At 72.2% G+C, this 115,343-nt stretch carries 83 protein-coding genes and 4 pseudogenes (2 of these 87 cut by a window edge); 44 read left to right on the top strand and 43 right to left on the bottom strand.

What is annotated here, in order from left to right; all coding sequences use genetic code 11:
* The 4 genes and pseudogenes from OHA99_RS07520 to OHA99_RS07505 all read right to left on the bottom strand — a co-directional run.
* On the bottom strand, positions 1-2,717 hold the 5' portion of the coding sequence (locus OHA99_RS07520) for a DEAD/DEAH box helicase (protein WP_405694834.1). The gene continues 259 nt to the left of window position 1, outside the view; 2,717 of the gene's 2,976 nt are visible here — the first part of the coding sequence; the start codon lies at positions 2,715-2,717; the stop codon falls past the left edge of the window.
* Between the two features lie 44 nt (positions 2,718-2,761).
* On the bottom strand, positions 2,762-9,094 hold the full coding sequence (locus OHA99_RS07515) for a protein kinase domain-containing protein (protein ID WP_405694832.1): 6,333 nt from the start codon (positions 9,092-9,094) through the stop codon (positions 2,762-2,764).
* Between the two features lie 532 nt (positions 9,095-9,626).
* The gene (locus tag OHA99_RS07510) at positions 9,627-11,156 is read right to left on the bottom strand and encodes a UDP-N-acetylglucosamine 1-carboxyvinyltransferase (protein WP_007445262.1); all 1,530 of its coding nucleotides are present in this window, start codon (positions 11,154-11,156) and stop codon (positions 9,627-9,629) included.
* A 122-nt stretch (positions 11,157-11,278) separates the two neighbouring features.
* A pseudogene (locus OHA99_RS07505) lies at positions 11,279-11,365 on the bottom strand (DUF4236 domain-containing protein); the annotation flags it as partial.
* A gap of 262 nt (positions 11,366-11,627) precedes the next feature.
* On the opposite strand from OHA99_RS07505, the gene acnA reads away from it, so the two are divergent.
* Complete coding sequence (gene acnA, locus OHA99_RS07500; protein WP_153177434.1) at positions 11,628-14,342, top strand: aconitate hydratase AcnA; 2,715 nt, start codon at positions 11,628-11,630, stop codon at positions 14,340-14,342.
* A 91-nt stretch (positions 14,343-14,433) separates the two neighbouring features.
* Here acnA and OHA99_RS07495 read toward each other — a convergent pair whose 3' ends face one another.
* The 5 genes and pseudogenes from OHA99_RS07495 to OHA99_RS07475 form a co-directional block, all read right to left on the bottom strand.
* Entirely contained in the window at positions 14,434-15,369 is a 936-nt protein-coding gene (locus tag OHA99_RS07495) for an FG-GAP repeat domain-containing protein (protein ID WP_405694830.1), read from the bottom strand.
* A gap of 167 nt (positions 15,370-15,536) precedes the next feature.
* Positions 15,537-16,297, bottom strand: a pseudogene (locus tag OHA99_RS07490) (acetylxylan esterase); the annotation flags it as partial.
* Positions 16,298-16,804, bottom strand: a pseudogene (locus tag OHA99_RS07485) (alpha-glucuronidase); the annotation flags it as partial.
* A 204-nt stretch (positions 16,805-17,008) separates the two neighbouring features.
* Positions 17,009-17,539, bottom strand: a complete 531-nt coding sequence (locus OHA99_RS07480) for a hypothetical protein (RefSeq protein ID WP_153177432.1) — start codon at positions 17,537-17,539, stop codon at positions 17,009-17,011.
* A gap of 178 nt (positions 17,540-17,717) precedes the next feature.
* Positions 17,718-21,515, bottom strand: coding sequence for a GH92 family glycosyl hydrolase (locus OHA99_RS07475; RefSeq protein WP_405694827.1), 3,798 nt, complete (start codon positions 21,513-21,515; stop codon positions 17,718-17,720).
* Positions 21,516-21,961: 446 nt separating this feature from the next.
* Between OHA99_RS07475 and ngcE the strand changes: the two genes are divergently transcribed.
* The 7 genes from ngcE (at position 21,962) to OHA99_RS07440 (ending at position 30,253) form a co-directional block, all read left to right on the top strand.
* A complete protein-coding gene (gene ngcE / locus OHA99_RS07470) occupies positions 21,962-23,410 on the top strand; it encodes an N-acetylglucosamine/diacetylchitobiose ABC transporter substrate-binding protein (protein ID WP_153177430.1) in 1,449 nt (482 codons plus the stop codon).
* 85 nt (positions 23,411-23,495) lie between these two features.
* Positions 23,496-24,422, top strand: coding sequence for a carbohydrate ABC transporter permease (locus tag OHA99_RS07465; RefSeq protein ID WP_007445306.1), 927 nt, complete (start codon positions 23,496-23,498; stop codon positions 24,420-24,422).
* Between the two features lie 3 nt (positions 24,423-24,425).
* Positions 24,426-25,349 (top strand): carbohydrate ABC transporter permease, encoded by a 924-nt coding sequence (locus OHA99_RS07460; protein ID WP_153177429.1) that lies wholly within the window; start codon positions 24,426-24,428, stop codon positions 25,347-25,349.
* A 215-nt stretch (positions 25,350-25,564) separates the two neighbouring features.
* Positions 25,565-26,776: an ROK family transcriptional regulator gene (locus OHA99_RS07455; RefSeq protein WP_164382607.1), complete on the top strand. Its 1,212-nt coding sequence runs from the start codon at positions 25,565-25,567 to the stop codon at positions 26,774-26,776.
* Positions 26,777-26,909: 133 nt separating this feature from the next.
* Positions 26,910-28,013, top strand: coding sequence for a sugar ABC transporter substrate-binding protein (locus OHA99_RS07450; protein ID WP_194280269.1), 1,104 nt, complete (start codon positions 26,910-26,912; stop codon positions 28,011-28,013).
* Positions 28,014-28,172: 159 nt separating this feature from the next.
* Positions 28,173-28,964 carry an ATP-binding cassette domain-containing protein gene (locus OHA99_RS07445; protein ID WP_164382605.1) on the top strand — a complete coding sequence of 264 codons (792 nt, stop codon included), beginning with the start codon at positions 28,173-28,175 and terminating at the stop codon, positions 28,962-28,964.
* Positions 28,961-30,253: a sugar ABC transporter permease gene (locus OHA99_RS07440; protein ID WP_153177425.1), complete on the top strand. Its 1,293-nt coding sequence runs from the start codon at positions 28,961-28,963 to the stop codon at positions 30,251-30,253. Before OHA99_RS07445 ends, OHA99_RS07440 begins: the two co-directional genes overlap by 4 nt.
* 107 nt (positions 30,254-30,360) lie before the next feature.
* Here the strand turns inward: OHA99_RS07440 and OHA99_RS07435 are convergent, their stop codons facing one another.
* Positions 30,361-31,884 carry a chitinase gene (locus OHA99_RS07435; RefSeq protein WP_153177424.1) on the bottom strand — a complete coding sequence of 508 codons (1,524 nt, stop codon included), beginning with the start codon at positions 31,882-31,884 and terminating at the stop codon, positions 30,361-30,363.
* Positions 31,885-32,279: 395 nt separating this feature from the next.
* On the opposite strand from OHA99_RS07435, the gene dxs reads away from it, so the two are divergent.
* Positions 32,280-34,208 carry a 1-deoxy-D-xylulose-5-phosphate synthase gene (gene dxs / locus OHA99_RS07430; protein ID WP_405694822.1) on the top strand — a complete coding sequence of 643 codons (1,929 nt, stop codon included), beginning with the start codon at positions 32,280-32,282 and terminating at the stop codon, positions 34,206-34,208.
* Positions 34,209-34,374: 166 nt separating this feature from the next.
* Positions 34,375-35,886, top strand: a complete 1,512-nt coding sequence (locus tag OHA99_RS07425) for an amino acid permease (RefSeq protein WP_153177422.1) — start codon at positions 34,375-34,377, stop codon at positions 35,884-35,886.
* A 60-nt stretch (positions 35,887-35,946) separates the two neighbouring features.
* On the opposite strand, the gene OHA99_RS07420 is transcribed toward OHA99_RS07425, so the two are convergent.
* On the bottom strand, positions 35,947-36,324 hold the full coding sequence (locus OHA99_RS07420; protein ID WP_381506153.1) for an NTP pyrophosphohydrolase: 378 nt from the start codon (positions 36,322-36,324) through the stop codon (positions 35,947-35,949).
* Between the two features lie 98 nt (positions 36,325-36,422).
* Here OHA99_RS07420 and OHA99_RS07415 point away from each other — a divergent pair, with 98 nt between their 5' ends.
* Positions 36,423-37,451, top strand: coding sequence for a hypothetical protein (locus OHA99_RS07415; protein ID WP_153177420.1), 1,029 nt, complete (start codon positions 36,423-36,425; stop codon positions 37,449-37,451).
* A 120-nt stretch (positions 37,452-37,571) separates the two neighbouring features.
* On the top strand, positions 37,572-38,693 hold the full coding sequence (locus OHA99_RS07410; RefSeq protein WP_153177419.1) for a hypothetical protein: 1,122 nt from the start codon (positions 37,572-37,574) through the stop codon (positions 38,691-38,693).
* Between the two features lie 103 nt (positions 38,694-38,796).
* Here the strand turns inward: OHA99_RS07410 and OHA99_RS07405 are convergent, their stop codons facing one another.
* Positions 38,797-39,885: an LCP family protein gene (locus OHA99_RS07405; RefSeq protein ID WP_153177418.1), complete on the bottom strand. Its 1,089-nt coding sequence runs from the start codon at positions 39,883-39,885 to the stop codon at positions 38,797-38,799.
* Positions 39,886-40,265: 380 nt separating this feature from the next.
* On the opposite strand from OHA99_RS07405, the gene OHA99_RS07400 reads away from it, so the two are divergent.
* Positions 40,266-44,141 carry a bifunctional glycosyltransferase family 2 protein/CDP-glycerol:glycerophosphate glycerophosphotransferase gene (locus tag OHA99_RS07400; RefSeq protein ID WP_366472596.1) on the top strand — a complete coding sequence of 1,292 codons (3,876 nt, stop codon included), beginning with the start codon at positions 40,266-40,268 and terminating at the stop codon, positions 44,139-44,141.
* A 74-nt stretch (positions 44,142-44,215) separates the two neighbouring features.
* Here OHA99_RS07400 and OHA99_RS07395 read toward each other — a convergent pair whose 3' ends face one another.
* Entirely contained in the window at positions 44,216-45,124 is a 909-nt protein-coding gene (locus tag OHA99_RS07395; RefSeq protein ID WP_153177416.1) for an endonuclease/exonuclease/phosphatase family protein, read from the bottom strand.
* A 71-nt stretch (positions 45,125-45,195) separates the two neighbouring features.
* On the opposite strand from OHA99_RS07395, the gene OHA99_RS07390 reads away from it, so the two are divergent.
* The 3 genes from OHA99_RS07390 to OHA99_RS07380 are packed head-to-tail and all read left to right on the top strand — an operon-like array spanning position 45,196 to position 49,717.
* Positions 45,196-46,659 (top strand): hypothetical protein, encoded by a 1,464-nt coding sequence (locus OHA99_RS07390; protein WP_153177415.1) that lies wholly within the window; start codon positions 45,196-45,198, stop codon positions 46,657-46,659.
* Between the two features lie 47 nt (positions 46,660-46,706).
* Positions 46,707-48,164 (top strand): hypothetical protein, encoded by a 1,458-nt coding sequence (locus OHA99_RS07385; protein WP_282880648.1) that lies wholly within the window; start codon positions 46,707-46,709, stop codon positions 48,162-48,164.
* Between the two features lie 47 nt (positions 48,165-48,211).
* Positions 48,212-49,717 (top strand): hypothetical protein, encoded by a 1,506-nt coding sequence (locus OHA99_RS07380; protein ID WP_153177413.1) that lies wholly within the window; start codon positions 48,212-48,214, stop codon positions 49,715-49,717.
* Between the two features lie 72 nt (positions 49,718-49,789).
* Here OHA99_RS07380 and OHA99_RS07375 read toward each other — a convergent pair whose 3' ends face one another.
* From OHA99_RS07375 to OHA99_RS07355, 5 genes are all read right to left on the bottom strand, one after another.
* Positions 49,790-51,919 (bottom strand): 3-hydroxyacyl-CoA dehydrogenase NAD-binding domain-containing protein, encoded by a 2,130-nt coding sequence (locus tag OHA99_RS07375; RefSeq protein WP_153177412.1) that lies wholly within the window; start codon positions 51,917-51,919, stop codon positions 49,790-49,792.
* Positions 51,916-53,133, bottom strand: coding sequence for an acetyl-CoA C-acyltransferase (locus OHA99_RS07370; protein WP_164382580.1), 1,218 nt, complete (start codon positions 53,131-53,133; stop codon positions 51,916-51,918). Before OHA99_RS07370 ends, OHA99_RS07375 begins: the two co-directional genes overlap by 4 nt.
* Before the next feature lie 191 nt (positions 53,134-53,324).
* Positions 53,325-54,611, bottom strand: a complete 1,287-nt coding sequence (locus tag OHA99_RS07365) for a ribonuclease D (protein WP_165684475.1) — start codon at positions 54,609-54,611, stop codon at positions 53,325-53,327.
* A 182-nt stretch (positions 54,612-54,793) separates the two neighbouring features.
* Positions 54,794-55,456, bottom strand: a complete 663-nt coding sequence (locus OHA99_RS07360) for a response regulator transcription factor (RefSeq protein WP_153177409.1) — start codon at positions 55,454-55,456, stop codon at positions 54,794-54,796.
* Between the two features lie 293 nt (positions 55,457-55,749).
* Positions 55,750-56,520, bottom strand: a complete 771-nt coding sequence (locus OHA99_RS07355) for a DUF3000 domain-containing protein (protein WP_405694818.1) — start codon at positions 56,518-56,520, stop codon at positions 55,750-55,752.
* Positions 56,521-56,668: 148 nt separating this feature from the next.
* Here OHA99_RS07355 and hemE point away from each other — a divergent pair, with 148 nt between their 5' ends.
* Entirely contained in the window at positions 56,669-57,736 is a 1,068-nt protein-coding gene (hemE, locus tag OHA99_RS07350) for a uroporphyrinogen decarboxylase (protein ID WP_153177407.1), read from the top strand.
* Positions 57,737-57,772: 36 nt separating this feature from the next.
* On the opposite strand, the gene OHA99_RS07345 is transcribed toward hemE, so the two are convergent.
* Positions 57,773-59,293 (bottom strand): glycoside hydrolase family 3 protein, encoded by a 1,521-nt coding sequence (locus OHA99_RS07345; protein ID WP_405694816.1) that lies wholly within the window; start codon positions 59,291-59,293, stop codon positions 57,773-57,775.
* A gap of 459 nt (positions 59,294-59,752) precedes the next feature.
* Between OHA99_RS07345 and OHA99_RS07340 the strand changes: the two genes are divergently transcribed.
* From OHA99_RS07340 to OHA99_RS07320, 5 genes are read left to right on the top strand one after another with little or no spacing between them, the layout of a single operon-like run.
* Positions 59,753-60,847 carry a YbiU family protein gene (locus tag OHA99_RS07340; protein WP_153177405.1) on the top strand — a complete coding sequence of 365 codons (1,095 nt, stop codon included), beginning with the start codon at positions 59,753-59,755 and terminating at the stop codon, positions 60,845-60,847.
* Positions 60,829-62,154 carry a DUF6271 family protein gene (locus OHA99_RS07335; protein ID WP_405694813.1) on the top strand — a complete coding sequence of 442 codons (1,326 nt, stop codon included), beginning with the start codon at positions 60,829-60,831 and terminating at the stop codon, positions 62,152-62,154. The genes OHA99_RS07340 and OHA99_RS07335 overlap by 19 nt, the downstream gene beginning before the upstream one ends.
* A complete protein-coding gene (locus OHA99_RS07330; RefSeq protein ID WP_405694811.1) occupies positions 62,151-63,359 on the top strand; it encodes a type III PLP-dependent enzyme in 1,209 nt (402 codons plus the stop codon). The genes OHA99_RS07335 and OHA99_RS07330 overlap by 4 nt, the downstream gene beginning before the upstream one ends.
* Positions 63,352-63,930, top strand: a complete 579-nt coding sequence (locus tag OHA99_RS07325; RefSeq protein ID WP_153177402.1) for a GNAT family N-acetyltransferase — start codon at positions 63,352-63,354, stop codon at positions 63,928-63,930. The genes OHA99_RS07330 and OHA99_RS07325 overlap by 8 nt, the downstream gene beginning before the upstream one ends.
* 6 nt (positions 63,931-63,936) lie before the next feature.
* Complete coding sequence (locus tag OHA99_RS07320) at positions 63,937-65,169, top strand: MFS transporter (protein WP_366473974.1); 1,233 nt, start codon at positions 63,937-63,939, stop codon at positions 65,167-65,169.
* 27 nt (positions 65,170-65,196) lie between these two features.
* Here OHA99_RS07320 and OHA99_RS07315 read toward each other — a convergent pair whose 3' ends face one another.
* Complete coding sequence (locus tag OHA99_RS07315) at positions 65,197-66,015, bottom strand: rhomboid family intramembrane serine protease (protein WP_153177400.1); 819 nt, start codon at positions 66,013-66,015, stop codon at positions 65,197-65,199.
* 135 nt (positions 66,016-66,150) lie between these two features.
* Between OHA99_RS07315 and OHA99_RS07310 the strand changes: the two genes are divergently transcribed.
* Positions 66,151-66,495 carry a hypothetical protein gene (locus tag OHA99_RS07310; RefSeq protein ID WP_153177399.1) on the top strand — a complete coding sequence of 115 codons (345 nt, stop codon included), beginning with the start codon at positions 66,151-66,153 and terminating at the stop codon, positions 66,493-66,495.
* A gap of 40 nt (positions 66,496-66,535) precedes the next feature.
* On the opposite strand, the gene OHA99_RS07305 is transcribed toward OHA99_RS07310, so the two are convergent.
* Complete coding sequence (locus OHA99_RS07305; RefSeq protein ID WP_366473973.1) at positions 66,536-67,933, bottom strand: FAD-dependent oxidoreductase; 1,398 nt, start codon at positions 67,931-67,933, stop codon at positions 66,536-66,538.
* Between the two features lie 27 nt (positions 67,934-67,960).
* Positions 67,961-68,923: a DUF4349 domain-containing protein gene (locus OHA99_RS07300; protein ID WP_366473972.1), complete on the bottom strand. Its 963-nt coding sequence runs from the start codon at positions 68,921-68,923 to the stop codon at positions 67,961-67,963.
* A 236-nt stretch (positions 68,924-69,159) separates the two neighbouring features.
* Between OHA99_RS07300 and hemG the strand changes: the two genes are divergently transcribed.
* Positions 69,160-70,644, top strand: a complete 1,485-nt coding sequence (gene hemG, locus OHA99_RS07295) for a protoporphyrinogen oxidase (RefSeq protein WP_405694807.1) — start codon at positions 69,160-69,162, stop codon at positions 70,642-70,644.
* 4 nt (positions 70,645-70,648) lie between these two features.
* Positions 70,649-71,380 (top strand): hydrogen peroxide-dependent heme synthase, encoded by a 732-nt coding sequence (hemQ, locus tag OHA99_RS07290; protein WP_007445291.1) that lies wholly within the window; start codon positions 70,649-70,651, stop codon positions 71,378-71,380.
* Here hemQ and OHA99_RS07285 read toward each other — a convergent pair whose 3' ends face one another.
* The 4 genes and pseudogenes from OHA99_RS07285 to OHA99_RS07270 all read right to left on the bottom strand — a co-directional run bounded on the left by OHA99_RS07285 (position 71,381) and on the right by OHA99_RS07270 (position 76,240).
* Positions 71,381-72,988, bottom strand: a complete 1,608-nt coding sequence (locus tag OHA99_RS07285) for an alpha/beta hydrolase (protein WP_405694805.1) — start codon at positions 72,986-72,988, stop codon at positions 71,381-71,383.
* 114 nt (positions 72,989-73,102) lie between these two features.
* A pseudogene (locus OHA99_RS07280) lies at positions 73,103-73,901 on the bottom strand (TIGR04222 domain-containing membrane protein).
* A gap of 114 nt (positions 73,902-74,015) precedes the next feature.
* A complete protein-coding gene (locus OHA99_RS07275; protein ID WP_405694803.1) occupies positions 74,016-75,377 on the bottom strand; it encodes a DUF692 domain-containing protein in 1,362 nt (453 codons plus the stop codon).
* A 98-nt stretch (positions 75,378-75,475) separates the two neighbouring features.
* On the bottom strand, positions 75,476-76,240 hold the full coding sequence (locus OHA99_RS07270; protein ID WP_366473968.1) for a peptidyl-tRNA hydrolase: 765 nt from the start codon (positions 76,238-76,240) through the stop codon (positions 75,476-75,478).
* A gap of 67 nt (positions 76,241-76,307) precedes the next feature.
* Between OHA99_RS07270 and OHA99_RS07265 the strand changes: the two genes are divergently transcribed.
* Positions 76,308-77,174, top strand: coding sequence for an ATP-binding cassette domain-containing protein (locus OHA99_RS07265; RefSeq protein ID WP_405694801.1), 867 nt, complete (start codon positions 76,308-76,310; stop codon positions 77,172-77,174).
* Positions 77,171-77,845, top strand: a complete 675-nt coding sequence (locus OHA99_RS07260; protein WP_153177390.1) for an ABC transporter — start codon at positions 77,171-77,173, stop codon at positions 77,843-77,845. Before OHA99_RS07265 ends, OHA99_RS07260 begins: the two co-directional genes overlap by 4 nt.
* Here OHA99_RS07260 and OHA99_RS07255 read toward each other — a convergent pair.
* The 6 genes from OHA99_RS07255 to zapE all read right to left on the bottom strand — a co-directional run bounded on the left by OHA99_RS07255 (position 77,837) and on the right by zapE (position 84,137).
* On the bottom strand, positions 77,837-78,064 hold the full coding sequence (locus OHA99_RS07255) for a hypothetical protein (protein ID WP_153177389.1): 228 nt from the start codon (positions 78,062-78,064) through the stop codon (positions 77,837-77,839). The two genes, OHA99_RS07260 and OHA99_RS07255, sit on opposite strands and share 9 nt — an antisense overlap.
* Positions 78,065-78,094: 30 nt before the next feature.
* Positions 78,095-78,970: a polysaccharide deacetylase family protein gene (locus OHA99_RS07250; protein ID WP_405694798.1), complete on the bottom strand. Its 876-nt coding sequence runs from the start codon at positions 78,968-78,970 to the stop codon at positions 78,095-78,097.
* 90 nt (positions 78,971-79,060) lie between these two features.
* Entirely contained in the window at positions 79,061-80,584 is a 1,524-nt protein-coding gene (locus tag OHA99_RS07245) for an FAD-dependent oxidoreductase (RefSeq protein WP_405694796.1), read from the bottom strand.
* A gap of 66 nt (positions 80,585-80,650) precedes the next feature.
* Entirely contained in the window at positions 80,651-82,018 is a 1,368-nt protein-coding gene (locus OHA99_RS07240; RefSeq protein WP_153177386.1) for a PhoX family protein, read from the bottom strand.
* A gap of 90 nt (positions 82,019-82,108) precedes the next feature.
* Positions 82,109-82,909 carry a slipin family protein gene (locus tag OHA99_RS07235; protein WP_405694794.1) on the bottom strand — a complete coding sequence of 267 codons (801 nt, stop codon included), beginning with the start codon at positions 82,907-82,909 and terminating at the stop codon, positions 82,109-82,111.
* A 91-nt stretch (positions 82,910-83,000) separates the two neighbouring features.
* The gene (gene zapE / locus OHA99_RS07230; RefSeq protein WP_381499135.1) at positions 83,001-84,137 is read right to left on the bottom strand and encodes a cell division protein ZapE; all 1,137 of its coding nucleotides are present in this window, start codon (positions 84,135-84,137) and stop codon (positions 83,001-83,003) included.
* A 1,008-nt stretch (positions 84,138-85,145) separates the two neighbouring features.
* Between zapE and OHA99_RS07225 the strand changes: the two genes are divergently transcribed.
* The 4 genes from OHA99_RS07225 (at position 85,146) to msrB (ending at position 88,541) form a co-directional block, all read left to right on the top strand.
* Positions 85,146-85,949, top strand: coding sequence for a pyrimidine reductase family protein (locus tag OHA99_RS07225; RefSeq protein WP_405694791.1), 804 nt, complete (start codon positions 85,146-85,148; stop codon positions 85,947-85,949).
* 217 nt (positions 85,950-86,166) lie between these two features.
* On the top strand, positions 86,167-86,640 hold the full coding sequence (locus tag OHA99_RS07220) for a hypothetical protein (protein WP_007445345.1): 474 nt from the start codon (positions 86,167-86,169) through the stop codon (positions 86,638-86,640).
* Positions 86,641-86,714: 74 nt separating this feature from the next.
* Positions 86,715-88,127 (top strand): UDP-N-acetylmuramate--L-alanine ligase, encoded by a 1,413-nt coding sequence (murC, locus tag OHA99_RS07215; protein WP_405694789.1) that lies wholly within the window; start codon positions 86,715-86,717, stop codon positions 88,125-88,127.
* 6 nt (positions 88,128-88,133) lie between these two features.
* A complete protein-coding gene (gene msrB / locus OHA99_RS07210) occupies positions 88,134-88,541 on the top strand; it encodes a peptide-methionine (R)-S-oxide reductase MsrB (RefSeq protein ID WP_366473962.1) in 408 nt (135 codons plus the stop codon).
* A gap of 15 nt (positions 88,542-88,556) precedes the next feature.
* On the opposite strand, the gene OHA99_RS07205 is transcribed toward msrB, so the two are convergent.
* Positions 88,557-89,996: a cell wall metabolism sensor histidine kinase WalK gene (locus OHA99_RS07205; protein WP_153177381.1), complete on the bottom strand. Its 1,440-nt coding sequence runs from the start codon at positions 89,994-89,996 to the stop codon at positions 88,557-88,559.
* Entirely contained in the window at positions 89,993-90,700 is a 708-nt protein-coding gene (locus tag OHA99_RS07200) for a response regulator transcription factor (protein WP_153177380.1), read from the bottom strand. The genes OHA99_RS07205 and OHA99_RS07200 overlap by 4 nt, the downstream gene beginning before the upstream one ends.
* A 269-nt stretch (positions 90,701-90,969) precedes the next feature.
* On the opposite strand from OHA99_RS07200, the gene OHA99_RS07195 reads away from it, so the two are divergent.
* From OHA99_RS07195 to OHA99_RS07180, 4 genes are all read left to right on the top strand, one after another.
* Positions 90,970-92,127, top strand: coding sequence for an ABC transporter ATP-binding protein (locus OHA99_RS07195; RefSeq protein WP_194279890.1), 1,158 nt, complete (start codon positions 90,970-90,972; stop codon positions 92,125-92,127).
* A complete protein-coding gene (locus tag OHA99_RS07190) occupies positions 92,124-92,825 on the top strand; it encodes an ABC transporter permease (protein WP_153177378.1) in 702 nt (233 codons plus the stop codon). The genes OHA99_RS07195 and OHA99_RS07190 overlap by 4 nt, the downstream gene beginning before the upstream one ends.
* Entirely contained in the window at positions 92,822-93,487 is a 666-nt protein-coding gene (locus tag OHA99_RS07185) for an ABC transporter permease (protein WP_153177377.1), read from the top strand. The genes OHA99_RS07190 and OHA99_RS07185 overlap by 4 nt, the downstream gene beginning before the upstream one ends.
* A 77-nt stretch (positions 93,488-93,564) precedes the next feature.
* Entirely contained in the window at positions 93,565-94,527 is a 963-nt protein-coding gene (locus OHA99_RS07180; RefSeq protein ID WP_153177376.1) for an ABC transporter substrate-binding protein, read from the top strand.
* A gap of 45 nt (positions 94,528-94,572) precedes the next feature.
* On the opposite strand, the gene OHA99_RS07175 is transcribed toward OHA99_RS07180, so the two are convergent.
* From OHA99_RS07175 to OHA99_RS07155, 5 genes are all read right to left on the bottom strand, one after another.
* Positions 94,573-95,187, bottom strand: coding sequence for an ATP/GTP-binding protein (locus tag OHA99_RS07175; RefSeq protein ID WP_164382523.1), 615 nt, complete (start codon positions 95,185-95,187; stop codon positions 94,573-94,575).
* Entirely contained in the window at positions 95,174-95,533 is a 360-nt protein-coding gene (locus OHA99_RS07170) for a DUF742 domain-containing protein (protein ID WP_153177375.1), read from the bottom strand. The genes OHA99_RS07175 and OHA99_RS07170 overlap by 14 nt, the downstream gene beginning before the upstream one ends.
* A gap of 1 nt (position 95,534) precedes the next feature.
* Positions 95,535-95,954, bottom strand: coding sequence for a roadblock/LC7 domain-containing protein (locus tag OHA99_RS07165; RefSeq protein WP_007445343.1), 420 nt, complete (start codon positions 95,952-95,954; stop codon positions 95,535-95,537).
* Complete coding sequence (locus OHA99_RS07160) at positions 95,951-98,566, bottom strand: nitrate- and nitrite sensing domain-containing protein (RefSeq protein ID WP_405694783.1); 2,616 nt, start codon at positions 98,564-98,566, stop codon at positions 95,951-95,953. Before OHA99_RS07160 ends, OHA99_RS07165 begins: the two co-directional genes overlap by 4 nt.
* Positions 98,567-98,643: 77 nt before the next feature.
* Positions 98,644-99,657: a substrate-binding domain-containing protein gene (locus OHA99_RS07155; protein ID WP_405694781.1), complete on the bottom strand. Its 1,014-nt coding sequence runs from the start codon at positions 99,655-99,657 to the stop codon at positions 98,644-98,646.
* Positions 99,658-99,977: 320 nt separating this feature from the next.
* Here OHA99_RS07155 and OHA99_RS07150 point away from each other — a divergent pair, with 320 nt between their 5' ends.
* The 4 genes from OHA99_RS07150 to OHA99_RS07135 all read left to right on the top strand — a co-directional run bounded on the left by OHA99_RS07150 (position 99,978) and on the right by OHA99_RS07135 (position 104,910).
* Positions 99,978-100,625, top strand: a complete 648-nt coding sequence (locus OHA99_RS07150; RefSeq protein WP_153177372.1) for a ScbR family autoregulator-binding transcription factor — start codon at positions 99,978-99,980, stop codon at positions 100,623-100,625.
* 63 nt (positions 100,626-100,688) lie between these two features.
* Positions 100,689-101,906 (top strand): damage-control phosphatase ARMT1 family protein, encoded by a 1,218-nt coding sequence (locus OHA99_RS07145; protein ID WP_405694778.1) that lies wholly within the window; start codon positions 100,689-100,691, stop codon positions 101,904-101,906.
* A gap of 106 nt (positions 101,907-102,012) precedes the next feature.
* The gene (gene cyc2, locus OHA99_RS07140) at positions 102,013-104,235 is read left to right on the top strand and encodes a germacradienol/geosmin synthase Cyc2 (protein WP_405694776.1); all 2,223 of its coding nucleotides are present in this window, start codon (positions 102,013-102,015) and stop codon (positions 104,233-104,235) included.
* 75 nt (positions 104,236-104,310) lie between these two features.
* Positions 104,311-104,910 carry a PDZ domain-containing protein gene (locus tag OHA99_RS07135; RefSeq protein WP_405694774.1) on the top strand — a complete coding sequence of 200 codons (600 nt, stop codon included), beginning with the start codon at positions 104,311-104,313 and terminating at the stop codon, positions 104,908-104,910.
* A gap of 8 nt (positions 104,911-104,918) precedes the next feature.
* On the opposite strand, the gene OHA99_RS07130 is transcribed toward OHA99_RS07135, so the two are convergent.
* Complete coding sequence (locus OHA99_RS07130) at positions 104,919-105,674, bottom strand: metallophosphoesterase (RefSeq protein WP_405694772.1); 756 nt, start codon at positions 105,672-105,674, stop codon at positions 104,919-104,921.
* Between the two features lie 183 nt (positions 105,675-105,857).
* On the opposite strand from OHA99_RS07130, the gene OHA99_RS07125 reads away from it, so the two are divergent.
* Together OHA99_RS07125 and OHA99_RS07120 are read left to right on the top strand one after the other, a co-directional pair.
* Positions 105,858-106,988 (top strand): aminopeptidase P family protein, encoded by a 1,131-nt coding sequence (locus tag OHA99_RS07125; protein WP_405694770.1) that lies wholly within the window; start codon positions 105,858-105,860, stop codon positions 106,986-106,988.
* A gap of 54 nt (positions 106,989-107,042) precedes the next feature.
* Positions 107,043-107,984 carry an aminoglycoside phosphotransferase family protein gene (locus OHA99_RS07120; protein ID WP_405694768.1) on the top strand — a complete coding sequence of 314 codons (942 nt, stop codon included), beginning with the start codon at positions 107,043-107,045 and terminating at the stop codon, positions 107,982-107,984.
* Between the two features lie 16 nt (positions 107,985-108,000).
* On the opposite strand, the gene treZ is transcribed toward OHA99_RS07120, so the two are convergent.
* The 3 genes from treZ to OHA99_RS07105 all read right to left on the bottom strand — a co-directional run bounded on the left by treZ (position 108,001) and on the right by OHA99_RS07105 (position 112,423).
* Positions 108,001-109,746, bottom strand: coding sequence for a malto-oligosyltrehalose trehalohydrolase (gene treZ / locus OHA99_RS07115; protein WP_366473955.1), 1,746 nt, complete (start codon positions 109,744-109,746; stop codon positions 108,001-108,003).
* A 158-nt stretch (positions 109,747-109,904) separates the two neighbouring features.
* Complete coding sequence (locus tag OHA99_RS07110) at positions 109,905-110,984, bottom strand: DUF1152 domain-containing protein (RefSeq protein ID WP_405694765.1); 1,080 nt, start codon at positions 110,982-110,984, stop codon at positions 109,905-109,907.
* Positions 110,981-112,423: a radical SAM protein gene (locus tag OHA99_RS07105; protein WP_366473953.1), complete on the bottom strand. Its 1,443-nt coding sequence runs from the start codon at positions 112,421-112,423 to the stop codon at positions 110,981-110,983. The genes OHA99_RS07110 and OHA99_RS07105 overlap by 4 nt, the downstream gene beginning before the upstream one ends.
* 214 nt (positions 112,424-112,637) lie before the next feature.
* Between OHA99_RS07105 and OHA99_RS07100 the strand changes: the two genes are divergently transcribed.
* The 3 genes in view from OHA99_RS07100 to OHA99_RS07090 are tightly spaced (at most 32 nt apart) and all read left to right on the top strand, a layout consistent with a single transcriptional unit that may run on beyond the window.
* On the top strand, positions 112,638-113,897 hold the full coding sequence (locus tag OHA99_RS07100) for an ATP-grasp domain-containing protein (RefSeq protein WP_405694762.1): 1,260 nt from the start codon (positions 112,638-112,640) through the stop codon (positions 113,895-113,897).
* Positions 113,898-113,929: 32 nt separating this feature from the next.
* Positions 113,930-115,162, top strand: a complete 1,233-nt coding sequence (locus OHA99_RS07095; RefSeq protein ID WP_405694760.1) for an acetyl-CoA carboxylase biotin carboxylase subunit family protein — start codon at positions 113,930-113,932, stop codon at positions 115,160-115,162.
* Positions 115,159-115,343, top strand: partial view of an MFS transporter gene (locus tag OHA99_RS07090; protein WP_381605965.1) — the start only. Its footprint extends 1,063 nt past the window's final position; the window shows 185 of its 1,248 coding nt (coding positions 1-185); the start codon lies at positions 115,159-115,161; its stop codon lies beyond the right edge, outside the window. The genes OHA99_RS07095 and OHA99_RS07090 overlap by 4 nt, the downstream gene beginning before the upstream one ends.

The raw sequence follows: 115,343 nt of genomic DNA, 5'->3' as shown, positions 1-115,343 counted from the left end.
CGGGCCCGCTGCTCGTGGGTGTTGGCGGTGGCGCGGGCCGCGAGGAGGGCGGTGGCCGCGTCGTCGTCCAGCCAGCGGGCACGCTGCGGCAGGCCCTCGTAGGCGAGGAGCCGCGCGTCCTCGGCGACGAGCTGCCGTTCGCCGGTGCGGGAGGGCAGGGTGAGGTGGAAGCGGTAGCGGACCAGCAGCAGTGTGGTGCGGGTGGTGACCGCGTCCGTGGTGACCACGCCGCAGCGGCGGGCCGGGCGGGGGCCCAGGGCCTTCACGTCCAGCGCCGAGTCCAGGACGTACGAGGCGACGGCGCCGACCGCCGGGTCGGTGCGGACGAGGGCGGCCTCCCCGCGGGCGACCGCCGGAGTGGCGCGGAACGGGATCTCGCGGTCCTCCTCGACGAGCCGGTTGCCCAGGGCGGCGCCGAGCGCGGCCTGCAGGCCGGCCGGGGTGCCCCCGACCTGCGCGGTGAAGTCGCCGGTGCCGTCGCGTGGGTCGCGGACGAGCGCGTCGAGGTCGCGCAGCGCCTCCAGGGCGAACTCGCGGACCTCGTCGGCGCCGCCGAGCGCGGCCCGTACGGCGGCGACCTCGCGGGCCACCTCCTCCGGATGGATGGCACGCTGGGCGTACTTGGAGCGGGAGGTCGTCTCCCGCTCGGCGGCCGAGGCCCACTCCCGCTCGACGCGGGCGAACGACTCCTGGCCGCCGTCCAGGTCGAACAAGCTCTCCTGACTGCCCTGCCGGCCGTGCAGCAGCAGCCACTCCACGACGGCGTCGGTGACACCGGAGGCGGTCTCGTCGGGGACGGAGACGGAGATGCCGAGGTCTTTCTTGATCTGCCGGTGCTTCTTGAACAGCACTTCCAGGACCTTGCCGTCGATACCGTTGTCCTCGCCGTACATGGTGATGACGCGGACCTGGTCGCGCTTCTGTCCGTAGCGGTCGACGCGGCCCTCGCGCTGGTCGTGGCGGGTCGGGTTCCAGGCCAGGTCGTAGTGGACGACGGCGTCGAAGTGGTGCTGGAGATTGACGCCCTCGGAGAGGCAGTCGGTGGCGATCAGCACGCGGCGGACCGCTGGGTCGTCACCCGCCTCCGCGGCCTCGGTGGCGAGCTGCTCGATGCGTTCCAGGCGCTGCTGCGGGGAGAGGGTGCCGGTCACCGCGGCGATCTTCGTCTTCTTGCCGAGCTTTCCGTCGAGCTGTTTGGCGAGGTAGTCGGCGGTGGGGATGTAGCGGCAGAAGACGATCGGGTGGTAGCCCTCGGCGATCAGGCCCTTCAGGTGCCGGGTCAGCGCCTTCAGCTTCGCGTCCTCGGCCGGGCCGACCAGCTTCTCGGCGCGCTGGGCGAGTTCGAGCAGCCGGGCGCCCGCGTCCTCCGTCTCGGCGGCGCCCGGAGCGACGTCCATGCCCTCCAGCCGGTCGTTGTCCGCGGAGTCGGCGGCCACCGGGGCGCCGAGCACGTCCGCCTCGTGTGCGGTGCGGGCGGCGGCGGACTCGGAGCGGGTCTTCAGGGTCTGCGCGGCGGCGGCCGGCGAGGACACCATCGAACGCAGCAGCGCGATCACCGACCACCAGGCGATCCGGGCCTCCCGCCTGCCCTGCTCACCGGCCGCCTCGACGCGGTCGCGGGCGTAGGCGATGGCGTCGTCGAGCAGCGCCCGGTAGGCGGGGGTGAGCTTGTAGGGCTCGTCCTTGGTCCAGCGGTCGGACGGGAAGGCCGTCCGCTCGGCCAGGGAGTCGTCGGCGAGGCCGTCCTCCCTGGTGAGGTAGGAGCGGACGTCGGCGCGCTTGCGGGCCACGAAGTGCTCGGCGAGCTTCGCCCGCCCCGCCGGGGAATCCAGGTCCAGCGTGGCCAGTTCGGGGCGCACCAGGCCGAGCAGGTTGCGGAACGCCGACTCCTTGCCGGAGTGCGGGGTCGCGGTCAGCAGGAGCAGATGCCGGTCGGCCTGGTCGGAGACCCGGCGCAGCAGCTCGTACCGGAGCTGGTTCGCGGCGGAGGACGTGCCGCCCTGGGCGTGGTCGTCGGCGGCCACACAGGTGTGCGCCTCGTCGACGATCACCAGGTCGGGGCAGTGCCGTACGAAGTCCTCGCGGTGGCGCGTCGACTTGATGAAGTCCGTCGAGATGATCGTGAACGGGTGCCGGTCGAACAGGGACTGGCCCAGCTCCAGGCCGCGCTCCAGACGCGACACCGTGGAGGCCAGCACCAGTTCGGCGTCGATGCCGAACTTCTCCCGCAGCTCGCCCTGCCACTGCTCGGCCAGCGCCGGCGAGCACAGCACGGCCAGCCGGGTGGCCTCGCCCTGTGCGAGCAGCTCCTTGGCGATCAGGCCCGCCTCGACCGTCTTGCCGATGCCGACGTCGTCCGAGATCAGCAGCCGTACGGTGCGCTGCCGCAACGCCATCAGCAGCGGCACCAGTTGGTAGGCGCGGGGCTCCACGGCGATCGACGCGAGCGAGCGGAAGGGGCCCGCGCCCGAACGGAATCCGACGCGCAGCGCCGTGCGCAACAGACCCGCGGCCCGCTGGTCACCCAGGTCCTCAGCGTTCGGCGGCGCGAACTCCGCCGGACGCACGTCCTCGAACGCGGGGAAGACCGCCGCGATGTCGTCCTCGCTCCCGCCCAGGGGGCGCAGCACCAGCATGTCGGGGGCGCTGTCGGGCAGCACCACCCATTCCCGGCCGCGGGCGGCGACCAGGGAGCCGGCCGTGTACGTGAGGCTCATGGGATGTCTCAGTTCCTAGAGATCGAAGGGGGGCGAGGCGGCGGTCAACGGAGCTGGAAGTACGAGGCGTTGTGGTCGACGATGGCGTCCCAGTCCGCGTCCGCCGGGAAGCGCAGGACGTCCCAGCCGGCTTCCTCCAGGCGGTAGCCGGCCTCGATGTCGCGGGTGGAGTCGGCCGCACGGCCGGGCACGTCGACGAACACGGCGAGGTCGGCGCCCTCCAGATGGAAGACCAGGTCCGGGCAGGCCCCCGCGGCGGCGACGAAGGCGCCGACGTCGTCCGGCAGCCGGTAGCCCTTCGCCCGCAGCCAGCCGAGCAGGTCACCCTGTGCGACAAGGGCCGACAGGTCGGCCTCCACCGGGGTGGGCGACGGGGTCGCCTCGACGGCGGGCACGGCGACCTGCGCGGCCCTCGTGCTCTCCGCCGCCGGGGCCAGCCTGCGGAACTGCTCGCTGCGGGACTCGCCGCGATCCTCCCGCCGGGTCCGGGCGCGGGCCAGCCGCGCCAGCGGCGGCTGAGCCGCGTGCCGGCTCAGCTGGCGGTGGTGCGTCTGGTTGGCGTACGTGAGCAGACAGGCGTAGCAGCCCCGGGCGCACCTCTCGTCGACCTCCGGGCCGCCCTTGTCCTCGTCGGTGTCCGGGTCGAAGTGGCAGATCTCCAGCGCGGCCCGTGCCGCCTTGGCGAGGGCGTCCTTGTCGTGCTGGATCCGGCGCAGCACGCCGGCGCCGCCCTCGGCGGCCTCCGTGAACAGCATGCGGCGCCTCGGGCCCTCGTCCGGTGGCAGCAGTTCAGCGGTCAGCTCGGAGTCCTCCAGCTCGAATGCCGCCTCGATGCCCCGCTCCAGCGCGTACAGGAAGGACAGCGCCACCGGCTCGGGCAGCGGTTCGTCGAGGGTGACCACCAGGATGTTGCGGCGGTCCTCGACGAAGGGCAGCACCCGCTTCTTGCGGCGCTTCTCGTTGCCGTCCTCGTCGACCACCGGCATGCCGGTGCCCTCGATGGCGTCCGCGGCGGCCCGGTCGTTGAGCCAGCGGCCGTCGCCCAGGTCCAGCCAATAGCCGTCCGGCTCGCCCTCCTTGGCACGGACGCGTCCGAGGTTGGTGATCCGGACGGTCGCCGAGTCGCCGTAGTCGAGCGTGAGGACCGGCGCCCCGTCGGCGTCGGTGACATGTGAGGTGAGGCGTCCCTTGCGGGCTCCGTGGTCCTGGAAGGCGTACGAGGTCTCCAGGCGGAAACCGGCCCGGCGGCGCTCCTCCTCGTCGGAGGAGATCCGCTCGCGCGGCGTCGTGTACACGGTGTGCAGGTGGAGCAGGCCGGTGCGCTTTCCGTACAGCTCCTCGCCGCACATCGTGCACTTGTCGACGCCGGGCTTGACGGCGTAGTGGTAGCCGCAGCCGTCGCAGCGCCTGGCCTCCGCCGTCGCCAGTTCGCCCGAGGCGTCCGGCGGCAGCTGCACCCGGGTGACCTGGTAGCGGGCGCCCTCGTGGTAGATGAGCGCGCCGGGGCCGAACTCGCGGATCGCGAGGAAGCGAGGACGCTGGAGGTAGTCGCCGTCGGCGTTGCGGCGGTTGCCGGAGCGCGGGATGTACGCGGCCAGCGGCAGCCTCGGGAAGCTGTAGCCGGGCAGGAACCCCTCGGACGCCAGGTAGCGGTAGGGATTGAAGTCGCTCATGACCGACTTGCTGTCGGTGGAGCGGTTCAGCAGCAGGTTCGTCTGCGTCTCGGCCTCCCGTCGGCGACTGCGTGCCCGGATCTGCTCGCCGGGCGAGAGGGTGTGGTCGACGACACGCTTGTTCTGTTCGTACTGGTCGATGACGGCGGCCCGGAAGAGTTGGCGCCACCGCTCGAACGCGGCGTCGAACTCCTGCGGCGCCCGCTCGATCCGGTCCTCGATCCACTCGTCGTACCACCAGGTGGTCGACTCGAAGTCCGGGATCAGCGGAGCGAGGACGGTACGGGCGGTGGTGGCCGCGCGTCGGCGGGCATCCTCGTCCAGGGACCGGTTGAGGATTTCGGTGCGCAGCGGCAGCGGCATCTGCGGATCGGGCCGGTCCTCACCGTCCGGGTCGTAGGCGACGTCGACGACCTCGGGGATCGCGACGCCGAGCTTCATCCCGGTCTCGGCCAGCCAGATGCCCTGCAGGTGCGAGCGGACCAGGTCCTCATTGGCCAGGTCCAGGCGCGGCGGGGCCACCTGCCCAGACACCATGTCCTGGGACTTGCGGAAGTAGTACTGGTCGTGGCTGTTGCCCGTCGCGCAGTACGTCGTCACCAGCGCGGGCTGGCCGGAACGGCCTGCCCGGCCCGAGCGCTGCGCGTAGTTCGCCGGGGTCGGCGGCACATTGCGCATCAGCACGGCGTTGAGCGAGGAGATGTCCACGCCCAGCTCCATCGTCGGGGAGCAGTACAGCAGGGGAAGTTCGGCGTCCCGGAACAGCCGCTCGCGCTCCAGGCGGTCCTCGGGGGTGACCTGCGCGGTGTGCTCCCGGGCGAACAGGCCGGCCAGTTCGGCGGCCGCGGTCCGGTACAGATCGCGGAAGAACGGGTTGACGCGCGGTCCCTCGCCGCTGGTGTAGGTGCGTGCCAGAGGATCGACCGCGCCCCGCTCGCCGTTCCCGGCGCGCCAGATCAGCGCGGCGGCCGACACCCGGTAGCCGGTGCGCTTCTGGGCCGCGCGGCGGCGGAAGGCCGGACCGGACTGCTCGGGAGTCGCGTCCACCTCGCGCACCAGATCCGCGTCGCGCAGCACCTTCAGCAGGTCCTCGATGACCTTCTGCACGTCGTCCAGGGGCAGGTCGCGCAGCTCGGGCACGTTCCGCCGCAGGTACTTGCCGAACTTCCCCCGGGCCGACAGGAACTGCGCGGTCCGCTCCATCCCCGGCCGTGAGCCGTACGGGTAGGCGGTGCCGACCGCTGGCCGGTCGCTCTCGCTCAGCACCCACGGTCCGGTCAGGCGCTCCTCGCTCGCTCGCTGCAGGGTGTCGAAGTCGTCGCGGAAGTACTGCACGTCGATGGCGAGAGAACGCCGCATGAAGTCGAGCAGAGTCCGGGCGACCTCCTCGCGCAGCGCGGGGTCGGCGTCGCGCAGTGCGGCGTGCGCCGACTGCCAGCGTTCGGGACGGGCAGCAATCCAGTTCAGGTCCTCGTAGTCGATGCGCAGCAGCCCCGACTGCTCCAGGTTCGGCATCGTGATGCGCCAGCCGCGCTCCAGGTCGCGGTAGAGGCGGTACCCCACGACGTCGCGGAAGGCCTTCGTGGCCCGGCGCTCCATGGACGGGGCCAGGTCGGTGCCGGCGGCGTACTCGCGGGGCTCCAGGCCCATCACCTCGGTGACGGCCTCCGCGAGGTCGTCGTGGCTCAGACCCTCCTCACCGGCGCGCAGCGCGGCCTGGTAGAGGGCGCCACGCAACTGGGTCACCTGGGCGAAGTCGTTGAAGTGCCCGGCCTGAAGCGAGGCGTCCTGACGGTTGTCGACGAAGGTGAGGAGCTTGCGGGCCTCCTTGCCCAGGCTTTCCTCCGGCACCGCCCGCAGGGACTTCACGATGGACGCGGAGATCAACGAGGTCGCCGAGGAACGCCCCTCCTGGTCGAGCGTGGCCAGCTTGGCGAAGTCCCGGCCGCGGGTCTGCTCGTAGGAGACCTGGCAGTGCACGCAGAACAGGAACGGTGCCGGGACGAACGCCGCGACCAGGCCCTCACTCGTCTCGTTGCCGTGGGCGTCCACGACGACGCGCTTGGGCAGGCGCGGCTTGTAGGACTTCTTGACGACCGTCATGCCCTGCGCGTCCGGTTCCAGCCACGACTCCGGCAACCGCCGGTCGTCGACGGCCTTCTGCGGATCGGTCGGCCATTCGTAGTCCTCGCCGGGCATACCCAGGTAGAGATAGCCCTCACCCGCGCGGCCCCCGGAAGCGGAGGTGTCCCGGCGCGGCTCGTACCGGAACGCGCCGCCGTCCTCGGTCCGCCAGACGGTCAGGTACTCCTGGCCGCACTCACGGCAGAACGCCAGTGGGAACAGCGGCTTGCCGTCGCTGCCCGGCTGCTCCAGCTGGTAGGTGCGGGTGAGCGGCCGGGTGAGCGGATCCTCGAGCGTCGTGTAGACGGTGTCGCCCTTGGAAAGGAACTGGTGCAGCCGGAACGCGAACAGCGGCCGCTCCGTCACCGGATGCTTGGCCTGGGCGCCGGCCTCCAGGGTGGTGCGGATCGCCTCGCGCACGCTCTCCTCGGACACCCCGGACCGCCCGGCCAGCTCGGCTGCCGCGTCTTCGAGCGTTCCCGGGTCGCAGCGGCGGAACCGTCCGGTGTCCTCCTCGCGTTCCAGGCCGAACCGGGACTCCACCCAGCAGGCCAGAGGGTCCTTCGTCAGTGCCTCGTACGAGCGGGGCGCCGCCGGCACCCGCAACCGCTCGGCGGATACGGAATCGGGGGCTTCTTCCGTCGCCCGGACCAAGGTCTCGCCGATGACCCGCTTCGGCAGCACCGTCGTACCGAACAGCCGGCCGGCGACCCTGGCCACCTCGCGCCGCTGGTCCTCCCACGAGCCTTCGGTGGACATGGTCGCCGAGGTGCCGATGCACTGCAGCGTCGCGGACGCGCGGCAGGCCTCACGCACCCGACGGATCAGGAACGCCACGTCCGCGCCCTGCCGGCCCCGGTAGGTGTGCAGCTCGTCGAAGACGAGGAACTGCAGCCCCTCGGCCATGCGGATCAGACTGGACCGGTCGTCGGGCCGGGTCAGCATCAATTCCAGCATCACGTAGTTGGTCAGCAGGATGTCCGGAGGCTCCTTGCGCAGCTTCCGGCGGTCCTCCTCGGACTCCTGCCCGGTGTAGCGGGCGAAGGTGACCGGCTCGCGGCCCTTCCCGAATCCGTGGCGCAGGTACTTCTCAAGCTCTCCCAGCTGCGAGTTGGCCAGTGCGTTCATCGGGTAGACGACGATCGCGCGCACCCGGCCGCCCGCATCCGGGCCCGCCGCCTGGCGCTCCTTCAGCACGCGGTCGACTATCGGGACGATGTACGCCAGGGACTTGCCGGAACCGGTGCCCGTGGTCAGCACGTAGGAGTCGCCCGCCTGCGCGGCCTCGATCGCCTGCCGCTGGTGCAGATGGAAAGTCAGCGGGCGGCCGTCCGGGCGCGGCGAGGTCTCCTTCTTGCCGGCCTGGAAGATCTCCGCGCACCTCGGATGCAGCACACCGTCCCGCACGAGGTCGGTGACCTGACCGCCGTCGGCGAAGAAGGGGTTCAGCGACAGCCAAGGGTCGGGCCACTGCGACTTCGCTGCCAGGTCCTCCTCGACGAAGTTGCCGATCCGGGCGTCCCGGATCACCGTTGCGCTCTTGGTGAAGTCCTTGTACTCGCTGATCAGATCGGCGTGGATGCCGAAGACGTCCATGGCCTCGGGCAGTCGCGGCTCCCTGCGAGGCACGGGTGCGGGAGCGGCCATGGCGGGCTCGGGGAGCAGGGCGCGCAGCCGCGCCACCGGGTCCATCACCTGCCAGTGCGGGGCGAGCAGCGCGGCCGTGTCGTCCGGTGCGAGGGCGAGCGGGACCAGGACCTCACGGACCAGGGCGGCGTTCTCGTGCCGGAGCTCGGCGTCCTTCTCCAGAAGGCGCTCCACCAGCCGGACCAACTCCGCGGGCAGGTCCGGGCGTACCAGGGTGAGCCGCGGAGGCGTCTCGTGCTGGTGCTGTTCGGAGAGTTCGAAGGGGGTTCTGGCGGAGAACGGCGGCTGCCCGATCAGCAGCTCGTACAGGATGCAGCCGAGCGCGTAAAGGTCGGCCGACGCGGAGACCCGCTCGGCCCGGAACTGCTCGGGCGCCATGTACCGGGCGGTGCCGACACTGACGCCCGTGCTGGTGAGCCGCGTCTGGTCGGGATCGTCGACGACCGAACCCATGCCGAAGTCGAGGACCTTGACGGTGCCGTCACGCGTCAGCATCGCGTTGGCCGGCTTCAGGTCGCGGTGCACGACCCCGGCAGTGTGCGCGGCGGCGAGACCGGCGGAGATCTGCGCACCGATGGCCGCGACCCAGGAGACGGGCAGCTGCGGCTCCTCGTCGATGAGGTCAGCAAGGGGATGGCCGTCCAGCAGTTCCATGGCCAGGTACGGCAGGCCGGTGCCGTCCGGTGCCCCGTCCACACCACCGTCGATGAGCAGGGTCAGGTTGGGGTGGCCCTGGGAGAGCATGCGCATGATCCGCACCTCGCGGCGGAAGCGGTCGATCTCCTTGCTGGACCCGGACGCGTCGACGGCGACACCGGTGCGAGCACGCAGCACGGTCTTGACTGCGACCTCCTGATGCGGGGAATCAGGAGCCGCCCGAAGGTCCTCCGCCCGGTGGACCTCGCCCATGTTCCCGCGTCCCAGAACCCCCATGATCCGGAATCGTCCGTCGACCGTCCCCTGGCCCACTGGCCCTCCCCGATTCACCCGTCGCATACAAGGTGGGTACACCCCGTGAGGAGCGTATACCTTCACCCGTTGACGAGTATCACACTATCTGTTGACGACGTCAACAGATGTAGGGGAGTTGCGGCGCAGTTCGCATCGCTCCATGCACCCCTTGATTGCGGACGGGAGCGCGCGTCACGGAAGACTGCGGCTGACCAACCTGTCACGGGCGGCGCTGGAGGGGAGGAGACCGTGCCCGTATCGCTGTACGTTCCTGCGCTGCTGACCAGGGCTCACGCGAGGCCCCTTCCTCCTCGCCATGAATCGCTCAGGCCGACGCCCGTCGGGTGGCCCATCACGTGTAGGGGCGAGCAACCCATCCCTCAGCCCCTGAGGCTGACACTCTCCCGGCTCGGCCCAAAAGTCCCTGAGAAGTCCCACAGGCGAAGCAGAATCCCCTCCTGGCTCGCATACGTGCAGCTCAGGAGGGGATTCGCATTACCTTTTCTTGGAGCTTTCAGATGTCCCGGAAGATCTCGATCTGCGCCCCGATCGAGTTCAGCCGTTCCGCCAGGTCCTCGTAACCGCGGTTGATGACGTAGACGTTGCGCAGCACCGACGTGCCCTCGGCGGCCATCATCGCCAGGAGGACGACCACGGCGGGCCGCAGGGCCGGCGGGCACATCATCTCGGCGGCGCGCCAGCGGGTGGGGCCCTCGACCAGGACGCGGTGGGGGTCCAGGAGCTGGAGGCGGCCGCCCAGGCGGTTCAGGTCGGTGAGGTAGATGGCGCGGTTGTCGTAGACCCAGTCGTGGATGAGGGTCTGGCCCTGGGCCGAGGCCGCGATGGCCGCGAAGAAGGGGACGTTGTCGATGTTCAGGCCCGGGAAGGGCATCGGGTGGATCTTGTCGATCGGCGCTTCGAGCTTGGAGGGGCGCACCGTCAGGTCCACCAGGCGGGTGCGGCCGTTGTCGGCGAAGTACTCCGGGGTGCGGTCGTGGTCGAGGCCCATCTCCTCCAGGACCGCCAGCTCGATCTCCAGGAACTCGATCGGGACCCGGCGCACCGTCAGCTCCGACTCCGTGACCACGGCGGCGGCCAGCAGGCTCATCGCCTCGACCGGGTCCTCGGAGGGGGAGTAGTCCACGTCGGCGTCGATGACCGGCATGCCGTGCACGGTGAGGGTGGTGGTGCCGATGCCCTCGACGCGGACACCCAGGGCCTCGAGGAAGAAGCAGAGGTCCTGGACCATGTAGTTGGACGAGGCGTTGCGGATGACGGTGACGCCGTCGTGGCGGGCGGCGGCCAGGAGGGCGTTCTCCGTCACCGTGTCGCCGCGCTCGGTCAGGACGATCGGGCGGTCCGGGCGCACCGTGCGGTCGACCACCGCGTGGTAGTGGCCCTCGGTCGCGGCGACGTCCAGGCCGAAGCGGCGCAGGGCGATCATGTGCGGCTCGATGGTGCGGGTGCCGAGGTCGCAGCCACCGGCGTAGGGCAGCCGGAAGCGGTCCATGCGGTGCAGCAGCGGGCCGAGGAACATGATGATGGAGCGGGTGCGGACGGCGGCCTCGGCGTCGATGGCCTCCATGTCCAGCTCGGACGGCGGCACGATCTCCAGGTCGGTGCCGTCGTTGATCCAGCGGGTGCGCACGCCGATGGAGTTGAGCACCTCCAGGAGGCGGTAGACCTCCTCGATGCGGGCGACCCGGCGCAGCACCGTGCGCCCCTTGTTGAGCAGCGAGGCGCACAGCAGGGCCACGCAGGCGTTCTTGCTGGTCTTGACGTCGATGGCGCCGGACAGGCGCCGGCCGCCGACCACGCGCAGGTGCATCGGACCCGCGTACCCCAGGGAGACGATCTCGCTGTCGAGCGCTTCACCGATACGGGCGATCATCTCAAGGCTGATGTTCTGGTTGCCACGCTCGATGCGGTTGACGGCGCTCTGACTGGTGTTGAGCGCCTCCGCGAGCTGTGACTGCGTCCAGCCGCGGTGCTGCCGGGCGTCACGGATGAGTCGGCCGATGCGTACGAGGTAGTCGTCTGCCATGGGGTTGAGGCTATCTCAGATATGAGATCGCACATCTCGGGGGGTCCGTTCGGGTGACGCGGCGTCAAACGTCCCTCGTCGGAGACGCGGAGGTTCGGAGGCGCGGCGTGTCCGGAGGATCGGCCGTGCCGGTTCGTCGTGGTGCGGCGTCGGCCGACAGGTCCCGGCAAATCCATCGATGTCGTACGACGTCCGGCGCTGCTGCCGGTGGGGGCGCCGCATCGGGTACCCCTGTTCGGCGTAGTCATGGCCGTACGGGTCACCCGGGGTGGGGCGTACGCCATACGGCGCCCGGACATGACCGGGCCGCCCCTATGTACTAGAGTTATCTCGACATCGAGATATCTGCCGAGGCGTACCGCAGCCACCACCCTGGTAAGGGTTACCTAACTTAGCCCTACCTTAGCGGATCGGCCAGGGGGCGTGGCGGCAGGATGCGGTGGTACGCGCACATAAATGAAGGAGACTGTCGTGTCGGCGAACAGCTTCGACGCCCGCAGCACACTGCAGGTGGGCGACGAGTCGTACGAGATCTTCCGGCTGGACAAGGTCGAGGGCTCCGCGCGCCTTCCCTACAGCCTGAAGGTGCTGCTGGAGAACCTGCTCCGCACCGAGGACGGCGCGAACATCACCGCCGACCACATCCGCGCCCTCGGGGGCTGGGACTCGCAGGCCCAGCCGTCGCAGGAGATCCAGTTCACGCCGGCCCGCGTGATCATGCAGGACTTCACCGGCGTGCCCTGTGTCGTCGACCTCGCCACCATGCGTGAGGCCGTCAAGGAGCTGGGGGGCGACGCGAACAAGATCAACCCGCTCTCCCCGGCCGAGATGGTCATCGACCACTCCGTCATCGCCGACAAGTTCGGCACCAACGACGCCTTCAAGCAGAACGTCGACCTGGAGTACGGCCGCAACCGCGAGCGCTACCAGTTCCTGCGCTGGGGTCAGACCGCCTTCGACGACTTCAAGGTCGTCCCGCCGGGCACCGGCATCGTCCACCAGGTGAACATCGAGCACCTGGCCCGCGTCGTCATGACCCGTGACGGCAAGGCCTACCCCGACACCCTGGTCGGCACCGACTCGCACACCACCATGGTCAACGGCCTCGGCGTCCTCGGCTGGGGTGTCGGCGGCATCGAGGCCGAGGCCGCGATGCTCGGCCAGCCGGTCTCCATGCTCATCCCGCGCGTCGTCGGCTTCAAGCTCACCGGAGAGCTGACCCCCGGCACCACCGCCACCGACCTGGTGCTGACCATCACCGAGATGCTGCGCAAGCACGGCGTCGTCGGCAAGTTCGTCGAGTTCTACGGCGAGGGCGTGGCCGCCACCAGCCTCGCCAACCGCGCCACCATCGGCAACATGTCGCCGGAGTTCGGCTCCACCGCCGCGATCTTCCCGATCGACGGCGAGACGCTGAACTACATGCGCCTGACCGGCCGCTCCGAGCAGCAGGTCGCCCTGGTCGAGGCGTACGCCAAGGAGCAGGGCCTCTGGCTGGACCCGAAGGCCGAGCCGGACTTCTCCGAGAAGCTGGAGCTGGACCTCTCCACGGTCGTGCCCTCCATCGCCGGCCCGAAGCGCCCGCAGGACCGCATCGTCCTCGCGAACGCCGCCCAGCAGTTCAAGTCGGACGTCCTCAACTACGTGGACGTCGTGGACGAGGCGGGCAAGGAGTCCTTCCCGGCCTCCGACTCCCCGGCGGTCACCAACGGCGGCCCGTCCAACCCGGTCCCCGTGACCGCCCCCGACGGCACCGAGTACGTGCTGGACCACGGCGCGGTGACGGTCGCGGCCATCACCTCCTGCACCAACACCTCCAACCCGTACGTCATGGTCGCCGCCGCCCTGGTGGCCAAGAAGGCGGTCGAGAAGGGCCTGACCCGCAAGCCGTGGGTCAAGACCACCCTCGCCCCGGGTTCCAAGGTCGTCACCGACTACTTCGAGAAGGCGGGCCTGACCCCCTACCTCGACAAGGTCGGCTTCAACCTGGTCGGCTACGGCTGCACCACCTGCATCGGCAACTCCGGCCCGCTGCCGGAGGAGGTCTCCAAGGCCGTCAACGACCACGACCTCGCCGTCACCTCGGTGCTCTCCGGCAACCGCAACTTCGAGGGCCGGATCAACCCCGACGTCAAGATGAACTACCTGGCGTCCCCGCCGCTGGTCGTCGCCTACGCCCTCGCGGGCTCCATGAGGGTCGACGTCACCAAGGACGCCCTGGGCACCGACCAGGACGGCAACCCGGTCTTCCTCAAGGACATCTGGCCCTCCGAGGCCGAGGTCAACGACGTCGTCGCCAACGCCATCGGCGAGGACATGTTCTCCAAGTCCTACAGCGACGTCTTCGCGGGCGACGCCCAGTGGCAGGCGCTGTCCATCCCGACCGGCGACACCTTCGAGTGGGACGCCGAGTCCACCTACGTGCGCAAGCCCCCGTACTTCGAGGGCATGGGCATGGAGCCGGCCCCGGTCGAGGACATCTCCGGCGCCCGGGTGCTCGCCAAGCTGGGCGACTCGGTGACCACGGACCACATCTCGCCCGCCGGTGCCATCAAGGCCGACACCCCGGCCGGCAAGTACCTCACGGAGCACGGCGTCGAGCGCCGCGACTTCAACAGCTACGGCTCGCGCCGCGGCAACCACGAGATCATGATCCGCGGCACCTTCGCCAACATCCGCCTGCGCAACCAGATCGCGCCGGGCACCGAGGGCGGCTACACCCGCGACTTCACCCAGGAGGGCGGGCCGGTGTCGTTCATCTACGACGCCTCCCGCAACTACATCGAGCAGGGCACCCCGCTCGTCGTCCTGGCCGGCAAGGAGTACGGCTCCGGCTCGTCCCGCGACTGGGCCGCCAAGGGCACCGCGCTCCTCGGCGTCAAGGCCGTCATCGCCGAGTCGTACGAGCGCATCCACCGCTCGAACCTCATCGGCATGGGCGTCCTGCCGCTGCAGTTCCCGGAGGGCCGCACCGCCGAGTCCCTCGGCCTGACCGGCGAGGAGTCCTTCTCCGTCTCCGGCGTGACCGAGCTGAACGACGGCACCACCCCGCGCACGGTGAAGGTCACCACCGACACCGGCGTCGAGTTCGACGCGGTCGTCCGCATCGACACCCCGGGTGAGGCGGACTACTACCGCAACGGCGGCATCCTGCAGTACGTGCTGCGCAGCCTGATCCGCAAGTAGGCGGCGGCGCACAACGGTTGAGGGCCGCATCCCCGGTGACGGGGGTGCGGCCCTCGCGCGTGCCCGCCTCGCAGAGGCGTCGCGTACGGCTTTAGAACATCAGGCGGTACGTGTTCCAGCCGCCGCTGCCGATCTTCACCGGGGACTTGTACGGAGCGGCGGCGTTGCCGGTGCCCTTGTACAGGTACAGCGCACCGCTCTTGTTGCGTGCGACCAGGTCGGTGATGCCGTCGACGTCGATGTCGCCGACGGAGGCGATGTTGTTGTACGTGTTCCAGCCGCCGCCGATGCGGCTGCGGGAGGTGAACGGCGCCTTGTAGTTGCCGGTGCCCTTGTAGAGCCACAGCACGCCGGACTTGTCCTTGGCGACGATGTCGTCCTTGCCGTCACCGGTCAGGTCGCCCTTGCCGGTGATGTGCGTGTAGGCGTTCCACCCGCCGCCGACCCGGTAGCGCTTGGTCAGCTTGCCGTTGCCGTAGCCGAGGTACAGCCACAGCACGCCGGAGCTGTCCCGGCCGAGCAGGTCGTCGGCGGCGGCGCCACCGACGTTGGCGGGCGAGAAGAGCTGGTTGTAGATCTTCCAGCCGTTGCCGACGAGGATGTGCTCCTCGTCGAGACCGAAGTTCCCGTAGTAGAGCTGGCCTCCGGCCGTTACCTGCCAGAGGCCGTCCGAGAACCCGTCGGCGTCGTTGTCCACCTGGGTGGCCGCGCGAACGGTGTCCCAGTAGTCGCCCGCCCAGAAGCGGGAGTCCAGGCCGCCGTCTCCGTCGGGCAGGTAGCCGTACAGGGTGCCCCCGCTGTCCACCCCGTACAGCGGGTTGATCTGTGCGTCACCGATCTGTGCGGTCGAGCTGAACTTCGAGGCGTCCGACGGCTTCACGTCGATCTGCGGCCGGGACGCGGTGGGCGCCGGCGCGTCCGAGGCGACGGCGCTGCTCGCACCGGTCGCCACCAGTGCGGCGGTGAGCGCCGCAGCCGTGGCACGCGCCAGGGCGCGACGCGTGTTCAGGCCGGAGCTTTTGGCCACGTGGGTCCTCCATATGGTCATGCGGAAGGGACCGGGTGCCGGGATTGGGCACAGCATGATCCCGATAACTCCGTGATCCTTACACATGGCTTTTACATGTCAATCGGATTACATGAAATTGATACGGGAAGGCGCCGCAAACGCACCGAAAGGGCAAGGAAGTTGCCTTAGTCGGTCGCCCGGACGCCCGCCAGCCACCCCAGTTGACGCCGCACATGCACCGCGTCGCCGCCCTCGTGCCCGTTGAAGGGGTAGGCGTGGATTTCCTTGCGGGGTACCGCGCCGGACAGCTCCCCGTACCGGTTGAAGGCGGCGTACGCCCCGCTCGGCGGGCACACCGTGTCGCGCAGGCCCACGCCGAAGTGGGCCGGCGCGTGGGCGCGGCGGGCGAAGGAGACGCCCTCCAGATAGGAGAGGGTGCGGTAGGCGGCGCGCTCGGCGCCCCGGTGCACCGACAGGTACGCGGCGATCTCGCCGTAGGGCCCCGCGTCCGTGAGGTCGAGGGCGCGTCGGATGCCGCACAGCAGGGGCGCGGAGACCAGGACGGCCGCCAGGTCCGGCACCAGACCCGCGACGGCCAGCGCGAGCCCGCCGCCCTGGCTGTTGCCGACGGCCGCGACGCGCGCCGGGTCCACGCCGGGCAGGGCCCGCACCGCGGCGACCGCGCGGACCGCGTCCGTGATGAGGCGACGGTAGTGGTGGTCGTGCGGGTCGAGCAGCCCCCGTGCCGCCGGGCCGGGGCCGCCGGGTGCGTCGGCGTGCGGGTCCGGGGTGTCGCCACCGCAGCCGTACTGGTCGCCCTGGCCCCGGTTGTCCATCAGCAGATGCGCGTACCCGGCGGCCACCCAGGTCAGCCGCTCGTGGGGCAGGCCGCGTCCGCGCCCTACCCGGCGTACTCGACGACCGCGGGCAGGGGCGCTGCCGGCCCGTTGGCCTGCGCGAGCGGGTGGCCGGTCCAGAACGGGTCGTCGCCCACGTTGGACACCGCCACCAGGGCGTCCGCCAGCCGCCCGACCGGCACCTCGCCGTCCGGCCGGAAGCGCAGGACCTCGCTCCACATCGGGCCGAGCCAGCACACGTGCCGCTGCTGCCCGGTGTACTCCTGCGTGGCCTGCGCCTCCACCGCGAGCCGGGTGCCCGGCATCGCGCCGATCAGCGGCGACACCGGCTCGCGCACCTGGAAGTCCATCGGGCCGTGCTTGACCTGGAGCACCGCGTTCGCGGCGAACTCGCCGTCCAGCGGCACGAAGTGGTCGTACGCGGCCCGGGCGCGGTCCGTCGACCGGTCCCGCCAGTCCTGCCGGTGGTCGTAGACGAAGGCCCGCCAGTGCACGGTGCCGCCGTACGGGGCGAGTGCGGCGGCCAGCAGGTTGGCGCCGTCCGCGTGGGTGCGGCCGTACGCGAACGGGCCGGGCTGCCCCTCCGAGTCGGCGCGCCCCCGCCGGTCAGCTCCAGCACGAGGCCGGCCGGGGCGCCCTCGTCCACGAGGGTGCCCCCGAACCGCCCGCAGGCCGCCGCCACTTCACCGCGCACGGTGTCGGCGAGCGGTCCGGTGCCGCGCACGAGCGTGCGCCGGGTGCCGACCGCGCGGAAGGCGTCGTCCGGCAGCCAGGCCGGGTCGATGGCGAAGGTCATGCCGTCAGGCGACCGCCCCGCCGGTGCCGCGCGCGGCGGCGATGTAGTCGGAGCGGCCGGAACCGTCGTAGACCGTGAGGTCCACGGACGCGCCGTCCGGGATGCTGAAGTTCTTGACCGTCATGTCCACGGTGGCCGAGGTGCCCGGCGCCGAGTACGTGCCCAGGTCGTGGTACGAGCCGCCCCACGAGTAGCCGATCGCCACGTAGAACCCGTCGCCGTCGTTCTTGGTGTCGTAGACCCAGAGTTTCTCGCCGTCGGGGTGGAACTCGACCTTGCCGATGAACCAGCCCGCGTCGTTCAGCTCCATCTTGACGGCCGTGCCGCCCGCGTCGTGCGCGAAGTAGGTGCCGTCGAACGGGTCGGCGAGGCTGCCGCCGCTGCACGGGCAGCTGCTCGTCTGGCGGTAGTACGTGGAGACGCTGGGGTCCGGGTCGTAGGCCTGGGCCGGCGCGGCGGTCGCGAAGAGCGCCCCCGCCGCCAGCAGTGCGCCCGTGACCAGCCCCGTGACGCGTGTGCCGATGGATGTCCGCATGTGTTCCCCCTGACGATGCGTGACGCGCCCCGGCGGCCGCCGACGGCGCCCGCTCATCCTGGTGCACGCACCGGCTCAGGGGAATGGGGCGGCACGAGCGGGCGGCGGATTCAGGCCGAAGCCCGAACCCGCCGCCCGCCCGTCCGTCGTTCGTTCGTTCACCGGCCGGGTGTGCCGGCTAGGCCAGCAGCTCCACCTCCGCCAGCGTGTGCTCGCCGTCCAGCACCAGCCGGTACTTGGCGTACGAGCCCGGTGACTTCACCGAGAACGCCCGCGTCTGCCGGTCCCAGGCGAAGGACTCGCCCGAGCGCTCGTCCAGCGTCCGCCAGGTGGTGCCGTCGGCCGAGCCCTGGAGCTTCCAGCCGGCCGGCGCCTGCGCACGGTCCGCCGACGAGGTGAGCGTGTACTGGACCGCCTCGACGCCCTTGCCGGACACGGGCAGGTCCACGGACGTCACGCTCGCGTCCGTCCCCGACGTGTTGTCGAACAGGGCGCCTTCGCCGGTGAGCGCGTCGGCGCGCGGGGTCGCCACCTCGTCGTCCTTGGTGATCGACGGCGGCGCCGCGTGCTCGCCGGTGCCCCACGAGGAGGGCTTGGCGCCCATGTCGAACTCCAGGACGCCGCCCTTGGCGAGCAGCGCGTGGGGGAGCGACGTGGAGTTCCAGCGCTTGCCGTTGACCTTCAGGCCCTGCACGTAGACGTTCTTCGTGCTGTTCTTCGGCGCCTTGACGACCAGCTCGCGGCCGTTCTCCAGGTGCACCGTGGCCTTCGTGAACATCGGGGACCCGACGGCGTACTCGCCGCTGCCCATCACCAGCGGGTAGAAGCCGAGCGAGGAGAAGAGGAACCAGGCCGACTGCTCGCCGTTGTCCTCGTCGCCGTGGTAGCCCTGGCCGATGTCGCTGCCGGTGTACAGCCGCTGGAGCACCTCGCGGATGTTCTTCTGCGTCTTGTACGGCTGCCCGGCCGCGTCGTACATGTACAGGGCGTGGTGGGCGACCTGGTTGGAGTGCCCGTACATGCCCATGCGGACGTCGCGCGCCTCGACCATCTCGTGGATGACGCCGCCGTAGGAGCCCTTCAGCTCCGGGGAGGCCGTCTCCGGGGTGGAGAGGTACTCGTCGAGCTTGTCGCCGAGGCCGTCGCGGCCGCCGTACAGGTTGGCGAGGCCCCGGCTGTCCTGGGGGGCGGTGAAGGCGTAGCCCCAGCCGTTGGTCTCCGTGTAGTCGTAGCCCCACACGCGCGGGTCGTACTTCCCGGAGTCCACGCGCCAGTTGCCCTTGGCGTCCTTGCCCTGGAAGAAGCCGGCCTTCGCGTCGAAGAGGTTGACGTAGTCCTGGGCGCGGTTGAGGAAGTACGCGGACTCGTCCTTGTACCGCTTCTCGCCGGTCTCCTTGTAGAGCTTCTCGCCCATCTTCGCGATGCCGTAGTCGTTGAGGTAGCCCTCCAGCGCCCACGACAGGCCCTCGTGGGTCTCGGTGCTGGTGTAGCCGAGGAAGGGCGAGGTCTCCATGCCCTTGCGGCCCACGCCGGAGGACGGCGGCACCACGGTGGCGTTCTTGACCGCCGCGTCGTACGCGGCCTTCGCGTCGAAGTCGACGCCCTTGACGTAGGCGTCGGCGAAGGCCACGTCGGAGGAGGTGCCGGTCATCAGGTCCGCGTAGCCGGGGGAGGACCAGCGCGAGGTCCAGCCGCCGTCCTTGTAGTGCTGCACGAAGCCGTCGACCAGCTCACCGGCCTGGGAGGGGGTGAGGAAGGAGTACGCGGGCCAGGTGGTCCGGTACGTGTCCCAGAAGCCGTTGTTGACGTAGACCTTGCCGTCCACGATCTTCGAGCCGGTCTCGGTCGGGGTGTCCTCCTTGACCGCCTTGGAGAACGGGGAGGCGTACTTGTACTTCCCGTCGACCTTCTCGTGGCCCGCGTTCGGGTACAGGTAGAGGCGGTAGAGGCTGGAGTACAGCGTGGTCAGCTGGTCCTGCGTGGCGCCCTCCACCTCGACCTTGCCGAGGATCCGGTCCCACTGCTTCTGGGCGGCGCGCTTGACCTTGTCGAAGGAGGCGCGCTTTGGGATCTCCTGGCGGAGGTTGTCCTTCGCCTGGTCCACGCTCAGCAGCGAGGTCGCGATGCGCAGCGTCACGGCGCGGTCCCGGCCGGCGTCGAAGCGCAGGTGGCCCTTGACGCCGCTGGAGTCGCCGCCGGTGACCCTGCTGTCGAACTCGCCGTACACGAAGAGGCGGGTGGCGCCGGTGGACAGCCCGGACTTGACGTCCGAGTAGCCGGAGAAGGTGCCGTTCTCCTTGTCCAGGGTCAGGCCGGCACTGTTCTCGACGTTGTCGAAGATCACACTCGCGTCGTCACCGGGGTAGGTGAAGCGCATCATCGCGGCGTGGTCGGTCGGCGTCATCTCGGCCTTGACGCCGTTCTCGAACCGCACGCCGTAGTAGTACGGCTTGGCGGTCTCGTTCTCGTGCCGGAAGGCCAGCTCGCGGGCGTCGCGGCCGGTGTCCGGGGTGCCGGAGGCGGCCGAGGGCATCACCTGGAAGGTCTGCCGGTCGCCCATCCACGGGCTCGGCTCGTGGCTCGCGCTGAACGCCTGGAGGGTGGGCAGGTTGGCGTCGTTGTTGCCGCGCGCGTAGTCGTAGAGCCAGCTGAGCGAACCGGCGTTGGTCACCGGCGTCCAGAAGTTGAAGCCGTGCGGCACGGCGGTCGCGGGGAAGTTGTTGCCGCGGGAGAAGCTGCCGCTGGAGTTGGTGCCGCGGGTGGTGAGCGCGTAGTCGGACAGATGGGCCTTCGGACGCTCGGGCTTGGCGCGCTTGATCTCCACGTCGTCCAGCCAGCCGCGGAACTTCGCCGGGCCCTTGGGGGAGTCGTACGCCACCAGGATCCGGTCGACGGTCTTGCCGGCCGCGACCGTGCCGATGCCCGACTCGACGCTGTTCCACTGGTTCACGTAGAGGATCTTGGCGTCGCCCTGACCGCGCGGCGTCAGCGGGAACCCGTGCTGGTCGGTGGCCTTGAGGTCGCTCAGGTAGGTGCCGTCGGTGAAGGCGAGGTCGACCGAGACGTTCGTGGCGTCGTAGTCGAGGTCGCCGTCCGCCATCGACGGGAAGATCTTGTACGACAGCTCGGTACGCCGGTCGACCCGCACGTCGACGTCGAAGACCTTGTTGTACGAGTAGGCCCGGCCGTCGGCCGTGTGGCGGCCCGCGTAGCGCAGTGCGTGGGTGCCGGTGAAGCCGGCGTTCGCCTTCGCGGTGGGCGAGCCCGCCGGGCCGTCGTCGACGGAGGAGAGCATGTCCTCGGGGGTGGGGACCTCGGTGCCGTCGGTGGCCAGCTGGACGTCGGCGAGCTGGAGTGCGTCGCCGGCCCCGTTGTTCTTGGTGATCTCCAGCCTGAAATGCTGGAATTCAGCGGTTTCGGAGAGTTCGTACGTCTTCGTCTGGAAACGCTCGCCGAAGCTCTCCCCGGTGCGGGTGTCCACGGTCTGCCAGTTCTCGCCGTCCGACGAGCCCTTCAGCGTCCAGTCCACCGGGTCGCGTTCGTCGTGGTCGTTGGCCGAGGTGAGCGCGTACTTGGCGATCTTCTGCGGGGCGTCCAGGTCGAACTCGACCCAGCCGGTCGGGGCGAAGGTCAGCCACTTGGTGCCCGGCTCGTTGTCGACGAGGTTCTCCTTCACCTCCCCGCCGCCCGTGTTCTCGGCGCTGGCCCGCACCCCGGTGACGTTCTCCGTGACGTTGCCCGGTATGCCGGTGCTGAACCCGCCGTCCACACCGGAGGACCGCTTGCCGCCGGTGTCCACGGTGTCGGTCCAGTCCGGGGCCGGGTCGCCCTTCTCGAAGGACGACGCGAACTCCCGGTCGGCCTTCGCGGGCGCGCCGGGCAGGGCGACCGCGGCCCCCTGCGAGCCCACCGCCAAGGCGAAGGCGGTCGCCGTCACGACCGCCGGACCCCATCTGTGCCGAACTCTGTACTGCATGTCCTGGCCACCCTCCCAGCGCTGGGGACAACGTTGTCAATTCAACTGCGCAAGGACCAGTAGGGGTCAAGTGGCAAGTGATGTCAAGGGTGTTGGATGTGGCGTTAGGGGGTTATGGCGGGGATTCCTACGGCATGCGATGCACAGGGCACTCATATTTCCGGGAGGTCTCAACTCGGAAAAGACGTACCGGGAACCTTGCATTCGATCTTGCTCCGCCGACGGAAAGTGGACTATACCTGTCGCCCATCGGGGGATACGGGGGGAACCACGACGAGGAACCGCCCAAGCGCCCGAACAGCGGTGACGGTATCCGTGACCGCACGGAAGAACCCGCGTTTCCAGTACGGCCCAGCAAGAAACAGCACGACCCAGCGTGACCCGATCGCGGTGCCGGGGAGGATCCGGTTCACCGCCTGAGTCCTGGAGAAGGCGAGGACTTGAGCATGGGATCCACTTCCGCCGAGAACAACGGTACGGGCGTCGGCCGCCGCGATCTGATCAAGCGGTCCGCCGCGCTCGGCCTGGTCTCCGTACCGGCCATGGGCTTCCTGTCCGCCTGCGCGAGCGGCGGCGGGGACGACCAGAAGAAGGCCGAGGCGGGCGAGAAGTCCGCGAAGAACCCGCTGGCGGTCAACGAGAGCGCCAAGATGGAGTTCGTCCTCTTCGACGGAGGCTTCGGCAAGGAGTACGCCGAGGACGCCGTGAAGCTGTACGAGAAGGCCTTCCCGAAGGCCGAGGTGAAGTTCTCCGCCACCCAGAAGATCCAGTCGACCCTCCAGCCGCGCTTCAACGGCGGCAACCCGCCCGACCTCGTCGACAACTCCGGCGCCGAGCAGATGGACATGGGCGTCCTGGTCGGCAAGAAGCAGCTCGCCGACCTCACCCCGCTGCTCGACGCGCCGTCCTACGACGACCCGAACAAGAAGGTCCGCGACACGCTGCGCCCCGGCATCGTGGAGATGGGCCAGTTCGACGGCGACCCGGTCTGGATCCTGTACTACGCCTACACGGTGTACGGGAACTGGTACTCGCAGAAGGCCCTGGACTCCCTGGACGCGGAGTACCCCCAGACCTGGGACGAGATGCTCGCGGTCTGCGCCAAGGCCAAGAAGAAGGGCATGGCCGGCTGGACCTACGCCGGCAAGTACCCGTACTACATCCCCTTCTCGATGTCCCCGATGATCGCCAAGGTCGGCGGCGTCGAGGTGCTGAACGCCATCGACAACCTGGAGCCGAACGCCTGGAAGCACCCGGCGGTCAAGACGGTCTTCGAGGCCTGGTACGAGCTGTTCAAGAAGGGCTACGTCCTCAAGGGCACCCCGGGCCTGGACCACATCCAGTCGCAGACCGCGTGGGCCAAGGGCGACGCCCTGTTCATCCCCAACGGCTCCTGGGTGGAGAACGAGTCGGCCAAGGTCATCCCCGCCGACTTCGACCTCGCCGTCTCCGCGCCGCCCGGCATCGACGACTCCGACAAGATGCCCTTCGGCACCATCTGGGCGTCCGGCGGCGAGCCCTTCATCGTCCCCGCCAAGGCGGCCAACGGATCCGGCGGCATGGAGCAGCTGCGCATCATGCTCAGCGAGGCGTCCTCCAAGAACTTCACCAGCAAGGTGAAGTCGCTGAGCGCCTACAACGGCGGCACCGACGGCATCGAGCTCACCCCGGGCCTCAAGTCCGGTGTCGCGGCCCTGGAACTGGCCGGCGACAACGTGGTGAACCCGCGGATGCAGGACTGGTACGTGCAGCTCCAGAAGGAGAAGATCGGCGTCGGCTGCCTCGGCGAGATGATGGCGGGCCGGATGACCCCGGCCGAGACCATCAAGAAGATCCAGGGCTACGCCGACGAAGCCGCCAAGGACTCGTCGATCAAGCACTACAAGCACCAGTGAGGACGCGTCACCAGGGCCTGTCCGGCGCCACCGCGCCGGGCGGGCCCTGGCGGCGCCACCCGCACGCAGATCGGGGTCGGTAGCAATGCAGCACGGCAAGTACCGGTTCATCGTGGGGTTCCTGGCGGTTCCCCTGGGGCTGTACGCGCTCTTCGTCATCTGGCCGTTCATCCAGTCCATCTACTACTCGTTCACGGACTGGACGGGGCTGAGTCCCGAGTACAAGATGGTCGGCTTCGACAACTACTCGCGGATGCTCGACGACGACATCTTCTGGAAGTCGTTGCAGCACAGCGTGATGTTCGCGCTGCTGGTGCCGCTGGTGACACTCAGCCTGGCGCTCTTCTTCGCCTTCATGATCAACGTGGGCGGACGGCGCCGCCGCGGCGGCCCGGCGATCACCGGTGTGCGCGGCTCCGGCTTCTACAAGATCGTGTACTTCTTCCCGCAGGTCCTGTCCATCGCGATCGTCGCCCTGCTGTTCCAGTTCGCCTACAACCCGGACAGCGGCGCGATCAACTCCCTGCTGCGCGGAATCGGCCTGGACTCCCTCCAGCCGCTGTGGCTCGGCGACCCCAACATCGCCCTGTGGTGCGTGATGGCGGTGCTCGTCTGGTCGACGGTCGGCTTCTTCGTGGTCCTCTTCTCCGCGGGCATGGCCTCCATCCCGGCGGAGCTGTACGAGGCCGCGCTGCTGGACGGGGCGGACCGCGCCACCACCTTCTTCAAGGTGACCCTGCCGCTGCTCTGGGACACCGTGCAGTCCGGCTGGGTCTACATGGGCATCCTCGCGCTGGGCGCCGAGTCCTTCGCCGTCGTGCAGATCATGACGACCGGCCCCGGCGGACCCGACTACTCGACCACCGTCATGGTCCTGTACGTGTACCAGAAGGCGTTCCGTGACGGTCAGGCCGCCTACGCCACCACCATCGGCGTCGCCCTGCTCCTCGTCACGCTGGCCTTCGCCGCCGTCGTGATGCGACTGGGCCGGCGCGAGCGGCTGGAGTACTGATCAATGAAGACGACCGAGACCCCCGCCCCCGTGCCCGCCGAGCCCGGCACGCCCGTCCTGAAGGCCGAGGCCGCCCCCGGCGGACTCAAGGAGGGGAAGAAGGAGGGCACCACCCTCAACGTCTTCTCCCACGGCGTCCTCGTCATCTGGGCGATCATGGTCGGCATGCCGCTGGTGTGGGCGGTGATGACCTCCTTCAAGGACGACGCCTCCATCTTCGGCTCGCCCTGGTCGCTGCCCGACAAGCTGAACTTCGACAACTGGTCGCGGGCCTGGTCCCAGGCGCACATGAGCGACTACTTCCTCAACACCATCCTGGTGGTGGGCGGTTCGCTCGTCGGCACCCTGGTGCTGGGGTCCATGGCGGCCTACGTGCTGGCCCGGTTCGACTTTCCCGGCAACCGGTTCATCTATTACTTGTTCATCGCCGGCATGAGTTTCCCGATCATGCTCGCCCTCGTCCCGTTGTTCTACGTCGTGGACAACATGGGAATGCTCAACACGATCCACGGGCTGATCCTGGTCTACATCGCCTATTCGCTGCCCTTCACGGTGTTCTTCCTGACCGGGTTCTTCAGAACCCTGCCCAGTTCGGTGGCCGAGGCCGCCTTCGTGGACGGGGCCTCGCACACCCGGACGTTCTTCCAGGTCATGCTGCCCATGGCCAAGCCCGGCCTGATCAGTGTGGGGATCTTCAACTTCCTGGGCCAGTGGAACCAGTACATGCTGCCGACCGTGCTGAACACGGACCCGGACAAACACGTCCTCACCCAGGGCCTGGTGCAGCTGGCGGTCAGCCAGGGGTACAAGGGCGACTGGTCGGGCCTGTTCGCGGGCCTGGTCATGGCGATGCTGCCGGTGCTGGCCGCGTACATCATCTTCCAGCGCCAGGTGGTCCAGGGGCTCACCGCGGGTGCGCTGAAGTAGCGTCCCCGGCCCCCGGGGAACCCCGGAAACCTCCTCCGCATGCCGCTCCCGGAACCCCGGGGGCGGCATGCTCGTATGTGCGGTGCCGCCCACATGGGATACCCGGATGCGGTTCAACCTCTTGACGGTAGGTGACCCGAACGGCTCTGCTTAGGGTTCACTAGTTGCACATGGAAGGGGCCTCATCGAAGCGGCCCCGCGCGCAGGAGGTCGTCGTGGAGACTCCGGGGTCGCAGTCGTCGCTGCACCGAGCCAACCTGGAACGGGTCGTACGAGCGGTACGGCTCGCCGGTTCGCTGACGCAGGCGGAGATCGCGAGGACGACGGGCCTGTCCGCGGCCACGGTCTCGAACATCGTCCGGGAGCTGAAGGACGGCGGGACGGTGGAGGTCACCCCCACCTCCGCGGGCGGCCGGCGGGCCCGCAGCGTCTCGCTGAGCGGCGACGCGGGCATCGTCATCGGCGTGGACTTCGGCCACACCCACCTGCGCGTCGCCGTCGGCAACCTCGCCCACCAGGTGCTCGCCGAGGAGTCCGAGCCCCTGGACGTCGACGCGTCCGCGGCGCAGGGCTTCGACCGGGCGGAACAGCTGGTCAGCCGGTTGATCGCGGCCACCGGTGTGGACCGCGCCAAGATCGCCGGAGTGGGGCTCGGCGTACCGGGCCCGATCGACGTGGAGTCCGGGACGCTGGGCTCGACCGCCATCCTGCCCGGCTGGGGCGGCACCCGGCCCGCCGAGGAGCTGCGGGGGCGGCTCGGCGTGCCGGTGCACGTGGACAACGACGCCAACCTCGGCGCCCTGGGCGAGCTGGTCTGGGGCAGCGGCCGGGGGGTGCGGGACCTGGCGTACATCAAGGTCGCCAGCGGTGTCGGCGCCGGCCTGGTGATCAACGGGAAGATCTACCGCGGCCCCGGCGGCACAGCGGGAGAAATCGGGCATATCACCCTTGATGAGGCCGGCCCCGTCTGCCGGTGCGGAAACCGGGGTTGCCTCGAGACCTTCGCGGCAGCACGCTATGTGCTTCCGCTCCTCCAGCCCGGCCACGGCCCCGATCTGACGATGGAGGGCGTGGTGCGGCTGGCCCGGGACGGTGACCCCGGTTGCCGTCGGGTGATCGCCGACGTCGGCCGCCACATCGGCAGTGGAGTCGCCAACCTCTGCAACCTGCTCAACCCGAGCCGGGTCGTCCTCGGCGGCGATCTCGCCGAGGCTGGCGAGCTGGTGCTCGGGCCGATAAGAGAGTCCGTCGGGCGGTACGCCATCCCCAGTGCGGCGCGCCAACTCTCCGTGCTCCCCGGGGCCCTTGGAGGCCGTGCGGAGGTGCTCGGGGCGCTCGCCCTGGCGCTGAGCGAGATGGGCGATTCGACGCTCTTGGACGGGTCTGCGACCGGCGCTCTGCCGGCGGCCACGCCTGCCTTCACTTAGAGCACGGATGGCACCGTTGTCATCTCGTTAAGGATTTACTTCTTGACGTCGCACGTGTGGCCGAGTTGACTTCCAGCCACCTCGGCCGCAACGTCGCGGCCTCGTCAGGGAGGTTTGTGAAGTGAACACGCGTATGCGTCGTGCCGCCGTTGCCGTTGCCACCACCGCGATGGCCGTCTCGCTCGCCGCCTGTGGCAGCGCCAAGGAATCGGACGGCGGCAGCGACTCGTCCGACTCGGCGGCGAAGAAGGGCGACGACATCAAGGTCGGTCTGCTCCTTCCCGAGAACCAGACCGCGCGGTACGAGAAGTTCGACAAGCCCATGATCGAGAAGAAGGTCAAGGAGCTCACGAACAACAAGGGCAAGGTCGTCTACGCCAACGCCAAGCAGGACGCCAGCCTTCAGAACCAGCAGGTCGACACGATGGTGACCAACAAGGTCGACGTGCTGATCATCGACGCGGTGGACTACAAGGCCATCGCGGGCTCGGTGAAGAAGGCCCACGACGCCGGCATCAAGGTCGTCGCCTTCGACCGCCTGGCCGAGGGTCCGATCGACGCCTACACCTCGTTCGACAACGTCACCGTCGGCAAGACGCAGGGCGAGGCGCTCCTGAAGGCGCTGGGCGACAAGGCCAAGGACAGCCAGATCGTCATGATGAACGGCTCCTCCACGGACCCGAACGCCGCCCAGTTCAAGGAGGGCGCCCACTCCGTCCTCGACGGCAAGGTCAAGATCGGCCGCGAGTACGACACCAAGGAGTGGAAGCCGGAGAACGCCAACGCCAACATGCAGGCGGCCATCTCCGCGCTCGGCAAGGACAACATCGACGGCGTCTACTCCGCCAACGACGGCATGGCGGGCGGCTCCATCACCGCCCTCAAGCGCGCCGGCATCAACGACATCCCGGTCACCGGCCAGGACGCCGAACTCGCGGGCGTGCAGCGCATCGTCACCGGTGAGCAGTACATGAGCGTCTTCAAGTCCTACCCGAAGGAGGCCGAGACCGCGGCCGAGATGGCCGTCGCGCTGGCCAAGGGCGAGTCGCTCGACTCCATCGCCAACGACAAGGTCGACAGCGCCACCACCAAGGGTGTTCCCGCGGTCATCGTCCCGGTCGTCTCGCTGACCAAGGACAACATCAAGGAGACCGTCATCAAGGACGGTTTCTACACGATCGACGAGATCTGCACCGACAAGTACAAGGCCGCCTGCGACAAGATCGGCCTCAAGTAAGCGGACCCGAGTCCCGTGCCGCGTGAGCGGCCCGGACCGCCCGCCCCGGCTCCTCCGGCGCCCCGCACTCATCAGCCCCGCAAGCTACGCGGGGCGCCGGACGGAACACCCCCCAACAAACTTCTGCACAACCTCCCGCCGGGTCAGGCGGCGAAGGAGATGGTTCACGTGTCCGCTACGCCCGTGCTGGCGTTGCGCGGGGTCTCCAAGCGATTCGGTGCCGTCCAGGCGCTCACCGACGTAGAGCTTGAGGTCCACGCCGGTGAGGTGGTCGCCCTGGTGGGCGACAACGGTGCCGGAAAGTCCACGCTGGTCAAGACGATCGCCGGCGTGCACCCCATCGATGAGGGCGCCATCGAGTGGGACGGCAAGGCCGTCTCGATCAACAAACCGCACGACGCCCAGACCCTCGGCATCGCGACCGTCTACCAGGACCTCGCGCTGTGCGACAACATCGACGTCGTCGGCAACCTCTACCTGGGCCGGGAGATCCGCAGGCGCGGCGTCCTGGACGAGGTGGAGATGGAGCGCCGCTCCCGCGAGCTCCTGGACACGCTGTCCATCCGCATACCCAGCGTGCGCATCCCGATCGCCTCGCTCTCCGGCGGTCAGCGCCAGGTGGTGGCGATCGCCCGGTCCATGCTGGGCGAGCCCAAGCTGGTCATCCTCGACGAGCCCACCGCCGCCCTCGGCGTCGAGCAGACCGCGCAGGTCCTCGACCTCGTGGAGCGGCTGCGCGAGCGCGGCCACGCCGTCATCCTCATCAGCCACAACATGGCCGACGTCAAGGCGGTCGCCGACAAGGTCGCCGTCCTGCGCCTCGGGCGCAACAACGGCGTCTTCGAGGTCAAGTCGACCTCGCAGGAAGAGATCATCTCCGCCATCACGGGCGCCACGGAGAACGCCGTGACCCGTCGTGCGGCGCGCACCAATGGGGAGATCAAGAAGTGAGCATCGACAAGACCTCCACTCCCGCCGAGGACCAGGCGGTCGAGAACCCCGCCGCGGCCTCCGGCGCGGCCACCGCGGTCGACCCGCGGCTGCTGGTGCGCGAGCAGGGCTTCGCGGGCTACATGGGCGAGTTCAAGCGGAAGATGAAGGCCGGTGACCTCGGGTCCATCCCGGTCGTCGTCGGACTGCTGGTCATCTGGGCCATCTTCACCAGCCTGAACTCCAACTTCCTCACCGCCGGCAACTTCTCCGACATGTCGGTCGCCATGGTCGGTACCGGCATGATCGCCGTCGGTATCGTCTTCGTCCTGCTGCTCGGCGAGATCGACCTGTCGGTCGGCTCGGTCAGCGGTGTCGCGGGCGCCACCTTCGCAGTGCTGAGCGTCACGCACGGGATGAACGAGTGGCTCGCCCTGCTGCTCTCGATCCTCACCGGCACCGTGGCCGGCGCCATTCACGGCTTCTTCTTCGCCCGCATCGGTGTGCCGGCCTTCGCCGTGACGCTGGCCGGACTGCTGTTCTGGCAGGGCTTCATGCTGCAGATCCTGGGCAGCAACGGCACGGTGAACCTCGACTCCGAGGGCATCGTCGTCAAGATGACCAGCTACTTCTTCAGCGACGTGGCCGCCGCCTACGGCCTGGCGATCGTCGTGACCGCGGGGTACTTCCTCACCGCGTTCTTCGACAACCGCCGCCGTGCGGCCGCCGGGGTGCCGTCCCGGCCGCTGAACGAGATCATCGTGCGCACGGTGCTGCTCGCGATCCTGGCCTTCGTCGTGGCGTTCGTCTTCAACCAGTACAAGGGCCTGCCGCTGGCCGTGGTCATCTTCCTGGCGTTCCTGCTGCTCACGGACTTCGTCCTGCGCCGCACCGCCTACGGTCGCATGATCTTCGCCCTCGGTGGCAGCGTCGAGGCGTCCCGCCGCGCCGGTATCAACGTGGAACTGGTCCGGATCTCGGTCTTCGCGATCGCCGGCGGTTTCGCCGCCCTCGGCGGCCTCTTCGTGGCCTCGAAGATCGCCGCCGCCAACCAGGGCGCGGGCACCGGTGAGTTCCTGATGAACGTCATCGCCGCGGCCGTGATCGGCGGCACGTCCCTGTTCGGCGGCCGCGGCCGCACCTGGAACGCGCTGCTCGGTGTGATGGTCATCGTCTCGATCCAGTACGGCCTCGCCCTCGAGGGCGTCGGCTCGCCGGTCCAGTACATGATCACCGGTGGCGTGCTGCTGGCGACCGTCGTCATCGACGCGGTCACCCGCAAGACGCAGAAGACGGCCGGCCGCGCGTAGCAAGCCGCCGCACGGCCGACGACGGTCCGCCCGCCCAGCTGAGCCCTGGGCGGGCGGACCGTTTCACGTGTGCGTCACCGATGTCCCTCCTGCCGCCGGTGTGCCGCTCAGCAGGCGCCGAGGTCCTGCCAGACGCCCCACTGGCCGGTGGTCCCGGGCTCCTCGCCGGTCGTCCACCACTTGGCCTTCCAGGTGTGCCCCTCGTGGGAGACCTGCTGCCCGCCGGTGTAGATCGCGCCCGAGCTCCACGGGGCGGCCGTGCACTGGCCGCCGTTGCCGCCGGTGACGGTCAGGGAGTACGTGGTGCTGTGGCTGCCGGACGGGCTGGTGCCGTTGACGGTGACGGAGTACGTCCCGGAAACCGCCCGGTCGGTGGTGGCCAGGGTGAGCGTCGACTGTCCGCCCGCCGTGACCGAGGCGGGACTGAAGGACGCGGTGACGCCCGCCGGGACCCCGCTCGCCGTGAGCCGCACCGTCTCCGCCGTGCCCGACTTCACCGCGGTCCTCACCGTGGTGGTGGCCGAGGCGCCCGCGGCCACCGTGCCGGAGGCCGGGGCGGCGGAGAGGGAGAAGTCGTTCTCCGGGGCGGTGCTGCCGCCGGTGAACGGCGCGAAGATGTGCGAGAAGTCCCAGGTGTTCTGCTGGATGCCGGAGCAGTTGTCGGCCGCACCGCCGCCCGCGCAGCTCCCGTTGTCCCGCTGGAGCGCCCAGAAGGAGAGGGTGTTGATGCCCTGCTCCAGGGCCCAGTCGTAGACCGTGCGGGCGTTGTCCAGGGTGAAGGTCTCCGCCGGTCCGAAGTCGTCGACGCCGATCATCTCGATGACGCCGATCATGTGCCACAGCTCGGCCGAGGACTTGTCCGGGTGGAGCCGGGCCAGCACGTCGTGCAGGCCCTGGGTGGCCGTCCGGGTGTCCTGGGCCATGTCGTGGGGCTGGTTGTCGTAGTAGTCGAACGTCATGAGGTTCACGACGTCGACCTCGGTGCCGTTGCGCACGGCGTTCTCGAGCAGGGCGACGCCGTTGCTCGCGAGGCCGCGGGTGGTCGTGGGGAGCGTGTAGGAGATCTCGAGCTCGCGGCCGTTCGCGGCGGCCCAGTCCTGGACCAGCTTGATGGCCTTGTTGCGGCGGTCGATGCCCGCGGTGTTGTCCAGCGCGTCGATCTCGATGTCCATGTCGAGCCGGGAGACGTCGTAGGTCGTGATGACCTTCTCGTAGGCCGCGGCGATCTGCTGGACGTCGGTGCAGCTGTCGGCGATCTCGGTGCCGGTGGTGTCGGCCGTGTAGCCGCCGAACGAGGGGATGACGTCGCCCCCGTTCGCCTGGATGGTGTCGAAGTCGGCGCCGAAGGTCGACTGCGCGATCGGCATCGACGTGTCGCCGTTCCAGTACGGCGTGCAGGAGCCCGGGGCCGCCGTCTGGAGGAAGGCCATGGTGAGGTGCTTGGCACCCGACTGGGCGGCCAGCGCGGCCGGGCTCTCGCCGGTCCAGGCCTCGAAGTACGGCGCGAAGACCCGGTCCGGCAGCGGGGTCGCCGCCTGGGCCGGGCCGGTGCCGGACAGGGCGAGGCCCAGCGCGGCCACGGCGGTGGCGGCCGCGGTGAGGGCCGCGCGGATGGAACGCATGCGTCTCATGTCAGTCCCGGTGTGTGTGGGGGTGGAGCGTCGATTCCCGTGCTGTGCGGGGGTGTTGCCGGGTACGGGGATATCGCCGGAGCACCGGGGGACGCAATGGTCTGGACCAGAATGGGACTAGACCAATATGCCGGGGCGGGCGTCGCCGGGCCTGGACACCGCGCGTCCGGCCCACTGGACCATCCGGGTAAAGGTGTCCCCAAGCCGGAGCCGCCGGCGCGGAGCCGGACACCGCCGGCCGGGACGCGGTACGGCGGGGCCGGGGACACGTAGAACCCTCCGTCGCTGGGTAAGGCCGAACGCGTGACGTACGACGCACCGCCCGGACACGTTCCGCCGGAGCGGAACATTAGACTCGACGAGCCCGGCAACAGCTCTACTGCAAGGAGGCACGGGTGCCGCTGCTGACCCGCATCACGGGACCGCGCGATCTGGACCGGCTCAGCCTGGAAGAGCTGACTCGGCTGGCCGAGGAGATCCGTACCTTCCTCGTCGACGCCGTCTCCAAGACCGGCGGCCACCTCGGCCCCAACCTCGGCGTGGTGGAACTCACCCTCGCCCTGCACCGGGTCTTCGACTCGCCGAAGGACAAGGTGCTCTGGGACACCGGCCACCAGTCCTACGTGCACAAGCTGCTCACCGGCCGCCAGGACTTCTCGAAGCTGAAGATGAAGGGCGGCCTGTCGGGCTACCCCTCGCAAGGGGAGTCCGAGCACGACGTCATCGAGAACAGCCACGCCTCCACCGTCCTCGGCTGGGCCGACGGCATCGCCAAGGCCAACCAGGTCCTCGACCGCGACGACCACGTCGTCGCCGTCATCGGCGACGGCGCCCTCACCGGCGGCATGGCCTGGGAGGCGCTGAACAACATCGCCGCCGCCAAGGACCGCCCCCTGGTCATCGTCGCCAACGACAACGAGCGCTCCTACGCCCCCACCATCGGCGGCCTCGCCAACCACCTGGCGACCCTGCGCACCACCGACGGCTACGAGCGCTTCCTGGCCCGCACCAAGGAGGTCCTGGAGCGCACCCCGGTCGTCGGCCGCCCCCTCTACGACACCCTGCACGGCGCCAAGAAGGGCCTGAAGGACTTCATCGCCCCGCAGGGCATGTTCGAGGACCTCGGCCTCAAGTACGTCGGCCCGATCGACGGCCACGACCTGGAGGCCCTGGAGTCCGCCCTCACCCGCGCCAAGCGCTTCGGCGGCCCGGTGATCGTGCACTGCCTCACCGAGAAGGGCCGCGGCTACCAGCCCGCCCTCCAGGACGAGGCCGACCGCTTCCACGCCGTCGGCAAGATCCACCCCGACACCGGCCTGCCCATCTCCACCTCCGGCGCCGACTGGACGTCCGTCTTCGGCGACGAGATGCTCAAGCTCGGCAAGGAGCGCGAGGACGTGGTCGCCATCACGGCCGCCATGCTCCAGCCGGTCGGCCTCGACAAGTTCGCCAAGGCCTTCCCCGACCGCGTCTACGACGTCGGCATCGCCGAGCAGCACGGCGCGGTCTCCGCGGCCGGCCTCGCCCACGGCGGGGTCCACCCGGTCTTCGCCGTCTACGCCACCTTCCTCAACCGCGCCTTCGACCAGGTCCTGATGGACGTGGCCCTGCACAAGTGCGGTGTGACGTTCGTGCTGGACCGGGCCGGCGTCACCGGCACCGACGGCGCCTCCCACAACGGCATGTGGGACATGTCGATCCTCCAGGTCGTCCCCGGCCTCCGGCTCGCCGCCCCGCGCGACGCCGACCAGGTCCGCGCCCAGCTCCGCGAGGCCGTCGCGGTGGACGACGCGCCGACCGTGGTCCGCTTCTCCAAGGGCGCCGTCGGCCCCGCAGTCCCCGCCGTCGGCCGCGTCGGCGGCATGGACGTCCTGCGCGCCCCCGGCACCGACACCCCCGACGTGCTCCTGGTCTCGGTCGGCGCCCTCGCGCCGATGTGCCTGGAGGTCGCCGACCTGCTGGACAAACAGGGCATCTCCACCACCGTGGTCGACCCGCGCTGGGTCAAGCCCGTCGACGAGGCCATGGCCCCGCTCGCCGAGCGCCACCGCGTGGTCGTCACCGTCGAGGACAACTCCCGCGTCGGCGGCGTCGGCTCCGCCGTCGCCCAGGCCCTGCGCGACGCCGGCGTCGACGTGCCGCTGCGCGACTTCGGCATCCCGCCGCGCTTCCTCGACCACGCCTCCCGCGCCGAGGTCCTGGCCGAGATCGGGCTCACCGCGCCCGACATCGCCCGCCAGGTCACCGGCCTGGTCGCCAAGCTCGACGGCCGGTACGACCGTGCGGGCGCCGGGGTGGACCAGGTGGAGGCCGCGCGCGACTGACACCGCGCGCCGCGGGACCCGCAACCCGGCACTGAGCCGGATGGGCCGGTCGCACCACTCGTTGCAGTGGTGCAACCGGCCCATCCGCGTGAAATCGCCCATGCCGGGGCATACGCAGTACGCCCCCTCTCGATCATGTCGAGGACGACAAGCGTGGGAGGTCCCCGTGAGCAACACCCTGTTCAGGACCAAGAAGATCGAGCAGTCCATCCGGGACACGGAGGAACCGGAGCACGCGCTCAAGAAATCCCTGTCGGCGCTGGACCTGACCGTCTTCGGTATCGGTGTCGTGATCGGCACCGGCATCTTCGTGCTGACCGGCACCGTCGCCAAGGACAACGCCGGCCCCGCCACGGCCCTGGCGTTCGTCGTCGCCGGAGTCGTCTGCGCGCTCGCCGCGCTGTGCTACGCCGAGTTCGCCTCCACCGTCCCGGTCGCCGGCTCGGCGTACACGTTCTCCTACGCCTCGCTGGGCGAACTGCCCGCCTGGATCATCGGCTGGGACCTGGTCCTGGAGTTCGCGCTCGGCACGGCGGTGGTGGCCGTCGGCTGGTCCGGCTACATCCGCTCACTGATGGACAACGCGGGCTGGCACATGCCCGCCGAGCTGGGCGGCAGGGACGGCGCCGAGGGCTTCGGCTTCGACATCCTCGCCGCCGCCCTGGTGCTGGTGCTCACCGCCGTCCTCGTGCTCGGGATGAAGCTGTCGGCGCGGATCACCTCGGTCGTCGTCGCCATCAAGGTGGCGGTCGTCCTCGTCGTGATCATCGCGGGGGCCTTCTTCGTCAAGACCGCCAACTACGACCCCTTCATCCCGAAGTCGCAGCCCGTCGAGGCGGGCGGAGGACTGCACTCACCCCTCATCCAGCTGATGTTCGGATGGGCGCCGTCCAACTTCGGGGTGATGGGCATCTTCACGGCCGCCTCGGTCGTCTTCTTCGCCTTCATCGGCTTCGACATCGTCGCCACCGCCGCCGAGGAGACCAGGAACCCGCAGCGCGACATGCCCCGCGGCATCCTCGGCTCCCTGATCATCTGCACCCTGCTGTACGTCGGCGTCTCGATCGTCGTCACCGGCATGCAGCACTACACCGAGCTCTCCGTGGACGCCCCGCTCGCCGACGCGTTCAAGGCCACCGGGCATCCGTTCTTCTCCGGCGTCATCAGCTTCGGCGCCGCGGTCGGCCTGACCACGGTCTGCATGATCCTGCTGCTCGGCCAGACCCGCGTGTTCTTCGCGATGAGCCGGGACGGACTGCTGCCGCGCTTCTTCTCCCACGTCCACCCGAAGTTCCGCACCCCCTACCGACCGACCATCCTGCTCGGTGTGATCATCGCGATCGTCGCCGGCTTCACCAGCCTGAGCGAGCTGGCCGAACTGGTGAACATCGGCACCCTCTTCGCCTTCGTCGTCGTCGCGATCAGCGTGATCATCCTGCGCCGGACCCGGCCCGACCTGCCCCGCGCCTTCCGCACCCCGCTGGTCCCGCTGCTGCCCATCGTGTCCGTGGCCGCCTCGCTGTGGCTGATGCTGAACCTGCCCGCCGAGACCTGGGTCCGGTTCGCCATCTGGATGGCGATCGGCTTCGTCGTGTACTTCTTCTACGGCCGCACCCACAGCCGCCTGGCCCGGGGCGAGGAGGCACCGGCCGAGCCGTCGGGCCCCAAGGGCCCGTAGCGTCGCCGCCCCCTCGCGCCGGCGCGGGGGCGTGGCCCCGGTGCCGTGTGCGGCCGGCTCTCACCCCGGCCGCACCGTCCTGGGCCCCGCCACCTCCGCGCCCAGCTCCGTCACCCGGCGGCGCAGCTCGCGGTCGGCCGTGACGACCAGGACGGCGCGGCCGTCCGCCGCCCGCGCGACCAGTTCGACCATGTGGTCGTCCCCGCTGCCGGGCGCCGACTCCACCCGTACGCCGGGCACGGACTCCACCCCGCGGGCCGCCCCCTCCACCACGAGCACGACCTCCACCGGCCCGGCCCGCCCCGGCACCCCGTCCGCCGCCAGCCGGTCCCGCAACCGCTCGGCGGCCCCGCGCCGGTCCCGCCACCAGCCGTCCGGCACCGAGCCGACGACGTTCGCGGCGTCGACGATCACGAGCAGAGACACGTCGTCTTCCATCCCGTCAGGGTCGCACGCCCCCACCCTCGTCCCCTCCGGGCACGTGGACGGCCACACCCGACCGACACGGAGCCGACGGCCCCGCTTAGAGTGATCCGGTGAATGGCGACTGGCTTCTTACCGGCCGCGACGGCCGCCTCAGTGTGTACCTCCCGTCGAACGACGCCGCCCTGTGGCGTGCCGAACGCGCCCCGGCCGGCCCGTGGGAGCCCCCGCGCCGCATCGGCGGCGACCAGGAACTGCGCCCGGACGGCGGCATCGCGGTCGGCCGGGGACCGGACGGCTACACCCATCTGGTCGCCTGGCGCCCCACCGGCGCCGGCCGCTGCGCCCTCGTGCACACCACGCACTTCCGGCCGCTGCTCGCGCCCCTGGACTGGCAGCCCGCCGGCCACCCCAACAAGCAGGGCGACCGCACCGGGACCCCCGCCGTCGCGGTCGACGCCCAGGGCCGCGCCCACGTCTTCGTCCGCAACGGGGGCGGCGGCCTGAGCATGGTGGCCCAGCAGGAGAAGGGCGGCTGGGAGCCCTGGCGGGACCTGAAGGGCCGCGGCGTCCAGGAGGCACCGGCGGCCGTGACGGCCGACTCCGGCCTGGTCGAGGCGTACGCACCCGTCGAGGGCGGCATCCTGCACTGGCGCCAGGACAAGCCGGGCGCGCGACCGGTGCCGGGGGAGCGCCTCGACGCCACGGTCCGCCCGGGCACCCTGCGCGCCCTGGCGACCTCCGCGGAGCACACCACGGTCTTCTACACCGACGACGGCACCGGTGAGCTGTGCGCCTGGCGCCCCGGCGGAAAGCCCGCAGCCCTGGTGGCCGCCGCCGGCCCCGGCCCCGTGTCCGCCGTCCGCACCGTCATAGACGGCCACGACTGCACGCTGGTCGCCCAGCGCGCGGCGGCCGGCGGCCGCGTCGCCTTCGCCGCGTACCCCTCGGAACTGGAGGAGATGGGCGCGGCCTGGACCGAGTCGGGCCCCGCCCTGCCGTCCGACGCGACCGTCTCCCTGACCCTGGACACCGACGGCCGCCTGGTGGCGGCCACCCTGTCCCCGTCGAGCGGACAGCTGCTGCTGAGCCGGCGGAAGGACGAGGCGGGGCTGGCGCTGGGGGCTTGGGCGGCGGTCTGACCGCCCGTCGACGGCCTCGTGACCGGTCCATGGGGAACTGGTGAACGAACGGCATATGATGTTCGGCGTTCGACGGTCCCTGTCCGAGATGGGGCGGGCTTCAGGAAGGTGCAGCAGGCCATGCGGAGAAGGTCGGCAGGCCCCGTCGGCGCCGCCCGCCGGATCGGTCCCGGTGACGAGGAGCGGAAGCACGGCGCCGCGCCGGCACCGGCCGGTGACTGGCTCACCCTGGGCAGGGACGGGCGGCTCAGCCTCTACGTGCCCGCGGACGGCGGGCTGGTGCGCTGGACCGAGACCGCGGTGGGCGGCCCGGAATGGAGCGGACCGCACTTCGTCCCGGTGAGGGGACTGACCCATCTGACGGTGGTTCAGGGGTCGGACACCTACGTTCACTTCCTCGGCCGCAGAGAGCGCGAGCGGTCCGACGGCCGCACCGGCGTGGACGTCGTGCACGCCATCCAGTACCAGACCGGACTGGCCTTCACCGAGTGGCGCTCGCTCGGCAACCCGCATCGCGACCCGGAGCAGGGCCGGGACCTCGGACGGCCCCTCGGTGCCGTCGCGGCCGACGGCACCGTGCACGTCTTCGTGCCGGACGCGCACGGAGGTCTGGCGCTGCGCCGTGAGGCCCCGAACGGCAAGTGGCGGGCCTGGGAGGACCTGCGAGGCACCGGCGTGGACGCCCCGCCCGCGTGCGTCTCCCTGGCCGGGGGGCGGCTGGAGGTCTGTGCCGCCACGGAGTCGGGCGTCCTCCTGTGGCGCCAGACCGCGCCCGGCGGCGACTTCGAGGGTCCCCAGGGCCTGGCGCTGCGACCGGTGCCGGGCACGGTCACCGCGCTGGAGACCGCACCGGAGCGCGCCACGTACTTCTGGACCGACACCGGCAACGGCGCTGTGGGCGCCTGGCGGGAGGGCGACTGGCCCGTCTCGCTGGGCGGCACGCCGACCGGAGAGCCCTGCGCCCGCCTGCGCACGGTGGTGGACGGCTACGACAGTGTCGTCCTCGCCGGCCGGGACCGCGACGGCTCCGCCGTGCTCGGCGTGGGCGGTACCGAGAACGAGGCGGCCGGGTTCTGGTGGTACGCACTGGGGGAACCCTGCCAGGGAGTTCCCGCGCTGGCCCGGGACGGGCACGGGCGGGTGGTGATGGCGCTGGTCGGAGGCGACGGCGCGCCCAGGGTGGCCCGTCAGGACGCCGCCGGGGGCCTGTCCCTCGGCCGGTGGGAGTCCCTCGGGCACTGAGCGGGACACCGGGCACTGAGCGGGAGTCACCGGAATCCCGGCACGCCGCGCACGACGGGCCCGCGGGTCGATCCCGCGGGCCGGTCCTCGCGACGTCGAGGGGTCAGCCGCCGGTCGCGGGCGACTTCTTCGCGGACTCGGGGATCTCGGAGTCCGAGCGCACGGCCTTCCACAGGTCGCCCGCCTGAGGTTCGGCGGCCACGACCCGGTTCGGATCGATCTTGTCGTAGGCCACCGGAAGCATGATCGTTTCCATGGTCGCCGGGTCGACCCCGTTCATGCTGCGGGCGAAGTCCGCCAGGCTGGTCAGCGAGGCCAGGTCGGAATCCGTGGTGAGTGCCGCGGTGAGCGTGTCGGCGATCTTGTAGGTCTTGGTGGGGCTGCCGAACAGGTCCTGCTTCTTGACCTCGCTCAGCAGCGCGATCAGGAACTGCTGCTGGAGCCCGATGCGGCCGAGGTCGCTGCCGTCGCCGACCCCGTGCCGGGTCCGCACGAAGGCCAGGGCCTCGGTGCCGTCCAGGGTGTGGGTGCCGGCACTCAGGTCGAGGCCGCTGGAACTGTCCTTGATGGGTTCGTCGATGGTGACGGGCACCCCGCCGATGGCGTCGACCAGCCCCTTGAAGCCGGCGAAGTCGATCTCCATGTAGTGGTCCATCCGCACCCCGGACATCTTCTCCACCGTCTTGACCACGCAGGCGGGTCCGGCCAGCGAGTACACGGAGTTGAACATCACCCGCTTCGCCTCCGGGAGGGCGGAGCCGTCGGACTTGGTGCATTCCGGGCGGGTGACGAGGGTGTCGCGCGGGATGCTCACGGCGACGGCCTGCTTGCGGCCCTCGGGTATGTGCACCACCAGGGCGGTGTCCGAACGCGCCCCGGAGACCTTGCCGGTGCCGAGCGACGCGTTGTCCCCGGAACGCGAGTCCGAACCGAGGACCAGGAGGTTCTGTCCCGACGTCGGAAGCTTCTCGGGGCGGTCGTCGCCGAGGGCCTTGTCCAGGTCCACTCCGTCGATGTTGCCGTTCAGGCTGCTGTAGAGCCAGTAGCCGGTGCCGCCGACGGCGAGCAGCAGCACCACCAGCGACAGCAGGACGATCCGGCCCCAGCGCCTGCGGCGGCGTGGTGTACGACGGCCGCCGTCCGGCGCGGCCCGGCGGGCACGCCGGGGCTCCGTCGTGGCGCTGTGCGACATGGTGTTCGGTTCCTCTCCTCACGGGCTCCGCGGAGGCGGAGTCGCAGGGCCCGGGTGGGGGGAGGCCGGCCCGCTATGCGGTCTGTCAGTGCGAGAACTATATGCGCCCACACTCAGGGATTTTTACGAACGGGGAACCATAGCGGGTAACAGCGATGTACGCCACATTAACTGGCCTTGACCGTCCTTAAGAGTGACATAAGATGTGGCGGACCTGTGACGGCCGTGAAGGGGGGCTTTCCGGCCGTCAGGGGTTTTACCGGTGACGCACGAGGCGGTGCAGGGGGCCCGCGAGCCGCCACCGGTCGGGGGTGGGGATGTCCAGTGTGGACCGGCAACAGCCCGCTGGGCGTGAAATGTCTTGGTAGGAGTACGAGTTGGTGGATCATCCGCGTCTGAGCATTGTCGTGCCCTTCCAGGACGTCGAGAGCTATCTCGCCGAGTGCCTGGAATCGATCGCACGGCAGTCCTTCCGCGACTTCGAGGTGATCCTCGTCGATGACGGCTCCACCGACGGCTCGACACGCATCGCCGCCGACTTCTGCGCCGCCGACCCGCGCTTCCGTCTGATCCGCCAGCACTCGCAGGGTCCCGGACACGCGCGCAACACCGGACTGCGGGCCATGCACCCCCGGGGCGAGTTCCTGGCCTTCGTGGACGGCGACGACGTCATCCCCGAGTACGCCTACGGCCTGCTGGTCCGCACCCTCGAGGGGTCCGAGTCGGACTTCGTGTCGGGCAACGTGCAGATGATGAACTCCACCAAGAAGTGGCAGTCACCGCTGCACAAGGGCCCGATGCAGAAGAACCGGCGCGGTACCCACATCACGAGGTTCGAGGCGCTGATCTACGACCGGACGGTCTGGAACAAGATGTTCCGCCGGTCGTTCTGGGACTACCACTACATCGCCTTCCCCGAGGGCGTCATGTACGAGGACTCCTGGGTCAACATGTACGCCCACTTCCGGGCCGCCAAGGTCGACGTCATCACCGACATCGTCTACTTCTGGCGCCGGCGCGAAGGCGGGGCGGCGCCCTCCATCACCCAGCGCCACACGGAGCTGTCCAACCTGCGCGACCGGGTCGCGGCGGTGCAGTCGGTCAGCCGCTTCCTCGCGGACCGGCGCTCGCGCCAGTACGAGGAGAGCAAGCGCAAGTACGACATGGCCTGCCTGAAGTCCGACCTGATGCTGCACCTCAAGGTGCTGCCGGACGCGGACGAGGAGTACCGCCAGTCGTTCATGCAGTGGGCCAACGAGTTCCTCGACGAGGCCGACCTCACCATCATCGACGAACTGCCCGCGGACGCCCGGGTCAAGTGGCTCCTGGTGCGCGAGTGGCGGCTGACCGAGCTCCTGGAGGTCATCGAGTTCGAGCGCCGCGGCGGTCCGATGCCGGTCCAGCGCCGCTTCCACCGCTACCTGAAGTACCCCTACCTCGGCGACCGCGGTGTCGGACTGGACAAGAAGGCGTTCCGGCTCGACAAGGAACTCTCCCTGCACGGTTCGCTCGGCGAGGCCCGCTGGAGCACCAACGGCCACCTGCTGACCCTGAGCGGGACCGCGTACGTGCGCTTCATCAACGTGCACAAGCGGCACATGTCGGTGAAGGCGATCGCCCTGCGGAACAAGAAGCAGGGACGCATGGTGATCACCACGGCGAAGACCACCTACGCGCCCCAGGCCACCGAGCGCTCCAACCAGAATCGTTACTGCTACGACTGGGCCGGCTTCGAGGCCCGGATCGACACGACCCGCCTGAAGCGCAAGGGGGAGTGGGTCGAGGGAACCTGGGACGTGGCCACCGGCGTGCTCAGCCGCGGGCTGTTCCGGTACCGCGGCATCGACCGGGGCGGGGCCGGGACCGCGGCCAACCCCCCGTACCGCTACGTCGACAAGAACACCCGTATCCTCCCGGTCTTCCTCCAGGGCAAGCTGAAGCTCCGGGTGGAGGTCGTCCGCTGCCGGATCACCGCGCACCGCGTCGTCGGCGACCAGCTGGAGCTGCGCGGCGTGTACCTCGGTCCCCGCGTGCCCGAGTGGGGCAAGCTGCGCGTCACCAGTCTGAGCGGCTCGGGCCAGCACGACGGCAAGGTCTACTTCACGGCGGGCGGCGACGGCTGGTGCACCTTCGCGGCCAGGCTTCCGCTGCGCTCACTGGTGCCCTCCTTCCGGGCCGACGCCGACGCGGGCACGGACATTCCGCAGTCCTGGAGCATGGGCAGCAACGGCTGGAAGACGACCCTCCACGTGGAGGGCCGCAAGACGGCCATCTACCCGGTCATGGCCGAGGAGACGCCGGACGGGCACTACCGCATGCCCGACTCCCTCCAGACCCGGGAAGGCGACCGCGAGGTCGTGGTCCACCGCAACGGCTCCGGCTACCTGGTGCTCTTCGAGCGGGCCACCCTGCCCACGGCGAAGGCGTTCTCCTGGCGCGCCGACGGCGTGCTGGAGATCCACGGCCAGTACCTGGCCGCCGACCGCCTGTCGCCGCGGGAGTACCAGGACGCCCACCTGGTGGTCCGCTCCCGGGCGCACGGCGCGGAGCGCGAGGTCCCGGTGGAGTGGAACGGCAGCGAGTTCCGCTGCCTGCTCAGCCCCGCCGCCATGCGGACCCTGGCCGGGGACATCCCGCTCGCGGCCGGCCGCTGGGACTTCTACCTGCGCCGCCAGGACCTGTCGTCCGTGGCCAGGGAGGACCGCCTCGAAGACCTCATGGTCAAGATCGAGCAGGACCTCATTCCCGCCTTCCCCGAGAACTACGAGGCGAACGAGCGGCGCTACGAACTGGAGGCCGAGGCCTACGACCGGCTGTCCCTGCTGGTCCACTCGGCCATGCCCGACCACGCCCGCGGCCCCTACCGGCAGAAACTGCTGCGCACCAAGGCGTACCCGGCGGCCCGCCGGCAGCGGGTGCGCCCCGCCGTCCTCTTCGACGCCTTCAAGGGCACCCAGTACTCGGACAGTCCGCGTGCCCTGCACGAGGAGCTGCTGCGGCGCGGCACCGACCTCGAACACCTGTGGGTGGTGCGGGACGACCAGGTGGACGTGCCGCACACCGCGATCCCGATCCGCATGTGGTCGCCCGAATGGTACGAGGCCCTCGCCACCAGCAGGTACGTCGTCGCCAACAACCACCTCCCGGACTGGTTCCAGAAGCGGGAGGGGCAGATCGTCGTCCAGACGTGGCACGGCACCCCGTTGAAGAAGATCGGCCACGACATCGAGTCCATCCACTTCGCGGACCAGCGCTACCTGGAGCGGGTCGAGAAGGAGGTGCAGAACTGGGACATGCTGGTGTCGCCCAACAGCTTCTCCACCCCCATCCTCCAGCGCGCCTTCGGCTTCCCCGGCGAGATGGTGGAGTCGGGCTACCCGCGCAACGACATCCTGCGGCTGTCCGGTACCGAGGAGCGGGAGCAGGAGATCCGGCGCCGGATCGGCCTGCCCGAGGGCAAGCGGGTCGTCATGTACGCCCCCACGTGGCGCGACGACCAGTACTACGCGCCGGGCAAGTACAAGCTGGACTTCCGCATCGACCTCGCCGACGCCCGCGCGAGGCTGGGCGACGAACACGTCCTGCTGGTCCGCCGCCACCCCAACGTCGTGGACCCGGTGCCGGGCGCGGGCGACGGGTTCGTCTTCGACGTCTCCGACTACCCGGACATGGCCGACCTCTCCCTGATCACCGACATCATGATCACGGACTACTCGTCGCTCATGTTCGACTTCGTCAACACCGGCCGGCCCATCCTCTTCTTCACCTACGACCTGGAGCACTACCGGGACACCCTGCGCGGCTTCTACTTCGACTTCGCGGGCAGCGCCCCCGGACCCCTGCTGGACACCTCCGAGGTCCTGGTGTCGGCGGTGGAACAGATCGACCGGGTCCAGGAGGCCTACGCCGAGCGGTACCGCTGGTTCCAGCGGGAGTTCTGCGACCTGGACGACGGCTACGCCTCCGCCCGGCTCGCCGACCGGCTGCTCGTGGCGGGCGGGGACCTCGCCCCCGGGCAGGCCCACGCGCCGGCCGTCGGCACCGTCGACACCACGCACTCGGGACGTCCCATGACCCCGGTGCGGGGGCACACGAGCAACTGGTTCTCCGCACCGCGCCGGCCGGTGTCCGCCGGGACCGGCCCGGTCCAGGCCGTGAGCGCCCTGCCCGCGCTGCCCGCACCGCCCGGCCCGGAACACACCTCCGAGGCGTGGATCGGCCCGGCGAGGACCGGGCAGCCGGCCTGCACCCCATGACCACGCCGTCGTCCACGCGTCCGGCGCACGGCCCCGCCCTCCGAGGCGGGGCCGAGCGCCGCTTCGGCGTCGCCTCAGCGGGTGGCCACGCGCATCAGCAGCGCCCGGTGGTCGGAGACGCCGGTGTCGCGCACCGTGCAGGCCGACTTGGGCAACCCGGTGAAGAGGTAGTCGAGTTTGTGGCCCGACACGTGCGTAGGCCTGGCCGACCGGTCCGAGGCGGCGCCCTGGTCGCACTCCCGGTACGCGTCGTAGGCGACGGACGGCCACACCCAGCCGGAGGCGTTGCGGGCCCCCGGCGGGTTCAGGTTGAAGTCGCCGCCGAACACGGAGCGCCGCCCCGGCACCGCCGCGACCAGCGCCCTCAACTGGTCGTCCCGGTACTCCCACGTGGGGTGCGCCCGGTCGGCGTCGGGAACGCTCAGGTGCGCGTTGCACACCCGGACGTCGACGGCCGCGACGCTCGCGCACAGGATGCCGCGTCCCACTCCGGCCACGGGCTGCCGCGAGGGCACCGACCGCACCGAGGACAGCGGGCGGGCCGAGAGGATCGCGATACCGGCGGAACCCAGGCCCTTCCCCTCGCAGCGGACCGTTCCCTCGTGCCCGGCGCCGGTGCGCCAGGTGTAGGAGCGGAAGGCCAGCTGCCAGGAGTCACCGAGCGCGGCGCGCACCGATTCGGCGTGCGTGGCGCAGGCCTCCTGGAGCAGCACGACGTCGGCCCCCGCCCGCACCAGCCGCTCCACCGCCCGCCGCTTGGCCGCATCGCTGCCGGTGTCCGCGCAACCCCACTGCCGGACGCCGCACATGTTCCAGGTGGCGACCGTGAGGGTGCTGTCGGAGATCCGCGGCCGCGCACGGTGCGCGCCGTCCGGGCTCAGCACCGCCGCGAGGAGGCCCGACACCGCGAGCACCGACGCCAGGGCGAACAGGCCGAGGCGTCGGCGACGGCGAGGCGTGAGCGGGGAAGCCGTGGGAGGCATCCCGACATCATGTCCGATCAGATGATTCGGAGCCAATCCGACGATCTGCCCCTGAGAGTGGAGTTCCGTACATGTCCAAAGCACCCTCGAGCGGCCGCAAGCTGTTCAACGGGATCGAGGCGTCGGGGGCGTTCCCGGTCGAGTACCGGTTCTCGCACGCCAAGAGCGGCAACCGTCACCTCGTCGTCGTGTTCGCCAACTTCTCGGCGCCCGAGGACTACGGCTGGTCCAACGGCGTCTTCGACAACGTGCGCGCCAACATCCTGTGGATCCGCGACCGCTTCGACGGCATGAACGCCTACTACCTGTGCCGGAACATGGACTTCGGCCTGGCGGACTCGGTGCAGAACCTCATCTCGAACGTCATGCGGTCGCTGGGCCTCACGCCGGACCAGGTCACGCTGTGGGGCGGCTCCAAGGGCGGCAGCGCGGCGTTCTACTTCGGGCTGCGCCACGGCTACCGGAACGTCGTGGCCATCGTCCCGCAGTTCCTCATCGGCGACGCCCTGGAGAAGCGGCATCCCAAGGTCTCCGCGTACATGCTCGGTGAGGGGGCCCAGGCGCCGCACAACGCCCGGGTCCTGGACGCCCTCCTGCCCGACCTGGTGCGCGGCGGGGCGAACCCCGGGGCCAACATCTACGTGCTCTCCTCGCCGCAGGACGAGCACTACACCGTGCAGGTGGAGCCCTTCCTCGGGATGTTCCAGGGCTACGAGAACTTCAACTTCATGTACAGCGAGTCGCCGACGATCACCGGCCACGCCACGGTGACACGACGGAACGTCCCCGCGCTGGTCGGTCTGCTGAACCTGCTGGCCGACGGGTACGCCCCGCGCCTCGGGTTCGTGCGGCACGCGGCCGAGGAGTTCGACCGCGACCAGTCGGACATCGCCGCCTACCTCTCCGCCACCTCGAAGGTCCAGGACACCGACGCGTTCGCGCCCCCGGTGGTCACCGCGCCGGCCTTCAACGGCGAGGTCCCGGACACCGGCGTCCGCTTCGAGGGGCTCGCCCCGGGAGCGGTCCGGGTGAGCATGTGGAAGAACGGCAAGTTCGTGGCGTCGCCGGACGTGGCGGCCGACGGCACCTGGTCCTGGCAGGCGGCCAAGCCGTGGGCCGCGGGCAAGCACCTGGTCAAGATCTTCGCGGTGGACCCGGCGGGCTTCCACTCCGGCCGGATCGAAGTGTCCTTCACGGTGGTGTCCGGTCCCGCCGCGGCCCCGGCCGGCCCCGCCGCGCCGGTCGTCTCCGTCCCCGCGCCGCAGCAGCAGGTGGGGGCGTCGGTCGCGTTCCACGGCACCGCGCCCGGCGCGGTACAGGTGGGTTTCCGGGAGAACGGCGTGTTCCTGGGCGCGGTGGCGGTCGCGCCGGACGGGATCTGGGGCTGGGACGCGGGCCGGCCGTGGCCGCAGGGACCGCACCTGATCGAGGTCGTGGCGGTGGACGCGTACGGCAACCAGTCCCCGCCCGCAGCGGCCGGCTTCACCGTGGTGAACGCCTCCGCACCCGCCGGGCACTACCCGCCGCCGTACTGACCCGCACGGCCGCCGAACCGGATCAACCTCACGAGTGGAAGCCGCACATGCCCAAAGCAGCGTCGAAGGGGCGCCAGATCATCACCGGGATCGACACCTCCGGTGCACACCCCGTCGAGTACAGGTTCGCCCACGCCAAGAAGGGCAACCGTCACCTGACCGTGGTCTTCGCCAACCTGGCGGCTCCGGACGACTACGGCTGGTCCACCGGTGTCCTCGACGACCTGCGGTCCAACATCCTGTGGATCCGTGACCGTTTCGACGGCGGGCTCACCTACTACCTGTGCCGCGAGATGGACTTCTCCGTCGAGCGGTCCGTCGCCGATCTCATCGCCAAGGTGATGCGCGCCCTCGAGCTCACCCCGAACGACGTCACGCTCTGGGGCAGTTCGAAGGGCGGCAGCGCGGCTCTCTACTTCGGGTTGCGCTACGGCTTCCGCAATGTCGTCGCCTGCGTCCCGCAGTTCCTCATCGGCACCTTCGTGCGCGAGACCTATCCGAAGGTCGGCCGGTCCATGCTGGGAGAGGGCCTGCCGGCGGAGAACGCCCGGGTCCTGGACTCGGTCCTGCCCGACCTGCTGGCGTCGGGGGCCGGATCCGAGTGCCACATCTACCTGGTGTCGTCACCGCAGGACGAGCAGTACCGCAGCCAGGTCGAGCCCTTCCTCGAACCGCTCCGCCGCTACCCGAACTTCAACTACCTCCACAGCGAGTCCCCCTTCATCCGGGAACACAACCAGGTGACGGTGCGGAACGTGCCGCCTCTCCTGGGGCTCGCCTACCTCCTGGTCGAGGGGATCACCCCACGCCTCGGCCTGACCCGCCACGGCTACGAGGAGCCCGACCGGGACACCTCCGCCATCGACGGCTTCCTCGGTGCGACCGCCAAGGTCAAGGAGCAGGGAGCCTTCGGGCCTCCGCTGGTGACCGTGCCGGCGGCCGGCGGGCAGCTGCCCCGGACGGGCTGGCGGTTCACCGGTACCGCGCACGGAGCGGTGCGGGTGAGCCTGTGGGAGAAGGGCAAGTTCCTGGGCTCTCCGCAGGTCGCCGCCGACGGCAGCTGGCTGTGGGAGCGCGGCGGGCCGTGGACCGAGGGAGAGCACCGCGTCAAGGTCTTCGCGGTCGACGCGTCGGGTTTCCACTCGCCGACGACGGAACTGGCCTTCACCACCACGGACGGGGCGGCGGCCCCGGGGATGCTGCCGCCCGTCGTCTCCGTGCCCGCGGCGCACCAGGAGGTCGCGGACACGGCGGTCGGCTTCCGCGGCCTGGCGCCCGGAGCGGTGGAGATCCGGTTCTACGAGAACGGTGCGCTGCTCGGCGCCAACGGGACCCTGCCCGACGGGACCTGGGCCTGGGACCCCGGAGTGGTGTGGCCGCAGGGGCAGCACCTGGTCGTGGTCGTCGCGCTCGGCCCGGACGGCACGGAGTCCGCTCCCGCCCAGGTCCTCTTCACCGTCACCCCCTCCTCGGCACCGGCCGGATACGTCATGCCGCGGTACTGACCGTCCCGAGCGACCCATGCCGAACAACTCATGAGTGGAAGCCGCACATGCCCAAAGCACCGTCGAAAGCAAGAGAGCTGATCAGCGGGATCGACACCTCCGGGACCCATCCCGTCGAGTACCGGTTCACGCACGCGAAGGGGGGCAACCGCCACCTCGTGGTCGTGTTCGCCAACTTCGCGGTCACCGACGACTACGGATGGTCGAACGGAGTCCTGGACCCGGTACGGGCCAACATCCTCTGGATCCGCGACCGCTTCCACGGCATGAACAGCTACTACCTGTGCGAGGGCATGGACTTCGGCCTGGAGCAGTCCGTGGTCGGGGTCATCTCCAAGGTGATGAACGCCCTGGGGCTGACCCCGGACCGCGTCACCATGTGGGGCGGCTCCAAGGGCGGCAGCGCGGCCCTCTACTTCGGCATGCGGTACGGCTTCGGCAACATCGTCGCCCTCGTGCCGCAGTTCCTGGTCGGCACCTACGTCAGGACGGTGCACCCCAAGGTCGCCCGCTTCATGCTGGGCGAGGGGGTGCCCGAGGAGAACGTCCGTGCCGTCGACGCGATCCTGCCCGACCTGGCGCGCTCCGGGGCGGGCCGGCACTCCAACATCTACCTCCTCTCCTCGCCGCAGGACGAGCAGTACGCGGAGCAGGTCGAGCCGTTCCTCGGCCTCTTCCAGGGGTACGACAACTTCAACTTCGTCTTCAGCGAGTCCCCCTACATCACCGGCCACGCCCAGGTCACCCGGCGCAACGTCCCCTTCCTCATGGGGCTGCTGAACCTGCTCGCCGACGGGCTCCCGCCGCGGCTCGGGATGGTGCGCAACGGATTCGAGGAGCCGGACCGGGACACGTCGGCGATCGAGGCGTACCTGTCCGACACCTCGCGGGACAAGCCCACCGGCATCGCCCCGCCCACGGTGACGCATCCGCTGCCGGACGCCGAACTGCCCGTGAACGGCGTGTACTTCAGCGGCGTCGCCCGTGGAGCCGTGCGCGTGAGCCTGTGGGAGCACGGCAAGTTCCTCGGCTCGCCGTCGGTGGCCACCGACGGCACGTGGTCCTGGCAGCTGAGCAAGCCCTGGAGCAAGGGCAGGCACCAGGTGAAGGCCGTCGCCTGGGACGCCGAAGGGGGTCACACCAAGGGCGTCGTCGTCGCGTTCACCACGGTGGGCGCCGCCGTGGGCGGTGCCGCTCCGACGGCGGCTCCCGCGTCCGCCGGGGCGCCCCTCACGGAGGGGCAGGGGCAGCTGCCGGCCCCGACGGTGCACTCCCCCCTGGCGTACGAGCAGATCGCCGGGACGGCGGTGCGTTTCACCGGCCTCGCCCGGGGCGCGGCGCAGGTGGGCTTCCGCGCCGCCGGCACGCTCCTGGGCGGGGGCCCGGTCGCGGTCGACGGCCGCTGGACCTGGGACTCCGGGTGGCCCTGGCAGGAGGGCAGGCACAGCGTCGAGGTGTTCGCCGTGGACGCCGTCGGGACCGAGTCCCCGGCCACCTTGGTGCCCTTCGCCGTCGCCCACGCCACGACGGGTGCCGCACCCTACGGGTACTGAGCGGCGCCACGGCACGCGAAGGGGCCCCACCGGTCTTCCGGTGGGGCCCCTTCCGGGCTGCGAGCAGTGTGCCTACGCCGGCACGCTCGCCACCCCCGCCTCCAGGAACCGCTTCCCGTTCACCCGCTCGGCGACGCCCTCGCGGTCCAGGTACGGCGTGATGCCGCCCAGGTGGAAGGGCCAGCCGGCGCCGGTGATCAGGCAGAGGTCGATGTCCTGGGCCTCGGCGACGACGCCCTCGTCGAGCATCAGGCCGATCTCCTGCGCCACCGCGTCCAGGACGCGGTCGCGGACCTGCTCCTCGGTCAGGACGGAGTCGCCCTGCTTGAGGAGCGCGGCGACCTCCGGGTCCAGCTCGGGCTTGCCGCTGTCGTAGACGTAGAAGCCGCGCTTGCCCGCCTCGACGACCGCCTTCAGGTTCGGGGAGACCGTGAAGCGCTCCGGGAAGGCCCGGTTGAGGGTCTCCGAGACGTGCAGGCCGATGGCCGGGCCGACCAGCTCCAGGAGGACCAGCGGTGACATCGGCAGGCCGAGGGGCTCCACCGCCTTCTCCGCCACCGGCACCGGGGTGCCCTCGTCGATGACGTTCTGGATCTCGCCCATGAAGCGGGTCAGGATGCGGTTGACCACGAACGCCGGGGCGTCCTTGACCAGGACCGCGGTCTTCTTCAGCTTCTTGGCGACGCCGAACGCCGTGGCCAGCGCGGCCTCGTCGGTCTGCTCGCCGCGCACGATCTCCAGCAGGGGGAGGATCGCCACCGGGTTGAAGAAGTGGAAGCCGACGACCCGCTCGGGGTGCTTCAGCTTCGACGCCATCTCGGAGACGGAGAGGGAGGAGGTGTTCGTGGCGAGGATCGCGTGCGCCGGGGCGACCGCCTCGACCTCGGCGAAGACCTTCTGCTTGACGCCCATCTCCTCGAACACGGCCTCGATGATGAAGTCCGCGTCCGCGAAGCCCTCGGCCTTGTCCAGGACACCGGTCACCAGGGCCTTGAGGCGGTTCGCCTTGTCCTGGTTGACCCGGCCCTTGCCGAGCAGCTTGTCGATCTCGGCGTGGACGTAGCCCACACCCTTGTCGACGCGCTCCTGGTCGATGTCCGTGAGGACGACCGGCACCTCCAGGCGGCGCAGGAAGAGCAGCGCCAGCTGCGAGGCCATCAGGCCGGCGCCGACCACGCCCACCTTGGTGACCGGGCGGGCCAGCGACTTGTCCGGGGCACCCGCGGGGCGCTTGCCGCGCTTCTGGACCAGGTTGAAGGCGTAGATGCCGGAGCGCAGTTCGCCGCCCATGATCAGGTCGGCGAGGGCCTGGTCCTCGGCGTCGTAGCCCTGCTGGAGGTCGCCGTTCTTGGCGGCGGCGATGATGTCCAGGGCGCGGTAGGCGGCCGGGGCGGCGCCGTGCACCTTGCCGTCGGCGATGAAGCGGCCCTTGGCGACGGCCTGGTCCCAGGCATCCCCGCGGTCGATCAGCGGACGCTCCACGGTGATCTCGCCCTTGAGGACGGACGCCGTCCAGAGCAGCGACTGCTCCAGGAAGTCCGCGCCCTCGAAGATCGCGTCCGCGATGCCGAGTTCGTGAACCTGCTTGCCCTTGAGCTGCTTGTTCTGGTTGAGGCTGTTCTCGATGATCACCGAGACGGCCTTGTCGGCGCCGATCAGGTTCGGCAGCAGCGTGCAGCCGCCCCAGCCGGGGACCAGGCCGAGGAAGACCTCGGGGAGGGAGAAGGCCGGGAGCGCCGCGGACACCGTGCGGTAGGTGCAGTGCAGGCCGATCTCCACGCCGCCGCCCATGGCCGCGCCGTTGTAGTACGCGAACGACGGCACCGCGAGGTCCGCCAGGCGCTTGAGGACGTCGTGGCCGCCCTTGCCGATGGCCAGCGCGTCCTCGTGCCGCTTGAGCAGCTCGACGCCCTTGAGGTCGGCGCCCACCGCGAAGATGAACGGCTTGCCGGTGACGCCGACGCCGACGATGTCGCCGTCCGCGGCCTCCTTCTCGACCTGGTCGATCGCGGCGTCGATGTTCGCCAGCGACTGCGGGCCGAGCGTGGTCGGCTTGGTGTGGTCGTGGCCGTTGTCCAGGGTGATCAGGGCGAAGCGCCCGGCGCCCAGGGGCAGGTCGAAGTGGCGCACGTGCGCCTGCGTGACGACCTCGCCGGGGAACAGCTCGGCCGCACCCTTCAGCAGCTCTGCGGTGGTGCTCACTTGTCCCCCTCGAAGTGCGGGTTCTCCCAGATGACCGTCGCGCCCATGCCGAAGCCGACGCACATGGTGGTCAGGCCGTAGCGGACGTTCGGCTGTTCCTCGAACTGGCGGGCCAGCTGCGTCATCAGGCGGACGCCGGAGGAGGCCAGCGGGTGGCCGAAGGCGATGGCGCCGCCGTACTGGTTGACGCGCGCGTCGTCGTCGGCGATGCCGTAGTGCTCCAGGAAGGCGAGGACCTGGACGGCGAAGGCCTCGTTGATCTCGAACAGGCCGATGTCGTCGATGGACAGCCCGGCCTGGGCCAGGGCCTTCTCCGTGGCCGGGATCGGGCCGTAGCCCATGACCTCCGGCTCGACGCCCGCGAAGGAGTACGCGACCAGGCGCATCTTGACCGGCAGGTTGTTCTCGCGGGCGAAGTCCTCGCTCGCGATGAGGGAGGCGGTGGCGCCGTCGTTCAGACCGGCCGCGTTGCCCGCGGTGACCCGGCCGTGCACGCGGAACGGCGTCTTCAGGCCCGCCAGGTTCTCCAGCGTGGTGCCCGGACGCATCGGCTCGTCGGCGGTGACCAGGCCCCAGCCCGTCTCACCGGCCTCTTCGTTGGTGCGGCGCACCGAGACCGGCACCAGGTCGGCCTGGATCTGGCCGTTGGCGTACGCCTTGGCGGCCTTCTCCTGCGAGCGCACGGCGTACTCGTCGGCGCGCTGCTTGGTGATGCTCGGGTAGCGGTCGTGCAGGTTCTCGGCGGTCATGCCCATGAACAGGGCGGACTCGTCGACCAGCTTCTCGCTGACGAACCGCGGGTTCGGGTCGACGCCCTCGCCCATCGGGTGGCGGCCCATGTGCTCGACACCGCCCGCGACGGCGACGTCGTACGCGCCGAAGGCGACCGAACCGGCCACCGAGGTGACGGCGGTCAGGGCGCCCGCGCACATGCGGTCGATGGAGTAGCCCGGGACCGAGGTGGGCAGGCCCGCCAGGATGCCGGCGGTACGGCCGATGGTCAGGCCCTGGTCGCCGATCTGCGTGGTCGCGGCGACGGCGACCTCGTCGATCTTCTTGGGGTCGAGACCGGGGTTGCGGCGCAGCAGCTCCCGGATCGCCTTCACGACCAGGTCGTCGGCGCGGGTCTCGTGGTAGACGCCCTTCGGGCCCGCCTTGCCGAACGGGGTGCGGACGCCGTCGACGAAGACGACGTCCCTGACGGTACGAGGCACGATGGCTCTCCTCCAGGGTGCGGGATGGCACTGCTGCGGCACGCATGCACTGAGCGCGCGCTCAGCCCCATGCTACTTATGAGTAACGTAGCTGCCCAGTCCCCCCGGCGGGAGCGGCGAAGGTCACACCGTCCGTCACACCACCGGAGGACGTACCGCACCCCGACCTTGGCCGGAATCCGCCGGTCCGGCTAGGACGCCTCCCCGCTCAGTGCCGCCACCAGTACCGGCGTCACCTGCTCCACCTGCCAGGGACGGGCCCCGTGCCCGGCGAGGGCCGCGCCCACCGACTCGGCGTCGGCCGTCGCGGGCGGCTCCCAGCAGACCCGGCGCACGGTGTCCGGCGTGATCAGGTTCTCCTGGGGCATGCTCAGCCGCTCGGCCAGCGCCGTCACGCCCGCGCGCGCCGCGGTCAGCCGGGCCGCGGCGGCCGGGTCCTTGTCGGCCCAGGCACGCGGCGGCGGCGGGCCGGTCACCGGCTGGCCGGGCTGCGGCAGCTGCGACTCGGACAGCGCCCTGGCCCGGTCGACCGACACCTGCCACTGCTCCAGCTGCCGGCGGTTCACCCGCCCGAAGCCGTTCAGCGCGGCCAGCGCGTGGGCGTTGGGCGGCAGCGCGAGTGCCGCCTCGACGATGGCCGCGTCCCCGAGCACCTTGCCGGGGGAGACGTCCCGGCGCTGCGCGATCCGGTCCCGGGTCTGCCACAGCTCCCGCACCACGGCGAGCTGACGGCGCCGGCGCACCTTGTGCATGCCGGACGTGCGGCGCCACGGGTCCTTGCGCGGCTCGGGCGGCGGGGCCGAGGCGATGGCGTGGAACTCCTGCCGGGCCCAGTCCAGCTTGCCCTGCCGGTCCAGCTCCTTCTCCAGGGCGTCCCGCAGGTCGACCAGCAGCTCGACGTCGAGCGCGGCATAGCGCAGCCACGGCTCGGGCAGCGGGCGCGTCGACCAGTCGACGGCCGAGTGGCCCTTCTCCAGGACGAAGCCCAGGACGTTCTCCACCATCGCGCCGAGGCCCACCCGCGGGAACCCGGCGAGCCGCCCGGCCAGCTCGGTGTCGAAGAGGCGGGTGGGCACCATCCCTATTTCGCGCAGGCACGGCAGGTCCTGGGTGGCCGCGTGCAGCACCCACTCAGCGTCGGCGATCGCCGCGCCGAGACCGGAGAGGTCGGGGCAGGCCACCGGGTCGATCAGCGCCGTCCCGGCGCCCTCGCGGCGCAGCTGCACCAGATACGCGCGCTGGCCGTAGCGGTACCCGGAGGCGCGCTCGGCGTCGACGGCGACGGGGCCGCTCCCGGCGGCGAAGGCGGCGGTCACCTCGGCGAGGGCGTCCGCGTCGGCGATCACCGGTGGGATGCCCTCGCGTGGTTCGAGCAAGGGGATCGGCGCCCGGCTCACAGAAGATCCGGCGTCTTCCGGAGGGGCGCCTCCGGTGGTGCGCTGTGGACGGTCTGCTGCGGTTTCGTGGGCGTCGGTCACCTGTCAAGGGTATCGGTGGATCGACGGCGCCCGCCGACGGAACGTTCCGTCGGCGGGCGCCGGGGGGTCGTAAACCAGTCAGGTCAGTGAAAGATCGGCTTCACCGGACGTCGTCGGGGGAGCGGGGGAGCGGGGAACAGGGAGCGGGGAACGGGGAGTGTCAGGGGGTGGGGTCGGAGCGGTCAGTGGATGATGCCCGTGCGCAGGGCCACCGCGACCATCCCGGCGCGGTCGCCCGTGCCGAGCTTGCGGGCGATGCGGGCCAGGTGGCTCTTGACGGTCAGGGCGGACAGGCCCATCGAGACGCCGATCGCCTTGTTCGACTGGCCCTCCGCGACCAACCGCAGCACCTCGACCTCGCGGCCGGAGAGCTCGCGGTAGCCGCCCGGGTGGCTCGGGGAGCCCGGGGGACGGCGGTGCAGACGGGCGGCGGCGGCGCCGATGGGGGCGGCGCCCGGCCGGGTGGGGAGCCCGACGTTGGTACGGGTGCCGGTGACGACGTAGCCCTTGACGCCGCCGGCGAGGGCGTTGCGGACGGCGCCGATGTCGTCGGCCGCGGACAGGGCGAGCCCGTTGGGCCAGCCCGCGGCGCGGGTCTCCGACAGCAGGGTCAGGCCGGAGCCGTCGGGGAGGTGGACGTCGGCGACGCAGATGTCGCGGGGGTTGCCGATGCGGGGACGAGCCTCCGCGACGGACGAGGCCTCGATGACGTCGCGCACACCGAGCGCCCACAGATGGCGGGTGACGGTGGAACGGACGCGCGGGTCGGCCACGACCACCATGGCGGTCGGCTTGTTCGGGCGGTAGGCGACCAGGCTTGCAGGCTGCTCGAGGAGAACGGACACCAGGCCTCCTGGGGTGCGGGGACGGGGCCGGCTCATGGGGGTGAAGCCGGGACGAACCGTGCTTTCAAGGTCACAGTCGTCTTCGGCACCGAACGCGTCCGCCTTTAGAGAATGATCACGATCTGGTGAGTAACAATCCGAGCAATTCGGACACGCTGTCGATCATTCGAAGATCGAACGGTTTCGCACTTTGTCGATACGAGGCCGAAAGTGGCCGTGTCGACAAAGTGACGGAACCTCCTCCGGGCGTGCGCACCTCACGCCCGGAACGATGAACGCCCGCTGGTGGAGTGTCAGCGCGACTGCGGGCCGCGCCGCTGCGGCAGCGTCACGACCGAGGCGTCGCCCGGCGCGGCCGGCGGCAGGCCCGCGACCTGGGCCAGCAGGTCGCACCACGAGGAGAGGTGTGCCGCGGTGTCCGGGACGCCGCCCAGACCCTCGCGCGGCGTCCAGGACGCCCGGATCTCGATCTGCGAGGCGGACGGCCGGGCCGAGAGCCCTCCGAAGTAGTGGGAACTCGCACGCGTGACCGTGCCGCTGGGCTCCCCGTACGTCAGCCCGCGCGCCTGGAGCGCGCCGGTCAGCCAGGACCAGCACACGTCCGGCAGCAGCGGGTCCGCCGCCATCTCCGGCTCCAGCTCGGCCCGCACCAGCGTCACCAGCCGGAAGGTCCCGTGCCAGGCCTCGTGCCCGGCCGGGTCGTGCAGGAGCACCAGCCGCCCGTCGGCCAGGTCCTCGTCGCCGTCGACGACGGCGGCCTCGAGCGCGTACGCGTGCGGGGCCAGCCGCTGCGGTGCGCGGGTCGCCTCCACCTCGATCTGCGGCCGCAGCCGCACGGCCCGCAGTGCCTCCACGGCGGCCGCGAAGGCCGGCGGCGCCGTACTCCCGCCGCTCCCGCCGCTCCCGCCGGTCCCGCCACTCGTGCCGTTCCCGCCACTCCCGCCACTCGCGCCACTCGGGTTGCTCCCGTTGTGACTCCCCTTGTGCCGGGCCTCTTCCTCGGTCCCCTTCGCGTCGTCCATTCCGCCAGCGCCGTCCGACAGTCGTCCCTGAGCCGCAGCCATGCGGGGAACATTAAGCGGAACGGCGGCCCGGTGCAGGGAGGGACACCCGCGTGCGGGCGCGATGTCCGGATCACGCGGTCCCGCGGGGGCGCGGGAGCCGCCCCACCCACGGTCCGGCGCCGTGCGGGGGACATGCGAGACTTGCCGTGTGAGTGCCAACCAGAGCCCCGCGGGCAAGCAGCCGACCGCCACGTACGACTCCGCGTTCCTCAAGGCGTGCAGGCGTGAGCCGGTGCCGCACACGCCCGTGTGGTTCATGCGGCAGGCCGGGCGCTCACTGCCGGAGTACCTCAAGGTGCGCGAGGGCATCCCGATGCTCGAGTCGTGCATGCGGCCGGAACTGGTCGCCGAGATCACCCTCCAGCCGGTGCGCAGGCACGGCGTGGACGCGGCGATCTACTTCAGCGACATCGTGGTCCCGCTCAAGGCCATCGGCATCGACCTCGACATCAAGCCGGGCGTCGGCCCGGTCGTCGCCGACCCGATCCGCACCCGCGCGGACCTGGCGCGGCTGCGCGACCTCACCCCCGAGGACGTCGCCTACGTCACCGAGGCCTTCGGCCTGCTCACCCGCGAGCTGGGCGCCACCCCGCTGATCGGCTTCGCGGGCGCGCCGTTCACCCTCGCGAGCTACCTCGTGGAGGGCGGCCCTTCCCGCAACCACGAGCACACCAAGGCCCTCATGTACGGCGACCCGCAGCTGTGGGCCGACCTGCTCGACCGCCTCGCCGGCATCACGGCCGCCTTCCTCGAGGTGCAGATCGAGGCGGGCGCGAGCGCCGTCCAGCTCTTCGACTCCTGGGTCGGCGCGCTGTCCCCCGCGGACTACCGCCGCTCGGTGCTGCCCGCCTCCCGCAAGGTCTTCGAGGCCGTCTCCGGGTACGGCGTGCCGCGCATCCACTTCGGCGTCGGCACCGGGGAGCTGCTGGGCCTCCTCGGCGAGGCAGGCGCGGACGTCGTCGGCGTCGACTGGCGCGTCCCGCTGGACGAGGCCGCCCGGCGCGTCGGCCCCGGCAAGGCGCTCCAGGGCAACCTGGACCCGGCCGTCCTCTTCGCCGGGCAGGAAGCGGTCGAGACCAAGACCCGCGAGATCCTGGACGCGGCGGCGGGGCTCGAGGGCCACGTCTTCAACCTCGGCCACGGCGTCCTGCCGACCACCGACCCGGACGCCCTGACCCGCCTCGTGGAGTACGTCCACACGCAGACCGCGCGCTGACGCACTCCGTACCGGGCTCCGTACAGGGGCTGCGACTCAGCTCGCGGACACGTCCGTGAGCACCTCCGCCGCGGCCACCCCCGAGGCCGCGCTCGCTCCGTGGGTGAAGACCTGGGCGGCCGCGGCGGACGTGGTGCCCGGCAGGCCCATCTCCACCACGATCGCGTCCGGGCGGGCGGCGGTCAGGCCGGTCACGGCACGGCTCATCCACGCGTGCCGGGCCGCGTCGCGGGCCACGATCACCAGCGGGCGCCCCGCGGCCGGTTCGAGGGCACAGCTCTCCAGTGCCACCGTCCCCTCCTCCAGCTCCTGCCCGCGCACCCGCACCGAGGTCGTGCCGGGCAGCCGCTCCCGCAGCGGTTCCGCCACGCCCCACGGCGTCTCCTTGCCGACGGCCATGTTGGTCACCGGCGCCAGTTCGACCACGTGCGGCGCGGCCGTCAGCGGCAGGGCGGCCCGCGCGGCGCCGGTGAGCCGCACGGCCCGTCGTGCGGCGACGTGCCCGATGCCGTCCCCGGCCGAATCCCCCGCGCTCCCGGCCGCCCGCAGCCCGGCCGACCAGCGGGCGAACTCCCGTACCCGGTCCGCCGCCTCGGCCAGCCGCTCCTCGGGCAGCTCCCCGCCGGTCACCGCGGCCGTCAGCGCCTTGGCCAGCAGCGCGACCGTGGCCTCCTCGGCGCTCTCGCCGCCCACGCAGACGGCGTCCACCCCGGCGGCGACCGCCTTGACCGTGGCGCCGTCGATGCCGTGGCGGCGGGTGACCGCGCCCATCTCGATGGCGTCGCTGACGACCAGGCCGTCGAAGCCCAGCTCCTCGCGGAGCAGGCCCTGGAGGATGGTCCGGCTCAGCGTGGCGGGGAGGTCGGGGTCGTAGGCGGGCACCAGCAGGTGGCCGCTCATGACCGCGCGCACCCCGGCCGCGACGGCGGCCCGGAACGGGGGCAGCGCCTGGGCGGCGATCTCGTCCCGCCCGGCCGGGTAGGACGGCAGGTCGTGGTGGGAGTCGACGGCGACGTCCCCGTGGCCGGGGAAGTGCTTGGCGCAGGCGGCGACGCCGGACGACTGGAGGCCGCGAATCCACGCGGCGGTGTGCCGGGAGACCACGCCGGGGTCCGAACCGAAGGAGCGTACGCCGATGATCGGGTTGTCCGGGTTGGAGTTGACGTCCGCGCTCGGCGCGTAGTCGAGGCTCACTCCGGCGGTGCGCAGCTGCCGGCCGAGGTCGGCGGCGACGGCCTCGGTCAGCTCCGCGTCGTCGACGGTGCCGAGGGCGAAGTTGCCCGGCCGGGACGAGCCGGTGGCGGACTCGATGCGGGTGACGTCGCCCGCCTCCTCGTCGATCGCGACGATCAGGTCCGGGTTCTCGGCGCGCAGTTGGCCGGTCAGCTTGGCGACCTGCTCGGTGGAGACGATGTTGCGCGAGAAGAGCACGACGGAGGCCAGTCCGTCGCCGATGTCGCGCAGGATCCAGTCGGGGGCCTCGGTGCCCACGAAACCCGGCTGAAGGACGGAGAGCGCGAGCCGACGCAACTCGCTGCTGTGCTTGCTGGAGGACATCGACCGCGCCTTTCGGATGGCTTCTTGGTATAGACCAAGGGGGTGCGCGTTCAGGTTAACCAGACGTGTCAAGGGTGCCGTCGTCGAACTCGGAAGTAACAACTTGCCTAGTCCGGAGGGGTGTTGACACCTTCCCTTGGTCTAGTCCATTGTGAGGCGCAAGTTCGGCGAGGGGCCCATGTGACTCCAGTTACCGCGCCGGACACCAGTCGCGGCCGGACTGCGCAACCGCCGCCGCGGCGACGACTTCCGTGACGACCACCCCGGACGAGACGACCATTCCGGACGAGGGCGCGGACCGGGGACCACCCCGTCCGAGCCGCCCCGTCGCCCCGCTCCCGCCCCCCGTGCCGCGAGCGGGCTCCCGCTGCCACCACCGACCTCATGTGCGACGGCCGACCACCGTCGTGCGCACCGCCGTCGTCCGCACGGGGCGACGGCGAGGATCTGGAGCACCCCATGGCGACGCCCGATTCCTACCTCCACCGAGCACCGTCGGACCTGCCCTACTTCAGCGCGGACGCCGACACCTACCTGGCCCGCACCCAGCTGCGCGACCTCGACAAGACCCGTCCGCTGCGAGTGCTGTCCGAGGAGGACTTCGCCCACTGGCAGACGTACGGCTACGTCGTCGTGAAGGAGGCGATACCCGCCGGCTCCGCGCGCCGGCTGCTCGACTTCGCCTGGGACTTCCAGGGCCTGGACCCCGAACGCCCCGACACCTGGTACCAGGACCGCGAGTACCGCTCCGACCTCGACCGGGAGCTGCACATCTACGGCTTCGTCGAGGCGTACCAGCACCAGCTCATCTGGGACAGCCGCCAGGCGCAGCGCGTCTACGACGCCTTCGTCGACGTGTGGGACTGCGAGGAGCTGTGGGTCACCCTGGACCGGCTCAACCTCAACCCGCCCAACGTCGGCAACCGCGACCGCGCCCTGATCGACAAACCGGACCGCGGCTTCGACATCGAGCTGCACTGGGACGTCGACACCACGCTCGGCGTCCTGCCCCAGCGCGTCCAGGGCATCATCGCGCTCAACGACACCAAGCCCGACCACGGCGGCTTCCAGTGCTGCCCCGAGCTGTTCCGCCGCTTCGACCGCTGGAAGGCCCTCCAGCCCGACGACCGCGACCCGATCCGGCCCGCGATCGACCGCGAGGACATGCCCGTCGTACGGCCCGACCTGGAGGCCGGCGACCTGCTCATCTGGAACGGCCTGCTGGCCCACGGCGTCGCCCCCAACGTCTCCGGCGAAGGCGTCCGGGCGGTCCAGTACCTGTCGATGATGCCCGCGCTGGAGACCCACCGCGCCCTGCGCGACTCCCGCGTCGACTCCTGGCGCACCCTCACCACCCCCGACTGGAACGCCACCCTCCTCGGCGACGCCCACCGGCACGAGTCCGAGCGCTACGGTCCCGCCGAACTGACCGAACTGGGCGCGAAACTGCTGGGCCTGACCTCCTGGCACGGGGATGCCGGCACCGACGGCGACCGCACGGACGAGGCGACCGACGAGGCCACCGGGGACGCCGCATGCGCAGTATCTGCCTGACCCTCCCCACCAACCGGCACTGCCCGGACACGATCACGGCCCTGGGCGCGGAAGCCGCCCACGCCGCCGACCACTTCGACATCGATGTCCACCTGCTGGTCCTCGACTCCTGCCCGGCCGAGGACCGCGCCGCCCACGCCGACGCGTTGCGGCTCCTGCCGGACCACCCCCGGATCACCGTCCACCACCTCGACGAGGCCGCCCAGCGCGACTTCCTCACCCGGGTGACGGCACGCTCCGGCAGCACCAAGCCCGGACTGCTCCTGGACCTGATGCTCCCCGACGGGCTGTCCTACGGCGCCTGCACCAACCGCGCCTTCCTGATCGCGGCCGCGCTCGGCTGCGAGTCCGTCCACCGCAGGGACTCCGACAGCCGCTACCAGAGCGTGGACGGCCGTACCGTCTTCCCCGTCCACCACGAGCTGCTCTCCCTCGGCGCACGCGCCGCCGACGCCGTGCCCCACGTCACCGAGTCGACCCTGACCGGCCCCCTGCTGGAGCGGCGGGTCACCATGGTGGGCAGCTCCTTCGTGGGTGAACTCTCCGTCGACATCGCGCGGATACGGGACGCCGACCCCGACGTCTACCGCGACGTCGTCTCCCTCTGGGCGCCCGAGGGCTGGACCGCCGAGCGGAAACACGCACTGGTCGAGGAGTCCTTCACCGGCGCCGGCACCGAACCCTTCGCGGCCGACCACGCGCTGCTGACGGTGGTCGACCCGATGCGCGTGGACATGTGCAACATCGCCTTCCACGGCGCGACGGTGAGTGAACGCGTGCCGCTGCCGCCCGCCCGGGACACCATCGGCAGCGACTACTTCCTCATCCACCTCGTGCACGACGCCCGGCTGCCCGGCGTGCTGCACAACCGCAACATCGTCAACTACCACACCGGCGAACGCAGGACCGGCCCCGGCTTCCTCGCCTACCAGACCCGCTTCGCCAAGTTCCTGCTGTCGATGCTCTACTTCCACTTCGTCTACGACCGCATGGCCGAAGCCGGCGACGCGCTGCTGGACGAGCACGGCCGGGCCCGCCCCGGTGCCGTCGCCGCCCTGGCCCGAGAGAGCACCGGCCTGGACACCGGGGAGAACGTCCGCAGGCTCGACGCCCTCGACACCGCCTACCGGCGGCTCGGCGGCAGATACGCCGACGTCGCCGACCACCTGGCCGGCCGCCGCGCACACCTCCTCGACGAGGCGCGCGACGACATGGCGGACTTCGCACTGCTCACCGAGGCGTGGGAGGGGATGGTGACCGCCGCCAAGGCCACCCCCGTCGAGCTGCCCGACGGACACCCGCGGTGAGCGCGCCGACGGCCGCCGGCCTCAGCGCGCCCCTCGCCGCCGCCCTCGCCGCCGCCACCGAGGACCGGCTCGTGTACGACCTGGCCGGCATCGAGGAGCGCCACGACGCGCTCCTGCGCGAACTGCCCGGCGTAGCGGTCCGGTTCGCGATGAAGGCCTGCCCGGTCGACGAGGTCCTCGCCGCCCTGGCCCGCCGGGGCGCCGGGGCCGACGCGGCCGGACCCGGCGAGGTGGAGCAGGCGCTGCGGGCCGGCATGCCGGTCGGACGCGTGCACTACGGCAACACCGTCAAGTCCGACCGGAACATCGCCGAGGTGTACCGGCTGGGCGTGCGCACCTTCGCCACCGACAGCCTCCAGGACGTGGCCGCCCTCGCCGAACACGCCCCCGGCGCCCGCGTGTTCTGCCGGGTGGCGACCGGCGGGGCGGGCGCGGTGTGGGGACTGAGCAACAAGTTCGGCTGCCCGCCCCGCGACGCCGTCCGGGTACTGGAGGCGGCCCGGGACGCCGGGCTGGTGCCGGCCGGCCTGTCCGTGCACGTCGGCTCCCAGCAGATGACGGGCGAGGCGTGGCACGGCGCCGTCGAGGACCTGGGCGAGGTCCTCGGCGCCCTCGGCCGGCGCGGCATCCGCGTCGACCACGTCAACCTCGGCGGCGGACTGCCCGCGCTCGGCTACCGGGACCGGCGCGGCACCCCCCTCGACCCACCGCTGGACAAGATCTTCGCGGTGATCCGGGAGGGCATGGACGAGCTGCGCCGGATCCACGGCGGTCCCCTGGACTTCGTCATCGAGCCGGGACGGCACCTCGTCGCCGACCACGGCGCGATCCGTGCCCACGTCGCCCGCCTCACCGAACGCCGGGCGGCGGGCGGCGAACCGCAGCACTGGCTCTACCTGAGCTGCGGCAAGTTCAACGGCCTGTACGAGATGGACGCCCTCCAGTACCGGCTGGTCTTCCCGGGCCACCCCGACGGCCCCTACGTCCCGGCCGTGGTCGCGGGACCCACCTGCGACAGCGACGACGCCTACTCCCACCAGGAGGGACTGGTCCCGGTGCCCCGGGCGCTGGCCTCGGGCGACCCGGTCTGGGTGTTGTCCTGCGGCGCCTACGCGACCAGCTACACCACCCTCGGCTTCAACGGCTTCGCCCCGCTGCCGTACGCCTGGGCGGGCCGCCCGGAGGGGACCGGCGCCGATGGCTGACACCGTACGCGTCCGCACCCTCGCCGACGGGGACTGGGACGCGGTCGTCACGCTGGAGCGGGACGCCTACGCCGGCCTGGGCCTGTCGGAGGGCCGGGCCGCGCTCCAGTCCAGGGCGGCGGCGTCCCCGGACACCTGCTTCGTCGTGGACGTCGGCGCCCGCACGGCCGGCTATCTGCTCGCCCTGCCGTATCCGCCGCACCGCTACCCGGACCTGGCGCGGGGCGAGCAGCGGACCGCGACCGCGTGTCCACCCGGCAACCTCCACCTCCACGACATCGTCGTCGCACCCGGCCTGCGCCGCACAGGACTCGCACGGCACCTCCTGCGCCACCTCACCGGCACCGCACGGGCGCGCGGCGACGAGCGGATCTCCCTGGTCGCCGTGGGCGGCACCGAGCCCTTCTGGTCGGCGCGCGGCTTCGTGCCCGAGCCGGGGGTCGTCCCGGCCGGCGAGTACGGCGGCGAAGCCGTCTACATGTCCAGGCCGGTGGCGGCCGCCCGGCAGACCCGGCCCCGCCCGTCCCCCTCCCCGCCCCCGCCCGCCCCCACCCTGCGCGAAGTGAGCTGATTGCGCGTGTCCCGTCTCCACGACCCCTTCCGACGCGGCCAGTTGGCGATCGCCGCACTGTTCCTGTCCCTCGGCTTCCAGTACGCCACCTGGGCCGCGCGGATCCCCGCGATCAAGTCCGACCTCGGCCTGACCGCGGCCGAGGTGGGGGTCCTCCTGATGGCCGCGGGCGTCGGCGCGGCGGTGTCCTTCCCCGCGGTCGCCTGGCTGATGCGCCGCATGGGCTCGCGCCGGCTGTCCCTGCTGTCCCAGCTCGGCCTCGCCCTGCTGCTGCTCGCCCTGGCGGCGGCGCCGAACTACCCGGTGGCCCTGCTGGTGATGTGCGCCGACGGCGTCCTCGTCGGCTGCCTGAACGTGGCCATGAACGCGCAGGGCGCGGCCCTGGAGGCACGGCACGAACGCAACACGATGGCGAGGCTGCACGCCGTCTTCAGCGCCGGTTCGCTGCTCGCGGCCCTGCTCGCCTCCGGCATGACCGCCGCCACGGGATCGGTCGCGGCGCACTTCGGGGTCGCCGTCGCGCTGCTCGTCGCCCTCGGTGCGACGGCCCGCACCGGACTGCTCGACGACGCGACCACGCCCGACGGGGCCGCGCCCGGCGCGACGGACCCGGCCGCCGCGGAAGCCCCCGCCGACCCGGAGCCCGCCCGCCGGCGCTGGACCCTCCCCTCCCGCCCGACCCTGTGGATGTGCTGCGCCATGGTCTTCGGCACCGTCGCCGAGGGCGCCATGAACGACTGGTCCGCCCTCTACCTGAAGGACATCGCCGAGGCGTCGGCGGAACTCGCCCCGCTCGGCATCGCCGTGGTGTCCGGGATGATGGTCGTCGCCCGCCTCTTCGCCGACGGCTGGCGCAGCCGCTTCGGCGACGGACGGGTCGTCCTCCTCGGCAGCGCCGTGGCCGCCGCCGGTCTCGCCGCCGCCCTGGTCAGCGGGGGCGTCGCCCCGGCCCTGGCGGGCTTCGCCTGCATGGGCCTCGGCATCGCGGCCGTGACCCCCTGCGTCTACGCGGCCGCCGCCCGGCAGGGCTCGGACGCGCTGACGCTGGTCGCCGCCATGGGCACCACGGGGCTGCTGGCCGGACCGCCGCTCATCGGCTTCATCGCCGGTGCGAGCAGCCTGGCCTGGGGCATGGGCGCCGTGGCCGCCTCGGCGGGCGCCGTCGCGCTGTGCGGCACCCGCATCCGCTGGACCGCCCCGGCCGCCCCCGTGGCGAGGAGCGAGGCGACCCCGGCCTGACCGTACGGGGCCCACCGTGCCCGCCACTCACCACCCGGGCCGCGCCCGCCTGCCGAACAGCAGCCCGCGCGGCTCGGGCGGGGGAGGGGTGCCCCGCCGCAGCGGCCAGGCGATCAGCATGCCGACGACGAAGCCGACGACGTGGGCCACGTACGCCACCGTGCCCGCGTCGGACACGGCCCCGCCGGAGGAGTAGACCGCCTGGAGCCCGAACCAGAAGCCGAGCACCAGCCAGGCCGGCAGCCGCAGCGGCAGGAAGATCAGGAAGGGCACCAAGACCCAGACGCGGGCCCTCGGATACAGCACCAGATAGGCGCCGAGCACCCCGGCGATCGCGCCCGACGCGCCGATCAGCGGGGCGCCCGAGCCGGAGTTGAGGAGGGCGAAGCCGTAGGTCGCCGCGTAGCCGCAGACGCCGTAGAAGAGCAGGAAGGGGAGGTGGCCCATCCGGTCCTCGACGTTGTTGCCGAAGATCCACAGGAACAGCATGTTGCCCAGCAGGTGCAGCCAGCCGCCGTGCAGGAACATCGCCGTCAGGACGCTCAGCTCCGGCGACTTGTCGTAGCCGGGCGGCGCGACCACGCAGCCCGGCCCCTGCGGGCCGACCCCGACGGCGCCCGTGGGCACCAGGCGCGGCATCCGGTGCTGGAGCAGCTCCTGCGGTACCGCCGCCCAGTGGTCCAGGAACGCCTGGAGGTCGCACATCTGCGCGAGGCTGCCGTCGCCCGTCGCCGACCCGGTCATGCCGGGGGTGAACAGGAACACCAGGACGTTCGCGAGGATCAGGGCGTACGTCACCCACGGGGTGCGGCGCGCCGGGTTCACGTCATGGACGGGGATGACCACGGGACACTTCTGCCCGCCCGGCGGACGGTGAACCGGTTCGCCCGTTGAACGCCCCCGTCCGTGTGTACGTATGCCCTCTCAACCGCCCGTGACCCGGGGAAGGCGGGGCGCGGGGACGACGTGAGGAAACAGGCGATGAACGAACGGGTCACACCGGCTCCCGCGCTGCACGCCCTGCCCGACGGCGAGGCCGAGGTCGCCCTCGTGCTCCGGCTGCCCTGGGAGGACGTCGCCCGGCTCGGCCAGGAGGCGGGGCGGCTGGCCGCGCAGACACAGCGGCCGGTGACACTGGACGAGGCGGTGAGCCACCGGCTGCGCTCCACGCGGGCCGCGACACACGCCAGGCCGGCCGGCGAGCAGCCGCCCGCGGTGGGCTCCCCGGTGCCGGCGACCGCGCCGGCCTCGGTGTCCTCCCTGCCGGCCCGGCCCCCGGCCGAGCAGGCGCGGCAGGCCATCGACCGGATCAACGGAACGGCGTAGCCCCGGCGCCCCGCGCGGCGCGGTCGCCCGGCTCCGTCGCTCAGCGCTGCTGCTCGACCGCCCGCACCGTCTTGCGGGCGGCCACCAGCACCGGGTCCCACACCGGGGAGAAGGGCGGTGCGTAACCGAGGTCCAGGGCGGTCATCTGCTCGACCGTCATCCCGGCCGTGAGGGCCACCGCGGCGATGTCGACCCGCTTGCCCGCGCCCTCACGGCCGACGATCTGCACGCCGAGCAGCCGCCCGGTGCGCCGCTCCGCCAGCATCTTCACCGTCATCGGGGAGGCGTTCGGGTAGTAGCCCGCGCGGCTGGTGGACTCGATGGTCGCCGTCACGAACCGCAGCCCCGCCCGCAGCGCGTCCTTCTCCCTGAGGCCGGTCCGCGCGATCTCCAGGTCGCACACCTTGCTGACCGCCGTACCGACCACGCCCGGGAAGGTGGCGTAGCCGCCGCCGGCGTTGGTGCCGATGACCTGCCCGTGCTTGTTGGCGTGCGTACCCAGCGGGATGTGCCGCTCCTGCCCGGAGACCAGGTCGAGCACCTCCACGCAGTCGCCGCCCGCCCAGATGTTCCCGTGGCCGCGCACCCGCATCGCCAGGTCCGTCAGCAGCCCGCCGTGCGCGCCGAGCGGCAGCCCCGCCGCCGCGGCGAGCCCCGTCTCGGGACGGACCCCGATGCCGAGCACCACCACGTCCGCCGGGAACTCGGCGTCCTTGGTCGCCACCGCCCGGACCCGGCCGTCGTCCCCGGTCAGCACCTCGGTGACCTCGGCGCCGTTCACCATGGTGATGCCCAGACCCTCCATGGCCGTGCGCACCATGCGGCCCATGTCCGGGTCGAGCGTGGCCATCGGCTCCCGGCCGCGGTTGACGACCGTCACCTCGTAGCCGCGGTTGATCAGCGCCTCGGCCATCTCCACGCCGATGTACCCGGCGCCGACGACCACCGCGCGACGGCCACGCGTGCGGGCCAGCGTGTCGAGCAGCGCCTGCCCGTCGTCCAGGGTCTGCACCCCGTGCACACCGGGCGCGTCGACGCCCGGCAGCTCGGGCCGGACCGGCCGCGCCCCGGTCCCGATCACCAGCTTGTCGTACGACGTCCAGGACTCGGCCCCGGAATCGACGTCACGCGCGCGTACCCGCCGGCCGGCCACGTCGATCTCCGTGACCTCGGTGCGCATCCTGAGGTCGATGTCCCGGGCGCGGTGCTCCTCGGGCGTGCGCGCGATCAGCGCGTCCCGTTCGGTGACGTCGCCGCCGACCCAGTACGGGATGCCGCACGCCGAGAACGAGCTGAAGTGACCGCGTTCGAACGCCACGATCTCCAGCTCGTCCGGGCCCTTCAGCCGACGCGCCTGCGACGCCGCGGACATCCCCGCGGCGTCGCCGCCGATCACGACCAGCCGTTCCCTCGTCCCGCCGCCAGCGCTCATGTTCATGCGAACACGCTACGTGGGCGGGATCCTTCAGTCCCGCGCCGCGGGTTCCTGGCCGCTCGGCGCCTGCGGACGGCGCGGCAGCCGGGGGCGTACGACCCGCAGCCACAGCAGCGCGAGCAGCGCCGCCACCATCGCGAACGGCAGTACCGCGCCGAGCACCACCGCCAGCCAGCGCAGCATCGTCACGAAGGCGTCCCAGCCGCCGGCCAGCGCGTCCAGGAACCCGGGGTCCTCGTCCTCCTCCTTCTTCTCGACGTGCTTCACCGGCGTCTCCGACAGGGAGAGGGTGACGGTGGCCAGGCTCGTGCGGTCCTTCAGGGAGGCCTGCCGGGCGAGCAGCGCCTCCAGCTCCGCCTGACGGGTGCTCAGCTCGCCCTCCAGGGTCACCACGTCGTCCAGCTCCGTCGCCCGGTCCATCAGCTCGCGGACGCGGGCCACGCTGGCGCGCTGCGACTTGACGCGGCTGTCCACGTCCACCACCTGGTCGGTGACGTCCTCGGCCTTCGCCTCGCGCCGCAGCAGCTTCCCGGCGCCCTCCAACTCGTCGAGGACGTCCTCGTAACGCTCCACCGGCACGCGGAGCGTCACCTCGGTCCGCTCGTGGCCCTCGGCGTCCCGGGTGGTGTTCTCGTCACCGACGTAACCGCCGGCGTTCTCGGTCGCGGTGCGGGCCGCGTCGAGTGCCTTGGACGTGTCCTTGACCTGGACGCTCAGGGAGACGGTGCGGATGAGGTGGGCCGGGGCGACCTCGGTCGGCGCGCTCTCCCCGGCACGGTCGGACCCGGCCTCACCGGCCGCGCCTGCCTTGCCGTCGGCCTGCGAGCCCTCCGCCTGCGAGCCCCGCTGCGGCGCGGCGGCCTTGCCGCCCGCGTCGGAGCCGGCGTCCGAGGCGCTGCATCCGGTGAGGGCGAGCGCCGTGACCAGCAGCAGGCCGGCCAGGGCCCGCGCGGGCGGCGCGGACCTTCTCGTGGTCGCTCGTCGTGCCTGCATCGTGGGTACCCCCCGGGGTCGTAGCGGCTGTTGCCTCTACGACGCGCGCGGAGGCTCGTGCGACGGCGCGGAACGGTCCCGAAGAGATCACGGTCCGGACTCGCGGCCGGACTCGCGGCCGGACTCGCGACGGGACCGGCGCCGGACGAGGGAACGGGGCGCGCGGGACCTGTGGGCCCGGGGCCGGGGCCGTCCGGCCCCGGGGCGGTGTCGGTGGCGTCTGAGACGCTGGGGTCATGAGCGCAAGTGAGACCCCGGCGGGTGAGTTCCCCCCGGAGCAGGGGCCCGGACACGTAGTCGTCGTAGGAGCCGGCATCGCCGGACTGGCCGCCGCCCACCGCCTCCTGGAGGCCGGCGCCCGGGTGACCGTCCTGGAGGCGTCCGACCGCGTCGGCGGCAAGCTGCTGCCCGGCGAGATCGCCGGCGTACGCGTCGACCTCGGGGCCGAGTCGATGCTGGCCCGCCGCCCCGAGGCCGTCGGTCTGGCCCGCGCGGCCGGACTCGCCGACCGCCTCCAGCCGCCGTCCACCGCGACCGCCTCCCTGTGGACCCGCGGTGCCCTGCGCCCCATGCCCAAGGGCCACGTCATGGGCGTCCCCGGCACCGCCGCCGCCCTGTCCGGCGTGCTCTCCGAGGAAGGGCTCGCCCGCATCGAGCGCGACGCCGAACTGCCCCGCACCGAGGTCGGCGACGACGTGGCCGTGGGGGAGTACGTCGCCGCGCGCCTGGGCCGCGAGGTCGTCGACCGCCTCGTCGAGCCGCTCCTGGGCGGCGTCTACGCGGGCGACGCCTACCGCATCTCGCTGCGCTCGGCCGTGCCTCAGCTCTTCGAAGCCGCCCGCACCCACACCTCCCTCACCGAGGCGGTCCGAGCCCTCCAGGGCCGCACGGCCACCTCACCGCCGAGCGGCCCGGTGTTCATGGGCATCGAGGGCGGCATCGGCACCCTCCCGCCCGCCGTCGCCGAGTCGGTCCGCGCGCGCGGCGGCGAGATCGTCACCCACGCGCCCGTCACCGAGCTGCGCCGCACCGCGTCCGACGGCTGGCGGATCGTCGCCGGCGACCGGGTGCTGCACGCCGGCGCGGTCGTCGTCGCCGTCCCGGCCGGTCCCGCCGCCGAGCTGCTGCGCGCCGAGGCGCCCGCCGCCGCGGCCGAGCTGTCCGCGGTGGAGTACGCCTCGATGGCCCTGATCACCCTCGCCTACCGCCGCTCGGACGCCGCCGCGCTCCCCGAGGGCAGCGGCTTCCTCGTACCGCCGGTCGACGGGCACACCATCAAGGCGTCCACCTTCGCCTCCCGCAAGTGGGGCTGGATCGCCGACGAGGACCCGGACCTGGTGGTCCTGCGCACCTCGGTGGGCCGGTACGGCGACACGGAGATCCTCGGCCGCGACGACGCGGGCCTCGTCGCCGTCTCCCGGCACGACCTGGGCGAGGCCACCGGCCTGACCGCCGCGCCGGTCGCCACCCGCGTCACCCGCTGGCGGGACGGCCTGCCGCAGTACCCCGTCGGCCACCACGCGCGCGTGGCCCGCGTCCGCGAGCACGTCGCGAAACTCCCCGGCCTCGCGGTGTGCGGCGCGGCGTACGACGGCGTCGGGATCCCGGCCAGCATCGCGAGCGCGTACGCCGCCGCCGACCAGATCCGGGGCGACCTCGCCGGTGTGGAGGAGCTCACGGCCCACCCGGTGCAGAGTCTGCACGGCGGAGCGGGAGAATAGGGCCATGAGTGACGACGCCTCCACCCCCGCCGCCGAGCGGATCCCGAACAAGGGCAAGCTGGCCAAGGACCTCAACGAGGTCATCCGCTACACCCTCTGGTCCGTGTTCAAGCTCAAGGACGGCCTCCCCGAGGACCGCGCCGGGTACGCCGACGAGGTCCAGGAGCTGTTCGACCAGCTCGCCGCGAAGGACGTGACGATCCGCGGCACCTACGACCTGTCCGGTCTGCGCGCGGACGCCGATCTGATGATCTGGTGGCACGCCGAGACCGCCGACCAGCTCCAGGAGGCGTACAACCTCTTCCGCCGCACGAAGCTCGGCCGTGCGCTGGAGCCGGTCTGGTCGAACATGGCGCTGCACCGCCCCGCCGAGTTCAACCGCTCGCACATCCCGGCCTTCCTGGCCGACGAGACGCCGCGCAACTACATCAGCGTCTACCCGTTCGTGCGCTCGTACGACTGGTACCTGCTGCCCGACGAGGACCGCCGCCGCATGCTCGCCGACCACGGCAAGATGGCCCGCGGCTACCCGGACGTCCGCGCCAACACGGTCGCCTCCTTCTCGCTGGGCGACTACGAGTGGATCCTCGCCTTCGAGGCCGACGAGCTGCACCGCATCGTCGACCTCATGCGCCACCTGCGCGGCTCCGAGGCCCGCCGCCACGTCCGCGAGGAGATCCCGTTCTTCACCGGGCGCCGGAAGGACATCGGCGAGCTGGTCGCCGGACTGGCCTAGTCAGGCCTGCGGTGCCGCGGCCCGCCTGGGCTCCGGTTCCGGGCGCGGGGCGCACGACGTGTCCCGCGCCGGGAGGCGGCCGTCGAGCAGGTACGCCTCCAGGTGGCCGTTGACGCAGTCGTTCGGCCCGCCCGCGATGCCGTGCGTCCCGGCGTCCCGCTCGGTCACCAGCACCGAGCCCGACAGCCGCCGCCGCAGCTCCAGCGCGCCCTCGTACGGCGTCGCCGCGTCCCGTTCGGCGGCCAGGACCAGCGTCGGCGGCAGCTCACCCGGCGCGGTGCGCACATCGAGGGGCTGCTGCCGGGGCACCTGCCAGTAGGCGCACGGCAGGTTGGTCCACACGTTGTCCCACGTCTCGAACGGCGCCCTGCGGGCCAGCCGGGTGTTGTCCCGGTCCCAGACCTCGAAGTCGGCCGGCCAGGACGCGTCGTTGCACTCGACGGCCGTGTACACGGCGTTGGAGTTCTCCGCCGCGACGGCGCCCTCCTCGGTCCGCGTCCCCGCCTGGTCGACCAGCGGCTGCGGGTCGCCCTTCAGATACGCCGACAGCGCCTCGGCGCGGTGCGGCCAGTAGTCGTCGTAGTACCCGGCCTTCAGCATCGCGCCCTGCAACTGCGCGGGCCCCACCGTCCCGCCCGCCGGTTCCGCCGCCAGCCGTGCGCTCGCCTCCTCGTAGGCGTCCTGCACCTGCCGCGCCGTGTCCCCGAGCCCGTACACGGCGTCGTGCCCGGCGACCCACTCCTTGAAGTCGTCCCAGCGGTCCTCGAACGCCTCCGACTGCTCCAGGTTGTTCCGGTACCAGACCTGTTCCGGGTCCGGGTTCACCACCGCGTCGAACACCATCCGCCGTACGTGCGAGGGGAACAGCTCGGCGTACAGCGCGCCGAGGTAGGTGCCGTACGACGCGCCCATGAAGGTGAGCCGCCGCTCGCCCAGCGCGGCGCGGACGACCTCCAGGTCACGGGCGTTGTTGAGCGAGTGGTAGTGCCGCAGCGCGTCGCCGCCCCGTTCCGCGCAGTCGCGCGCGTACGCTTCGGCCTCGGCGGCCCGCTGCTCCTTGTACGCGTCCGAAGGCCGCGTCGGCGCGGGGCGCGGCCCCTTGAAGAAGTCGCCGGGGTCCTGGCAGGACAGCGGCGCGGAGGGCGCGACGCCGCGCGGGGCGTAGCCGACGAGGTCGTAGGCGGCGGCGATCCGCTTCCACTCGGGCACCATGCCGACCAGCGGGAAGTACAGCCCGGAGGCGCCGGGGCCGCCCGGGTTGTAGAGGAGGGCCCCCTGTCCGTCCACCCGGCGTTCGCCGCCGTCGGGGTCCTTGTGGGTGGCCCGTACTCGGCTGACGGTGAGCCGGATGTGCTTCCCGTCGGGGTGGGCGTAGTCCAGGGGCACGGACACCGTGCCGCAGCGGATGCCGTCCGGCAGCTCCTCCGCCCTCGGGCACGCCCCGAACTCGATCCCGGCCGCCGCCGCGCGCCGGGCGGCCACGGCGGTCCCGCTCGCCTCGGCGGACCCGGGCCCGGCCGCGGAGACCGGGGCGGCCTCCGCCGGTACGGCGGCGAGAGTGGTCAGCAGCAAGGACCCGGCGGCCGAGTAGAGGGCGGCAGCTCGCATCGCGTATCCCTTCGGTGCACGGTGTGACACAAGGGATGTTTGGTGCGGCGGCCGGGCGGGGCAAGCACCGCCCGCGGGTGTCGCCGACGAGTGCCCCCGCACGCCCCCGGCGCGTCAGGCCCGGCGCTCCCAGTGGTCCGCGGCGTACTTCTCGCGATGGGCGAAGGCCGCCCGCAGGTCCGGCTCGCCGATCGCGTGCACGCCCCGCACGGCGACCGAGGTGAGGAAGGTCCGGTCGTCCGCCGTGCCGTCCGCCTGCCGGACGAGGGCCCCGACCAGCCGTTGCCCGGCCGGGGAGGCCCAGCGCGCCTGCGGGTGGATCTCCATGCGCGTGATGGCGAGGCACCCGAGCGTCAGGGCGAGCGGCAGCGCGAACCAGAGAGCGATGAGCGGGCGCGGCTCGGTGGCGGGCAGCGGCAGCGCCAGGGCTGCCAGGCCGAGCGCGCACACGGCCACCGCGGCGACCCGCACCCGCCGCACCCCGGCCATGACACCGCCGGTGCCGCCGTCGGGTACGGCGAGGCCCGCGCCGACCAGCCGGTCGGCCAGGCCCCGTACCGCGTCGGCGGCGGCCGCGGCGGCCCGTACCGGTGCTATCCGGGACTGCCCCCCCGGGGCCTATCGCCCCGATGACCGACCGCTCCATGTCGTCCCGGCCGCACGGGTCCACGACCGTCGCCCAGCCGGTGTGCGCGAGCAGCAGCCGCCGCTGGCGTGCCATGGAGACGAGGGTCAGGTCGGCCACCCGTCGCGGGCCGCCGGACAGGAACGCCGCCTCGTACAGGGTCAGCGTGTGCTCGGGAGCCGCGGCGCGCGGGCCGACGGCGGCCGCGCGTACGGCGGCCAGGCACAGCCGCAGACAGGCGAGGCCGGCGACGGCCCAGGCCGACAGGAGGAAAAGGACCCAGAACATGCCGTATATCTATGCCAAGGCTTTCGCCGGCGCCACGCCCTGTTCACATTCCGGGACGCGGTGTTGTGGGTATGTGACGTTCCGTTTGGTGATGTCCCCGAGGCGTCCCCCGGTTCAGCGGCGCAGCAGAACCCGCCTGGTCGCACGGGCCAGCCGGGCCCCGGGGCGCCTGGAGCGCGGCACCGGCCCCGACCGGTCCAGCCACCACTCCCGCAACGCCCTCCGCACGGCCGGATCCTCGTCCCCCGGCGCCGTCCGCAGCACGTGCGCGGCGAAGTCGAGGGCGTCCCGCCGGTAGCCGCCGGTCAGCGGGGACCCCTGCGCGTAGGCGAGGAAGGCCGGCCGGTACCCCGCGCCCAGGATCACCGGCAGCTCCGGCGCGACCTTCCCGACCACGTCGGCCCGCTTCCCGGCGAGCGCCCGCGCCTGCACCCCCAGCCGCACCCGGTCGAACCCCTCGGGCACCGGCGTCCCCGCGACCAGCGCCGACAGCAGCGCGGCCTGCGCGAGCCCGAGCCGCTGCCGTACGGCGTCGCCGGTGGAACCGGAACCTGAACCTGACCGGGGCCGGGACCCGGACCCGGACCCGGCGCCCGAGGTGCGCGGCGCCGCCCCGCCCGTCACGGCCCCGGGGCTCCCCGCCCGCCCCTTCGCGACGGCGGTGCGGATCGCCTCCACCTCACCGCTCAGCCCGTCGCCGTCGGGGAAGTTCTCGTCCCGCTCCAGCAGGACACCCGGCGGTGCGACACGCGAGGCGAGGTCGGTCAGGATGTCGAGCACCGGCTGCGCGACGGGGTGGGCGTGGCTGTCGTGCCAGACGCCGTCCCGCTCGAAGCCGCCCGCGACATGGACGTAGGCGAGGGCCTCCAGGGGGAGTTCGGCGAGCGCCTCGGCCGGGTCCGCGCCGAGGTTGACGTGGTTGGTGTGCAGATTGGCCACGTCGATCAGCAGCCGCACCCCCGTCCGGTCGGCCAGCTCGTACAGGAACTGCCCCTCCGTCAGCTCCTCGTCCGGCCAGGCGACGAGCGCCGCGATGTTCTCCACGGCGAGCGGCACGGGCAGCGCGTCCTGCGCGATGCGCACGTTCTCGCACAGCACGTCGAGGGCGTCACGGGTGCGCGGCACGGGCAGCAGGTGCCCCGCCTCCAGCGCCGGTGAGGCGGTCAGCGCGCCGCCCGCCCGGACGAACGCGATGTGCTCGGTGACCAGCGGCGCCCCCAGGACCTCCGCCCGCTCGGCCAGCGCCGCCAGCCGCCCCGCGTCCGGCCGCTCCGCGCCGCCGAGCCCGAGGGAGACCCCGTGCGGTACGACGGTGACCCCGCGCTCGCGCAGCCGCAGCAGCGAGTCGGGCAGATGCCCGGGACACAGGTTCTCGGACACCGCCTCGACCCAGTCGATGCCGGGCATCCGCTCGACGGCGTCCGCGATCTCCGGCCGCCATCCGATTCCGGTGCCCAGTCGCGCCGTTCGCTCCATGATCGCGTCCCCCTTCGCCGCTCACATGCCGGGGATATCGCCCGCCCGGCCCGGGCCGAACCACGGGCGGGGCTTGTTCAGAGCAACATCTGAGGTTCCTACCGCCGCAGCGCCGGATGGTCCGCGACCACCGTGCACGAGCCCGGCGCGATCTCCGTGAAGCCGGCGTCGCGCACCACCGGCAGGCCGCCGGTGGTGAGGCCGCCCCAGCGGGCCGGGTCCGCGGTGCGTACCGACAGCGGGAAGCCCGCCTCGCGCCACGCCGACCGCTCGCCGTCGGACAGCGCCCACCAGGCGAGCTGCGCCCCGTGGCCGGCCTGGGCCATCGCCTTGCCCGCCGACATGTCCAGGTCGGGGTTCATCCAGAGCACCGGCGCGGCGGGGTCGGCGGCGGCCGGCGGCTCGGGGTCGTCGAGGTCGGTGCCGGAGACCTGGAGGCGGGCCAGGTCCTTGGGCCAGCCGTCCAGCGGGACCGGCGGGAAGACCCGCACCTCGGCGTTCTTGCCGGTGACCGTGATGCCGGGCAGCGCCTCGGCCCGCCGCCACTCCGCGCCCCGGGCCCGGCGTACGACCTTGCGGATGCGCGCGTCCTGCCAGTCCCGCATCGCCCGCGCCCACGCGCCGTCACCGGTCGACCGCTCGTCGCCGAGCATCACCAGCACCGCGCGCGCCGCGGTCTCCAGCGCGTCGGTACGGGGTGGCGGCGCCGCCCGCTCGATGCGCACGACGAGCGGGAGCACGAACTGCGGCGCGAGGTCGCGGTCGCCGGGCTCGGCGCGGAAGGGACTGTCGGGGGCCGGCGCCGCGGCCGGGGCCGCGGCTGGGACGGAGGCGGGGACGGGCGTCGTCGGGTCGTTGCTCACGCCCTACAGTCTGCCAAGTCGCCCGCCCGGGGCCGTCGGGCCTCCCGCCCGAGAGAGGATGGGCCCCATGCAACGCGAGCTACGGCTGGACGGCGTGGGACGCCGGTACGGCATCCGCGGTCCCTGGGTGCTGCGCGGCGTCGACCTCGGCGTGCCGCCCGGCACCCTCGTCCGCGTCGAGGGCACCAACGGCACCGGCAAGTCCACGCTGCTGCGGCTGCTCGCCGGGATCGACGCCCCCACCGAGGGCCGGGTCACCGGCCGCCCCCGTACCGCCTACGTCCCCGAACGCTTCCCGCCCGCCCTGCCCTTCACCGCCGCCGGGTACCTCACCCACCTCGGCACCGTCCACGGGCTGTCCCGCCGTGCGGCGGCCCGTGCGGCGGCCCGTGCGGCGGGGCAGTGGCTGGAGCGGCTGGGGGCCGCCGGGTACGCCGGCACCCGGCTCTCCCGGCTGTCCAAGGGCGGCAGCCAGAAGGTGGCGGTGGCACAGGCGCTGCTCGCCGAGCCGGAGCTGCTGGTCCTCGACGAGGCATGGACCGGGCTCGACGCGGGCGCGCGGGGGGAGCTGGAACGGGCGGTCGCCGAGCGCGTGGCGGCGGGCGGTGCCGCGGTCTTCGTCGACCACGATCCGGGCCGCCTGGCCGGGGCGCCCGACGCCGTGTACACCGTGCGCGACGGCACGCTGCACCGCCGTACCGGTCCCGCCCCGGTGGCCGCCGGACCGCGGGTCGTCGTCCGGGTGCAGGGGCCGCCGGGCGCCGCCCTGCCCGCCGACGCACACCGGGTGGCGGCCTCTACGGAGGAGACCGGCTCCGGGTCCCACACGATCGGCGTCCCCGCCTCGCACTCCGACGTCCTGCTGCGCACGCTCCTGACCGCCCGTCCGCCCTGGCACGTGGTGAGCGTGCACGCCCCGGAGGACCCCCGGTGACCGCTCTCCTGCGCTACCAGGCGGCCCTCCTGCTGCGCTCCCAGCGCTGGCTGCCGCCCGTCGTCCTGTACGCCGCCGCGCTCGGCGTCGGTGTACAGGGAGGGCAGCCGGTGCTCGACTCGCTGGGCTGGGCGGCGGCCGTGCTGCTGCCCGTCGCGGCCTGGCTGGTCCGGGTCTGTGTCACCGGTGAGCCGTCCGCCGCGCGGGGGTGCGTGTCCGCGGCCCGCGGTCCCGCGCGGGCCCATCTGGCCTCCGTGCTCGTGGCGCTGGCCGCCGCGACCGTCCTCGGCGCGGTGGCGACCGTCGTCGTGACGCTGATCAGCGACCCGGTCAGCACCGGTCACGGCACACGCGTACCGCTGCTCCCCGCCGGCGGCGCCGGACTGCTCGCCGCGCTGGTGTGCGCCCTGCTCGGCACCGCCGTCGGCGCGCTCACCGCCTGGCCGGTGCTGCGCTCGCCCGGCCGCGCGGTGCCCGCCCTGCTGCTGGCGGCCCTGCTGGCGCTGGTGGCGTCGGGGTCCCCGGCACGGGCGGCGGTCAGCGGCCTGGTCACCGGGTCGAAGTCGGGCGCGGTCCCGCTGCCGCTGCTGCCGCTGGCCGGGGCGGCGGTCGTCGCCGCGGCCGCGACCGCCGCGGCCTGTGCGCTCAGCTCGCGCAGGACGTCAGCCTGAACAGGCGGTCCGCTGGGCCTCCTGCCACTCGCAGACCGGGCAGAGCGTGATCCCCTTGAACGACTCCGGGTACTCCGTCGGCTCCCGGCACACGACACAGTCCGCGTACGGCGGGCCGTCGGCCCTGGGCGGCCGGGGCGCCGAGTCGATCAGGGAGTAGCCGCCGGGCTCGCAGCCGGAGCCGGAGCCGTCCGGGCCTTGGTCGTGGTCGCTGGTCATGTCTCCAGCGTAGGACGTCGGCGCGGGACGTCAGCCGCGCCCGTTCGCGGCGCCGATCAGTTCGGAGACCTTGACGAAGCGGTAGCCCCGGCGGCGCAGCTCGGGCACGACCGCCCGCACCACCTCCTCGGTCACCGGGGCGGCGCTGCGCGTGCAGTGCATGACGACGACCGACCCCGGCCGCACCCCGTCGAGGACCTGCCGGGTCACCGCGTCGGCGTCCGTCGCGAACGCGTCCCCGCTCACCACGTCCCACTGCACGGCGGTGACACCCGTCGCCGACAGCTCCTTGAGGGCCGCCTTGTCGTAACAGCCGCCGGGGAAGCGGAAGTACGGCATCGGGTTCGGCACCCCGGCCTTCTCGAAGGCGGCGTACGCGCGCTCCAGGTCGGCGCGCATGTCGTCCTTGGAGACCGTCGGCAGGCCGTAGCAGTCGTCGGTGTAGGCGTAGTGGCTGTAGGAGTGGTTGGCGATCTCGAACCGCGGGTCCCGGCCGAGGGAGCGGGCCTGGTCCGGGTACTCCTCGGCCCAGCGGCCGGTCATGAAGACCGTGGCCGGCACCTTCAGCCTCCGCAGCGTCGCGATCAGTTGCGGGTTGTCGAACCGTTCGCCCGACGCCGCCCGCGGTCCCTGGTCGGCGGTCATGTCGGCGTCGAAGGTGAGGGCGACCGTTTTGCCGTTCTTCCTGCCGTCCTTCGCGCCGTCGGTGCGGGGCCCGTGCTCGAAGACGGGGGTGAGGCCCGCGGGGCCCGGGGCGAGGGTGGGCGTCCGGGAGGGAGACGGGGAGGAGGGGGCGGGGGCCGAGGGTGCGGGACGGGGGGTCTGGCCGGCGTCGGGGGTGCCGCAGGCGGCGAGGGCGGCGCCGAGGACGCAGAGTGCGGTGGTACGTCGTACGAGACTGATCACCGCACGAACGTAGAAGTGAGATGTTCGGTTCGTATGACTATGTGGGTCGACGTGCCGACCCGGTCACCCACCCGGCTCAGACCCCCGGGGTCAGATGTCCCGCTGCTCCAGCGGCTTCGTCGCCGGACCCTCGATCACCTTGCCGTCCGTGTCGAAGCGGGAGCCGTGGCAGGGGCACTCCCAGGCACGCTCGGCAGCGTTGAAGTCGACCAGGCAGCCCAGGTGGGTGCAGCGCGCCGAGACGGCGTGCAGGGTGCCCTCCTCGTCCCGGTAGACCGCCAGCCGGTCACCGCCCGCCCGGACCACCGCGCCCTCGCCCGGCGGCAGTGCCTCCACCGGCGGGGTGGGCCGCAGCCGGTCGCCGACGAAGTGCCAGGCCACCTCGGCCTGCGTCTTGAGCAGCGCCGGCGCCTCGCGCACCGCCGTGCGCAGCCGGCGCGGGTCGTACAGCCCGCTCCACGCGCACTCCTCGCCGGTGATCTGCGCGGTCAGCAGCCGGCCCGCCATGATGCCGCCGCTCAGCCCCCAGCCGCCGAAGCCGGTGGCGACGTACGTGTGGTGCGCGCCCGGGTGCAGCGGGCCCGCCATCGCCACGGTGTCGGTGGGGTCGATGTCCTGCGTGGCCCAGGCATGGGTGCGCTCGACGCCGGGGAAGTGCTCGTCCGCCCACGCGGCCAGGGTCGCGAAGCGCTCGCGGGTGTCGCCCGTGCCCGGCGTGAAGTGCTCCCCGGTGACGAGGAGCAGGCGGCGGCCCGCGTCGTCCAGGGGCGCCGTGCGCACCGAGCGGGTGTTCTCCTCCGGCGTGATGTACATGCCGTCCACGTCGCGGTCCGCCCCGACGGTCCCGGCGACGACCAGCTCGCGGCGCGGGGAGAGGCGGGCGAAGAGCAGGGCACGGTCGAAGATCGGGTAGTGGGTGGCGACCACGACGTCCCGGGCGGTGACCGTCGCCCCCGCCGCCGTCCTCACCCGGCAGGGCTCGCCCTCGTCCAGACCCTGGACGGTGGTGTCCTCGAAGATCCGCCCGCCGTGCGCCTCCAGGTCCGCGGCGAGCGCCCGCAGGTACTTGAGGGGGTGGAACTGCGCCTGCCCGGTCACCTTCACCGCGCCCGCCACCGGGAACGGCAGCCCGGTCTCCGTCACGAAGGACGCCGGCAGCCCCGCCTCCTTCGCGGCGGCCGCCTCGGCCCGCACCTCGTCGACGCGGCCCGGGTCGCGGACGTACGTGTACGCGTCGCGGGTCTCCCACTCGCAGTCGATGTCCAGCTCGGCGACGATCCCGGCGGCGCGCTCGACCGCCTCGGACTGCGAGCGGGCGTACAGCCGGGCGCCCTCGGGGCCGCGGGTGCGGCGCAGCCTGTCGTAGACCAGGGTGTGCTGGACGGTCAGCTTGGCGCTGGTGTACCCGGTGACGCCGGCGGCGACCCGCCCGGCCTCCAGGACCGCCACGCTCCGCCCGGCCCGCGCCAGCTCCCAGGCCGTGCTGAGCCCCGCGACGCCGGCGCCGATCACGGCGACGTCCACGTCGAGATCCTCGCCGAGCGCGGGGCGGGGCGCGCCGCCCGGTGCCGTCTGAAGCCAGTACGAGCCGTTGACCTGCACGTTCTGAGTCATGCGGCCCGGGTACCCTGGGGTGGCGGCTTCAGTGACCGGACGGAGCGCCCCGCCTGTGCCCCGCCGCTACCCGCGCCAGGGGCCGGTCACCGCGAAGGTGGTGCCCGGCGTGTAGCAGTTGACGTACATCGTGTCGCCGTCGGGGGAGAAGGTGACGCCGGCGAATTCACCCCACTCCGGCTCCTCCTCCGTCCCGATGTTCTGGGCGCCGCGTGCCATCGCGTACACCTCGCCGCGCCGGGTCACACCGAAGACGTGCTGCGCTCCGTTGCCGTCCTCGCAGACCATGAGGCCGCCGCTGGGGGCGAGGCAGATGTTGTCCGGGGACTCGCCGGGCAGCTGCACGTCGGTGTCCGGGCCGAAGACGATCACCAGGGTGAGCCGGCGCCGCTCGGGGTCGTAGCGCCAGATCTGGCCGTAGTGGTCGGCGGCCGAGCCCTCGTCGCTGTGCGCGAAGGACGACACGAAGTACACGCTGCGCCCGCCCCAGTAGCAGCCTTCCAGCTTCTGCGCGTGGGTGATGCCGCCCCGGCCGAAGTCCTGGAAACGGATCGGCGTCTCGGCTGCCAGCGGGTCGGGCACGTCCACCCACTCGATGCCGTCGAAGTGCGCGCCCGTCTCCTGGATCGAGGACAGGTCGGGCACGCCGGGCACCCGCATCGCCTGGAGCCGGCCGCCCGCCCGCAGCGAGCCCCGGCCGCCCAGCGGCTTCTCGGGCAGGAAGCGGTAGAACAGGCCGAAGGGCCGGTCGAAGGCGTCCTCCGTCTCGTAGACGACCCCGCGCCGCGGGTCCACGGCGATCGCCTCGTGCTGGAAGCGGCCCATCGCGGTCAGCGGCACCGCGCCGGTGCGGTGCGGTTCGACCGGGTCGACCTCGAAGATGAAGCCGTGGTCCTTCGTGTAGCCGTTGGTGCCGGCCCGGTCCTCGGTCTCCTCGCAGGTCAGCCACGTGTGCCAGGGCGTGGGCCCGCCCGCGCAGTTGACGGCCGTGCCGGCGATCGCGACCCGCTCGGACAGGACGTGGTTGCGGGAGTCCAGCTCCAGCGCCGTACAGCCGCCCTTGCCCTCCGGGTCGTACGTCAGGCCCTTGACGGTGGGGACCGGGACGCGGCCGTCGGCGCGGTTCTCGTGGTTGCGGACCAGGTGGGTGCGGCCGTGTCTGCCGGGGAAGGCCGACATGCCGTCGTGGTTGGACGGCACCGGGCCCTCACCGGAGCGCAGTTCGTCGCCCTCGCGGGACAGCACGCGGTAGCGGAAGCCCCTGGGCAGGTCGAGCAGACCGTCGGGGTCGGGGACGAGGGGGCCGTAGCCGCTGTGGCCCATGGACTGGGCGGCGGCGGTGCCGGCGAAGAGTTCGGAGAGGGCGCCGGTGAAGGCGATGCCTGCGCCCAGGGCTCCGGTACGGGCGAGCACCTGGCGTCGAGTTGCGGACATGACGGTGACCTTCCTGCTGGCGGACAGGATTGTGACCCCGCCGTGTCTATCACCTGCCAGGAGCCCCGGGAACCACGCGTGTCGCTCGTGTCACCGCTCGACCGGGTGATCGACGGGCTGCTCGACCGGGTGCTCCTGCGCCCGCTCCAGGAAGCGCAGCAACTCCACGGGGAAGGGCAGTACGAGGGTGGAGTTCTTCTCGGCGGCCACCGCCACCACTGTCTGGAGCAGCCGCAGTTGCAGGGCCGCGGGCGTCTCGGACATCTCCCGGGCCGCCTCCGCGAGCACCTTCGACGCCTGAAGTTCGGCATCGGCGTTGATCACCCGGGCGCGCCGCTCACGGTCGGCCTCGGCCTGGCGGGCCATCGAGCGTTTCATGGTGTCCGGCAGGGACACGTCCTTGATCTCGACCCGGTCGATCTGCACGCCCCAGCCGACCGCGGGACTGTCGATCATCAACTCCAGCCCCTGGTTCAGCTTCTCCCGGTCGGACAGCAGGTCGTCCAGGTCGCTCTTGCCGATGATGGAGCGCAGCGAGGTCTGGGCCATCTGCGAGACGGCGAACCGGTAGTCCTCGACCCGGATCAGCGCATTGGCCGCGTCGACCACCTTGAAGTAGACGACCGCGTCCACCCGCACGGTGACGTTGTCGCGGGTGATGCCCTCCTGGGCGGGCACCGGCAGCGTGACGATCTGGAGGTTCACCTTCTGCAACCGGTCGACGAACGGCACGATCATCGTGAACCCGGGACCGCGCGCCTCCCCCGCGAGCCGTCCGAGCCGGAAGACCACCCCGCGTTCGTACTGCCTGACGACCCGCGCCGCGGCGGCGACGTAGAGGACACCCGCGCTGCCGGCGGCGGCGACCGCGGTCAGAAGCTCCTGGACCATGGCGACCTCCTCACCCGGAGGACCGTTTTCACCCTTACTGTCACGATAGGCCCGGCATCGGGCCTGTGTCAGGGCCTGCGCCGGGGCGCCGTCAGGGGGTCTCGACGAGCCGTGCCGCGTCCCGGGCCAGCGCGGTGAGCCGGGAGATCGCCCGGAAGTACTTCTTGCGGTACCCGCCCTTTAGCATCTCCTCGCTGAAGAGCCGGTCGAAGGGCAGCCCGGAGGCCAGGACGGGCACCTCACGGTCGTAGAGCCGGTCCGCGAGCACCACCAGCCGCAGCGCCGTCGACTGGTCCGGCACCGGGCGCACCCCGGTCAGGCACACGGCGGTGAGACCGTCGGTCAGCGCGCCGTAGCGGCTGGGGTGGACGCGGGCCAGGTGGTCGAGGAGGGCGGGGAAGTCGTCCAGGGAGGCACCTTCGGTGGCCTGTGCCGCGCGGGTCACCCGGTCGTCGGAGTACGGCGCCGGGGCCTCGGGCAGACCGCGGTGGCGGTAGTCCTCGCCGTCGATGCGCAGGGCGCGGAAGTGGGCGGACAGGCCCTGGATCTCGCGCAGGAAGTCGGCCGCCGCGAAGCGGCCCTCGCCGAGCTTGCCGGGCAGCGTGTTGGAGGTGGCGGCGAGCGCCACGCCCGCCTCCACGAGCCGGGCGAGCAGGCTGGAGACGAGGACGGTGTCGCCGGGGTCGTCCAGTTCGAACTCGTCGATGCACAGGAGGCGGTGCCCGGAGAGGGTCCGCACGGTCTGCTGGAAGCCGAGGGCGCCGACGAGGTTGGTCAGTTCCACGAAGGTGCCGAAGGCCTTGCGGGAGGGCTCGGCGGGGGTGGCGTGCCACAGGGAGGCCAGCAGGTGTGTCTTGCCGACGCCGTAGCCGCCGTCGAGGTACACGCCGCGGGGGCCGGCCGGGGGCTTCGGCGTCCTGCCGCGGCCGAATCCGAAGAACCCGCGCCTGCCGCCGGACGCCGCGCCGGGGGCCTCGCCCAGTCCGGCCGCGAAGCCCTCCAGGACCCGTACGGCCTCGGTCTGGCTGGGCTGGTTCGGATCCGGGATGTACGTGCCGAAGCGGACCGAGTCGAAGCGGGGCGGGGGCACCATCTCGGCGACCAGGCGGTCCGCGGGGACGTGGGGCTCGCGGGCGCACAGGGACAGCGGGGCGGACTCGGACGCCGCCCCGGCTATGAGGGGGTGGCCGGAGGGGGCGGAACCGGGGGCGGGGGAGGAGGAGGACACGGGGGTCCATGGTAGGCCCTGCTCGGGGGCGGGTGTCGCTGTGGCGCTGTACGGGGGCGCTGTGCGGGGTCACTGTGCGAGGGGTGCGGAGGTGGGGGCGGTGGGCCGGTGGTGGGTGGGTGTCCGGGGTCGCTGTGGAGCGGGGGTGGGGGGCGTGGCCCGGCGTCGCGGGGTGCCGCCGCGCCCACCCGTGCCGCCCCTGGCGGCACGATTGCCCGCGGTTGCCCGGCTGGGCGCGCTGTGGGCAGCTCCGCGGTTGCGCGGTTGCGCGGTTGCGCGGTTGCGCGGTTGCGCGGTTGCGCGGCTGGGCGCTCCGCGGCTGGGCGGGCTGGGGCATCTGCGGCGGCTGGGCGGCGGCGTGAGCTGGGGAGGCTGGGCGGCTCCGCGTCTGGACGGTTGCGCGGCAGGGAGGCTGGGTGGTGGCGCGGATAGGGCAGCTCTGCGGCTGGGCGGCGGCGTGAGCTGGGGAGGCTGGGCGGCTCCGCGTCTGGACGGTTGCGCGGCAGGGAGGCTGGGTGGTGGCGCGGATAGGGCAGCTCTGCGGCTGGGCGGCGGCGTGAGCTGGGGAGGCTGGGCGGCTCCGCGTCTGGACGGTTGCGCGGTAGGGAGGGCTGGGTGGTGGCGCGGATAGGGCAGCTCTGCGGCTGGGCGGCGGCGTGAGCTGGGGAGGCTGGGCGGCTCCGCGTCTGGACGGTTGCGCGGTAGGGAGGGCTGGGTGGTGGCGCGGATAGGGCAGCTCTGCGGCTGGGCGGCGGCGCGGCTAGGGCGGCTGGACAGCCCCACGGCTGGGCGGCTCGGCGGCTGGGCGAGCCGGCGCGTCTGAGGCGGCTGCGCGGGCTGGGGTGTCTGTGGCGGCTGCGCGGGCTGGGGTGTCTGTGGCGGTTGCGCGGATGGGCGAGCGGCACGTCTGCCGCGGTGGGGCGGCTCTGCGGGCTGGGGCGGCCGGGTGGCTGCGCGGCTGGGGCGGTCGGGCGGCCGGGTGGGTGGGGGCGTGGAACACTGCACGGCATGCGACGCCTGTTCCCTGCACCCCCCGTGGCCCCTGTGACCGATCAGACAGCCGGCCCGGGCCTCGACGGTACCGACCGGGAGTGGAGCCTCGCCGAGCTGGCCGCGGCCTACGCCTACCCCGAGCCGGACGGGCGGCGGGGGGCGTGGCTGCGGGCCAACATGGTCTCCACCCTCGACGGCGCCGCCCAGCACGACGGCCGCTCCCAGCCCATCTCCAGCGCGGCCGACATGCGGATCTTCGGCACCCTGCGCGCGCTGGCGGACGTGGTGGTCGCCGGCGCCGAGACCGTACGCCAGGAGGGGTACCGTCCGGCACGCGCGCGGGCGGACTTCGCCGAGGCGCGGCGGGCGGCCGGCCAGGCACCCGTGCCGGCGATCGCGGTGGTCAGCGCAAGCCTGGAGCTGGACTTCTCCCTGCCGCTGTTCACCTCCCCCCTCGTACCCACCCTGATCCTGACCGGAGCCGCCGCGGCCCCCGACCGGATCGCGGCCGCCGAGAAGGCCGGGGCCCGGGTCGTGATCGCCGGTGACGGCGTCGGCGTCGACCCGGCCCGTGCCGTCGCGGCGCTCGCCGGGCTGGGGCACACCCGGCTGCTGACCGAGGGCGGACCGCGGCTGCTGGGCCAGTTCGTCGCGGCCGGTGTGCTCGACGAGCTGTGCCTGACCGTCTCCCCGATGATGGCCGCGGGGGACGCGCAGCGGATCGCGGGCGGACCGGCGGTCGAGGTCCCGCGGCGGTTCGCACTGGCGTCCCTGCTGGAGGAGGAAGGTTTCCTCTTCAGCCGCTACCGGCGTGACTAGGGCGATCCCGGGCAGGTGTGGGCGGCGACGACCGGACAGCCGTTCGGTCGTTACCGCACATCCGGGAATCGGCGGAATCTTCCGTTCCGTTTAGTCCGCGCCGGGCACACTGAATCCGGCAGTACCCGTGCGATGGCGGGGCAGGATGGTTTCCGCAGGGTCCGGTACGGCCTACGGAGGGTGGGCCCACGGGCCCTCGAAGGAGAAGGGGCGCCTGGTGTTCACAAGCGTTTTGATGATCGAGAAGGCCCTGACGTCCGCCGACGTGGAGTTCGTCACGACCTTGCACGGGGACGAGCAGGTCGCCTTCCACGTGCTGCTCCAGCCGCGCGGCGATCAGGCCGACCGGCTGCTGCGGGCCATCGACGACGTCGCGCTCGGCGAGCTCGACGACGCCGTACGGGAGGGGGAGACCCCGGAGGGGCGGGAGGCGCAGAGCGTGGGGGAGCGGGCCCTGGAGGTGTCCCTCGCCGCCCTGCGCGCGTCCGGCGCCAGGGCCGAGGGCCGGCTGATCGAGAACCACCCGCTGGAGGAGCTCAAGGCCCTGGTCATGGAGATCGCGGCGGACGAAGTGATCGTCCTGACCGATCCCCACTACGTGGAGGAGTTCTTCCATCGGGACTGGGCCTCCCGGGCCCGGCACAAGGTCGGCGTACCGGTCCTGAAACTCTTCTCCCACAGCAAGGCATAGGCTGGTGCCGCGCCCCCGCCGAGGGGGCGCGCCCGTCAACGGATCACGCACGGATCACCCTGGGAGAACAGCGCATGGCACCCGGCCTTCCTACCGCCATGGACCGACCGCACTTCATCGGCATCGGCGGCGCCGGAATGTCGGGCATCGCCAAGATCCTCGCCCAGCGCGGCGCCGCCGTGGCGGGCAGCGACGCCAAGGAGTCCGCGACCGCCGAGGCGCTGCGCGCGCTGGGCGCCACCGTGCACATCGGGCACGCGGCGGACCACCTCGCCGACGACGCGAGCTGCGTGGTCGTGTCCTCGGCCATCCGCGAGGACAATCCGGAGCTGGCCCGCGCCGCCGAGCTGGGCATCCCGGTCGTGCACCGCTCCGACGCCCTGGCCGCCCTGATGAACGGCCTGCGGCCGATCGCCGTGGCCGGCACCCACGGCAAGACCACCACCACCTCGATGCTGGCGGTCTCCCTGTCCGCGCTGGGCCTGAAGCCCTCGTACGCGATCGGCGGCGACCTGGACGCCCCCGGCTCCAACGCCCTCCACGGCGACGGCGACTTCTTCGTCGCTGAGGCGGATGAAAGCGACCGCAGCTTCCACAAGTACGCCCCCGAGGTCGCCATCGTCCTCAACGTCGAGCTGGACCACCACGCCAACTACGCCTCGATGGACGAGATCTACGAGTCCTTCGAGACCTTCGCCGACCGGATCGTCCCCGGCGGCACCCTGGTGATCGCGGCCGACCACGAGGGCGCCCGGGAGCTGACCCGGCGGCTGGCCGGACGGGTGCGGACGGTGACGTACGGGGAGTCCGAGGACGCCGACGTGCGCATCCTGTCGGTCGTCCCGCAGGGCCTGAAGAGCGAGGTCACCGTCGTCATGGACGGGGCCGAGCGGACCTTCGCCGTCTCCGTCCCCGGCCGGCACTACGCCCACAACGCGGTCGCCGCCCTCGCCGCGGGCGCCGCCCTCGGTGTCCCCGCCGCCGAGCTGGCCCCCGCGCTGGCCGCCTACACCGGCGTCAAGCGGCGCCTCCAGCTCAAGGGCGAGGCGGCCGGCGTCCAGGTCGTCGACTCCTACGCCCACCACCCCACCGAGATGACCGCCGACCTGGAGGCCATGCGCGCCGCGGTCGGCGACGCCCGCATCCTGGTCCTCTTCCAGCCGCACCTCTTCTCCCGCACCCAGGAGCTGGGCAAGGAGATGGGCCAGGCGCTGGACCTCGCCGACGCCTCGGTCGTCCTCGACATCTACCCGGCCCGCGAGGACCCCATCCCGGGCATCACCAGCGAGCTGATCATCGAGGCGGCCCGGGCGGCCGGTGCCGACGTCACGCCGGTCCACGACAAGGACGCGGCGCCCGCGCTGGTCGCGGGAATGGCGAAGGCCGGTGATCTCGTTCTCACCATGGGCGCGGGCGACGTCACCGACCTCGGACCGCGCATCCTGGACGAGCTGTCGAGCAAGCCGAAGCAAGAAGTAAGGGGCTGAGGACTCATGTCGTACGACGTCGAGAAGCCGGACGAGCAGTGGCGGGCGGAGCTGGCCCCGGCCGAGTACGCCGTGCTGCGCCAGGCCGGCACGGAGCCGGCCTTCACCGGTGAGTACACCGACACCAAGACCGAGGGCGTCTACTCCTGCCGCGCCTGCGGTGCGGAGCTGTTCACCTCCACGACCAAGTTCGAGTCGCACTGCGGCTGGCCGTCCTTCTACGACCCGAGCGACACCGACGCGGTCGAGCTGATCGAGGACCGCTCCCACGGCACGGTCCGCACCGAGGTGCGCTGCGCCAAGTGCGGTTCGCACCTCGGGCACGTCTTCAAGGGCGAGGGCTACCCGACCCCGACCGACCAGCGGTACTGCATCAACAGCATCTCGCTGCGGCTCGCGCCCACGGAGGGCTAGGGCCCGCCGCCCGGGTCACCGGCGGCCGGCCGGGAGCGTCACCGTGAACACCGTCGCTCCCGGCTCGCCGGCCAGCTCGATCGTGCCGCCGTGCGCCCGCACCAGTGAGGCGGCGACCGACAGGCCCAGGCCGCTGCCGCCCCGGTCGCGGCTGCGGGCCTTGTCCACGCGGTAGAAGCGGTCGAAGATCCGGTCCCGGTCGGCCGCCGGGACACCGGGGCCCGTGTCGGCGACCGACACCCGGGCCGCCCCCGGCGCACCGGAGACCGTGACCGCGACCTTGGTGCCGGGCGGAGTGTGCACGGCCGCGTTGGTGAGCAGGTTGTCCAGCACCTGCCGGATCCGCTGCGGATCCAGGCGCAGCAACGGCGCCTGCGCCCCGGACGCCACCGTCACCGTGAGCGGACGGTCGGGCCGGGCGGCGCGGAAGGCCTCGGCCGCCTGCCGCACCAGCTCCGCCAGGTCCGCCTCCTCCCACCGCAGCGGCGCCTCCACCTCGTCCGCGTCCAGCCGGGCGAGCAGCAGCAGATCGTCCAGGAGCGCCCCCATCCGGGCCGCCTCGGCGCGCAGCCGGGCCAGGTGCCGCTCCCGCTCACCGGGGGCGTTGGCCGGCGCGTACTGGAAGAGGTCGGCGTAACCCCGTACGGACATCAGCGGGGTGCGCAGCTCGTGGGAGGCGTCCGCGACGAACCGGCGCAGCCGCTGCTCGGCCCGCGCACGCACCGCCAGTGACGCGTCGATGTGCTCCAGCATCGTGTTGAACGCGGTCCGCAGCTCCGCCACCTCCTGGCCGCCGTCCCGCCCGTCGGCCCGCAGCGACAGCCGCGCGGCCGACTCGGTCAGGTCGTGCGAGGCGATGCCGTGGGCGGTGCTCGCCATGTCGCTCAGCGGCTTCAGACCGCGCCGCAGCATCCGCCGGCCGAACACCACCAGGGCCGCAAGCGCCAGCCCGAAGACGACGACCTGCACCGTGATCAGCTGCTCCACGGTGTCCTCGACGTCGCCCAGGGGCGCCGCGCTCACCAGCACCACCCCCGGTTCGACCTCGCAGGCCCGCAGCAGATAGGGGCCGTGCCCGCCGATGCGCACGGTACGGGTGAGGTCCTCGTCCGAGCGGGCCATGGTCCGCGCCAGGGCGGCCAGCGCCCCGCTGTCCGCCGGCACCTCGGCGGGCGTGCGCAGGTCCGCCGAGCCGCCGGACACGTCGTACACGGCCGTGTACCAGCCGTAGTACGGCTTGCGCTCGACCGTGCCGTGCGCCGCCGCGTCCTTGGACTGCACCACCTGCACCAGCTTCATCTGGTCGGCGAGCTGGCGTTCCAGGTACTCCCGCATGTAGGTCGTCAGCACCGTGCCGACCACGGCGAACACCACCAGCGACAGCACCCCGAGCCCCAGCGCCAGCCGGGTGCCGAGCCGCGAGCCGCGGTACGCGCGCCACCACCGGCGTATCACCCGGCCGCCTGCCGGATCACATAGCCGAAGCCCCGCACCGTCTGGATCAGCGGCTCACCCGTGCCGCCGGCGCCGTGGGCACCGTCCAGCTTGCGGCGCAGCCGGCTGACGACCAGCTCCACGACGTTGGACCGGCCGCCGAAGCCGTACTCCCACACGTGGTCGAGGATCTGTGCCTTGGTCAGCACCGCCGGCGACCTGCGCATCAGGTAGCGCAGCACCTCGTACTCGGTCGGCGTCAGCGACAGCCGCCGTTCGCCGCGCCGCACCTCACGGGAGTCCTCGTCCATCACCAGGTCCGCCACCTTCAGCACCGAGCGCCGGAAACCCGGGCCGGTGCTGCGCCGCAGCACGGTGCGCAGCCGGGCCATCAACTCCTCCACGGCGAACGGCTTGACCAGGTAGTCGTCGCCGCCGCGGGTCAGCCCCGCCACCCGGTCGGCCACCCCGTCGCGCGCGGTGAGGAACACCACCGGCACCATCGTCCCGGCGCCGCGCAGCCGGTCCAGGACCCCGAAGCCGTCGACGTCGGGCAGCATCAGGTCGAGCACCACGATGTCCGGCCGGAACCCGGCGGCCAGGCGCAGCGCCTGTTCGCCCGAGTTGGCCGTGACCGCCTCCCAGCCCTCGTAGCGGGCGACGGTGGCCACGAGGTCGGCGATGGGCGGGTCGTCGTCCACCACGAGCAGGCGTACTTTCTCCACCCGCTCATACTGCGCCACCGGCCGCCCGCGTCCCAGGGAGTGCGGACCGTCGCCGCCCGATCGACAGCAGACCGACAGGTGACCGACAGGCGGCCGCCGGGCCGGGAAGCGCCCGCGGATTCCCGGTGTGAACCCCCGAGCAGCGGGAAGGAGTCGCCCCGGAGCAACGGGGGCCCCGCTGACCAGCCGTCTACACTCGACCGGCGACAGCCCCACCGACCGCGGCCGGAGCGGGCAGCTTCTGCCACTCCCGAAGGGTATTCGGCGTTTTGATACGGATGGACTCAGTCACCAAGCGGTACCCGGACGGCACCGTGGCGGTCGACCGGCTGACGCTGGAGATACCCGACCGCTCGATCACGGTCCTCGTCGGACCCTCGGGCTGCGGCAAGACCACGACCCTGCGGATGATCAACAGAATGGTCGAGCCGAGCGAGGGAACGATCCTGCTCGACGGCGAGGACCTCCAGCGGCAACCGGTCACCACACTGCGCCGGTCGATGGGGTACGTCATCCAGAACGCGGGGCTCTTCCAGCACCGCACGATCCTCGACAACATCGCCACCGTGCCGCGCATGCTCGGCCGCGGCAAGCAGAAGTCCCGCGAGCGGGCGGCGGAGCTGATGGAACGCGTGGGACTCGACGCCTCCCTCGGCACGCGCTACCCCTACCAGCTCTCCGGCGGCCAGCAGCAGCGCGTCGGCGTGGCCCGCGCGCTCGCCGCCGACCCGCCGGTGCTGCTCATGGACGAGCCGTTCTCCGCCGTCGACCCCGTGGTCCGCAAGGGACTCCAGGACGAACTCCTGCGCATCCAGGACGAACTGGGCAAGACCATCGTCTTCGTCACTCACGACATCGACGAGGCCATCAAACTGGGCACCATGGTCGCGGTGATGCGCACCGGCGGCCGGCTCGCCCAGTTCGCACCGCCCGCCGAGCTGCTGTCCGACCCCGCGGACGACTTCGTCGAGGACTTCCTCGGCGCCGACCGCGGCATCCGGCGGCTCTCCTTCTTCCCCTCCGCCGCCCTGGAGCTGACCACGGGCCCGGTCGTGCGCGCCGACGCCGGCGCCGAGCAGCTCGCCGCCGCCGACGGCGCCGCGCACCTGCTGGTGACCGACGCGGACGACCGGCCGCTGGGCTGGGCCGAGCCGGGCGACCTGAGCGCCGGGGACCTCGCGGCCGGCCGGCTGCTGCCCTACGGGCGGCCGTTCGTGCCCGGCACCGACTCGCTGCGGGCCGCCCTGGACTGCGCGGTGCTCTCCCCGACCGGCTGGGCCGTCGCCGTGGACACCGACGGGCGGGTCACCGGCGTCGTCTCCCAGCAGACCATCGGCGAGGCGATCCGCACCGCCCACGGCGCCGGAAGCCCCGGCGGCGAGCGCGCGACCGAGGAGCCCGCCGACGTCACGAAGGTCGCCCCGTGAACGGCTTCTTCGACATCCCGAGCGACCTCGACAACACCTACTTCGGCCTGATCGGCCTGCACCTGCGCGAGGCACTGCTGCCGGTGCTGGCCGGCCTGCTCGCCGCGCTGCCCCTCGCCCAGCTCTGTGTGCGCTTCCGCTGGCTGTACCCGCCCGTGCTCGGCGTGACGACTGTGTTCTACGCCATCCCGTCGCTGGCCGTCTTCGTGGTCCTCATCGACTACACCGGCCAGACCGAACTGACGGTGATGATCCCGCTGGCCGTGTACAGCCTGGTGGTGCTCGTCCCGGCCATCGTCGACGGCGTCAGGTCGGTGCCCGAGGAGACGCTGGCCGCGTCCACGGCCATGGGCTTCGGACCGGTGCGGCGCTATCTCCAGGTGCAGTTGCCGATCGCGGTGCCCGCGATCCTGGCCGGCCTGCGGGTCGCCGTCGCCTCCAGCATCTCGCTGGTCAGCGTCGGCGCGCTCATCGGCAACCAGGGCGCCCTCGGCAACCTGCTCGCGGACGCCCAGAAGTACGGCCGGCCGGAACTGGCGGTCAACTCCGTCCTCACCACCGCCGTACTGGCCATCCTGTGCGACGCGCTCCTCGTCCTGGTCCGCAACCTGCTGACCCCGTGGATGCCGCGGGGCAGGCGGCAACGCCCCAAGGAGGCCGCGGCGCGGCCCGAGCCCCGGGAGGCGGCCGCCAAGTGAACGTCCTGAACTTCGTCAACGCCTTCTTCAGCGACAGCGCCCACTGGCACGGCTACGACGGCATCCCCACCCGCCTGGTGGAGCACGTCCAGTACACGCTGATGGCCCTCGGCCTCGCCGCCGCGATCGGGCTGCCCGTCGGGCTGCTCACCGGCCACACCGGACGCGGCGGCAACGCCGTCGCCTTCGTCGCCACCGCCGCCCGCGCCCTGCCCAGCTTCGGTCTGCTGGTGCTGATCGCCGTCGTCGTCGGCATCGGCCTGCTGCCCGTGATGGTCCCCCTGGTCGTGCTCGCCGTCCCGCCGATCCTGGTGACCACCTACGAGGCGGTCCGCTCCGTCGACCCCGCCCCGGTGGACGCGGCGCGCGGCATGGGCATGCACGAGACCGGCATCCTCTTCCGGGTCGAACTGCCCGTCGCCCTCCCGCTGGTCCTCAGCGGGCTGCGCTCGGCCGCCATCCAGGTCGTGTCGACGGCGACCATCGCCGCGTACGTCAGTCTCGGCGGGCTCGGCCGGTACATCATCGACGGGCTCTACCAGCGCGACTACGAGAAGGTGGTCGGCGGCGCCACGCTGACCGCCCTGCTCGCACTCGTCACCCTCGCCGTGTTCTGGGCGGCCGGGCGGTTCGCGGTGTCGCCGGGGGTGCGCAGACGATGACCGGGGCACCCGGCGGCAAAGAAACCGTAACCAGGCCGTTCTTGACTGACCGGCAAGTGGCTCGTTTGGATCGACGGATGACTTTCACCGCCAAGAGCAGCAGGTCCAGGACGAGGCACACCGGCGCGGCCGTCGTCGCGCTCACCGCCGCGGCGGCGCTGCTCGCGGGCTGTTCCTCCGACTCCGACGACACGTCCGACAATCCGCTGGCGGGGGAGAAGGCGGAGGCCGGCACCGTCGTCGTCGGCTCGAACAACTTCGCCGAGAGCACCCTGCTCGCCGACATCTACGGGGAGGCCCTCAAGGCCAAGGGGCTCAAGGTCACCTACAAGCACAACATCGGCAGCCGCGAGACCACGTACGGCCTGATGAAGAACGGGTCCGTCACGGTGCTGCCGGAGTACAACGGCTCGCTCCTCGCCTACCTCGACCCGAAGGCCGAGCAGAAGTCCGCCGACGCGGTGAACGAGGCGGCGAAGGCGAAGCTCGACAAGAAGCTGACGCTGCTGGAGTCCTCGCCGGCCGAGAACAAGGACTCGGTGAGCGTCAACGCCGAGACGGCGAAGAAGCACGGCCTCACCGCCGAGTCGACCCTCGCCGACCTCAAGGACGTCGCACCGGACCTGGTGATCGGCGGCTCGCCCGAGTTCCAGACCCGGCAGCAGGGCCTCAAGGGGCTGGAGTCGGTGTACGGGCTGAAGTTCAAGTCGTTCAAGGCGCTCGACGCGGGCGGTCCGCTGACCCAGTCGGCGCTGACCAAGAACACCGTGCAGGCGGCGGACGTCTTCACCACCGACCCGACCATCATCAAGGAGAAGTTCGTCGTCCTGAAGGACCCGGAGAACCTCTTCGGCTACGCGAACGTCACCCCGCTGGTCAACAAGGAGGGGCTGTCCGAGGAGGGCGTGGCCACGCTCGACGCGGTCTCCGCCAAGCTGGACACCAAGACGCTCCTCGACCTCGACGCCCAGGTCCAGCTGGACAAGAAGGACCCGCTGGACGTGGCCAAGGAATGGCTCAAGTCCGCGGGCCTCGGCTGACCGCAGCCGCAGCCGCAGCCGCAGCAGCCGTCGCCGGGGCCGCCGTCACGACGCCGCGGTCCCGGCCGCGGCGTCGATCAGCTGGTCGATCAGGGCGATGAGGACGTCCCGGCTGGAGGCCCGCTCCCGCGCGTCGCACAGCAACACCTGCACGTGCTCCGGCAGCGCGAGGGCCTCGCGGATCTCCGCGGCCGGGTACGGGTGCCGGCCGTGGAAGCCGTTGACGGCGACGACGAACGGGATGCCCCGCCGCTCGAAGAAGTCGATCGCGGCGAAACTCGACTCCGGCCTGCGCACGTCCACCAGGACCACCGCACCGAGCGCCCCGATCGCCAGGTCGTTCCACATGAACCAGAACCGCTGCTGACCGGGCGTACCGAAGAGGTACAGCACCAGGTCCCGGCCGATGGATATCCGGCCGAAGTCCAGCGCCACGGTCGTGGCCCGCTTCTCCTCGATGCCGGCGAGGTCGTCGACGCCCAGGCCCGCCGCGGTCAGCGGTTCCTCGGTGCGCAGCGGGGCGATCTCGCTGACCGATCCGACCATGGTGGTCTTGCCGACGCCGAAACCGCCCGCGACGAGGATCTTCACCGCGTCCGGCGCGGTGGAGCGTGCGGGTGCCGTGGACGCCGTCTCGGCGACGCGCTCAGAGCCGGCCAAGGCCGTCCCTCACTTTCTGCAGCAGGTCCAGGTCGGGAGTGGCACGGGAGACGAGGTGCGGCGGCCGGGCGGTGATCCGGCCGGCCTCCAGCAGGTCCGAGAGCAGGATGACGACCACGCTCACCGGCAGGTCGAGACGGGCCGCGACCTCCGCCACCGCGAGGGGCTCCGCGCACAGCCGCAGGATCCGCAGGTGCTCGGGCTGCGGCCGCGCCGCCCGGACGGGCTGCGGGTCGACGGCGGTCACCGTCGTGATGAGGGTGAAGTCGGCGCGGCTGGGCCGGGTCCGGCCGCCGGTCAGGGTGAACGGCCGCACGAGCCGGCCCCCCGCGTCGCCTCCGGTCACGTCACTCGCCGGGTCCCGCGGTGGCCCGCGGTGCCGCGCTCAGGTGCTCGCCGATCTTCTTCACCAGCATGTTCATCTGGTACGCCACCACGCCGACGTCGGCGTTAGGCCCGGTGAGCACGACCAGGTGCGCGCCGGGGCCCGCGGAGGTGAGTATCAGGTAGCCGTTGGCCATCTCGATGAGCGCCTGGCGCACCGGACCGCCCCGGAAGTCCATGCTGACCCCCTTGCTGAGGCTCATCAGGCCGGACGCGGTCGCCGCCAGCCGCTCGGCGTCGTCGCGCAGGAACCCGGTGGACTTGCTGACGACGAGTCCGTCCTCGGAGAGCACCACGGCCTGGTTCACGTCGGCGACCCGCTCCACGAGTCCGGTGAGCAACTGGTCCAGCTCGGTGTGCGTGGCGGGGGAGGGTCGGGTCATCGCGAGTCCTTCGTCGGCGGTCGGCGGTCGGCGTGGGGAGTCGAGGGGGCGGAGGCGGCGGAGGGCGCGGGCCCTTCGGCGTCGGTGCGGATGCCGGGGTCCGTGGCGTCCGTGTCGGCCGTCTCGTCGTCGGTATGGGCCCGCAGCGTGCCGCGCTGGAAACCCGCGAGGGACGAGGCGGCGCGCTCGGCCGTGAAGTCGGCGTAGTCGTCGCCGGACGGACCGTGTGAGCCGTCCCGCCGGCCGTCGTGGTCCTCGTCGCGCAGCTCGGCGGCGAGGCTGGTCTGCGGCACCCGGCGGGGCAACGGCGTCAGGCCGCCGCGTTCCTCGGCGGTGCCGCCCGGCGGAGCGTCGCGGGAGCCGCCCGGGGCGCCGGCCAGGACCGCGGACCGGCTCGGCGGCGCCGGCCGGGACGACCGTACGTGCCGCCCGCCGCCGGCCGGACCGGCCGCCGGCACCGGGCCCGCGTCCGGCACCGGCTCCGGGCCCGGTACCGAATCCGCGCTCCGCACCGGCTCCGGGCCCGGTACCGAATCCGCGCTCCGCACCGGCTCCGCGCCCGGTTCCGACGAGGGCGGGGCCGACGCGGGAGACGGGGCGGCCGGGGCGGGTGCGGGGACGTGCGGGAACCCGGCGGTCCGGGGAGTGCCGCTGCCGTTCGCCGGTGTGCCGGTGCCGTCCGCCCCGCGCACCACGATGTCGTGCGGGATCAGCACGATCGCCGTGGTCCCGCCGTACGGGGAGGGGCGCAGCGTGACGGTGATGCCGTGCCGGTGCGCCAGGCGGGCGACGACGAACATGCCGAGCCGCAGGTCGTCGGCGAGCGCCACCACGTCGAACTGGGGAGCCACCGCCAACTGGGCGTTGAACGAGGCGTAGTCCTCCTCCGACAGGCCGAGCCCGCGGTCCTCGATCTCGACGGCCAGGCCCTTGGCCACCAGCGCCGCGCGCACCCCGACCGGGTTGGGCGCGGGCGAGTAGGAGGTGGCGTTGTCGATCAGCTCGGCCAGCAGGTGGATCACGTCGGCCACCGCGGGCGGGGCGAGGGCCACCTCCTCGTCGGCGTGCAGCTCCACCCGCTGGTACTCGGCGACCTCGCCCACGGCGCTGCGCAGGATGTCCACCAGCGACACCGGTTCGCGCCACGTGCGCCGGGGCTGCTCGCCGCTGATGATGACGAGGTTCTCCTCGTAGCGCCGCAACTGACTCGCCGTGGAGTCCAGTTCGTACAGGCCCTTGAGGATGTCGGGGTCGGTGTGCTCGCGCTCCAGGGCGTCCAGCTTGCCGAGCTGCATGTTGACGAGGTTCTGGCTCTGCCGCGCGATGCCCAGGATCACCTTCTGGAAGCCGCGCCTGGTGTCGGCGAGTTCGACGGCGGTGTGCACGGCGGTGCGCTGCGCGGTGTTGAACGCCTGGGCCACCTGGCCCAGTTCGTCCTGCCCGTAGTCCAGCGGCGGCGTCGCCGACTCCACGTCGACCTTCTCGCCGCGCTCCAGCCTCGCCACCACGTCGGGCAGCCGTTCCTCGGCCAGGCTCAGGGTGGCCAGCCGCAGACCGCGCAGCCGCCGGGACAGCGAGCGCGTGATGCGCCAGGACATGACGATGCAGAGCAGCAGCGCGATCAGCCCGCCCGCGCTGAGGATGCCGGCCTTGATCAGCAGGCCCCTGGCCTCCTCGGCGCTGCGGTCCAGGAGGCCGTCCGTCTGCTGCCGGACCAGCTGGGTGTACTGGGTGGAGATCGCGTCGAAGGCGGTGTTCCAGCGCTGCCGCGCGTCCGGCAGGTCGATCCGCCCCTGCTCGTCCCCGTCCGCCGAACGGGCCTCGAGCACCTGGTCCTCGACGTCCTGGAGGGACTTCCACTCGGAGCTCGCGAGAATGCGTTCGGTCTGCGTCTTCGCGCTGCCGGTCAACGAGGGCATGATCTGGTCCCGCACCAGCCAGCGGCGGGTGTGCACCAGTTGCGTGAAGGCGGTCCACTGCTCCTGGTCCATCCGGTCGGACGGCCAGGCGAGGGTGAGCCGGGCGTCCTCCTGGGAGGCCAGCTCGGCGGCGTGCTCCAGGGCGACCAGCGGGCCCGCCTGGGAGGTGAGGTCTCCGTCGTCGACCTGGGAGAGCTCCTGGAAGGCGTGGATCTGCTCGTCGACGATCGAGGTGTACTGGTCGAGCGCCTGGTCGGGGGTGATGTCGGTGGGGTCGTCCACCTGGTTGCGGTAGTACTCCAGGCTGCCCACCGAGCCGAGTACCGAGTACATCCGGTCCGAGATCCGGTCGGGAGCGCTCTCGATCGCGTCCGACTGGCCCACGAGCTGGGCGACCGCCTCGTCCGTCCTCTTGCGCTGCGCGTCCAGTTCCGCCCGGTCGCCGCCCGGTGAGGCCAGCCAGGCGGCCGACAGACTGCGCTCCTTCTGAAGGGCGAGGGCCGCCTCGGTGCCCATGGCCCCGGTGTCGCGGCTCAACTCGGTCTGCGCACGCAGCCGCAGCCCCTCCGAGAACATCTGGGTCGTCGTGACGCCCCACACCGCCGCGAGGGTGACGCCGGGCACCAGGGCGAGGAGGATCAGGGAGAGACGTATGGAGCCGAGGCGGCGCCGGGCACCTTTCCGTACAGACATCGTCGTCCTAGGCGATCAGTGGGGCAGGGGAGCGGAGGCGGATGCGCGCCGTCGGCCGTGGGACCCGGTCGACCCGGTCACCTGGTGCCGCCCGCGGCGAACTCCGCGACCGAGTCGGCGTTGGTGCGGGTCACGAACGCGGGGCCGGTCAGCACGGGGGCCACCCCGCCGCCGCTGACGTTGCCGTTGGTGCGGTACAGCCAGAGCGCGTCGACGGCGAGGTAGCCCTGGAGATACGGCTGCTGGTCCACCGCGAACTGGACGTCCCCGCGTTTGACCGCGGCGACCAGGTCCTTGTCGAGGTCGAAGGTGGCGACGTGCGCCTTGCTGCCCGCCTCGTCGACCGCCTCGACCGCGGTGAGGGCGAACGCCGCACCGTTCATGACGACTTCGTCGATGCTCGTGTCCTGGCGCAGCCGCGCCGTGACGGCCGCGCCGACCGCCTTCATGTCGGTGCCCTCGACGTAGAGCATCTCGGTCTCGCCCCCGAAGGTCTTCTTCACCCCGGCGCAGCGGGCCTCCAGGGCCACGTTGCCGCGCTCGTGGATGACGCACAGGGCGTGCTTGGCCCTGAGATCGTTCAGTTTGTCGCCGACGGCCCGGCCCGCGACGCTCTCGTCCTGCCCGAAGTACTCCAGGAGCCCCGTGGAACGCCAGGCGTCGATTCCGGAGTTGAGGCCGACCACCGGAATCCCGGCCGCCTTGGCCTCGGCGACCGCCGCCTTCATCGCCCGCGGTTTGGCCAGGGTCAAGGCGATGCCGTCGGCCTTGTCGCGGACGGCGTCCCGCACCAGGTCGGCCTGGTCGGCGGTGTCGGCGTCCCCGGCGTAGGTCAGATCGACGCCGTCCTTGGCGGCCGCCGCCTCGGCGCCCTTGCGCACCCGGTCCCAGAAGGCGTCCCCCTCACCGCCGTGGGTGACCATGACGATCTTCATCCGGTCGCCGCCCGGACCGCCCGCGGCGTCGGCCGCCGAGCCGTCCTCGTCCCCGCCCAGGGCGGAGCAGCCGGCCGCCAGCAGACAGACGGCGGCGGCGAGGGCCGCGGTGCGCAGGGGGACGGGGGAGTGGGTGGGCGGGGGAGCTGTACTCATGGGGGCGGGGGCACCTCGCTGTGCGGCCGAGCAGGAGGAACGGGACGAGGTGGCCCGGAGCCGCGGGTCAGTGCGTCAACCGGGTGAACTCGCCTGGCCGGAGCAAACCGTGTGTGACGGCTGGTAGTCAAGTGATCAGCGAACCGTTGCCAGTTGTCGGTGCCGCATCGTGATGATCGGGACGGCGAAAGCGGGCGGAAGCGGAATCCCGGACGGTACGGAGGCCGATCTGATGGGCAGTTAGTCAGTGAGTTATCGTGTACAGGGGGTAAAGACAGGCGGCACGGTCTGTCGAGTTCCAGCCCAGGAGAGTTCAGCCGATGGCGAGGCAGCTACGCGCCGAGCAGACCCGCGCGACGATCATCGGTGCCGCGGCCGACCTGTTCGACCGTCACGGCTACGAGTCGACCAGCCTCAGCGAGATCGTCACCCACGCGGGGGTCACCAAGGGCGCCCTGTACTTCCACTTCGCGGCGAAGGAAGACCTCGCCCACGCCATCATGGAGATACAGTCCCGCACCTCCCGCCGGCTGGCGAGGGACCTGGACGGGCGGGGCTACTCCTCGCTGGAGGCCCTGATGCGCCTCACGTTCGGCATGGCCAGGCTCTGCGAGGAGGGCCCCGTGCTGCGGGCCGGGCTGCGGCTCGCCACCGCGGGGGTGCCGGTACGGCCGCCGCTGCCGCACCCCTTCACCGAGTGGCGGGAGATCGCCACGTCCCGGCTGCTCAACGCCGTGCGGCAGTCCGACGTGCACCCGGACATCGACGTCGACTCCGTCGCCCACACCCTCGTCTGCTCCGTCGTCGGCACCCGCGTGGTGAGCGGCACCCTCGAACCGGCCGGGCGCCAGCCCCGCCGCCTCGCCCAGATGTGGTACATCCTGATCCGGGGCATGGTCCCGGTGACCCGGCGCGCCCGCTACCTCACCCTCGCGTCCCGTCTGGAACGGGAGACCGGCGCGCCCTGACCGCCCGCGGCCACACCGTCCGGGAACGCGGACGCACGCGGTCAGGCCGGTACGGTGACGTGCATGCCCGACACCCCGTCCGTGCCCGCCCCCGTCATCCTCGGCGACGAACCCGGATCCTTCCCGCACGGCGTGCTCGCCGAGCGGCACCCCGCCATCGTGCGGCAGGTGCGGGACGCCTTCCCCCTCGACCCCGAACGGCGCCACGCGCTCGACGCGCTGCTCGCGAGCTGCGCCGACGGCGTGGTCGAGCCGCTGCCCGCCGACGCCGACCCCACCGGCCGCGACCGGGACCGCTGGGCCGCCTGGGGCCTGGACGCGTACGCGGGCCGCTCCTGGTACGACGTGCCCTGGCTGTGGGCAGAGAGCCACTTCTACCGCCGCCTCCTCGACGCCGTCGGCCACTTCGGCCCCGGCCCGTGGCAGGGCGTCGACCCGTTCCGGCCCGCCAAGCTCGCCGAACTCGACGCGCCGGAGACGGACGAGGAACTCGCCGCGCTCGACGGCCTCGACGGGCTGCCCGCCGACGAGCGGAACCGGGCCCTGCTGCACGGCTCGCTCTGGGGCAACCGCGCCGACCTCGGCTTCCGCCTCTCCGACCGCGGCGCCGCCACCGGGGACGACACGGAACCGCTCGTCGCCGACGACAGCGACACCCTGTGGTCCCTGCTCCCGGCCCCCGGCACGGGCGCCCCGCGGCGAGGCCCGGTCTCCCTGTGCCTCGTCGCCGACAACGCCGGCCGCGAACTCGTCCCCGACCTGCTCCTCGTCTCGCACCTCCTGGCCGAGGGCCGCGTGGACCGGGCCGTCCTGCACGTCAAGCCGTATCCGTACTACGTCTCCGACGCGACGCCCACCGACGTGCTCGACGCCCTGCGACGGCTCGTCGGAGCGGGCGGTACGGCGGCCGCGTACGGCGAGCGGCTCTGGACCGTGCTCACCGACGGCCGCGTCACCGTCCGCGCCCACCCCTTCTCCTGCGCCCCGCTGCCGTACGCGGACATGCCCGCCGACCTGCGCGAGGACTTCGCCTCGGCCACCGTGACCGTCCTCAAGGGCGACCTGAACTACCGGCGCCTGGTGGGTGACCGGTGGTGGCCGCCGACCACCTCCTTCGCGGACGTCACCGCGTACTTCCCCGGCCCGGTCGCCGCGCTGCGCACGCTCAAGTCCGACGTGATCACCGGGCTCGACGCGAAGACCGAGGCCGCGCTGGACGCGAGCGGTGAACGGCGCTGGCGGACGAGCGGGACGCACGCGCTGATCCAGGTCAGGCACTGAGGGAGTACTGCGGGAGAAGTTCCCGCATTCCGGGGTGATTCACGCGATGGTGTGATCATGTGCCGCCCGGTGGATGCTCCCGGAGGGCCGTGGGTAGTGCCCGGCCATGACGCAACAGCCCTTCCAACTCCCGCACTTCTACCTGCCGCATCCCGCGCGGCTCAACCCGCATCTCGACGAGGCCCGCGCCCACTCGACGACGTGGGCGCGCGAGATGGGCATGCTGGAGGGCTCCGGGGTCTGGGAGCAGTCCGACCTCGACGCCCACGACTACGGCCTGCTCTGCGCCTACACCCACCCCGACTGCGACGGGCCGGCGCTCTCCCTCATCACCGACTGGTACGTGTGGGTCTTCTTCTTCGACGACCACTTCCTGGAGCGGTTCAAACGCAGCCAGGACCGCCTCGCGGGCAAGGCCCACCTCGACCGGCTCCCCCTGTTCATGCCGCTGGACCCGGCGGCCGAGATGCCCGAGCCGGAGAACCCGGTCGAGGCCGGCCTCGCCGACCTGTGGACCCGCACCGTGCCCGCGATGTCGGCCGACTGGCGCCGCCGCTTCGCCGTCGCCACCGAGCACCTGCTCAACGAGTCCATGTGGGAGCTGTCCAACATCAACGAGGGGCGCATCGCCAACCCCGTCGAGTACATCGAGATGCGCCGCAAGGTCGGCGGCGCCCCGTGGTCGGCGGGGCTCGTGGAGTACGCGACCGCCGAGGTGCCCGCCGCCGTCGCCGGGACCAGGCCGCTCAGGGTGCTGATGGAGACGTTCTCCGACGCCGTGCACCTGCGCAACGACCTGTTCTCCTACCAGCGGGAGGTCGAGGACGAGGGCGAGCTGAGCAACGGGGTGCTGGTCCTGGAGACCTTCTTCGGCTGCACCACGCAGGAGGCCGCCGAGCTGGTCAACGACGTCCTCACCTCCCGGCTGCACCAGTTCGAGCACACCGCGTTCACCGAAGTGCCCGCCGTCGCCCTGGAGAACGGCCTCACCCCGCCGGAGCTCGCGGCGATCGCCGCGTACACGAAGGGCTTGCAGGACTGGCAGTCCGGCGGCCACGAATGGCACATGCGCTCCAGCCGCTACATGAACAAGGGCGAGCGTCCGGTGGCGGGCTGGGAGGCGCTGACCGGACCCGGCACCTCCGCCGCGGACGTCGGCGCGCTGCTCGCCGCGGCGGCCGCCCGGCGGGCCCGCCCCTACACCCACGTGCCCTACCGCGAGGTCGGCCCGTCCGTCATCCCCGACATCCGCATGCCCTACCCGCTGGAGCTGAGCCCAGCCCTGGAGGGCGCCCGGCGGCACCTGGCCCAGTGGTGCCTGAGCATGGGCATCCTCAGCGAGGGCGTCTGGGACCAGGACAAGCTGGAGAGCTGCGACCTCCCCCTGTGCGCCGCCGGCCTCGACCCGGACGCCACCCAGGACCAGCTCGACCTCGCCTCCGGCTGGCTGGCCTTCGGCACCTACGGCGACGACTACTACCCGCTCGTCCACGGCCACCGCCGGGACCTCGCCGCCGCCCGGGTGACCACCGCCCGCCTGTCGGCCTGCATGCCGCTCGACGGCGAGCCCGTCCCGCCGCCCGCCAACGCCATGGAACGCTCCCTGGCCGACCTGTGGGTGCGCACGACGGCCGGCATGACGCCCGAGGAGCGGCGCCCGCTGAGGACGGCCGTCGACACGATGACCGAGTCCTGGGTGTGGGAGCTGTCCAACCAGATCCAGAACCGCGTCCCCGACCCCGTGGACTACCTGGAGATGCGGCGCGCCACCTTCGGCTCCGACCTCACCCTGGGACTGTGCCGCGCCGGACACGGCCCGGCGGTGCCGCCCGAGGTCTACCGCAGCGGTCCCGTCCGCTCCCTGGAGAACGCGGCGATCGACTACGCCTGCCTGCTCAACGACGTGTTCTCCTACCAGAAGGAGATCGAGTACGAGGGCGAGATCCACAACGCGGTCCTCGTCGTGCAGAACTTCTTCGGCGTCGACTACCCGGCCGCCCTCAATGTGGTGCAGGACCTGATGAACCAGCGCATGCGCCAGTTCGAGCACGTCGTCGCCCACGAACTCCCCGTGGTCTACGACGACTTCCAGCTGTCCGACGAGGCGCGCGCCATCATGCACGGGTACGTCACCGACCTCCAGAACTGGATGGCCGGCATCCTCAACTGGCACCGGAGCGTCCCGCGCTACAAGGCCGAGTACCTGGCGGGGCGCACCCACGGCTTCCTCCCGGACCGGATCCCGGCCGCGCCCGTGCCCAGGCCGTTCCCCGCGCCGTTCCCCGCGCCGGTCACCGTGCCGGGGAGCAGCCCCGTTCCGACGCCCTGACCGACGTTCAGTCTCACTCTTTCGTGGCTCGTCACGCGCCGGTGCGCCGGGTAGAGCACCTGCCGGAGGCGATCCATGGAACAGACAGCGTTGCGTCCCAAGCCGATGCCCGGCCGGGACCCGGGGCCCGGTACCGGACCCGACACCACCGGACCCTGCCGTGCCGGGCGCCGTCGCCGGCGACGGCTGGTCACCCTGCTGCTCGGCGTGCTGGCCGCGGCCACCCTCGTCCTCGCGGGCGTGGGGCTCGGCACAGTGGGCGCCACGGTGATCGGCATGAGCAAGCTGGCCGAGATGCAGCAGCAGGCCGGGGCACCGGGACCGGACGGCGCAGGAGGCGGGGCGGGGACCGGCACGCGGGCCGCCCCCGCGGACCCGTCGCCCGGGGCGTCCCCGTCCGCCGCACCGGCCGGCGCGACCCTCGGCGTGGAGGCCGTGGACGACGAGAAGCCCGGGGCCCGGGTGGTGGGCGTCCACGTGCCGGGCCCCGGGTACGCGGCGGGCCTGGTGCGGGGCGACGTCCTGCTGACGGTCGGCACGATGCGCGTCGACTCGGCCGCCGACCTGGCCCGCGCGGTGGCCCGTGCCGAGCCCGGCGAGGAGGTCAAGCTCACCGTGCGCCACCGGAGCGGCGGCTACCAGCAGCTGACCGCCGTACCCGGTGTCGTCACGTGAGCGTGCGGTCAGGCGACCGTACGGAAGTGGCTGGTGAGCCGTCCGGTGTCGTCCAGCACGTGGTAGGCCAGCCCGACCGGCGCGTCCCGGTCCGCGACCTGCTCGCCCTCCCAGGGCAGCCGCAGCGTCCACGTCACCCCCGGGCCCACCACCAGCGGCCGCCCGGCGAACACGGTGGCGGCGGGGGTGTGGGCGTGACCGGTGATCAGCCCGGCGACCCCCGGCCTCCGTTCCAGCAGCGCGGCCAGGCGCTCGGGGCGGCGCAGCGGGTAGGAGTCGGGCAGGGGGTGGTGCAGGGGCGCGGGCGGGTGGTGGAAGGCGAGCAGGGCCGGAAGTCCGGCGTCGAGTCCGTCGAGCGACGCCTCGATCCAGCCGTACGTCTCCTCGTCCAGCTCGCCCTCGTCGCTGCCCGGGACGCTGGAGTCGCACATCAGGACCGCGCCGCCGTCGAAGACGTGCAGGCCGTTGACCGGGCCGTCGGCGGCGGGGCGGCCGAGCAGCGCCTTGCGGTAGGGGGCGCGGCTGTCGTGGTTGCCCGGGCAGGTCAGCACGGGGAACGGCGCGGAGCCGTCGCGCAGCCCCAGGACGCCGGCCGCCTCCTCGTACTCCGCCTCCGTGCCGTGGTCCGCGATGTCCCCCGTGACCAGGAGCGCGTCCACCCGTCCCGGCAGCCGCCACAGCCGGTCGCGCACCCGCTCGGCGCGCTCCGTGGCCCGCGGGCTTCCGTCCAGGTGCAGATCGCTGATGTGGGCGAGTACGAGCACGGTGCCGGCCTCCTCCGGGCGCCCGGACCGCGACACGGCCGCGACGCCCCCGATATTAATGCTTGGTTGGCATCCAACCATTAGTCGCGCGAGGCGGGCAATGCCAATCGGCTCGCGTCGCCCCCGTCCTGAGGGCAGGATGCTGCCCGTGGTCCCTTCACCCTTGTGCCCCGGGAGGCCCGGATGACCGGCAGCAGGCCCGCAGCTTCCTTCACCGCCGACGACTACCGGGCCCGCATGGAGCGCGCCGCCCGTGCGGCCGCCGATGCGGGCCTGGCCGGGCTCCTCGTGGCCTCGGGCCCCGACCTGGTGTGGCTCACCGGCTACGCGCCGACGGCGGACACCGAGCGGCTCACCCTGCTCGTCCTCGCCCCGGACCGCGAGCCCGTGCTCGTCGTCCCGACGCTCGAGGCACCCGACGCGGCGAAGGCGCCCGGCGCGCCCGCCCTGACCCTGCGCGACTGGACCGACGGCAAGGACCCCTACGCGGCCACCGCCGCCCTCCTCGACGGGGCCGGACGGTTCGGCATCAGCGACAACGCCTGGGCGATGCACCTGCTGGCCCTCCAGCGCACCCTGCCCGACACGTCGTACGCCTCTCTGACCGAGGCGCTTCCCATGCTGCGCGCCGTCAAGGACACGGCGGAGCTGGAGCTCCTTGCGGCGGCGGGCGCGGCCGCGGACGCCGCCTTCGAGGAGATCCGCAAGGTCCGCTTCGGCGGACGCCGGGAGTCCCAGGTGGCCGACGACCTCGCCGGCCTGCTGCGCCGCTTCGGGCACTCCCAGGTCGACTTCACCATCGTCGCCTCGGGACCCAACGGCGCCAACCCGCACCACGAGGTCGGCGACCGCGTCATCGAGGACGGCGACATGATCGTCCTCGACTTCGGCGGCCTGAAGGACGGCTACGGCTCCGACACCTCCCGCACCGTCCACGTGGGCGAACCCACGGACGAGGAGCGCCGGGTGCACGACCTGGTCCGCGAGGCGCAGGAGGCCGGTTTCCGGGCGGTGCGGCCGGGCGCCGCCTGCCAGGACGTCGACCGCGCGGCCCGCGCGGTCATCGCGGACGCCGGATACGGCGAGTACTTCATCCACCGCACCGGGCACGGCATCGGCGTCACCACGCACGAACCGCCGTACATGATCGAGGGCGAGGAGCGGCCCCTGGTGCCCGGCATGTGCTTCTCCGTCGAGCCCGGCGTCTATCTTCCCGGGCGGTTCGGGGTACGCATCGAGGACATCGTCACCGTCACCGAGGACGGTGGCCGGCGGTTCAACGACACCAGCCGGGAGATGGTCATGGTCGAGTGAGAGCGGCCGACGGACCCCGAACGCCCCGGCAGACCCGGAAGACGACGGCGCGAGATGACCCAGGCACCGACACCCACCGCGGACACCGTCCGCCGACTCGTCCGCTCCCTGCTGGGCGGGAGCACGGAACCCGACGTCCGGCCGGTCACCGAGGGCGTCGCACCCGGCACGTGGTGGGTCGGCACCCGGCACGTCCTGCGGCTGGCCCCCGACCGGGAGACCACCGTGCGCGGACGCCGCGAACTGCGCCTGCGCGAACTGGTCCGGCCGTACGTCCCGGTCGCGCTGCCGGTCAGTGTGGCGCACGGCGAGTGGGCACCGGGCCTCGCCTACACGCTGGACGCCAAGGTGGCCGGCGGCTCGGGCGAGGACCACGACGTGTCCGCCCTGGGGGAGGCGGACCTCGCGGCGCTGCTCACCGGCCTGCGCGACGTACCCCTGCGCCAGGCCGAGACGCTCGGGGTGCCGCGGGCGGCCCCGCGCTCCCTGGAGGCCCTGCGGCAGTCCGCCGAACGCGCCACCCGCCGCCTCGCCGCCGACGAGTTCGACGCCGCGCGTCCGGAGCGGCTCACCCGGGAGGCGACGGCCCAGCTCGGCGTCCAGCCGGGCGCGGTGGTCCTCGTTCACCACGGGCTCACCGGCGAGCACCTCGTGGTGGGCGCCGACGGCCGGGTGCGCGGCGTCCTCGGCTGGGGCGACGCGGTACTCGGCGACCCGGCCGAGGACATCGCCGGCCTCGCCCTGTCCGTCGGCTCACCGGCCGCGGTCCGCGCCGCCACCCTCGCCGGTTACGGCGCCCGGCCCTGCCTGCGCGGCCTGTGGCTGGCCCGCTGCGACGCGGTCGTCCACCTCGCGGAGGCACTCGGCGGCCACTCCGGCGGGCCGCCGCCCGCGGCCGTGCCCCTGCTCAGGACCCGGCTGCGGCACGCCTGGGAACCGATCCTCCTGGAGCGCGTGACGGAGCTGCGCGAAGAGGGCCGGGACGAGACCGCCTGACGGCCCGGCCCCCGGCTCACTCCTGCACCAGCACCACGCTCGACTCGCCCGGCACGCGCAGTATCCCGTTCGTCCCCGGGCCCTCCACCGGTTCCCACGCCGCGAGCACCCGCGCGGGGCGGTTGCCCAGGGGGATCTCCGCCGGTCCGGTGCCCAGGTTGACGGCCACCCGGATGTCGCCGCGCCGGAAGGCCAGCCAGCGCGCCGTGCCGTCGTACGCCACCCTGGTGTCGGCCAGGTCCGGATCGGTCAGGTCCGGCTGCTCGGCACGCAGGGCGATCAGCCGCCGGTACCAGTCGAGCACGCGCGCGTGGGGCTCCCGCTCCGGCTCCGACCAGTCCAGGCAGGAGCGCTCGCGGGTCGCCGGGTCCTGCGGGTCGGGCACGTCCTCCTCGCGCCAGCCGTGCGCGGCGAACTCCCGCCGCCTGCCGCGCCGTACCGCCTCCGCGAGCTCGGGGTCGGTGTGGTCGGTGAAGAACTGCCACGGGGTGCCCGCCGCCCACTCCTCGCCCATGAACAGCATCGGCGTGAACGGCGCGGTCAGCGTCAGCGTGGCCGCGCAGGCGGCGAGCCCGGGGGAGACCAGGGACGCCAGGCGGTCCCCCTGGGCGCGGTTGCCGACCTGGTCGTGGGTCTGGCTGTAGCCGGTCAGCCGGTGCGCGGCGACCCGGCCGCGGTCCAGCGGGCGGCCGTGCGAGCGGCCCCGGAAGCCGGAGTAGGTGCCGTCGTGGAAGTACCCCCGGGTCAGCGTCTTGGCGAGCGCCGCCAGCGGATCGCGCGCGAAGTCGGCGTAGTAGCCCTGCGACTCCCCGGTCAGCGCGGCGTGCAGCGCGTGGTGGAAGTCGTCGTTCCACTGCGCGTGCACCCCCAGTCCGCCCTCCGCGCGCGGGGTGATGAACCGCGGGTCGTTCAAGTCGGACTCGGCGATCAGGAAGAGCGGCCGGTCCAGGTCGGCCGCCAGGGCGTCCACGGCGGCCGACAACTGCTCCAGGAAGTGGCACGCGCGCGTGTCGACCAGGGCGTGCACCGCGTCCAGGCGCAGCCCGTCGATCCGGTAGTCCCGCAGCCACGCCAGCGCGCTGTCCACCAGGTACGCACGCACCTCGTCGGAGCCGGGCGCGTCCAGGTTGACGGCCACGCCCCACGGCGTGTGGTGGGTGTCGGTGAAGTACGGGCCGAAGGCGGGCAGGTAGTTGCCGGACGGGCCCAGGTGGTTGTGCACCACGTCCAGGACCACGCCGAGACCGAGGGCGTGCGCCCGGTCGACGAACCGTTTCAGCGCCTCGGGCCCGCCGTACGGTTCGTGCACCGCCCACGGCGAGACCCCCTCGTACCCCCAGCCGTGCCGCCCGGGGAAGGGACACAGCGGCATCAGTTCGACGTGCGTGACGCCCAGCCGCACCAGGTGGTCGAGACGCGCGGCGGCGGCGTCGAGCGTCCCCTCCGGCGTGTACGTCCCCACGTGCAGCTCGTACAGCACGCCACCGGGCAGCGGACGCCCGGCCCAGTCGGCACGCCACGCGTACCGCCCGTGGTCGACGACCGCGCTCAGCCCGTCGGGACCGTCCGGCTGGCGCCGCGAACGCGGGTCCGGCAGTACCGGCCCGTCGTCCACCGCGAAGCCGTACCGCGAGCCGTCCCGCGCCCGAGCCTCGCCGCTCCACCACCCCGGCCGGTCCGGATCGCGCTCCAGCGCGCGCGTGGCGCCGTCGCACTGCAACGTCACCCGGCCGGCCTGCGGTGCCCACACCTCGAACTGCACGGACGGTTCCCCTTCGTCTGCGGTTCTGACCCGTCCATGGTCCTCCACCGTGGATCATTCCGCTGGGGATTCCCTCCGTGCGGCGGCGCTCGCGCCGCGGGTGCCCGGCCCCGCCGTCCGCCACCGGACCGGACCGGAACCGGGCACCGGCACCGGCGTCAGGCCGTACGGAGCAACGGGGTTCCGATGCCCAGGACGGTCCGGAGGGCGGGGATGTCCGCCCAGGTGAGGCCGAGGGTGCGGGCGGCGTGCCGGAGGGTGACGTGGTCGGCGCCGTCGGCCGCCTCGCGCAGCACCTTCATGGCGGTGTCCCTGTCGGGGGCAGCGGTCCCCGCGGCGGGCGGCTCCTGGTCCCGCCGGGGCGGCGGGGTGCGCTCGCTCGCCAGCCCGTCGATGCCGGTGAGCCGCTGGGAGACGGCCGCCGCGGCCCGCAGGGTTGCCGGGCGCTCCTCGACGAGGGCCCGCGCGACCGGGTTGTGGCCGAGGGCCTCCGCGAGCGGCAGGGGGTACAGCCCCGGGGAGGCGTCGGTGAGCCGGACGGTGCCGCGGACGGTGCGGACGGTGCCGCGGGCGCCGTGGAGGGACGCGGCCCACAGCGCGGAGGCCTCGGAAGGGTGCCAGGCCAGTGCCCGGGAGGCGGCCGCCGCCGCGTCCCGGCCGGGGACGAGGGGTTCGCTTCCGGTGAGGCGTTCGAGGAGGGTCCGCTCCTCGATCTCGCCGTCGAGACCGGGCCCCGCCACGTGGACGGTGGTGGGGATGCCGGTGAGGTGGCAGGCGGCGAGGGTGAGGGCGTCCGTGAACGGGCTGCACAGGCCGGGCTCGTCGCCGTGGGTCAGGATGTCGCCGCCGATGTCCACGACGCGGATCCGGCCGCCCGCGGCCGCCGCCATGGAACCGAGCCGCCGCGCCAGGGCACGGAGCCCCACCGCCGGGTCGAGCAGCAGCAGCCGGGCGGGCAGGTCCCGGGCCAGGCCGGGCAGGGTGGATCCGGCCGGCGGACGGACGCGGGTGGCCGGGGTGAAGGCCGCGAAGCCGTCCCCGGCGTCCCCCGTCTCGCGGACGAGTCCCTCGAAGTCCCCGTCCCCGAGGGCGGCGGCGGTGGGATCGACCTCGGGGCGCTCCCACGCGTAGGTGGCGATCGGCGGCGGGCCGGCCGCGTCGCCGCCGAGGGCACGGGCCGCGATCAGGGTCCCCACGGGGTCCCCTCCGCCGCCCGCCGCGACGTACAGGTCGCTCACGCCGCGCCCTCACGCAGGTCGACGCCCGTGATCCGGACCGGTGCCGCCCCCATGTTCTTCCGGGCGCGCCTGTTCGCCGCGTGGAGGTTCTCGTAGTACTCGCGGTCGAGGTCCTTGACGGGCCCGGAGTAGAACATCCACGACAGGACGTCGCGGTACTTGAATCCCTTGGGGGTCAGCTGGACCCGGTCGCCGAGGCGGTGCACGAGCCCGTTGGACTCCGCCGCGTCGAGCACGGGCTCGAACTCGGCGGTGTGCCGCCGGTAGCCGAAGCGCTCCAGCTCCGACAGGTCGAGGTCGAACGTGTCGAGGACGAGCCGCTTGCGGAGGTTCTCCTCGGGGGTCAGTTCGAAGCCGGTGACGGGGGTCAGCTCGTGGTCGCGGGCCTTCCTGATGTAGTCGGCGACCTCGGCCGCCGAGGGCTTCACACTGCCGCACATGTAGTCGAGCACGCTGGTGTAGGAACGGGCGCCGACGCCCAGGCCGAGCAGGGGAACGCCGTGGAAGGTGAGCACCTTCTGGGCGTAACCGCCGCGACCGGGCTTCTTGTAGCGGACCGAGCCCTCCTGGACGTACCCGTGCTCCAGGAACACCTGGCGGGCGTAGTCGTAGCGCTCGTACAGCTCGGGCTGCCACATGTACTGGTAGGCACCGGTCTTGGAGAACCAGGCGTCGGGCCGCACGGTGAGGAAGTAGGTGCTGATGGTGGTGGGCCGGAGCGCGGCCAGTTCGTCCACGCTCTGGCGCCAGGTCTCGGGGGTCTGTCCGGCGAAGCCCATGATCAGGTCGGTGGACAGGTCCGGCAGGCCGAGTTCGTGCGCGGTGTGGACGGCGCGCCGGATGACGTCCTCGTCCTCGCCGCCGCGGCCGGCTTCTCGGATCTCGCGGGGCACGAGGGACTGGATGCCGACGTTGGCCCGGGTCAGGCCCATGTCGATGAGGGCCTTGAACTCGCCGGGCGCGTCGGCGATCGACGACGGGGTCGCTTCCACGGCGACCTCCTCGGCCGTGGAGCGCCAGTTCGGGTAGACCTCGCCGAGGGTGGTGAAGATCTGCTCGAAGTGGCGGGGCCTGAGCAGGGCGGGTGTGCCGCCCCCGATGTAGATCGTGCGTAACCGCCGGGCCCGGATGATCTCCGCGTGATCACGGATCTGGGTGCACAGGGCCTCGGTGTAGGCGTCGTAGACGTCCTCGTCGGTACTGATGACGGTGTACAGGTTGCAGAACCCGCATTTGCGGTCGCAGAAGGGTACGTGGAGATAGAGATTGAGCTCCGGGACCTGGTGGTTGGCGAGGTCCGCCGCCCACACGCCGGGGACGGTCCACCTGCCCTCGGCGAGGGGACGGTACGCGGAGCGGGGCGGGTAGGAGTACTGGTAGGGCGGGATCACTCCCTGGTCGATGTGGTCGGCGAGCTGCTGGTGCAGACTGCTGGTCACGTGGGGCCTTCCCTGGGTCGCGGAGCGCGGTTGCTCCGGCCCGGTGATCGGACCACGGGTTGCCCGCCCGGCTCCATCAGGTGTGCGCACCAAATACCCCGCCACTACTCGCCAGTTCATTGGCCATTGCTCCAAAAGCCCATGTGGGAAAGCGAGTTGATTTCGTCCGACGGGCCGATAGCCGCTGTGGCCGGCCCGCGGCTTTGCTGGTGGAATGACAATGTGGACGAGCCCGCGCGGGCCGGGCGTGCTGGTGATCGAGCCGATGGGGAACGCGGGACGCTTCCTCGTCGAGGCCGCCGACCGACTGGGCGTGCGCCTGTACGCGGCCACCCACAAGGACGTCCACGACGGCTACCCGGACTGGCTGCGTACCGCCCTGTCCGGGGTGTGCGCGACGGACCTGACGGACACCCCGAGGGCCCTCGGGGACATGGCGGCCTTCTGCCGGGAGCACTCCGTCGCCGGGATCGCGGCCTGCTTCGAGCTGTTCACCCCGCTCGCCGCGCTCCTGGCCCGGCGGGTCGGCCTGCCCGGCAACGACCCCCGGCTCGCGCATGCGGCCCGGAACAAGATCCTCATGGGGGAGGCGTTCGCCGCCGACGGGATCCCCGCCCCCCGTTGGGCCGTCGCACACGACGCGGCCGAGGCCCACCAGGTGCTACGGGAACGGCCGGACGGCCTGGGCTGGCCGCTGGTGGTGAAGCCCGCCGAGCAGGGCGGCTCCTGGGGCGTGTCCGTCGTCGACGGCCCGGACCGGCTCGGCGACGCGGTCGACGCGGCCCGGCGGTACACGCACGCACAACCCCACGGCCTGCGACTCGACCCGCGGGTCCTGCTCCAGGAGTACGTCCCGGGGGAGGAGTACTCCTGCGACACGGTGGTCGCGTCCGGGGTGGCCTACCCGCTGCCGGTCGTCAGGAAGGACACCACCGGGGGCCGGTACCGCGTCGAGACCGGGCACACCTGCCCCTCCGGCCTGCCCGCACCGCTGGCCGCGCAGGTGCGGCACACGGCGGCGCGGGCGGCGCTCGCCGTCGGCGTGCGCAACGGGATCGCGCACACGGAGGTCAAGATCCCCCCGGGCACCCGGACACCGCACGTCATCGAGACCGGCGCCCGTCTTCCGGGCGACAGCCTGTGCGAGGTCGTCGAGGCCGCGACGGGCGTGAGCGAGGCCACGGCCCACCTCCAGGCCGTGCTCGGCCTCGTCCCGGACACCGCCCCCCACCGCACGGACGCGGCGGCGATCAGGTTCCTGCTGCCCGAGCACGGCGGGGTGCTGCGGCGGGCGGACGTCCCCGGCCTGCCCGGCACGCACAGCGAGCTGTGCCTGCGGCCCGGGGACGCGGTGCCCGAGCCGACCGACTCGACGTGCCGGATCGGGCATGTCGTGGCCCGGGCGGAGACCGTCGACCGGGCACGTGCGCTGGCCGACCGGGCGATCGCCCGGTCCCGAGTGGAAGTGGGCTGACACAGGTGCGGAAGATCGCGTTCTTACGGTCCGTGCACATCCGGCGGGCCGACCCCTACATCCAGCGTGCCGTGCGCGAACTCGCGGCCGAGGGCATCGAGGCCGGACTGTTTTACACCAGCGGCACCGCCGGCGACGACGACTTCCCCGGCCACCGGGAACGGCTCGACCGGGAGGTGACCCCCAGGGAACTGGCGGACGCGGTCGCCGCCTGGGGGGCGGACGCCGCGGTGTCGATCTCGCTGCCGTGCGAGAACGCCCTCCGCGACGCCGCGGCCAAGGCGTTCCTCGACGCCGCCGGCATCCCGACGGTCATGACCCCGCTCGCGGCCACCCTGCTGCTGGTGGACAAGTGGGAGACCAAACGGCTCTGCGCACAGGCGGGCCTGAACGTACCCGACGGGTTCCGCGTCGACTCCGACCTCCTCGGGGGACGCGGGCTCCCGGTGCCCGGCTACCCCGACGCACTGCGCGTCCGGGCCGAACGCATCGGCTACCCGCTGATGTCGAAACCCGTCTGGGACTCGACCAGCATGGGCATCCGCACCCTGCGCTCGCCCGCCGACCTCGACGCCCACCTCGCCCCGGGGCCCGACCGGGTGTCGACGGTGGTGGAAGAGGTGATCGAGGGCGACCTGTGCAGTGTGGACATCGTGGGCCGCCCCGGCTCCTACCGGGTCCTCCCCCTGTGCTGGACCGGGCGCGCCGGGGCCGACCCGGTGTTCACCTTCGCGGACCTGCGCTGGTGCGGCCCCCGCGAGGCGGCGGACGCCGCGTTCGCCGAGGTGGCCCGCACCCTGGCCGGCCTCTGCGGAGACCTCGGCGTCCACGGGTCGGTCAACGTCGACATGATCTGGACCGGCGGCCGGTTCGTCGTCCTGGAGATCAACCCGCGCATCGGCGGCGCCACCACCCTGTCCTGCGCCGCGTCCGGCACCAACACCTTCACCTCCCTCACCCGCATGGCCCGCGGCCTGCCCGTCCCCGGTGGCACGGCACGGCGGACCGGCTGGGCGATCGAGTTCCTGGCCGGCGAAGGCATCCCGCCGACGGCACTGGCCGAACTCGGGCAGCGCGTAGGGGTGGTCACCGCGCACGAGCTGGTGATCGACGGCGCCTCCCACGGCGACATCGTCGTCTTCCGCCTCGACGAGGGCGAGGAGGAGCGGACCGTCAAGGCCCTGGCGGAGCTGCACGAGGCGTCCGGACTCCCGGGGGCCGAGGTCATGGCCAAGATCGGTTCCCTGCTGGACGTGAGCCGGTGACCGCCCCCGCGAACGCCCGCCGTGCACACACCGCCCGGCGCCTCGGCCTGCCCGCACTGCGCGGGCACGGCCTGTTCGTCACCGGCAACCTGATCGACTCCGTCGGCAACGGCATGCTCCTGCCCCTGGGCCTCCTCTACTTCACCGACGTCCTGAACCTGCCCCTGGCCGTGGTGGGCGC

It is taken from the genome of Streptomyces coelicoflavus, assembly GCF_045041415.1.
Classification (GTDB): domain Bacteria; phylum Actinomycetota; class Actinomycetes; order Streptomycetales; family Streptomycetaceae; genus Streptomyces; species Streptomyces coelicoflavus.
This window is presented reverse-complemented; position numbering and strand designations above follow the sequence as displayed.

Excerpts from the sequence above, each read along its gene's own strand:
- OHA99_RS07515 (WP_405694832.1), bottom strand. The coding sequence starts at position 9,094 with ATGGGGGTTCTGGGACGCGGGAACATGGGCGAGGTCCACCGGGCGGAG.
- OHA99_RS07510 (WP_007445262.1), bottom strand. The coding sequence starts at position 11,156 with ATGGCAGACGACTACCTCGTACGCATCGGCCGACTCATCCGTGACGCC.
- OHA99_RS07480 (WP_153177432.1), bottom strand. The coding sequence starts at position 17,539 with ATGCGGACATCCATCGGCACACGCGTCACGGGGCTGGTCACGGGCGCA.
- OHA99_RS07475 (WP_405694827.1), bottom strand. The coding sequence starts at position 21,515 with ATGCAGTACAGAGTTCGGCACAGATGGGGTCCGGCGGTCGTGACGGCG.
- ngcE (WP_153177430.1), top strand. The coding sequence starts at position 21,962 with ATGGGATCCACTTCCGCCGAGAACAACGGTACGGGCGTCGGCCGCCGC.
- OHA99_RS07465 (WP_007445306.1), top strand. The coding sequence starts at position 23,496 with ATGCAGCACGGCAAGTACCGGTTCATCGTGGGGTTCCTGGCGGTTCCC.
- OHA99_RS07460 (WP_153177429.1), top strand. The coding sequence starts at position 24,426 with ATGAAGACGACCGAGACCCCCGCCCCCGTGCCCGCCGAGCCCGGCACG.
- OHA99_RS07450 (WP_194280269.1), top strand. The coding sequence starts at position 26,910 with ATGCGTCGTGCCGCCGTTGCCGTTGCCACCACCGCGATGGCCGTCTCG.
- OHA99_RS07445 (WP_164382605.1), top strand. The coding sequence starts at position 28,173 with ATGGTTCACGTGTCCGCTACGCCCGTGCTGGCGTTGCGCGGGGTCTCC.
- OHA99_RS07435 (WP_153177424.1), bottom strand. The coding sequence starts at position 31,884 with ATGAGACGCATGCGTTCCATCCGCGCGGCCCTCACCGCGGCCGCCACC.
- OHA99_RS07420 (WP_381506153.1), bottom strand. The coding sequence starts at position 36,324 with ATGGAAGACGACGTGTCTCTGCTCGTGATCGTCGACGCCGCGAACGTC.
- OHA99_RS07410 (WP_153177419.1), top strand. The coding sequence starts at position 37,572 with ATGCGGAGAAGGTCGGCAGGCCCCGTCGGCGCCGCCCGCCGGATCGGT.
- OHA99_RS07405 (WP_153177418.1), bottom strand. The coding sequence starts at position 39,885 with ATGTCGCACAGCGCCACGACGGAGCCCCGGCGTGCCCGCCGGGCCGCG.
- OHA99_RS07395 (WP_153177416.1), bottom strand. The coding sequence starts at position 45,124 with ATGCCTCCCACGGCTTCCCCGCTCACGCCTCGCCGTCGCCGACGCCTC.
- OHA99_RS07390 (WP_153177415.1), top strand. The coding sequence starts at position 45,196 with ATGTCCAAAGCACCCTCGAGCGGCCGCAAGCTGTTCAACGGGATCGAG.
- OHA99_RS07385 (WP_282880648.1), top strand. The coding sequence starts at position 46,707 with ATGCCCAAAGCAGCGTCGAAGGGGCGCCAGATCATCACCGGGATCGAC.
- OHA99_RS07380 (WP_153177413.1), top strand. The coding sequence starts at position 48,212 with ATGCCCAAAGCACCGTCGAAAGCAAGAGAGCTGATCAGCGGGATCGAC.
- OHA99_RS07355 (WP_405694818.1), bottom strand. The coding sequence starts at position 56,520 with ATGGCTGCGGCTCAGGGACGACTGTCGGACGGCGCTGGCGGAATGGAC.
- OHA99_RS07345 (WP_405694816.1), bottom strand. The coding sequence starts at position 59,293 with ATGTCCTCCAGCAAGCACAGCAGCGAGTTGCGTCGGCTCGCGCTCTCC.
- OHA99_RS07340 (WP_153177405.1), top strand. The coding sequence starts at position 59,753 with ATGGCGACGCCCGATTCCTACCTCCACCGAGCACCGTCGGACCTGCCC.
- OHA99_RS07335 (WP_405694813.1), top strand. The coding sequence starts at position 60,829 with ATGCGCAGTATCTGCCTGACCCTCCCCACCAACCGGCACTGCCCGGAC.
- OHA99_RS07325 (WP_153177402.1), top strand. The coding sequence starts at position 63,352 with ATGGCTGACACCGTACGCGTCCGCACCCTCGCCGACGGGGACTGGGAC.
- OHA99_RS07310 (WP_153177399.1), top strand. The coding sequence starts at position 66,151 with ATGAACGAACGGGTCACACCGGCTCCCGCGCTGCACGCCCTGCCCGAC.
- OHA99_RS07305 (WP_366473973.1), bottom strand. The coding sequence starts at position 67,933 with ATGAACATGAGCGCTGGCGGCGGGACGAGGGAACGGCTGGTCGTGATC.
- OHA99_RS07300 (WP_366473972.1), bottom strand. The coding sequence starts at position 68,923 with ATGCAGGCACGACGAGCGACCACGAGAAGGTCCGCGCCGCCCGCGCGG.
- hemG (WP_405694807.1), top strand. The coding sequence starts at position 69,160 with ATGAGCGCAAGTGAGACCCCGGCGGGTGAGTTCCCCCCGGAGCAGGGG.
- hemQ (WP_007445291.1), top strand. The coding sequence starts at position 70,649 with ATGAGTGACGACGCCTCCACCCCCGCCGCCGAGCGGATCCCGAACAAG.
- OHA99_RS07285 (WP_405694805.1), bottom strand. The coding sequence starts at position 72,988 with ATGCGAGCTGCCGCCCTCTACTCGGCCGCCGGGTCCTTGCTGCTGACC.
- OHA99_RS07275 (WP_405694803.1), bottom strand. The coding sequence starts at position 75,377 with ATGGAGCGAACGGCGCGACTGGGCACCGGAATCGGATGGCGGCCGGAG.
- OHA99_RS07265 (WP_405694801.1), top strand. The coding sequence starts at position 76,308 with ATGCAACGCGAGCTACGGCTGGACGGCGTGGGACGCCGGTACGGCATC.
- OHA99_RS07255 (WP_153177389.1), bottom strand. The coding sequence starts at position 78,064 with ATGACCAGCGACCACGACCAAGGCCCGGACGGCTCCGGCTCCGGCTGC.
- OHA99_RS07245 (WP_405694796.1), bottom strand. The coding sequence starts at position 80,584 with ATGACTCAGAACGTGCAGGTCAACGGCTCGTACTGGCTTCAGACGGCA.
- OHA99_RS07240 (WP_153177386.1), bottom strand. The coding sequence starts at position 82,018 with ATGTCCGCAACTCGACGCCAGGTGCTCGCCCGTACCGGAGCCCTGGGC.
- OHA99_RS07235 (WP_405694794.1), bottom strand. The coding sequence starts at position 82,909 with ATGGTCCAGGAGCTTCTGACCGCGGTCGCCGCCGCCGGCAGCGCGGGT.
- OHA99_RS07225 (WP_405694791.1), top strand. The coding sequence starts at position 85,146 with ATGCGACGCCTGTTCCCTGCACCCCCCGTGGCCCCTGTGACCGATCAG.
- murC (WP_405694789.1), top strand. The coding sequence starts at position 86,715 with ATGGCACCCGGCCTTCCTACCGCCATGGACCGACCGCACTTCATCGGC.
- msrB (WP_366473962.1), top strand. The coding sequence starts at position 88,134 with ATGTCGTACGACGTCGAGAAGCCGGACGAGCAGTGGCGGGCGGAGCTG.
- OHA99_RS07180 (WP_153177376.1), top strand. The coding sequence starts at position 93,565 with ATGACTTTCACCGCCAAGAGCAGCAGGTCCAGGACGAGGCACACCGGC.
- OHA99_RS07165 (WP_007445343.1), bottom strand. The coding sequence starts at position 95,954 with ATGACCCGACCCTCCCCCGCCACGCACACCGAGCTGGACCAGTTGCTC.
- OHA99_RS07160 (WP_405694783.1), bottom strand. The coding sequence starts at position 98,566 with ATGTCTGTACGGAAAGGTGCCCGGCGCCGCCTCGGCTCCATACGTCTC.
- OHA99_RS07155 (WP_405694781.1), bottom strand. The coding sequence starts at position 99,657 with ATGAGTACAGCTCCCCCGCCCACCCACTCCCCCGTCCCCCTGCGCACC.
- OHA99_RS07150 (WP_153177372.1), top strand. The coding sequence starts at position 99,978 with ATGGCGAGGCAGCTACGCGCCGAGCAGACCCGCGCGACGATCATCGGT.
- OHA99_RS07145 (WP_405694778.1), top strand. The coding sequence starts at position 100,689 with ATGCCCGACACCCCGTCCGTGCCCGCCCCCGTCATCCTCGGCGACGAA.
- cyc2 (WP_405694776.1), top strand. The coding sequence starts at position 102,013 with ATGACGCAACAGCCCTTCCAACTCCCGCACTTCTACCTGCCGCATCCC.
- OHA99_RS07135 (WP_405694774.1), top strand. The coding sequence starts at position 104,311 with ATGGAACAGACAGCGTTGCGTCCCAAGCCGATGCCCGGCCGGGACCCG.
- OHA99_RS07125 (WP_405694770.1), top strand. The coding sequence starts at position 105,858 with ATGACCGGCAGCAGGCCCGCAGCTTCCTTCACCGCCGACGACTACCGG.
- OHA99_RS07120 (WP_405694768.1), top strand. The coding sequence starts at position 107,043 with ATGACCCAGGCACCGACACCCACCGCGGACACCGTCCGCCGACTCGTC.
- OHA99_RS07100 (WP_405694762.1), top strand. The coding sequence starts at position 112,638 with ATGACAATGTGGACGAGCCCGCGCGGGCCGGGCGTGCTGGTGATCGAG.